Origin of the sequence: Nocardia sp. NPDC005978 (genome assembly GCF_040614455.1) — a bacterium.
Taxonomy (GTDB): Bacteria; Actinomycetota; Actinomycetes; order Mycobacteriales; family Mycobacteriaceae; genus Nocardia.
On record NZ_JBEXUS010000019.1, the window covers coordinates 1 to 106,211 of the forward strand.

94 protein-coding genes and 2 pseudogenes are annotated in these 106,211 nt (G+C 70.0%); 58 read left to right on the top strand and 38 right to left on the bottom strand.

The features are described from left to right. Window positions 1-112: 112 nt before the first annotated feature. The 6 genes from ABZ319_RS11290 to ABZ319_RS11315 form a co-directional block, all read right to left on the bottom strand. Window positions 113-490, bottom strand: coding sequence for a hypothetical protein (locus tag ABZ319_RS11290; RefSeq protein WP_354986245.1), 378 nt, complete (start codon window positions 488-490; stop codon window positions 113-115). A 240-nt stretch (window positions 491-730) separates the two neighbouring features. After that, complete coding sequence (locus tag ABZ319_RS11295; RefSeq protein WP_354986246.1) at window positions 731-1,402, bottom strand: hypothetical protein; 672 nt, start codon at window positions 1,400-1,402, stop codon at window positions 731-733. A 123-nt stretch (window positions 1,403-1,525) separates the two neighbouring features. Beyond that, window positions 1,526-2,662 (bottom strand): cytochrome P450, encoded by a 1,137-nt coding sequence (locus ABZ319_RS11300; protein ID WP_354986247.1) that lies wholly within the window; start codon window positions 2,660-2,662, stop codon window positions 1,526-1,528. A gap of 340 nt (window positions 2,663-3,002) precedes the next feature. Next, window positions 3,003-4,211, bottom strand: coding sequence for a GNAT family N-acetyltransferase (locus ABZ319_RS11305; RefSeq protein WP_354986248.1), 1,209 nt, complete (start codon window positions 4,209-4,211; stop codon window positions 3,003-3,005). Further along, window positions 4,208-5,497, bottom strand: a complete 1,290-nt coding sequence (locus tag ABZ319_RS11310) for a DegT/DnrJ/EryC1/StrS family aminotransferase (RefSeq protein ID WP_354986334.1) — start codon at window positions 5,495-5,497, stop codon at window positions 4,208-4,210. The genes ABZ319_RS11305 and ABZ319_RS11310 overlap by 4 nt, the downstream gene beginning before the upstream one ends. Beyond that, window positions 5,497-6,648: a 2-deoxy-scyllo-inosose synthase gene (locus ABZ319_RS11315; protein ID WP_354986249.1), complete on the bottom strand. Its 1,152-nt coding sequence runs from the start codon at window positions 6,646-6,648 to the stop codon at window positions 5,497-5,499. Before ABZ319_RS11315 ends, ABZ319_RS11310 begins: the two co-directional genes overlap by 1 nt. Before the next feature lie 208 nt (window positions 6,649-6,856). Between ABZ319_RS11315 and ABZ319_RS11320 the strand changes: the two genes are divergently transcribed. Further along, window positions 6,857-7,714 (top strand): helix-turn-helix transcriptional regulator, encoded by an 858-nt coding sequence (locus ABZ319_RS11320; RefSeq protein ID WP_354986250.1) that lies wholly within the window; start codon window positions 6,857-6,859, stop codon window positions 7,712-7,714. Here ABZ319_RS11320 and ABZ319_RS11325 read toward each other — a convergent pair. Continuing rightward, window positions 7,683-8,474, bottom strand: coding sequence for an alpha/beta hydrolase (locus tag ABZ319_RS11325; protein WP_354986251.1), 792 nt, complete (start codon window positions 8,472-8,474; stop codon window positions 7,683-7,685). The two genes, ABZ319_RS11320 and ABZ319_RS11325, sit on opposite strands and share 32 nt — an antisense overlap. A gap of 467 nt (window positions 8,475-8,941) precedes the next feature. Between ABZ319_RS11325 and ABZ319_RS11330 the strand changes: the two genes are divergently transcribed. The 10 genes from ABZ319_RS11330 to ABZ319_RS11375 all read left to right on the top strand — a co-directional run bounded on the left by ABZ319_RS11330 (window position 8,942) and on the right by ABZ319_RS11375 (window position 22,566). After that, window positions 8,942-11,635, top strand: coding sequence for a valine--tRNA ligase (locus ABZ319_RS11330; protein WP_354986252.1), 2,694 nt, complete (start codon window positions 8,942-8,944; stop codon window positions 11,633-11,635). A gap of 101 nt (window positions 11,636-11,736) precedes the next feature. Next, the gene (locus ABZ319_RS11335) at window positions 11,737-13,107 is read left to right on the top strand and encodes a folylpolyglutamate synthase/dihydrofolate synthase family protein (RefSeq protein ID WP_354986335.1); all 1,371 of its coding nucleotides are present in this window, start codon (window positions 11,737-11,739) and stop codon (window positions 13,105-13,107) included. Further along, complete coding sequence (locus tag ABZ319_RS11340) at window positions 13,107-13,514, top strand: DUF4233 domain-containing protein (protein ID WP_354986253.1); 408 nt, start codon at window positions 13,107-13,109, stop codon at window positions 13,512-13,514. The genes ABZ319_RS11335 and ABZ319_RS11340 overlap by 1 nt, the downstream gene beginning before the upstream one ends. 37 nt (window positions 13,515-13,551) lie before the next feature. Beyond that, window positions 13,552-13,968 carry a nucleoside-diphosphate kinase gene (ndk, locus tag ABZ319_RS11345; protein WP_354986254.1) on the top strand — a complete coding sequence of 139 codons (417 nt, stop codon included), beginning with the start codon at window positions 13,552-13,554 and terminating at the stop codon, window positions 13,966-13,968. Between the two features lie 504 nt (window positions 13,969-14,472). After that, window positions 14,473-17,748 (top strand): translation initiation factor IF-2 N-terminal domain-containing protein, encoded by a 3,276-nt coding sequence (locus ABZ319_RS11350; protein ID WP_354986336.1) that lies wholly within the window; start codon window positions 14,473-14,475, stop codon window positions 17,746-17,748. 416 nt (window positions 17,749-18,164) lie between these two features. Then, window positions 18,165-18,476 (top strand): 50S ribosomal protein L21, encoded by a 312-nt coding sequence (gene rplU / locus ABZ319_RS11355; protein ID WP_354986255.1) that lies wholly within the window; start codon window positions 18,165-18,167, stop codon window positions 18,474-18,476. A gap of 51 nt (window positions 18,477-18,527) precedes the next feature. After that, window positions 18,528-18,794, top strand: a complete 267-nt coding sequence (gene rpmA / locus ABZ319_RS11360) for a 50S ribosomal protein L27 (protein ID WP_354986256.1) — start codon at window positions 18,528-18,530, stop codon at window positions 18,792-18,794. A gap of 250 nt (window positions 18,795-19,044) precedes the next feature. After that, window positions 19,045-20,499 carry a GTPase ObgE gene (gene obgE / locus ABZ319_RS11365; RefSeq protein ID WP_354986257.1) on the top strand — a complete coding sequence of 485 codons (1,455 nt, stop codon included), beginning with the start codon at window positions 19,045-19,047 and terminating at the stop codon, window positions 20,497-20,499. A 99-nt stretch (window positions 20,500-20,598) separates the two neighbouring features. Next, window positions 20,599-21,732 (top strand): glutamate 5-kinase, encoded by a 1,134-nt coding sequence (gene proB / locus ABZ319_RS11370; protein ID WP_354986258.1) that lies wholly within the window; start codon window positions 20,599-20,601, stop codon window positions 21,730-21,732. A gap of 324 nt (window positions 21,733-22,056) precedes the next feature. Then, on the top strand, window positions 22,057-22,566 hold the full coding sequence (locus tag ABZ319_RS11375) for a DUF4254 domain-containing protein (protein WP_354986259.1): 510 nt from the start codon (window positions 22,057-22,059) through the stop codon (window positions 22,564-22,566). A 244-nt stretch (window positions 22,567-22,810) separates the two neighbouring features. Here ABZ319_RS11375 and aztA read toward each other — a convergent pair whose 3' ends face one another. After that, window positions 22,811-23,494 carry a zinc ABC transporter ATP-binding protein AztA gene (aztA, locus tag ABZ319_RS11380; protein ID WP_354986260.1) on the bottom strand — a complete coding sequence of 228 codons (684 nt, stop codon included), beginning with the start codon at window positions 23,492-23,494 and terminating at the stop codon, window positions 22,811-22,813. Window positions 23,495-23,545: 51 nt separating this feature from the next. Here aztA and aztB point away from each other — a divergent pair, with 51 nt between their 5' ends. Genes aztB through aztD form a run of 3 tightly spaced genes read left to right on the top strand, consistent with a single transcriptional unit; the run spans window position 23,546 to window position 27,644 of the window. After that, entirely contained in the window at window positions 23,546-25,543 is a 1,998-nt protein-coding gene (gene aztB, locus ABZ319_RS11385) for a zinc ABC transporter permease AztB (RefSeq protein WP_354986261.1), read from the top strand. Further along, a complete protein-coding gene (gene aztC / locus ABZ319_RS11390) occupies window positions 25,540-26,448 on the top strand; it encodes a zinc ABC transporter substrate-binding protein AztC (protein WP_354986262.1) in 909 nt (302 codons plus the stop codon). Before aztB ends, aztC begins: the two co-directional genes overlap by 4 nt. Window positions 26,449-26,489: 41 nt before the next feature. Next, window positions 26,490-27,644 (top strand): zinc metallochaperone AztD, encoded by a 1,155-nt coding sequence (gene aztD / locus ABZ319_RS11395; protein ID WP_354986263.1) that lies wholly within the window; start codon window positions 26,490-26,492, stop codon window positions 27,642-27,644. 46 nt (window positions 27,645-27,690) lie between these two features. Here the strand turns inward: aztD and ABZ319_RS11400 are convergent, their stop codons facing one another. Then, entirely contained in the window at window positions 27,691-28,107 is a 417-nt protein-coding gene (locus tag ABZ319_RS11400) for a hypothetical protein (protein WP_354986264.1), read from the bottom strand. 144 nt (window positions 28,108-28,251) lie between these two features. On the opposite strand from ABZ319_RS11400, the gene ABZ319_RS11405 reads away from it, so the two are divergent. After that, the gene (locus ABZ319_RS11405) at window positions 28,252-28,740 is read left to right on the top strand and encodes a MarR family winged helix-turn-helix transcriptional regulator (RefSeq protein ID WP_354986265.1); all 489 of its coding nucleotides are present in this window, start codon (window positions 28,252-28,254) and stop codon (window positions 28,738-28,740) included. Between the two features lie 166 nt (window positions 28,741-28,906). Here ABZ319_RS11405 and ABZ319_RS11410 read toward each other — a convergent pair whose 3' ends face one another. Both ABZ319_RS11410 and ABZ319_RS11415 read right to left on the bottom strand, forming a co-directional pair. After that, window positions 28,907-31,024, bottom strand: a complete 2,118-nt coding sequence (locus ABZ319_RS11410) for a RecQ family ATP-dependent DNA helicase (RefSeq protein WP_354986266.1) — start codon at window positions 31,022-31,024, stop codon at window positions 28,907-28,909. A 58-nt stretch (window positions 31,025-31,082) separates the two neighbouring features. Then, complete coding sequence (locus tag ABZ319_RS11415; RefSeq protein ID WP_354986267.1) at window positions 31,083-31,685, bottom strand: TetR/AcrR family transcriptional regulator; 603 nt, start codon at window positions 31,683-31,685, stop codon at window positions 31,083-31,085. A gap of 69 nt (window positions 31,686-31,754) precedes the next feature. Here ABZ319_RS11415 and ABZ319_RS11420 point away from each other — a divergent pair, with 69 nt between their 5' ends. After that, entirely contained in the window at window positions 31,755-32,501 is a 747-nt protein-coding gene (locus ABZ319_RS11420; RefSeq protein ID WP_354986268.1) for an MBL fold metallo-hydrolase, read from the top strand. Window positions 32,502-32,829: 328 nt separating this feature from the next. Here the strand turns inward: ABZ319_RS11420 and ABZ319_RS11425 are convergent, their stop codons facing one another. The 3 genes from ABZ319_RS11425 to ABZ319_RS11435 form a co-directional block, all read right to left on the bottom strand. After that, complete coding sequence (locus tag ABZ319_RS11425; RefSeq protein ID WP_354986337.1) at window positions 32,830-34,050, bottom strand: RtcB family protein; 1,221 nt, start codon at window positions 34,048-34,050, stop codon at window positions 32,830-32,832. A gap of 62 nt (window positions 34,051-34,112) precedes the next feature. Continuing rightward, the gene (locus ABZ319_RS11430; RefSeq protein WP_354986269.1) at window positions 34,113-34,901 is read right to left on the bottom strand and encodes an LAGLIDADG family homing endonuclease; all 789 of its coding nucleotides are present in this window, start codon (window positions 34,899-34,901) and stop codon (window positions 34,113-34,115) included. Window positions 34,902-35,018: 117 nt separating this feature from the next. Then, complete coding sequence (locus tag ABZ319_RS11435; RefSeq protein ID WP_354986270.1) at window positions 35,019-36,242, bottom strand: glutamate ABC transporter substrate-binding protein; 1,224 nt, start codon at window positions 36,240-36,242, stop codon at window positions 35,019-35,021. Between the two features lie 334 nt (window positions 36,243-36,576). Between ABZ319_RS11435 and ABZ319_RS11440 the strand changes: the two genes are divergently transcribed. Both ABZ319_RS11440 and ABZ319_RS11445 read left to right on the top strand, forming a co-directional pair. Beyond that, window positions 36,577-37,029, top strand: coding sequence for a MarR family transcriptional regulator (locus ABZ319_RS11440; RefSeq protein ID WP_354986271.1), 453 nt, complete (start codon window positions 36,577-36,579; stop codon window positions 37,027-37,029). Continuing rightward, window positions 37,029-37,403: a DUF5313 family protein gene (locus ABZ319_RS11445; protein WP_354986272.1), complete on the top strand. Its 375-nt coding sequence runs from the start codon at window positions 37,029-37,031 to the stop codon at window positions 37,401-37,403. Before ABZ319_RS11440 ends, ABZ319_RS11445 begins: the two co-directional genes overlap by 1 nt. Here the strand turns inward: ABZ319_RS11445 and ABZ319_RS11450 are convergent. The 4 genes from ABZ319_RS11450 to ABZ319_RS11465 form a co-directional block, all read right to left on the bottom strand. Continuing rightward, the gene (locus tag ABZ319_RS11450) at window positions 37,400-37,819 is read right to left on the bottom strand and encodes a DUF4189 domain-containing protein (RefSeq protein WP_354986273.1); all 420 of its coding nucleotides are present in this window, start codon (window positions 37,817-37,819) and stop codon (window positions 37,400-37,402) included. The genes ABZ319_RS11445 and ABZ319_RS11450 overlap by 4 nt on opposite strands. 160 nt (window positions 37,820-37,979) lie before the next feature. Further along, window positions 37,980-38,939, bottom strand: a complete 960-nt coding sequence (locus ABZ319_RS11455; RefSeq protein ID WP_354986274.1) for an alpha/beta hydrolase — start codon at window positions 38,937-38,939, stop codon at window positions 37,980-37,982. 70 nt (window positions 38,940-39,009) lie between these two features. Next, window positions 39,010-39,768 carry a glucose 1-dehydrogenase gene (locus tag ABZ319_RS11460; RefSeq protein ID WP_354986275.1) on the bottom strand — a complete coding sequence of 253 codons (759 nt, stop codon included), beginning with the start codon at window positions 39,766-39,768 and terminating at the stop codon, window positions 39,010-39,012. Window positions 39,769-39,814: 46 nt separating this feature from the next. Next, window positions 39,815-40,936, bottom strand: coding sequence for an LLM class flavin-dependent oxidoreductase (locus tag ABZ319_RS11465; RefSeq protein WP_354986276.1), 1,122 nt, complete (start codon window positions 40,934-40,936; stop codon window positions 39,815-39,817). 195 nt (window positions 40,937-41,131) lie between these two features. Between ABZ319_RS11465 and ABZ319_RS11470 the strand changes: the two genes are divergently transcribed. From ABZ319_RS11470 to ABZ319_RS11485, 4 genes are read left to right on the top strand one after another with little or no spacing between them, the layout of a single operon-like run. After that, entirely contained in the window at window positions 41,132-41,887 is a 756-nt protein-coding gene (locus ABZ319_RS11470; protein ID WP_354986277.1) for a glucose 1-dehydrogenase, read from the top strand. A gap of 16 nt (window positions 41,888-41,903) precedes the next feature. Then, complete coding sequence (gene kstD / locus ABZ319_RS11475) at window positions 41,904-43,685, top strand: 3-oxosteroid 1-dehydrogenase (protein WP_354986278.1); 1,782 nt, start codon at window positions 41,904-41,906, stop codon at window positions 43,683-43,685. 4 nt (window positions 43,686-43,689) lie between these two features. Beyond that, window positions 43,690-44,421 (top strand): SDR family oxidoreductase, encoded by a 732-nt coding sequence (locus ABZ319_RS11480; RefSeq protein WP_354986279.1) that lies wholly within the window; start codon window positions 43,690-43,692, stop codon window positions 44,419-44,421. Window positions 44,422-44,439: 18 nt separating this feature from the next. After that, entirely contained in the window at window positions 44,440-45,255 is an 816-nt protein-coding gene (locus tag ABZ319_RS11485; protein WP_354986280.1) for an SDR family NAD(P)-dependent oxidoreductase, read from the top strand. 125 nt (window positions 45,256-45,380) lie between these two features. On the opposite strand, the gene ABZ319_RS11490 is transcribed toward ABZ319_RS11485, so the two are convergent. Then, on the bottom strand, window positions 45,381-46,997 hold the full coding sequence (locus tag ABZ319_RS11490) for an AMP-binding protein (protein ID WP_354986281.1): 1,617 nt from the start codon (window positions 46,995-46,997) through the stop codon (window positions 45,381-45,383). Between the two features lie 240 nt (window positions 46,998-47,237). Here ABZ319_RS11490 and ABZ319_RS11495 point away from each other — a divergent pair, with 240 nt between their 5' ends. Both ABZ319_RS11495 and ABZ319_RS11500 read left to right on the top strand, forming a co-directional pair. Next, window positions 47,238-49,427, top strand: a complete 2,190-nt coding sequence (locus ABZ319_RS11495; protein ID WP_354986282.1) for a pyruvate, phosphate dikinase — start codon at window positions 47,238-47,240, stop codon at window positions 49,425-49,427. Then, a complete protein-coding gene (locus ABZ319_RS11500; protein ID WP_354986283.1) occupies window positions 49,417-50,226 on the top strand; it encodes a tyrosine-protein phosphatase in 810 nt (269 codons plus the stop codon). Before ABZ319_RS11495 ends, ABZ319_RS11500 begins: the two co-directional genes overlap by 11 nt. Window positions 50,227-50,403: 177 nt before the next feature. On the opposite strand, the gene ABZ319_RS11505 is transcribed toward ABZ319_RS11500, so the two are convergent. Then, window positions 50,404-51,495: a winged helix DNA-binding domain-containing protein gene (locus tag ABZ319_RS11505; protein ID WP_354986284.1), complete on the bottom strand. Its 1,092-nt coding sequence runs from the start codon at window positions 51,493-51,495 to the stop codon at window positions 50,404-50,406. A 254-nt stretch (window positions 51,496-51,749) separates the two neighbouring features. Here ABZ319_RS11505 and ABZ319_RS11510 point away from each other — a divergent pair, with 254 nt between their 5' ends. Next, on the top strand, window positions 51,750-53,216 hold the full coding sequence (locus ABZ319_RS11510) for an FGGY-family carbohydrate kinase (protein WP_354986285.1): 1,467 nt from the start codon (window positions 51,750-51,752) through the stop codon (window positions 53,214-53,216). Window positions 53,217-53,443: 227 nt separating this feature from the next. Further along, a complete protein-coding gene (locus ABZ319_RS11515; protein ID WP_354986286.1) occupies window positions 53,444-53,614 on the top strand; it encodes a CopG family transcriptional regulator in 171 nt (56 codons plus the stop codon). Between the two features lie 30 nt (window positions 53,615-53,644). Here ABZ319_RS11515 and xylB read toward each other — a convergent pair whose 3' ends face one another. The 4 genes from xylB to ABZ319_RS11535 all read right to left on the bottom strand — a co-directional run bounded on the left by xylB (window position 53,645) and on the right by ABZ319_RS11535 (window position 59,781). Continuing rightward, window positions 53,645-55,033 (bottom strand): xylulokinase, encoded by a 1,389-nt coding sequence (xylB, locus tag ABZ319_RS11520; RefSeq protein WP_354986287.1) that lies wholly within the window; start codon window positions 55,031-55,033, stop codon window positions 53,645-53,647. 16 nt (window positions 55,034-55,049) lie between these two features. Beyond that, entirely contained in the window at window positions 55,050-56,060 is a 1,011-nt protein-coding gene (locus ABZ319_RS11525; RefSeq protein ID WP_354986288.1) for a zinc-dependent alcohol dehydrogenase family protein, read from the bottom strand. A gap of 255 nt (window positions 56,061-56,315) precedes the next feature. Beyond that, complete coding sequence (locus ABZ319_RS11530) at window positions 56,316-57,266, bottom strand: tyrosine-protein phosphatase (protein ID WP_354986289.1); 951 nt, start codon at window positions 57,264-57,266, stop codon at window positions 56,316-56,318. Between the two features lie 121 nt (window positions 57,267-57,387). Then, window positions 57,388-59,781, bottom strand: coding sequence for a PEP-utilizing enzyme (locus tag ABZ319_RS11535; protein ID WP_354986290.1), 2,394 nt, complete (start codon window positions 59,779-59,781; stop codon window positions 57,388-57,390). Between the two features lie 165 nt (window positions 59,782-59,946). Between ABZ319_RS11535 and ABZ319_RS11540 the strand changes: the two genes are divergently transcribed. The 4 genes from ABZ319_RS11540 (at window position 59,947) to ABZ319_RS11555 (ending at window position 65,555) form a co-directional block, all read left to right on the top strand. After that, complete coding sequence (locus tag ABZ319_RS11540; RefSeq protein WP_354986291.1) at window positions 59,947-61,455, top strand: FAD-dependent oxidoreductase; 1,509 nt, start codon at window positions 59,947-59,949, stop codon at window positions 61,453-61,455. A gap of 174 nt (window positions 61,456-61,629) precedes the next feature. Next, complete coding sequence (locus tag ABZ319_RS11545) at window positions 61,630-63,387, top strand: alpha/beta-hydrolase family protein (RefSeq protein WP_354986292.1); 1,758 nt, start codon at window positions 61,630-61,632, stop codon at window positions 63,385-63,387. A 152-nt stretch (window positions 63,388-63,539) separates the two neighbouring features. After that, entirely contained in the window at window positions 63,540-64,700 is a 1,161-nt protein-coding gene (hsaA, locus tag ABZ319_RS11550; RefSeq protein WP_354986293.1) for a 3-hydroxy-9,10-secoandrosta-1,3,5(10)-triene-9,17-dione monooxygenase oxygenase subunit, read from the top strand. Further along, window positions 64,701-65,555 carry an alpha/beta fold hydrolase gene (locus ABZ319_RS11555; protein ID WP_354986294.1) on the top strand — a complete coding sequence of 285 codons (855 nt, stop codon included), beginning with the start codon at window positions 64,701-64,703 and terminating at the stop codon, window positions 65,553-65,555. Between the two features lie 45 nt (window positions 65,556-65,600). On the opposite strand, the gene ABZ319_RS11560 is transcribed toward ABZ319_RS11555, so the two are convergent. After that, the gene (locus tag ABZ319_RS11560) at window positions 65,601-67,919 is read right to left on the bottom strand and encodes a LuxR C-terminal-related transcriptional regulator (protein ID WP_354986295.1); all 2,319 of its coding nucleotides are present in this window, start codon (window positions 67,917-67,919) and stop codon (window positions 65,601-65,603) included. A 249-nt stretch (window positions 67,920-68,168) separates the two neighbouring features. On the opposite strand from ABZ319_RS11560, the gene ABZ319_RS11565 reads away from it, so the two are divergent. Beyond that, on the top strand, window positions 68,169-68,597 hold the full coding sequence (locus ABZ319_RS11565) for an MmcQ/YjbR family DNA-binding protein (RefSeq protein WP_354986296.1): 429 nt from the start codon (window positions 68,169-68,171) through the stop codon (window positions 68,595-68,597). A gap of 34 nt (window positions 68,598-68,631) precedes the next feature. On the opposite strand, the gene ABZ319_RS11570 is transcribed toward ABZ319_RS11565, so the two are convergent. From ABZ319_RS11570 to ABZ319_RS11590, 5 genes are all read right to left on the bottom strand, one after another. Next, complete coding sequence (locus tag ABZ319_RS11570; RefSeq protein ID WP_354986297.1) at window positions 68,632-69,576, bottom strand: alpha/beta hydrolase; 945 nt, start codon at window positions 69,574-69,576, stop codon at window positions 68,632-68,634. 133 nt (window positions 69,577-69,709) lie between these two features. After that, window positions 69,710-70,939, bottom strand: a complete 1,230-nt coding sequence (locus tag ABZ319_RS11575) for a bifunctional 3,4-dihydroxy-2-butanone-4-phosphate synthase/GTP cyclohydrolase II (protein ID WP_354986298.1) — start codon at window positions 70,937-70,939, stop codon at window positions 69,710-69,712. 193 nt (window positions 70,940-71,132) lie between these two features. Further along, complete coding sequence (locus ABZ319_RS11580) at window positions 71,133-72,848, bottom strand: MFS transporter (RefSeq protein WP_354986299.1); 1,716 nt, start codon at window positions 72,846-72,848, stop codon at window positions 71,133-71,135. A gap of 81 nt (window positions 72,849-72,929) precedes the next feature. Next, window positions 72,930-73,601: a PadR family transcriptional regulator gene (locus tag ABZ319_RS11585; RefSeq protein ID WP_354986300.1), complete on the bottom strand. Its 672-nt coding sequence runs from the start codon at window positions 73,599-73,601 to the stop codon at window positions 72,930-72,932. Window positions 73,602-73,668: 67 nt separating this feature from the next. Then, a complete protein-coding gene (locus ABZ319_RS11590) occupies window positions 73,669-74,505 on the bottom strand; it encodes an IclR family transcriptional regulator (RefSeq protein WP_354986301.1) in 837 nt (278 codons plus the stop codon). A 246-nt stretch (window positions 74,506-74,751) separates the two neighbouring features. On the opposite strand from ABZ319_RS11590, the gene ABZ319_RS11595 reads away from it, so the two are divergent. From ABZ319_RS11595 to ABZ319_RS11620, 6 genes are all read left to right on the top strand, one after another. Then, complete coding sequence (locus tag ABZ319_RS11595) at window positions 74,752-75,264, top strand: flavin reductase family protein (protein WP_354986302.1); 513 nt, start codon at window positions 74,752-74,754, stop codon at window positions 75,262-75,264. A gap of 109 nt (window positions 75,265-75,373) precedes the next feature. Beyond that, window positions 75,374-76,534, top strand: a complete 1,161-nt coding sequence (locus ABZ319_RS11600; protein ID WP_354986303.1) for a Rieske 2Fe-2S domain-containing protein — start codon at window positions 75,374-75,376, stop codon at window positions 76,532-76,534. A gap of 11 nt (window positions 76,535-76,545) precedes the next feature. After that, window positions 76,546-76,791, top strand: a complete 246-nt coding sequence (locus ABZ319_RS11605) for a hypothetical protein (protein WP_354986304.1) — start codon at window positions 76,546-76,548, stop codon at window positions 76,789-76,791. A gap of 160 nt (window positions 76,792-76,951) precedes the next feature. Continuing rightward, complete coding sequence (locus ABZ319_RS11610) at window positions 76,952-78,064, top strand: ferredoxin--NADP reductase (RefSeq protein ID WP_354986305.1); 1,113 nt, start codon at window positions 76,952-76,954, stop codon at window positions 78,062-78,064. A gap of 52 nt (window positions 78,065-78,116) precedes the next feature. Then, window positions 78,117-78,995 (top strand): VOC family protein, encoded by an 879-nt coding sequence (locus ABZ319_RS11615; protein ID WP_354986306.1) that lies wholly within the window; start codon window positions 78,117-78,119, stop codon window positions 78,993-78,995. A 207-nt stretch (window positions 78,996-79,202) separates the two neighbouring features. Then, window positions 79,203-80,234 (top strand): zinc-binding dehydrogenase, encoded by a 1,032-nt coding sequence (locus ABZ319_RS11620; protein ID WP_354986307.1) that lies wholly within the window; start codon window positions 79,203-79,205, stop codon window positions 80,232-80,234. Between the two features lie 157 nt (window positions 80,235-80,391). Here the strand turns inward: ABZ319_RS11620 and ABZ319_RS11625 are convergent, their stop codons facing one another. Both ABZ319_RS11625 and ABZ319_RS11630 read right to left on the bottom strand, forming a co-directional pair. Further along, window positions 80,392-80,769 carry a nitroreductase family deazaflavin-dependent oxidoreductase gene (locus ABZ319_RS11625; RefSeq protein ID WP_354986338.1) on the bottom strand — a complete coding sequence of 126 codons (378 nt, stop codon included), beginning with the start codon at window positions 80,767-80,769 and terminating at the stop codon, window positions 80,392-80,394. Between the two features lie 327 nt (window positions 80,770-81,096). Further along, window positions 81,097-82,152 (bottom strand): annotated as a pseudogene (locus tag ABZ319_RS11630) (NADH:flavin oxidoreductase/NADH oxidase family protein); the annotation flags it as partial. Window positions 82,153-82,268: 116 nt separating this feature from the next. Between ABZ319_RS11630 and ABZ319_RS11635 the strand changes: the two are divergent. Then, the gene (locus ABZ319_RS11635; RefSeq protein ID WP_354986308.1) at window positions 82,269-82,847 is read left to right on the top strand and encodes a TetR/AcrR family transcriptional regulator; all 579 of its coding nucleotides are present in this window, start codon (window positions 82,269-82,271) and stop codon (window positions 82,845-82,847) included. 73 nt (window positions 82,848-82,920) lie between these two features. On the opposite strand, the gene ABZ319_RS11640 is transcribed toward ABZ319_RS11635, so the two are convergent. Then, window positions 82,921-83,781: a ribokinase gene (locus tag ABZ319_RS11640; RefSeq protein ID WP_354986309.1), complete on the bottom strand. Its 861-nt coding sequence runs from the start codon at window positions 83,779-83,781 to the stop codon at window positions 82,921-82,923. 488 nt (window positions 83,782-84,269) lie between these two features. Here ABZ319_RS11640 and ABZ319_RS11645 point away from each other — a divergent pair, with 488 nt between their 5' ends. Continuing rightward, window positions 84,270-84,986: a WYL domain-containing protein gene (locus ABZ319_RS11645; RefSeq protein ID WP_354986310.1), complete on the top strand. Its 717-nt coding sequence runs from the start codon at window positions 84,270-84,272 to the stop codon at window positions 84,984-84,986. 53 nt (window positions 84,987-85,039) lie between these two features. Beyond that, window positions 85,040-85,450 carry a hypothetical protein gene (locus ABZ319_RS11650; protein WP_354986311.1) on the top strand — a complete coding sequence of 137 codons (411 nt, stop codon included), beginning with the start codon at window positions 85,040-85,042 and terminating at the stop codon, window positions 85,448-85,450. Window positions 85,451-85,469: 19 nt separating this feature from the next. On the opposite strand, the gene ABZ319_RS11655 is transcribed toward ABZ319_RS11650, so the two are convergent. Together ABZ319_RS11655 and ABZ319_RS11660 are read right to left on the bottom strand one after the other, a co-directional pair. Beyond that, on the bottom strand, window positions 85,470-87,023 hold the full coding sequence (locus ABZ319_RS11655) for an MFS transporter (protein WP_354986312.1): 1,554 nt from the start codon (window positions 87,021-87,023) through the stop codon (window positions 85,470-85,472). A gap of 111 nt (window positions 87,024-87,134) precedes the next feature. Beyond that, window positions 87,135-89,195 carry a CocE/NonD family hydrolase gene (locus tag ABZ319_RS11660; RefSeq protein ID WP_354986313.1) on the bottom strand — a complete coding sequence of 687 codons (2,061 nt, stop codon included), beginning with the start codon at window positions 89,193-89,195 and terminating at the stop codon, window positions 87,135-87,137. Window positions 89,196-89,311: 116 nt separating this feature from the next. Here ABZ319_RS11660 and ABZ319_RS11665 point away from each other — a divergent pair, with 116 nt between their 5' ends. The 5 genes from ABZ319_RS11665 to ABZ319_RS11685 all read left to right on the top strand — a co-directional run bounded on the left by ABZ319_RS11665 (window position 89,312) and on the right by ABZ319_RS11685 (window position 94,113). Further along, window positions 89,312-89,968, top strand: a complete 657-nt coding sequence (locus ABZ319_RS11665; protein ID WP_354986314.1) for a TetR/AcrR family transcriptional regulator — start codon at window positions 89,312-89,314, stop codon at window positions 89,966-89,968. Window positions 89,969-90,077: 109 nt separating this feature from the next. Further along, window positions 90,078-91,346: a glutamate-5-semialdehyde dehydrogenase gene (locus ABZ319_RS11670; protein WP_354986315.1), complete on the top strand. Its 1,269-nt coding sequence runs from the start codon at window positions 90,078-90,080 to the stop codon at window positions 91,344-91,346. 27 nt (window positions 91,347-91,373) lie between these two features. Continuing rightward, the gene (locus ABZ319_RS11675; RefSeq protein WP_354986316.1) at window positions 91,374-92,258 is read left to right on the top strand and encodes a MoxR family ATPase; all 885 of its coding nucleotides are present in this window, start codon (window positions 91,374-91,376) and stop codon (window positions 92,256-92,258) included. Between the two features lie 4 nt (window positions 92,259-92,262). After that, window positions 92,263-93,765 (top strand): VWA domain-containing protein, encoded by a 1,503-nt coding sequence (locus ABZ319_RS11680; protein WP_354986317.1) that lies wholly within the window; start codon window positions 92,263-92,265, stop codon window positions 93,763-93,765. A 15-nt stretch (window positions 93,766-93,780) separates the two neighbouring features. Then, window positions 93,781-94,113 carry an MmcQ/YjbR family DNA-binding protein gene (locus tag ABZ319_RS11685; RefSeq protein ID WP_354986318.1) on the top strand — a complete coding sequence of 111 codons (333 nt, stop codon included), beginning with the start codon at window positions 93,781-93,783 and terminating at the stop codon, window positions 94,111-94,113. Window positions 94,114-94,176: 63 nt separating this feature from the next. Here ABZ319_RS11685 and ABZ319_RS11690 read toward each other — a convergent pair whose 3' ends face one another. Next, the gene (locus ABZ319_RS11690) at window positions 94,177-94,953 is read right to left on the bottom strand and encodes an RNA ligase family protein (protein ID WP_354986319.1); all 777 of its coding nucleotides are present in this window, start codon (window positions 94,951-94,953) and stop codon (window positions 94,177-94,179) included. Window positions 94,954-95,078: 125 nt separating this feature from the next. Between ABZ319_RS11690 and ABZ319_RS11695 the strand changes: the two genes are divergently transcribed. The 4 genes from ABZ319_RS11695 to ABZ319_RS11710 all read left to right on the top strand — a co-directional run bounded on the left by ABZ319_RS11695 (window position 95,079) and on the right by ABZ319_RS11710 (window position 97,305). Next, a complete protein-coding gene (locus tag ABZ319_RS11695; RefSeq protein WP_354986320.1) occupies window positions 95,079-95,765 on the top strand; it encodes a hypothetical protein in 687 nt (228 codons plus the stop codon). A gap of 357 nt (window positions 95,766-96,122) precedes the next feature. Next, window positions 96,123-96,290, top strand: coding sequence for a hypothetical protein (locus tag ABZ319_RS11700; RefSeq protein WP_354986321.1), 168 nt, complete (start codon window positions 96,123-96,125; stop codon window positions 96,288-96,290). A gap of 235 nt (window positions 96,291-96,525) precedes the next feature. Further along, window positions 96,526-96,765 (top strand): hypothetical protein, encoded by a 240-nt coding sequence (locus ABZ319_RS11705; protein ID WP_354986322.1) that lies wholly within the window; start codon window positions 96,526-96,528, stop codon window positions 96,763-96,765. Window positions 96,766-96,792: 27 nt separating this feature from the next. After that, window positions 96,793-97,305: a hypothetical protein gene (locus tag ABZ319_RS11710; RefSeq protein WP_354986323.1), complete on the top strand. Its 513-nt coding sequence runs from the start codon at window positions 96,793-96,795 to the stop codon at window positions 97,303-97,305. Window positions 97,306-97,393: 88 nt separating this feature from the next. Here ABZ319_RS11710 and ABZ319_RS11715 read toward each other — a convergent pair whose 3' ends face one another. Continuing rightward, the gene (locus ABZ319_RS11715; RefSeq protein ID WP_354986324.1) at window positions 97,394-98,029 is read right to left on the bottom strand and encodes a TetR family transcriptional regulator; all 636 of its coding nucleotides are present in this window, start codon (window positions 98,027-98,029) and stop codon (window positions 97,394-97,396) included. Between the two features lie 96 nt (window positions 98,030-98,125). Here ABZ319_RS11715 and ABZ319_RS11720 point away from each other — a divergent pair, with 96 nt between their 5' ends. Next, the gene (locus ABZ319_RS11720; RefSeq protein ID WP_354986325.1) at window positions 98,126-98,908 is read left to right on the top strand and encodes an SDR family oxidoreductase; all 783 of its coding nucleotides are present in this window, start codon (window positions 98,126-98,128) and stop codon (window positions 98,906-98,908) included. 93 nt (window positions 98,909-99,001) lie between these two features. On the opposite strand, the gene ABZ319_RS11725 is transcribed toward ABZ319_RS11720, so the two are convergent. Continuing rightward, entirely contained in the window at window positions 99,002-99,937 is a 936-nt protein-coding gene (locus tag ABZ319_RS11725; protein ID WP_354986326.1) for an NADP-dependent oxidoreductase, read from the bottom strand. Window positions 99,938-100,048: 111 nt separating this feature from the next. Here ABZ319_RS11725 and ABZ319_RS11730 point away from each other — a divergent pair, with 111 nt between their 5' ends. The 8 genes and pseudogenes from ABZ319_RS11730 to ABZ319_RS11765 all read left to right on the top strand — a co-directional run. After that, a complete protein-coding gene (locus ABZ319_RS11730) occupies window positions 100,049-101,002 on the top strand; it encodes an AraC family transcriptional regulator (protein WP_354986327.1) in 954 nt (317 codons plus the stop codon). Between the two features lie 157 nt (window positions 101,003-101,159). Continuing rightward, window positions 101,160-101,858 carry an RsiV family protein gene (locus ABZ319_RS11735; protein ID WP_354986328.1) on the top strand — a complete coding sequence of 233 codons (699 nt, stop codon included), beginning with the start codon at window positions 101,160-101,162 and terminating at the stop codon, window positions 101,856-101,858. A gap of 84 nt (window positions 101,859-101,942) precedes the next feature. Beyond that, window positions 101,943-102,587 (top strand): nicotinate-nucleotide adenylyltransferase, encoded by a 645-nt coding sequence (gene nadD, locus ABZ319_RS11740; protein WP_354986329.1) that lies wholly within the window; start codon window positions 101,943-101,945, stop codon window positions 102,585-102,587. Beyond that, window positions 102,584-102,997: a ribosome silencing factor gene (rsfS, locus tag ABZ319_RS11745; RefSeq protein WP_354986330.1), complete on the top strand. Its 414-nt coding sequence runs from the start codon at window positions 102,584-102,586 to the stop codon at window positions 102,995-102,997. Before nadD ends, rsfS begins: the two co-directional genes overlap by 4 nt. Then, window positions 102,997-103,659, top strand: a complete 663-nt coding sequence (locus ABZ319_RS11750) for a histidine phosphatase family protein (RefSeq protein WP_354986331.1) — start codon at window positions 102,997-102,999, stop codon at window positions 103,657-103,659. The genes rsfS and ABZ319_RS11750 overlap by 1 nt, the downstream gene beginning before the upstream one ends. Next, window positions 103,649-104,512 (top strand): diglucosylglycerate octanoyltransferase, encoded by an 864-nt coding sequence (octT, locus tag ABZ319_RS11755; protein ID WP_354986332.1) that lies wholly within the window; start codon window positions 103,649-103,651, stop codon window positions 104,510-104,512. The genes ABZ319_RS11750 and octT overlap by 11 nt, the downstream gene beginning before the upstream one ends. Before the next feature lie 17 nt (window positions 104,513-104,529). Further along, window positions 104,530-105,372, top strand: a complete 843-nt coding sequence (locus ABZ319_RS11760) for a DegV family protein (protein WP_354986333.1) — start codon at window positions 104,530-104,532, stop codon at window positions 105,370-105,372. Window positions 105,373-105,521: 149 nt separating this feature from the next. After that, window positions 105,522-106,211: pseudogene (locus ABZ319_RS11765) on the top strand (hypothetical protein); the annotation flags it as partial.

The window sequence follows — 106,211 nt, forward strand, 5'->3', positions numbered from 1 at the left end:
GTTCCCTCGCAGACAGTCCCGTTCCCGCCCTCGCCGATCGCTATGTACGGCGCGGGGCACAGTCTTTTCGGAGGGTGCGGTGAAGTCCCGGTCACCCGTGGCCGGTCCGGGCTTACCAGACCTGGAGTACGGCCACGCCCTCCGAATCCACGAGCACATCGACCGACCCACCCGGCCGGGACGCCGCTTCGCGGACGATGTCGTTCAGCCCGGCGAACACCCGGTCCCCGTCCCGGGGGAGTGCGGAGTCGGGCTGGATACCCACGCTCAGCGCACCGCGCGGTACATAGCGATCGGCGAGGGCGGGAACGGGACTGTCTGCGAGGGAACCGGTTTCGGCGGGGCTCAGTTCCAGTCCGACCGCGCCGACGTCCGGGATCATGAACGGTGTCGCGGCGGACGCGGTTGCCGCGCCCGCGAAACCGGTGACGGCCGCGGCGCCGAGTAGCACGGCGATGCCGGTGGTCCGCTTCGAAGCTCTGACTCGCATGGTGACCCGCTTTCCAACGGTGGACACGAAGTCCGGGGAGGGGTTGCCGAGCTGTGCGTGGATCCGAGCTGTGCGTGGATATGGAGTGCCCGGCGTGAAATGCGTGAAGTGGAGTGGAAGCGACTGGCGCCAGCCGTATAGCAAGAACACATCACCGCAGGTGAAGCGGGCAAGTGTTTGCGAGCTGCCTCATAGAATCCGGGTGCGGTGACCCGGGTCACACGACCGTTCGTGCCGCGCTCAGGCCGCGAAAGTGACCTCGTGCAGCGCCGTGACCGCCGCCCGATCCAGGATGACCACGGACTTGGGCGCGGGCCGGGGTTTGACCCCCGCGCCCGCCAGGCCGATCAGGCGCTGCCAGCGCAGGCAGTGCCAGCGGAAGCTCATCCGGCCCACCTCCCGCCCGCGCGAGATCTGCCCGGCCATGGCCAATTCCGCCGTAGCGTCGATCATGATCAGGTGCACGGTCCGGCCCGCCGCCCGCGCCCACACCGCCACCAGCCAGCGCACCCAGTCCCGGGTGCCGCAGTCGTGAATGATGACCGGCCCGGCCGCGCGGAACAGCGCCATCCGGATGCGCAGGTAGTGGGTGACGTGCACGATCGGCAGCCACAGCGGGTACGGCACCGCCTCCAGTCGCGGCTGCCACCAGTTGCGCGAGTGCTGGGAATCGAGCAGCAGCGCCCCGTCCGGGCTCAGCGCCGGCTGCACCGCGTCGGAGGTGCTGCCGAACAATTTGCGCAGGGCGGTGCTCTTGCCGGCCCCCGGCACCCCGGCGACGATGACCGCGGCCGTTGCGGGATAACGCAATTCGTGGATCGCGACGCCGCGCAGATCATGCACCTGATGCGGTGTCACCACGCGGGGTGCGGAAGACAACGGGGTGGAGCCGGGGTCAAGCGGGGGGTTCACATCTCCAGGATCGGCAGCGAAAAGGGTTCCTGCAACCGGGATATCCCTGAAATCGCCCCCGAACCGCCGCCGGGCCCCGGCTGCCTGCGCGGGAACACCCGTTGTGAACCTCCCGGCCGGGTGTCACCACGTGACCGGGAGCGCGGTCAGGCCCCGGGTGAAGACCTCCTCCCGCTGGGTCGGGCCCGCCGGGCCGGCATCCAGCGCCATGGTGGGGAAGCGCGCGGTCAATTGCCCGATCGCCGCCTGCATTTCGATGCGGGCCAGCGGCGCGCCGATGCAGTAGTGACTGCCGAAACCGAAGGTGACATGCTGCCCCTGCGCACGGGCGAAATCGACGCGGGCGGGATCGGGGAACACCGTCGCATCGTGATTGGCCGAGGTCAGCCCGAGCAGCACGAGATCGCCCGCGGCCACCTGTTCCCCGCGCACCGCCAGATCGACGCGGGCGTACCGCGGCAGGTTGGTCGGCTCGCAGGCGCGCAGCAGTTCGTCGACGGCGGCGGGCACCAGCTCCGGGCGTTCGTGCAGGGTCCGCCACAGCTCCGGCTGCTCCAGCAGCATCAGCGCGGCCACCCCGATCTGCACCACCGAGGTCTCGTGGCCGGCGAACAGCAGCACCATGGCGAACATGGCGACGTCGTCGTCGGTCAGCTCCGGATCAGCGCACAGCCGCGAGGTCACGTCGTCGCCGGGGTGGGCGCGCTTGTGCTCCACCGATTTCCGGCAGTAGCCGAAGATGTCGGCCGCGCCCTGTTCGGCTTTCCCGCGATCGGCCACGTCACCCGCGGCGGCCGTCCACTCCCGGAAGCTGTCCCGATCCTCGAACGGCACCCCGAGCAGCTCGCAGATGATCTGCAACGGCAAGGGGACCGCCAGCTCCGCGTGCAGGTCCGCGGGCCCGCCGCGGGCCGCCAGGACATCGAGCAACTCGGCGGTGACAGCGTCGACCCGCGGCCGGAACGCGCGCATGCGACCCGGCGAGAAATGCGGTTGCAGAATGGATTTCATGCGCGCGTGGTCGGCGAGCTCGGTGTCGAAATTGCCTATCGGGCCGCCGAAGAAGGCGGACTCGCCGATCCGCGCGGCGGTCTCGGGCGTGCGATGCGAGCGTCCCAGCCGGGCGTCGGCGAACAGTTCGCGCACCAGGTGATAGCCGGTCGCCAGCCAGGCGGAATCGCCGGTGGGCGTGCGTATCCGGGTCAGGCCCGCACCGCCGGTCACGGGGCAGGCGCCGGGAACGCTCTCCGCGCGCGTCATGCCGCCACCTCGCCGCACGCCGGTACGCGGGCGCGCACCGCCTCGATGATCCACAGCCGATACGTCACGGTGATTCCACCTTTCTGGGTTGTGCGGGTCGGTCGGCTCGCCGCGCGAGTCGAGGTCGCGTCGAACGAAAGCAGGGCAGCTGTACGGGCCGGATTCGCTTCGGGGACACAGGAGCCCGGTCCGGCGGCGAGGCAGAACGGCCATCACCGGATCGTGCGAGGGCTTGGAAACCACCTCGGCGGCCAATGCGCTCTGCCGCTTCGGAGGTCCGTGTCGGTGGTGCAGTGCTCGGCCCGGCGAATTCGGGCTGCCTTCGTGCGGATCAGCGTGGTCAGAAGGCCGTGTTGTTGAAGGGTCGTCTCGTGACCGCCAGCGCCCGGTCCAAAGCCGCGACCGTGCCCGGGACGAACTCCTCGACGCGACCGGCGCGGTGGAGTTCGGTGACGGTGTGGGCGCCGAAGTAGACGCTCGTCAGCTCCAGCGGGCCGATGCGCAGATCCGGGACGGCAGTGGGACCGGCGTCGGTCCAGGCGCCCGCGCCGTCGCGGACTGCGAGAACGCTGGTGCCCGTGCTCATTCCCCACGGGTCGGCCAATTCGATCACGCCGTGGAAGTCGGCGGCGAAGGCGCGCGCGGTGATCGCGGCGGGCAGGTCCAGGATCCACATCCACAGACTCGCGCCGACACCGGCCACCGATGCCGTGCGCAGGTCCTCGAGCAGCAGCGGGGTGGGATCGTCCACGGCCGTGGTCATCTCGACCGTCTCGTACTCGCCGTGACCGAGCAGACAGCGCAGCAGCTCGCGATGGGCGGCGGTGGTGACCGCGCAGAAATCGCGGACCGACACCGTCGTGCCGATCAGGTCGTAGATCACGTATCCGTCCGGGTGGGTGATCACGCAGGAGTCGTCGGCGAAGGTGCTCGGCCACCAGAACTCGTTGCGGCTCAACGCCCCCGGCGTCACGGGTTGCCAGCGGTCGTAGATCTCGCGCAGCAGCGGGATCGACTCGGAATACCGGCGCTCGCGAGCCGGTCCCGAATCACCGGGCGCGGAACGTAGTTTCGCGCGCCTGCGATCCACTCGCAGCCGGCGGGCGTACGCGCCGACGCCGACGTAGCCGTAGTTGCCGCCCGGTCCGGGCATGGCGGCCAGCACCTGCGAGCCGCCGGACAGGGCGATGGCGGCCAGCTCGCTCTGAATCTTGGCGTAGATACCGCGTTTCTGATGCGTGGTGGCGACCATGCCCTGCGCGCACGCCGCCACGCTCAGCTGCCCGCCGCCGGGCACCGTCACCCGCATGCGGATCACCGAGGCGGTGCCGACGATGAACGGTGCGGACGGATCGGAGACGTCCTCGGCCACCGCCACGTCCGCGAGGCGGAACTGCCGCTTCCAGAGGTCGAAGTCGCGGGTGTGCACGCCGCCGAAGGCGCGGAAGTAGCAGTCCCGCAGCGCGTCCCAATCGGCCTCGGTGGCGCGGCGCACCGCGATGTCGTCCAGTACCCGGCTGTCCCAGTCCGAGAGCAACTCCGAAGTCATACCGCCACTTCCTGTTCCGGGGCCGCGCCGCGCGGGCGGTACGCCGCGCGCACCTTGTCCAGCGCCGCCAGCAGATCGTCGATATCGCCGCGTTCGCCCAGCAGCACGCTGTGATGCAGCAGCAGGGTGTGTTCGCGGTAGTGGTCCGCCCCGGCGAAGGTGCGCCCGGAGGTGTCCGCGCCGTCCCAGATCCGGGCGAAGCGCGCCTTGGTCCGCGGGCGCAACAGGGCGCTGCGATGCAGGGGCGGACGCGGCGGGTACACCTTCGTGCCGAGTTCGGCGGTGAGCGCGGCCGCGACCCGCTCGACCGGGGCCGCACCGAAGACGCCGGGCTCGAAGCGGATGCCGTACTCGTAGACGGCCCGCCGATCCACCTGTGCCGGAACGGGAATAGCGCTCAGTCCGGGCCGGGCCGCCAGGCCTGCCTCCAGCTCGCCGGCGCGCACCGCCCGGTGGGCGTGCTGGGCGTCCAGCCGGGGGAGCTGATCGAGCAGCACGCCCGCGGTCAGCTCGGACATGCAGTAGTTGCCGCCCATGATCTCGCAGTCCTCGACGAGTTCGTATTCGCCCGGGCGCGGCGCGTCCGCGAGGTAGCCGCGCGAATCCGCGCGCAGCATGAGCATGCGGCGATAGAGGGCCGGATCGTCGGTGACGGCGGCCCCGGCCTCCCCGGCCGCCAGGGTCTTGGCCGCGCCGAGGCTGAAGACGCCGATGTCGCCGAAAGTGCCCAGGGCCCGGCCGTTCCACCGCGTTCCGTGCGCCTGCGAGCAGTCCTCGATCAGCGCGACGCCCGTCTCGCCCGCCAGCGCCGCGAGTTCGTCGACCCGCGCCGCGGTGCACGCCAGGTGCACGGCGATGACCGCGCGGGTGCGCTCGGAGAGCGCGCCGCGCACGTGATCCGCTGTCAGGCAACCGGTCCCGCGATCCACGTCCACCAGCACCGGCAGCGCGCCCACCCGCAGCACGGCGGTCGCGGGGGCCACCCAGGTCAGCGCGGGCACGATGACTTCGTCACCGGGCCCGACGCCCAGTGCCTCGAGGGCGATCACCAGGGCGCTGGAGCCGTGATCGACGCTGACCCCGTACGCCGCCCCGGTGTAGCGCGCGAACTCCGCGGCGAAACGCCGCTCCCGCGATTTGCCGCCCGCCGGGGCGTACCAGCTCACCGACCAGCGCGACGAGCGCAGCGCGGCGAGCAATTCGCGTTCGGTGCCCGCGTCGTACTGCGGCCACACCGGCCAGGCCCGCCCGGCGCGAATCGGCGCGCCGCCCTCGACGGCCAGCATCACACGCCCACGGCGCGGACGGCGGGCAGCGCGAGCGCCTCGAGCGCCGCCCGTATCTCGTCCATCGACACGTGCACCAGCGGCAGCGCACCGGTCCGGGCCGGCGTGCCCAGACCGTCGAGCAGGACGAAAGGCACCGCGTCCGAACGGGCTTCGAGATAGCCCTTCTTGTTGTCGTCGCCGATCACCGACAGCACATCGGCGATGCGCACCGCGGCGGGCAGCCGCGGTTCCACCCCGAGCCCGGTCACGATCTCGTAGTGCACGCGCAGCTCCCGCTCGGTGAGCCGGCCCCGCGCGTGCGAGATGTGCGCCGCCACCAGCATTCCCACCGCGACCGCCGCGCCGTGCGACAGCCCCGCCGCGCCCCGGGCCCGGTGATCACAGATCTCGATGGCGTGCCCGGCGGTGTGCCCGTACTCCAGCACCAGCCCCGACCCCCGTTCGAAGGTATCGGCCCGGGTGACCGCCGATTTGGCCGCGATGCTGGCGTCCAGGAGCCAGCGCAGCGCGGCGGGCGTGGCCGGCGCGCCGGAATCGATGACGGCGCGCAGCTGTTCGAGGGCCGCCGGATGAATGGCCAGGCAGTTCTTGGCCATCTCGCACAACCCCGAGCGCAGCTCCCGCGCGGTGAGGGTTTCGAACAGGCGCACGTCGGTGTAGACGGCCGCCGGCGCGTAGTAGGTGCCGATGTGGTTCTTGCCGACCGGGCTGTTGATGGCCTGCTTGAGGGAGAGCACCGAGTCCATGGCGGCGATCGTGGTGGTCGGGATGTGTACCAGCCGCACCCCGCGGAACAGCAGATTCGCCATGAGCCCGGCCAGATTTCCGGGCACGCCGCCGCCGAACGCCACCACGACCGAACGCCGGGTCACCCCGGCGCGCAGCGCGGTTTCGAGGTGCGCGGTAAGACAGGCCAGGGTCTTCATGGACTCGCCCGCGCGATGGCTCAGCGTGATCGCGGGAGTCGTGCCCGCCAGCCGGGACAGCGCCCGGCCGTGCAACTCCAGCACGTGATCGTCGGTCACGAAGACCAGGGTGTCCGCGGCCAAACCGGCGATCTCCGCGGCGATCTCGTCGAGGCAGTCCTCACCGAAGGAATACGGAAAGGACTGATCGCCGATCCGAATGGTGCGTGAAGTCATTGCCATGCGGGAAATTTCAAGTGACACAACAGCGTTTGGCAAACGGTGAGCTGCCCCAGTCAGAGCCTGCCCCGCGCGCCGGTACCACTGCCCGGACCGGCGCCCGGGCGGGGTACCACCGGCAGGGGTAGCGCCCGCCGCGACTTCGCCGCGAGGGCCGGTTCCACGCGCGGTACTGTGCAATTCGGGCAGGTCACGAAGGCTGCCCGGGCGAATGGGAGAACTCTTGCCGGACAATGACATCGGGCTGCCGGGCAGCCGCGGCGCCGGCGCCTCCGCACTGCGCGCGCCCTCGCTGGCCGAGTTCGTCCGCGAGCGCCGTTCGCGGGGCACCGCCCGGCATCCGGCCGGACTGACCCGCAAACAACTGGCGGAGGCCACCCACGCCAGCCTCGGCTATATCGCCAAGATCGAACAGGGCGACGCGCTCAACCCCGGCCCCGCCATCCTCGACTCCCTCGCTACCGTGCTGGGCCTGGACGCCGCCGAACGCGTGCACCTCTATCACCTGGCTCAGCAGCAGCCCGCCCGGCGCAATCCCCGGCAGCTGCGCCGCGACGACCCCGTCGTCGACACCGTGCGCCGCACGCTGGACGCCCTGCTGCCGCACCTGGGCGCGGCCCTGGACGACGGCTGGCGAGTGGTCGCCTGCAACAGCGCCTTCGACGCGGCCTTCCCCGGTCTGCTGCGCGGCGGGCACGTGGTGCGCTGGCTGTTCACCGATCCGCGCGCTCGCATCGTCATCGAGGAGTGGGAGCACGAGGCCCGCCTCATGGTCGGTCGCTTCCGCGCCTACGCCGCGCAGGCGCACGGGCGCGCGGAGATAGACGAACTGCTGGCGGAACTGGGCGAGCACGCGGACTTCCGCAGGCTGTGGGCGGACGCGCACGTGCGCATCGGCCGCCCGGACTCCACCTTCAAGCTGCGGAATCCCAAGACGGCCACCATCTTCGACGTAGTGGTGCAGCGCTATCGCAGCACGGCGCCGGACACCTCGCACCAGCTGTTCATCGGGCTGGTCGGTGCGGAGCCCGCCGCGGCTACCCGGGAAGTCCCGCCAGAAAGTCCCTGAAGATCTCGTTGACCGCGTCGGGATGGGTGAGGTTCGGGACCATGGACGCGCCCGCGATGGTGTGCAGCGCGGCCGGGCCGCCGAAGGCCGCGGTGATCTCGAGCGCGTCCCGCGGGCTCGAGGCCTGATCGCTGGATCCGCGCAACACCAGTGCGGGACAGTCGATGTCGCCCAGCAGCTCGAACACCGAATCCCGGTTGATCAGGCATTCGGTGGTGAGCCGGACCCGGCTGCGATCACCGGCCATCCACTTGTCCCACCACGGCAGCTTGTCCTCGAGGGTGCCGCCGATGGTCAGCGCCGACACCATCTTGATCGTGGGGGTCAGCGGGCCGTCGCCGGCCCAGTAGTCCAGGACCTCGCGGTAACCCACCCGCCGATCCGGCGGCATGGCGCGGGCGGTGCACCCGATCACGATGACCCCGCGCACCCGCGGCGGCGCGAGCAACGCCATGCGCAGCGCGGTGGACGCGCCGTCCTCGACACCGCCCACCACGACCCGGTCGATGCCCAGGTGATCTACCACGGCCCAGGCGTCGCGCGCCAGATCCCAATAGCTGAACGGCGTTCCGTCGTCCGAGCTGGGACCGTGACCCCGGGAGTCGATGGCGACGATCCGGTACTCCCGCCCCAAGGCGGATCGCTGCGGTTCGAACATCTCGTTGTCCATGAGCATCGAGTGCCCCAGAACTATGGCCGGACCTGCACCTCCCGTATCGGTGTAATGAATCTTCGTTCCCCCACGAGCGACGAACGGCATATTTCGGACTCTACGACAGCCTTTCGCCGCGGGAGCCGGATCCCGGCCGGTGCCCCCGGCCGCGCGCGGCGGTGCGCCCGACGCAACGTGAATGCAACGAATAGCGGTCTACCCTGGGCGATTTGGCCGAATCCTGAGAATTGCTTATGGATTCGGGAATCCGGCTCGAACCCCCGGTAGTCTTGCTTACGAGGGCGGGGCTTCCGGTGTCCCTCATCCGCCGGGAGTCCCGCCTGTATTCTCTGCCTCCGCTTCGCTCCGGCGGGTTCGCGGCCCTGTTGGCCCGGTTCTTCCCTCCCTCCGCTCCTCCGCTTCGCTCCCCCGCTCCACTCGGTCCAGAACCGGGCGGGCCGAGAACTGCGAGCCGGAGTTGTCGCGAGCCGGAGTTGCCGACAGCGTTCAGCGGCGAGGCTGCAAAGCTCGGCGGCGCTGTCAAGCCCTGCGCGGGCCTCAATTAGAATCGCCAGGTGACCAGCACAGCCTCTGAGAACCCACGTAATCGTGCCGATGCCCTCCCCAAGAGCTGGAACCCCAGCGACGTAGAGAGCGACCTGTACGAGGGCTGGGTACGCGCTGGTTACTTCACCGCCGACGCGAGCAGCGACAAGCCCGCCTACTCGATCGTGCTGCCGCCGCCGAACGTCACCGGCAGCCTGCACATGGGCCACGCCCTGGACCACACCCTCATGGACCTGCTCACCCGCCGCAAGCGCATGCAGGGCTTCGAGGTGCTGTGGCTGCCCGGCATGGACCACGCCGGCATCGCCACCCAGAACGTGGTGGAGAAGCAGCTCGCCGTCGACGGCAAGACCAAGGAAGACTTCGGCCGCGAGCTGTTCATCGACAAGGTCTGGGACTGGAAGCGCGAGTCCGGCGGCGCGATTCAGGGCCAGATGCGCCGCCTCGGCGACGGCGTCGACTGGAGCCGCGACCGCTTCACCATGGACGACGGCCTCTCCCGCGCGGTGCAGACCATCTTCAAGCGCCTGTACGAGGCGGGCCTGATCTACCGGGCCGAGCGCCTGGTCAACTGGTCGCCGGTGCTGCAGACCGGCATCTCCGACCTCGAGGTCGACCACAAGGAGGTCGACGGCGAGCTCGTGTCCATGCGCTTCGGGTCTCTGAACGACGACGAACCGCATGTGATCGTCGCCACCACCCGCGTGGAGACGATGCTCGGCGACACCGCCGTCGCGGTGCACCCGGAGGACCAGCGGTACAAAGCGCTCATCGGCACCACCGTCTACCACCCCATCACCGGCCGCCAGATCCCGATCGTCGCCGACGACTACGTCGACCCCGAATTCGGCTCCGGCGCAGTGAAGATCACCCCCGCGCACGACCCCAACGACTTCGAGCTCGGCCTGCGCCACAACCTGCCCATGCCCACGATCATGGACAAGACCGGCAAGATCGCCGACAGCGGAACCGAATTCGACGGCATGGACCGCTTCGAAGCCCGCGTGAAGATCCGCGAACGGCTCGAGGCCGAAGGCCGCATCGTCGGGCGCGTGTACCCGTACAAGCATCAGGTCGGGCACTCCGAGCGCTCGGGCGAACCCATCGAACCGCGCCTGTCCATGCAGTGGTGGGTCAAGGTCGAGGGCATCGCCAAGGCCGCCGGCGACGCCGTGCGCAACGGCGAGGTGAAGATCCACCCCGCCAGCCAGGAACCGCGCTGGTTCGACTGGGTCGACAACATGCACGACTGGAACATCTCCCGCCAGCTGTGGTGGGGCCACCGCATCCCGATCTGGTACGGCCCCGCGGGCGAGATCGTCTGCGTCGGACCGGACGAGCAGGCCCCCGAGGGCTACGTGCAGGACCCCGACGTCCTGGACACGTGGTTCTCCTCCGGCCTGTGGCCCTTCTCCACCATGGGCTGGCCCGAGACCACCGCCGAGCTCGAGAAGTTCTATCCCACCAGCGTTCTGGTCACCGGGTACGACATCCTGTTCTTCTGGGTCGCCCGCATGATGATGTTCGGCATGTTCGTCTCCGACGATCCGGTCATCACCGCGGGTAAGAAGGCCGAGGCCAAGCAGGTGCCGTTCCAGGATGTGTTCCTGCACGGCCTGATTCGCGACGAGCACGGCAAGAAGATGTCCAAGTCGCGCGGCAACGGCATCGACCCGCTGGACTGGATCAACGAATACGGCGCGGACGCAACCCGATTCACCCTCGCGCGGGGAGCCCAGCCCGGCAGCGACCTGTCCATCGGCACCTCACACGTCACCGCCTCGCGCAGCTTCATCACCAAACTGTTCAACGCCACCAAGTTCGCGCTCATGAACGGCGCGCAGCCCGGCGAGCTTCCGGCCCGCGAGACCCTCACCGACTCCGATCGCTGGATCCTGGACCGCCTGGACCAGGTGCGCGCCGAGGTGGACGCCAACTTCGACCGCTACGACTTCGGCAAGGCCTGCGAGCAGCTCTACCACTTCGCGTGGGACGAATTCTGTTCCTGGTACCTGGAATTGGCCAAGGTGCAGTTCGCGGAGTCGCAGGAGCGCGCCGCCGGCACCCGCATCGTGCTCGGCAACGTGCTCGACGCGGTGCTGCGCCTGCTGCATCCGGCCATCCCGTTCGTCACCGAGGAACTCTGGCGCGCGCTCACCGGCGGGGAATCGGTGGTCATCGCGGCCTGGCCGCAGGCCAGCGGCGTTGCCGCCGACGAGGTTTCGGCCCGCCGCATCGCCGACACCCAGCGACTCATCACCGAGATCCGCCGCTTCCGCAGCGATCAGGGCCTGGCCGACAGCCAGAAGGTCGCCGCCAAGCTCATCGGACTGGACGCCGCCGACGTGCTCGCCCAGCAGACCGAGATCGCCAACCAGGGCCGGCTCACCGCCCCCGGTGACGACTTCGCCGCCACCGCCTCGCTCGAGGTGCGCTTGAGCAACGCCACCGTCACCGTCGAGATCGACACCTCCGGCACCGTCGACCTCGTCGCCGAGGCGCGCCGTCTCGAGAAGGACCTGGCCGCGGCGCAGAAGGAATTGGCCGGCACCACGGGCAAACTCGGCAACGAGGGCTTCCTGGCCAAGGCCCCCGACGACGTCGTCGCCAAGATCCGGGGCCGGCAGGAGATCGCCGCCTCCGAGGTCGAGCGCATCGGCGCCCGGCTGGCCGAGATCGCGAAACTGGCGGACCGCAAATGAGCGACGACCACGATCACGACATCGACGAGCAGCCGGACGAGCAGCGGCCCCGGTACGCGGAGGGGCCGCTGGCCGGCACCTCCCCGGTGGATCTGGCCGAAATGGCGCTGGTCGAGGCCGAACTCGACAAGCGCTGGCCGGAAACCAAGATCGAGCCGTCGCTGACCCGCATCGCGACCCTGATGGACCTGCTCGGCTCGCCCCAGCACGGCTATCCGGCCATCCACATCGCGGGCACCAACGGCAAGACCTCGGTCACCCGCATGATCGACGCGCTGCTCACCGCACTGCATCGGCGCACGGGCCGCATCACCAGCCCGCACCTGCAGCTGGCCACCGAGCGCATCGCCATCGACAACGCGCCCATCACACCCGGACGCTACGTCGAGCTCTACCGGGAACTGCTGCCCTTCCTGGAGATGATCGACAAGCAGTCCGACGCCGCGGGCGGTCCGGCCATGAGCAAGTTCGAGGTGCTCACCGGCATGGCCTACGCGGCCTTCGCCGAAGCGCCGGTGGACGTCGCGGTCGTGGAGACCGGGATGGGCGGGCGCTGGGACGCCACCAACGTGATCGACGCGCAGGTCGCGGTCATCACCCCGATCGGCCTGGACCACACCGAATACCTCGGCCCGGACCTGGAATCCATCGCGGGGGAGAAGGCCGGGATCATCAAGAAGGCCCCCGACGACGGCCTGGTCCCGCGCGACACGGTCACCGTCATCGCGCAGCAGGAGCCCGAGGTCATGGAGGTGCTGCTGCGCCGAGCCGTGGAGATGGACGCCGCCGTGGCGCGCGAGGGCTCGGAGTTCCGGGTGCTCACCCGCGCGGTCGCCGTCGGCGGCCAGGTGCTCTCGCTGCAGGGCCTGGGCGGGGTCTACGACGACATCTTCCTGCCGCTGCACGGCGAGCACCAGGCCCGCAACGCGGTGCTCGCGCTCGCGGCGGTCGAGGCGTTCTTCGGCGCGGGCGCGTCCCGCCAGCTCGACATCGACGCCGTGCGCGCCGGATTCGCGACCGCGGTGAGCCCCGGCCGGATGGAACGCATGCGCAGCGCGCCGACGATCTTCCTGGACGCCGCGCACAATCCGCAGGGCGCCCAGGCCCTGGCGGCCACGCTCACCGGCGAATTCGACTTCCGCAAACTCATCGCCGTGGTGGCCGTGCTCGGCGACAAGGACGCCGGCGGCATCCTGGACGCCCTCGAACCCATCGTCGACGCGGTCGTGGTCACCGAGAACGGCTCGCCGCGCGCGCTGCCCGTCGACGACCTGGCCAACCTGGCCGTACAGCGGTTCGGCGATGAGCGCGTCGCGGTCGCCAACGACCTCACCGACGCCATCGAAACCGCCATCGCCCTGGCCGAAGAGGGCGAACATGGCGAAATGGTCTCCGGTGCGGGCATTGTGGTGACCGGATCGGTCGCCACCGCCGGGGCGGCCCGCTCGCTGTTCGGAAAGGATCCCGCGTGATGGCGGAGCAGACCTCGATTCCCGAACCCGCCACCGACCCCTGGAAGGGCTTCCGCGGGGTGATGGCCGGGACGCTCATCCTCGAAGCCATTACCGTGCTGCTCGCGCTGCCGGTGGTCTCGGCCGTGGGTGGTGGCCTGGAATGGTGGTCCATCACCTTCCTGGTCGGCCTGGCCGTGGCGATGTTCCTGGGCGCGGGCGTGCAGGGCAAGCCCTGGGCCATGACCTACAACCTGGTCCTGCAGGCGCTGCTCATCATCGGCGGCGCCTTCATGCAGCTCTCGATCCTGGTCATCGGCGTGGTCTTCGCCATCGTCTGGGCGTTCATCCTGTTCCTGCGCGCCGACGTCCGCAAGCGCATCGCGGCGGGCCTCCTGCCCAGCCAGCGGATGTCCGGGACTTCCTGAGTTTCTGGCCTGGCAACACGCCCGTTAGGCTTGGCGCGTGACTGAGCAGACGTTGGTACTCATCAAGCCGGACGGCGTGGCCCGGGGCCTGGTCGGGGAGATCATCACCCGCATCGAGCGCAAGGGTCTGAAGATCGCGGCGCTGAAGCTGGTGAACGTTTCCGAAGAGATCGCGGTCGAGCACTACGCCGAGCACCGGGAGCGGCCGTTCTTCGGTTCGCTGATCGAATTCATCACCTCGGGTCCGGTCGTGGCGGCCGTGCTCGAAGGTAACCGCGCCATCCCCGCCTTCCGCCAGATCGCGGGCGGCACCGACCCGGTCGAGAAGGCCGCCACCGGCAGCATTCGCGGCGACTACGCCCTCGAGACCCAGTTCAACCTGGTGCACGGCTCCGACTCGCCCGAGTCCGCCAAGCGCGAAATCGCCCTCTGGTTCCCCGAATTCACCCTCTGATCCGCTCCCGGGCTCCGCATCGTGTGGGCCGATTACCGGCCGCACCGGGTGCGCTCGCCCGAACCTCCGGCACCACCGGCGACGGGGTGTCGGGGGTTCGTGGGCGCGACGCCCCGAGGTGGTGTGGGATACTGGCATCGGAAGTGACCGCTGCCCGCCATTAGCGGCAGGTGAGGGCCACCTCCGACTGACTACACGGCACGACGGACGATCATCGCTGCCGCCGACGGCTACCGAGACTCGGCTGTCGGGCGGCCCGCTGGATGAACGCTCGTGTCGTGGGGTCGAGCCAAACAGCCAGGCGCCACGTGACCACATTCGCCCGAACGACGACAACATAGGTGATAGCGGGCACGCGGCGCGCAGACCATACGCTCTCGCGCCCGATGGGGTGTGGGACGAGACAGCGCCCCCGCGTCGGCCGCGTCACTCACATCTGAGGGACGCGCCCGGGGGTCCCGAGGAGATTTCGTGGCCGATCAAGAGCCGCAGGACGCATCGCAGGTGAACGCCGGAGAACAGGGAGCGGCGGCCGACCCGGTCGCCGAACAGCTTCCCGAACGCATCCGGGTACACGCCCTGGCGAAGCTGCTGGGAGTGACCAGCAAACGAATCCTGGCCCACCTGACCGAAATGGGCGCGCAGGCGCGCAGCCCGCAATCCAGCCTGGACCGCACCGTCGCGGAATCCGTGCGCGACGCCTTCGGCCCGCAGGCCGTCGAGACCGCGGCCCCCGCCACGGTGGACGAGGCCATTCTCGCCGGTGACGTGCTCGCCGCCGACGAATTCGCCGCCGAAGAGGTCGAGGCCGCCGAGGCCGTCGTCGTCGCCGAGCCCGAGGCCCGCCCCGCGCGCAAGCGCGCCCCCAAACTTTTCGCCAGCCCGTTCCAGCAGCCGGAGCTGCCGATCGGCGAGCCCATCGTCTACCAGCCCTCCGCGCCGGTCGCCGCGCCGCTGTTCCTGTCCCCGGACATGGCCGCGGTCGAGGAGACCCGCCGTAAGCAGCGTGCCGAGCGCAAGCCCAAGGCCGAGTCCGTCAAACCCGAGGCCGTCAAGCCCGAGACCGCCAAGAACGAGCCGGCCGAGAACTCGGACCGGTCCGGCGCCGACACCCGCGGCGAAGCCCGGTCCCGCACCGAGAACAAGGCCAAGGTCGAGGTCGAGGCGGCCGAGGACAAGGCCGTCGAGGACAGTGCCGACGATGCCGAGGACGACCAGGATTGGGACGGCGACGACTCGCGTTCCGAGCGTGGTGACGGCGCGTCGCGCCGGCGTCGCCGCGGCCGTCGCGGCCGGGGCCGGGGCCGGGGCGAGCAGTCCGCCGACGGTGACGAGTCGGGCGAGATCGATCCCGAGATCGAGGATCAGCTCCGAGCCGACGCCGAGGAAGAGGCCGACGCCGAGGACGACGCCGACGACGAGATCGTGCCCGAGGGCTCGAGCAGCCGGCGCCGCCGTCGCCGTCGCCGCCGCAAGGGCGGCGAGGACAACGAGCCCGAGAACACCGAAGACGATCCGCCGAACACCGTCGTGCACGAGCGCGAGCCGCGCAGCAAGCGCCGCGCCGCCGCGGCCGCCGCGGCCAAGGACGTCGACGAGGTGCAGGGCATCAGCGGTTCCACCCGCCTCGAGGCCAAGCGCCAGCGTCGCCGGGACGGCCGCGAGGCCGGTCGCCGCCGCCCGCCGATCCTGACCGAATCCGAATTCCTGGCCCGCCGCGAGTCGGTGGACCGCGTAATGGTGGTGCGCGACAAGCACTTCCCCGATCACCCGAGTTCCACCACGCAGGTGGCGGTGCTCGAGGACAACATCCTGGTCGAGCACTTCGTGACCAGCACCGGGTCCGCGTCCATGGTGGGCAACGTCTACCTGGGCAAGGTCCAGAACGTGCTGCCGTCCATGGAGGCCGCGTTCGTCGACATCGGCCGCGGCCGCAACGGCGTGCTGTACGCGGGCGAGGTGAACTGGGAGGCCGCCGGTCTCGGCGGCCGCGAGCGCAAGATCGAGCAGGCGCTCCGGCCCGGTGACACCGTGCTGGTGCAGGTCTCCAAGGACCCGGTCGGCCACAAGGGCGCGCGCCTGACCACGCAGATCAGCCTGGCCGGTCGCTTCCTGGTGTACGTGCCCGGCGGCACCTCCACGGGTATCAGCCGCAAGCTGCCCGACACCGAGCGCAAGCGCCTCAAGGAGATCCTGCGCGACATCGTGCCGCAGGACGCCGGGGTCATCATCCGCACCGCGTCCGAGGGCGTGGAGGAGTCGGAGCTGGCTCGCGACGTCGAGCGGCTGCAGCAGACCTGGCGGTCGATCGAGGATCAGTCCAAGAACGGCTCGAACGCGCCCAAGACCCTCTACGAAGAGCCCGACCTGCTGGTCAAGGTCGTTCGCGACCTGTTCAACGAGGACTTCTCCAAGCTCGTCATCGAGGGCGAGCGCGCCTGGAGCACGGTCGAGAACTACGTGCGCACCGTGGCCCCGGATCTGCTTGTCCGCGTGGAGAAGTACGAGGCCAACGGCAGTGTCGACGTCTTCGGCAGCCTGCGGATCGACGAGCAGCTGGCCAAGGCACTCGATCGCAAGGTGTGGCTGCCCTCGGGCGGCACCCTGGTGATCGACCGCACCGAGGCCATGACGGTCGTCGACGTCAACACCGGCAAGTTCACCGGTGCGGGCGGCTCGAACCTGGAAGAGACCGTCACCCGCAACAACCTCGAGGCGGCCGAGGAGATCGTGCGCCAGATGCGGCTGCGCGACATCGGCGGCATGATCGTGGTCGACTTCATCGACATGGTCCTCGAGTCGAACCGGGATCTGGTGCTGCGCAGACTGACCGAGGCCCTGGGCCGCGATCGCACGCGTCATCAGGTGTCCGAGGTGACCTCGCTGGGCCTGGTCCAGATGACCCGCAAGAAGCTGGGAACCGGTCTGGTCGAGGCGTTCTCGACCACCTGCGACACCTGCCACGGCCGCGGTCTCATCGTGCACAACTACCCGGTGGAGTCCGCTCCGGCCGGGGACGAGGGCGTGGGCCGTCGTGAGGGCTCGCGTCGCCGTCGCAAGGATCGCGGCAATGCCGCGGCCGAGCAGGCCCCGCTCACCGGCGTGGTCGAGGCCGCGGCCGCCCCGGCTGCCGAGGAAGAGGTCAAGGAGACCAAGGAGAAGGCCGCCGCCCGGCGTGCGCATCCGGTCGCCCTGGCGATGGCCGCGCACCACGACGACGACATCGACGTGGCCGACGAGGTGGCTTTCGCCACCGAGGCGGTCGCAGCGGCCGAGGCCGCCGGCGCCGAAGCGGTGTCCGAGGCCGCGATCCGGGATCCCGAGCCCGCCGCGCACGCCTCGACCAACGGCACCGGGCGGCACACGCCCGCGGCCGAATCCGCCGCCGACGCGGTGGTGGCGGAGGACGCCGTAGTCGCCGCCGCCGAAGCCGCGGTCTCGGTGGCGGACGCGCAGGACGCGACCGCGGTGCAGACCGCGCCCGCGGAGCCGAAGACCGTCGAGCCGAAGGCCGCGGAGCCGAAGCTCGCTGTCGCCGCGCCGGAGGTCACCGAACCGGTGAGCTCCGAACCGGGTCGCCGTCGCCGCCGCGTGGCGCGCTCGGTCTCCACGCCGGCCTCGACCAGCGAGGGCGCGGTGTTCGTGCTGTCGAGCACGGATCAGCCCGCCGCACCGGCCCTGTCCCTGCAGGACCTGGCACCGGCCGAGGTGCCCCCGCGCACCCGTGCGCGGCGCCGGGCCGCCGGTCGTCCCGCCGGGGCGCCGGAGGGCGGGAACTAGCCCCGCCGAAGCTGTTTCGCGGTCCGGCCCCGGCGTCATCACGCCGGGGCCGGACCGTTTCGGCGGGCGCGAGAGCGTGCGACGTGACGCACGCGACAGCCCCGCGGGCAGCCTCGGCCGGCCCGCTGAGCTGTGCCTTCGGCTCCGATTCGGGTGGCGCGACCCCGGTTTGGCCGGGTCTCCCCGGTCCTGTACTCTTGGACAGTCGCTGCCCCCGGCGACAGCACTCTGCTGTGCTGCTTGATTCGAGCAGATGCTGTGAGAACGAGGGCCAGGTTCCCAAGAGGACCGACCGGCCCCAGGCGGCGTGCAATACCAGACCAGTCGTACGGCGGTTTCCGGTGTGAACCGGAGGATCAGTCGTGTGAGCAAAGTGTTGACACCAGCACTAGTACAGGAAGAAGGGCAGCCGACCGATGGCAACGTACGCAATCGTCAAGACCGGCGGAAAGCAGTACAAGGTCGCGGTTGGTGACCTGGTGAAGGTCGAGAAGATCGAGGGTCTGCCGGGCACTGCCGTGTCCCTGGCGCCGGTGCTGGTCGTTGACGGCGCCGAGCTGACCACCGATGCTGACAAGCTGGCGAAGGTTTCCGTGTCCGCCGAGGTCGTCGAACAGACCAAGGGCCCGAAGATCCGCATCCACAAGTTCAAGAACAAGACCGGCTACCACAAGCGTCAGGGCCACCGTCAGAAGCTGACGGTCCTGAAGGTCACCGGCATCAACTAAGTTTCCGACCAGGGGATCGCTGGTTCGATCCCCGGCACGAGGAGTTCTGAAATGGCACATAAGAAGGGTGCATCCAGCTCGCGCAATGGTCGCGATTCGAATGCCCAGCGGCTCGGCGTGAAGCGCTTCGGCGGTCAGGTCGTCAAGTCCGGCGAGATCCTGGTTCGCCAGCGTGGCACGCACTTCCACCCCGGCGTCAACGTCGGCCGTGGCGGCGACGACACGCTGTTCGCCCTCGCGGCGGGTTCGGTCGAGTTCGGCACCAAGCGTGGCCGCAAGACCGTCAACATCGTGGTTGCGGAGCCGGCGAACGCCTGACCGGCGAGCCGGAGCTGAGCTCCACAATCTCTCCCGAAGCGGGTCAGGGTGCGATGCCCTGGCCCGCTTCTGCTTTGCTCGGCCTTCGTACCCCCGCACTCTCAGTTCGCGGCCGTCTCGTTCTGGACCGAGTGGAGCGGAGGAGCGAAGCGGAGGAGCGGAGGGAGGGAAGAACGAGACATAGGGGCCGCGAACTCGCCCGGAGCGAAGCGGAGGGCAAATAGGGCACAGCAGGAGGATGATCACCGATATGTCCAAATTCATCGACCGTGTCGTATTGCACGTGCGTGCGGGCAAGGGTGGGCACGGGTGTTCGTCGGTGCGGCGGGAGAAGTTCATGCCGCTCGGCGGCCCGGACGGCGGTAACGGCGGCAACGGCGGGGACGTGATCCTCGAGGTCGACGCCAATGTGCACACGCTGCTCGACTTCCATTTCCACCCGCACGCCAAGGGCGGCAACGGCAAGCCCGGCGAGGGCAGCAACCGCAACGGCAAGCAGGGCGACGGCCTGCTGCTGAAGGTGCCGTCCGGCACGGTGGTGATGAGCCCCGAGGGGGATGTGCTGGCCGATCTGGTCGGCGCGGGCACCCGGTACGTGGCCGCGCTCGGCGGACGCGGCGGCCTGGGCAACGCGGCGCTGGTGTCCAAGGCGCGCAAGGCCCCCGGTTTCGCGCTGCTCGGTGAGGACGGCCAGGAGCGCGAGCTGGTGCTCGAGCTCAAGTCGGTCGCGGACGTCGGCCTGGTGGGTTTCCCGTCGGCCGGCAAGTCCTCGCTGGTCTCGGTGCTCTCGGCGGCCAAGCCGAAGATCGCCGACTACCCGTTCACCACGCTGGTGCCCAACCTCGGTGTGGTGCAGTCGGGGGAGACGACGTTCACCGTGGCCGATGTGCCCGGTCTGATTCCGGGCGCGAGCGAGGGTCGCGGTCTGGGCCTGGACTTCCTGCGCCATCTCGAGCGCTGCGCGGTGCTGGCCCACGTGGTCGACTGCGCCACCCTGGACCCGGGCCGGGATCCGGTGTCGGACGTGGACGCGCTCGAAGCCGAACTGGCCGCGTACCAGCCCGCGCTCAAGGGCGATGCGGGGCTGGGTGATCTGGCCGATCGCCCGCGGGTGGTCATTCTCAACAAGGCCGATGTGCCCGACGCCGCCGAGCTGGCCGAGATGGTCACCCCGGAGTTCACCAAGCGCGGCTGGCCCGTGTTCACCATCTCCGCGGTGAGCCGGGAAGGCCTGCGGCCCTTGACCTTCGCGCTGGCGAATCTGGTCAAGGAGTACCGCGAGTCGCGGCCCGAGGTCGAGGTCAAGCGCCCGGTCATCCGCCCGGTCGTCAAGGGCGACAGCGGATTCCGCATCGTCAAGGATCCGGACGAGCCGGGTGGCTTCGTGGTCATCGGTGAGCGCCCCGAGCGCTGGGTCGCGCAGACCCCGTTCGACAACCCCGAGGCCGTCGGTTACCTGGCCGATCGCCTGGCTCGCCTCGGCGTCGAGGAAGAGCTGGTCAAGCTGGGCGCCGAGCCGGGGTGCTCGGTGACCATCGGCGATTACTGCTTCGACTGGGAGCCGCAGATCTCCGCCGGTGTGGAGACCCTGCTCACCCGTCGTGGCGTGGACCCGCGACTGGACCAGACCGACCGCATCGGTGCGGCCGAGCGCAAGCACGCCTCGCGTGCGCGCCGCGGTCTGGTCGGCGACGAGGACCAGTAGGCAACGCCCGCAACCGATTCCACCGTGGTGGAATCGGTGGCGGTGCGAGTTCGAAGCGGCGATACCGCGGTATCGTGGACGAATTGAGGTGTGGTGCGGGTGAGTTCGAGTATCGCAGGGGCGGAATCGGAGTCGAGCGCGGCGCGGCACGCCGTCGCCACCGCGCGCAGCGTGGTCGTCAAGATCGGTTCGTCGGCGCTGACCAGCCTCGAGGGCGGTCTCGAGACCGAGCGGCTGGATCGGCTGGCCGACGCGGTCGAGGCGCGGATGCGCGCGGGCTCGGATGTGATCGTGGTGTCCTCGGGCGCCATCGGCGCGGGCATCGCGCCGCTCGGCTTGTCCAAGCGGCCCACGGACCTGGCGACCAAGCAGGCCGCGGCCAGCGTGGGGCAGCTGGCGCTGGCGCACGCGTGGGGCACCTCGTTCGCCCGGTACGACCGGGTGGTCGGGCAGGTGCTGTTGAGCGCGGGGGATTTCGGCCGCCGCGAGCATCACCGCAATGCCCAGCGCACCCTGGACCGGCTGCGTTCGCTGCATGCCATCGCGGTGGTCAACGAGAACGACACCGTGGCCACCGAGGAGATCCGCTTCGGCGACAACGATCGGCTGGCGGCGCTGGTGGCGCATCTGGTCGGGGCCGACGCGCTGGTGCTGCTGTCCGATGTGGACGGGCTGTACGACGGTGACCCGCGCAAGGGCGCCGCGAATTTCATTCCCGAGGTGCGCAGCAGCGCCGATCTGGACGGTGTGATCGCCGGCAGCGGTGGTGCCCTGGGCACCGGGGGAATGGCCTCGAAGCTGTCGGCGGCCCGGCTGGCCGCCGACGCCGGGGTGCCGGTGCTGCTGGCCGCGGCCTCGGACGCGGCGGCGGCCCTGGACGGCGCGAGCGTGGGCACCGCCTTCGCTGCGCGGCCGGTGCGGCTCTCGGCGCGCAAGTTCTGGGTGCGGCACGCCGCGGACAGCCGGGGCGCGGTGCATATCGACGCCGGCGCGGTGGCGGCGGTGGCCGAACGCCGCAGGTCATTGCTGGCGGCCGGAATCACCAAGGTGGACGGGCGTTTCTACGGCGGCGATGTCATCGATCTGATCTCCCCGGAGGGGCTGGTCGTGGCACGCGGGGTGGTGGCCTACGACAGTGATGAGCTCGAGGCCATGAAGGGCCGCTCCTCCAGCGAACTCGCGGAAAGCAATCAGCGGTCCGTGGTGCACGCCGACGATCTGGTGACGATCTAGCTTCTTCGAAGCCGATCGGTCGGTACGTGAGATATCGCGAACCGGTCGGTCGTGCAGACCGAAACATTAACGCGTGTAACTCTTCTCGGCGCCGTGATTTTCCCGCGCGATCCGCGCCAAGGGCATCGGAAGGCCAGAGGAAGGGCAGTGGGCGGACGCCGCCGACGGGGCATTCTGTAAGTGCACTCGGCGCCGCATCGTGAGATGTGCCCTTCGCCGATAGCGGTTGCCAGGATCCGGCGCGGTCCGCCCTTGCCGCGCCGGGCTCGCGGTCCGGTGACCGCCCGCGGCGTCGGGTGCACCCCCATCGCCGTGGAGGCAGCCATGTACATACGGCAACCGGACAGCACACACCCGTGGCCGACCAGTTTCCGGCACAACGACTTCGAGATGCACGCGCACCTGCCGGATTGGCACGAACTGCTGGCCGCCTTCTGCGGGCACATCGGGGACCGCTCGCAGGACCACCCGGTCACCAAGCTGGCCCGGGCACTGGCCGAATTGCACCTGGAGCGTTTGGAACTGCGGCTCGAGCATCGGGTGGAGCCCGGGGAGACCGGCCGCATCGACGAGTTGCGCGCCGGGATCGTCGTTCGCATCGACGAGTGGGTGGCGAACCGCGCGCGCCGGAGGGGAGCGCGCGCCGAATCCCTCGGCGCGGTCGTGGACGCGATGGCCGCGGCGCACGTGCACGCGGTACATCTGCTCAAGACCGCCGAACGGGTCTCGGACGAGGAGGTACACGCGGCTTGGTACCTCCTCGCCCAGATGGCCGACGGCTGGACCGATCGCGCGGCCGGGGTCACCGGCCCGCGAATTCGGCGGTCCGCATAGGGAATTCCGGTCGCGACGGTCCGATCCACCGTTGTCGCCGGAAGGAGGCGCTTCCGCCCGGAGCGCCTCGAGCGGGGCGCTCCGGGGTTGGAGCGCGCCGGTTCGGGCGCTCGAGGTTGGAGCGTTCCGACAGGGGTGCTGGGGTGCCGGGGTAGGGAGCCCGGGCTCGGCGGCGCGAGATTCGCCGGCGGGCCCGGGCGTTGCCCGGTGCCCCGGCGCGTGGTGATCGGTGCACGGGGGCCGATCACCGCACGGGGGTTCCCAGAACCTCGCGCGGGGTTCCGGCGCCGGCCACCTCGCCCGCGCGCAACAGCAGGCAGTGCTCGGCGGCGGCGGCCTCGGCGCGATCGTGGGTCGCCAGCACGACGGTGGTCCCGGCCGCGACGATCTCGGCCAAGGTGCGCGAGATCTCCTGCTGCGCTTCGATATCGAGACCGGTGGTGGGTTCGTCCAGCAGGAGCAGATCCGATTCCTGGGCCAGGGCGCGGGCCAGCAGGGCGCGCTGGCGCTGGCCGCCGGACAGATCGCTCAGGCGGCGATCGGCGAGATCGGTGATGCCGAGGCGCTCGAGACAGGCGCGCACCACCGCGTGATCGGCCCGGGTGAGCCTGCGCCACGGTCCCCGGTGCGCCCACCGTCCCATGGCCACGGTCTCGCCGACGGTGAGGGGCAGGGTCGCGGGAACCGCGCTCTGCTGCACCACGAATGCGGGCCGCCGCTGCGCCGAGCGCTCCACGCTGCCGGCCGTGGGGGTGATCACACCCGCGATCACCGCGAGCAGGGTCGATTTGCCGGAACCGTTGTGCCCCACGATCGCCGTCATCGCACCGGCGGGGATATCGGCCGTGACCTGCCGAAGTACGGCCCCCGCCCGATATCCGGCGGTGAGTGCGCCGAGTCGTACCGCGGGTGTGCGCTGTCTGTTCACCGAGCCACCTAGATTGTATTGATAATCATTTTCATATTATAGTCCGCTGTCATGGAATGGCTGATCGCCCCGTTCGAGGTGACATTCGTGCAGCGGGCACTGTGGGGCGGGCTGCTCGTCTCGGGCATCTGCGCGCTGGCCGGGACCTGGGTCGTGGTGCGCGGCATGGCATTTCTGGGCGAGGCGATGGCGCACGGCCTGCTGCCCGGGGTGGCCGCGGCCGCGCTGTTCGGGGTGAGCCCGGTACTGGGCGCGGCGGTGAGCGCCACCGCGATGGCGGCCGGTGTCACGGTGCTGGGCCGCAGCCCCCGCTTCGCCGCCGATACCGCGATCGGCCTGCTCTTCGCGGGCATGCTCGCGCTCGGGGTGATCATCGTGTCGCGCTCGCAGTCCTTCGCGGTCGATGTCACGGGCCTGCTCTTCGGCGACATTCTCGCCATCCGTCCCCGCGACGTGGCGTATCTAGCCGTGGCGCTGGGGATCTCGCTGATCGTCGCCGTGCTCGGGCATCGCGCGTTCGTGGCCCTGGCCCTGGATCCGCGCACCGCGCACACCCTCGGGCTGCGGCCGCGCTGGGCGCAGGGCGCCCTGCTCGCGCTGCTGACCCTGGCGATCATCGCTTCCTTTCACATCGTGGGCACCCTGCTCGTGTTCGGGCTGCTCATCGCGCCCCCGGCCGCCGCGACCTACTTCTCGCACCGGATTCCGGTGATCATGGCGCTGGCCGCCGCATTCGGTGGATTCGCTACCGTCGCAGGGCTGTTGGTGTCATGGCACACCGGGACGGCGGCGGGCGCGACCATCGCGCTGATCGCGGTCGCGCTGTTCTTCGTCGCGGCCGTCGCCGCGCGGCTGCGCGCACTCCGGCCCGGCGCCGGGACGCAGGTGCTGGTGACGGTGCTCGCGCTCGGCACGGTGCTGCCGCTGGCCGGGTGCGCCACACCCGAGCCGGAGACTCCGGCGCAGGAACGCCCGCACGGGTACGTCGAAGGCGCGGAGGAGGCCGACGGTCCCCAATCTCGTTTGGTGGCAGTCGATTCCGATGGCTCGGTGCGCGTGGTCGATCTCGTCACCGGGGAGATCGCCGACGGCGGCCGCGCTCCGCGCACGCAGGGCATCGCGGGCGACGGGCGCTTCGCCTACCCGGGCGCGCCGACCGCGACGCGGATCGTCGACGGCGGATCGTGGACCGTCGACCACGGCGACCACATGCACTACTACCGAGCCGCCGTGCGCGACATAGGCGATGTGCCAACGGGACCGGTGACCGGTGCGTACTCCGACACCGTGCTCACCGGCCTGATCACCGAGACCCCCGCACCCCGGACCGTCCTGCTGGATCGGGCCGCGCTGGAAGCCGGGACCGTGACCGAACGCGGCGTGGTGGACGGGCTCGCGGTGCCGTACGCCGAGCACGTGGTGGTCGTCACCGGCTCCGGCGGCGTCCAGGTCCGCGATCGGGCGGGCGCGGTGGTGCACCCGCTCTCCGAACCGTGCCCCGCACCGCGCGGCACCGCCCTCACCCGGCGCGGCGTCGTCTTCGGCTGCGCCGATGGCGCGGTGGTGGTTTCGGTCGAGGCCGGGGAGTTCACCGCGGCGAAGATCGCGTACCCGCACCCGGTGCCCGAGGGCGAGCGCGCGCTGGAGTTCGCCCATCGCGCGGGGAGCACCGTACTGGTCGCGCGCGCCGGCGAGCGCGGGATCTGGGTGCTCGACAGCCGGGCGGGCGGTTGGCGCCTGGTCGAGACCGGTCCGGTACTGGCGGCCACCACCGCCGGGGAGGGCAGCGCGCTGCTGACCCTCACCCGCGACGGCGTTCTGCATGCCCTCGATCCGGGCACGGGCGCGGAAAGTGCCAGGGCACAAGTGCTTTCGGAACCCTACGCCGACGGCCCACCGCCGGTACTGGAGATCGACGCCAACCGCGCCTACGTCAACGACGCCCGGGGACGGGCGATCCACGAGATCGACTACCGCGACAACCTGCGCCGCGCGCGCACGTTCGAGCTCGACATCGCACCCGCGTACCTGGTGGAGACAGGCAGATGAACCCGACGCTCCGCACGGCGCTGGCCGTGCTGTTTCCGCTGCTCCTGCTGCTACCCGGATGCTCCGGCGCGCAGTCCGATCGCATCGAGATCGTGGTGACCACCAACATTCTCGGCGACATGACCCGTGTCCTGGCCGGTGACGCCGCGAACGTCACGGTGCTGATGCCACCGGGGGCCGATCCGCACCAGTTCGCGATCTCCGCGCAGCAGGCCGCGCGCATCGATCGCGCCGGACTGCTCGTCCACAACGGCCTCGGGCTCGAGGAGGGCGTGCAGCGGCACGTCACGGCGGCCGAAGACGCGGGTGTCCCAGCGCTTTCCGTCGGCGAGTTGGTCGGCCCGCTGCCGTACCGCGACAGCGATCGGCCCGACCCGCACTTCTGGACCGACCCCGCCCGTGCGCGGCGTGCCGCCGAATCGATCGGCGCCCGCCTGCTCGAACTGCCGGGGATCGACACCGCCGTCGTGCGCGCCAATACCGAGCGCTACCTCGCCGAACTCGGCGCCCTCGACGCCTGGATGACGGAACGGTTCACCGCCCTGGCCCCCGAACGGCGGCGATTGGTCACCAACCACCACGTATTCGGCTATCTGGCACAGCGTTTCGGCTTCGAGGTGATCGGCGCGATCGTGCCCGGCGGCGCGGCGCTGGCCTCGCCGAGCGCTTCGGACCTCGCGGAGCTGGCCGGCGCCGTGCGCGCGGCGGGGGTCCCCGCGATCTTCGTCGACTCGTCGCAGCCCGATCGGCTGGCGCGGGTGCTCGCCGAACAGGCCGGCGTGAACGTGAAAGTCATTGCCCTGCATACCGAATCGCTCACCGCGCCCGGCGGGGGAGCGGCCACCTACCTGGAGATGATGCGCGCCAACACCGAGTCGATCGTGACCGGTCTCGGCTCGCGCTGAATCGCGCCGCACGACGTAACACCGAGATGAGGAGCACTACCATGGCAATTCGCACCCGAGCGCGGTCACGCGCGGCGCTGACCGGCCTGGCCGCCGTGCTCGCCCTGAGCGCCTGTGGCGCGCAGGACGAGCCCGCCGCGACCGAGATCGCCGATCCGCTCGCGGTCAGCTACGACGGCGGCATCTACCTGCTCGACGGGCAGAATCTCACCGTCGCGAAGAAACTCGAGCTCGCGGGCTTCAATCGCCTCAACCCGGCCGGGGACGACCACCATCTGATGGTGTCCACCAAGGAGGGGTTCCAGGTCCTGGACGCGGTGCACGGTGAGTTCACCGACATCACCTTCCCCGGGGCCAAGCCGGGCCACGTGGTCCGCCACGCCGATCGCACCGTGCTGTTCACCGACGGCACCGGCGAGGTGCGGATCTTCGATCCGCACGAGCTCGAGCACGGCGCGCCGAAGACCGTGAACTACAAGGCCGCCGCGCCCCACCACGGCGTCGCGGTCGAGCTGACCAACGGGCAGCTGGTGGTCACGCTGGGGACCGAGGAGAAGCGCACCGGCATCGTGGTTCTGGACAAGGACCGTAGGGAGATCGCGCGCAACGAGGACTGCCCCGGCGTGCACGGCGAATCCACCGTGGCCGGCGAGGCGGTGGTCATCGGCTGCCAGACCGGCGCGCTGGTCTACCGCGACGGCGTCATCACCAAGGTCACCAGTCCGACGCCGTACGGGCGCATCGGCAATCAGGCGGGCAGTGACGCCTCCCCGATCGCGTTGGGCGACTACAAGCAGGACAAGAACGCCGAACTGGAACGGCCCCAGCAGGTTTCGCTCATCGACACCCGGAACAACTCGCTGCGCCTGGTTCCCCTGGGCACCAGCTACACCTTCCGCTCGCTGGCTCGCACCGCGCAGGGCGACGGGCTGGTGCTGGGCACCGACGGCCGCATCCACGTCATCGATCCGGTGGCCGGCAAGGTGACCCGCAGCTTCCCGGTCATCGGCGCGTGGGAGGAGCCGCTCGAGTGGCAGCAGCCGCGACCGGCGATCTTCGTGCGCGGCGGCGAGGTGTTCGTCAGTGATCCGGCCACGAAGCAGATCCACCGCGTGGATCTGGCCGGCGGCAAGGTCGCGCAGTCGGTGACCCTGGAGTCCACCCCGAACGAGATCAGCGGCGTCCTCGCGCACTGAGTCCGAGCTCACCCCCTGGCCCCGGCAGCCGTGCCGGGGCCAGGTCTCATTCGTTGCCGCCCACCAGGGGCTCCAGATTGAGTGTCATCCGTTCGAGGACGGTGACGGCGGTGCGGTATTCGTCCGGGGTGATACCGGTCATCGAGTCCGCGCGGAAGCCTGCGACGGCCGCGGTGACCTCGTCGTGCCGGTCGCGCCCGAACGCGGTGAGGGAGAGTCCGGCGCCGGTGCGCTCGGCCCAGCCGGTGGTGAGGATGAGATCCAGGGCGGCCAGCCGGGTTTCGCGGTCGGCGTTCGCTTCCAGTTCGGCGTGGATCCGGGTTTCGGTGGCCTCGGGTTCGGCGCGGATGACATTGAGGGCCTGCCAGGCCAGGCGGGTGAGTCCGAACGCGGCCAGGCGCCGGTCGAAGTAGGCGGTGATGGCGCGGTCTGCGCGATTGAGCCAGAAGCCGATGGGTTTCACGGGTGTTCTCCTGCGGCGGTAGTGGGTCCGCGCGGGGTTGCCGCACCGCGTTCGGATCCATGCTGTTGTACATATACATGCTGTCAGTCATGTAATTGGCAGTCAACACATATATTAGTCAGGTCACGGATATACGATGTGCGCATGACAGCGAAGGACACGCGGACCGCCGACGAACTGCTCGACGCGGTCGGACCGGCCTTCGCCAAGCTGCGCCGCACCAGTGTGCTGCAGGTCGAGAACCCGCTCTCGGCCAAGGACTTCAGCCGCACGCTGGTGCTCAACCAGGTTCACGAACACAGCCGCGAGCCCGGCGCGGAAATCACCGTCGGCCGGGTCGCCGAACTGCTCGGCGCCGATCCCTCGGTGGCGAGCCGGATGGTCAGCGACAACATCAAGGCGGGTTACCTGGTCCGCGTCGCCTCGCAACAGGACGGCCGCCGGACCGTCCTGCGCCTGACCGCCGCGGGCGAGAAGCTCATGGCACGGTTCCGCGCACACCAGCGCGAGGCTTTCACGCAGGTGACCGCCGACTGGCCCGAGTCCGATCGCCTGACCTTCGCCCGCCTCATGCTCCGCTACGTCGACTCCCTCGAAGCGCTTCAGGACCGCCGATCCGCCGAGGACGTCTAGATCTGCCGACGGCCTCGGCTGGTTCAGGGTCGCGATGCCGCGAATCGACCCGAATCACTATGACCGGCACGAGTTTTCCCGTCGCCCCCATCCGCCCGGCGTGGCGGGGGATCTCGTACGGGCGGATACGTGGTCCAGGTGAACCAGGCGGCTTCGGGTGTAGATGTCAGGACGGGGTGGCCAGGGCGAACGGCAGGACCGCATCGGCGCCGGCGGCCCGGAGCGCGCGGGTCGCCATCGTGAAGGTCCAGCCCGAATCGGTCAGGGTGTCGACCAGCAGGATCGGGCCGTCCAGCTCGCTGAGATCCGGTGTGTCCCAGGCATTGTCGAGGGCGGAAACGCGGTGCGCGGAGTTGGCGGCCGAGACCGGGGGCAGATCGGGGCGCAGGTGCAGGGTGCCGAGATCGCGCAGGCGGCCCACCTCGGCCAGGCGGGCGGCCAGCGAGGTGGTGAGCAGGCGGTGGCGCGGTGTGTCCATGGCAAGCACGGCGGTGGGGCGTTCGGTCCAATTCCATTCGCGCAGCACGACCGTGCAGGCCTTGAACACGTCGTCGGGGACGGGGGCATCGGGTGCGTCCAGCAGCGCGCGCAGGCGCTGACCCCAGCCGAGATCGCTGAGCCTGCCCAGCACGCGGCCGGTCTCCGCGCCCTGGGAGATCTTGCCGGACAGGGAGACTCCGAGCTTGGCCATGCCCGTGGGCCACTGTTTGCGCGGCGCCAGGTCGATGCCGGGGCGATCGAGGCGGGCGCGAATGGCGGCCATGTCGCCGGCGTCCACCGCGATGTCCTGGCGGGTGCCGGTGCAGTTGTCGCAGCGCCCGCAGCCGGGGGAATCGGGCAGCAGACCCGGATCGTCGAGCTGGCCGCGCAGGAAATTCATGCGGCAGGCGTCGGTGGCCTGGTAGTCGATCATGGCCTGCTGTTCGGCCTCGCGCGCGATGTTCAGGCGCTCGTAGCGTTCGGTGTCGTACACCCAGGGCTGTCCGGTGCCGATCCAGCCGCCGCGCACCCGCTGCACCGCGCCGTCCACATCCAGGACCTTGAGCACCATCTCGAGCCGGGAGCGGTTCAACTCGACCAGGGGTTCCAGCGCGGCGGTGGACATGGCCCGATCGCTGTCGAGCGCGGCCAGCACCGAGCGCACGATGTGCTCGCGCGGGAACGCCACCGAGGCGAAGTAGCTCCAGATCGCGCGGTCCTCCGGCCCGGGCAGCAGCACGACCTCGGCGCTCTCGGTGCCACGACCGGCACGGCCGACCTGCTGGTAGTACGAGATCGGCGAGGACGGCGCGCCCACGTGCACCACGAAACCCAGATCGGGCTTGTCGAAACCCATGCCCAGTGCCGAGGTGGCGATGAGCGCCTTCACCTCGTTGTTCAGCAGCGCGGCTTCCAATGCCTCGCGCTCGGCCGGATCTGTCTGCCCGGTATAGGCGGCGACGTGATGCCCGTGTGAATTGAGCACATCGGCCAGATCCTGGGCCGCGGCCACGGTGAGCGCGTAGACGATGCCCGAGCCGGGCAACTCGTGCAGGCGTTTGCTGAGCCAGGCGGTGCGGGCCACCGGGTCCGGAATGCGCACGACCGACAGGTGCAGCGACTCGCGATCCAGGCCGCCGCGCAACACCAGTGTGTCCGTGCCGATCTGGGTCGCCACATCGGTGACCACGCGGTCGTTGGCGGTGGCGGTGGTCGCCAGCACCGGGACCTCCGAGCCCAGATCGGCGATGAGCGTGCGGATCCGGCGATAGTCCGGCCGGAAGTCGTGGCCCCAGTCCGAGACGCAGTGCGCTTCGTCGATCACCACCAGGCCCGCGTCGGCGGCGAGCTTGGGCAGCACCGCGTCGCGGAAATCGGGATTGTTCAGCCGTTCCGGGCTGACCAGCAGGACGTCGACCACGCCCTCGGCGACCCGGGCGTGAATCTCGTCCCACTCGGTGACGTTGCCCGAATTGATGGTGGAGGCGACGACGCCGGCGCGTTCGGCCGCGGCCACCTGGTTGCGCATCAGGGCCAGCAGCGGCGAGACGATCACCGTCGGCCCGCGGCCGGCCGCGCGCAGCAGCTTGGCGGAAATGAAGTACACGGCCGATTTACCCCAGCCCGTACGCTGCACCACCAGGGCCCGGCGCTTGTGCACGACCAGCGCCTCGATGGCGACCCACTGATCTTCCCGCAGCCGGGCCGACGGCCCGGCCAGCTCCCGCAACAGCCGTTCGGCATCCTCCCGCAGTGCGCCGGAGTTCTGGGTCTGGGTCGCGTCGGTCGAGGTCACGCGGTCCATGGTGCCTCACCGCACCGACACCGCGCCGACCGGCGGCAACCTCGCACCCCCCGAATTTTCAGCCCGCCGCGGCCAGGTGGGCCTCGACCAGGGTGCGGACCAGGGCGTCCAGTGGCGGCCACGGGAAACTCGGCCGATCCTGGCGCAGGGTGATCAGCCCGTGCATGGCCGCCCACAGGCAGGCGGCGGTGCTCCGCGGATCGGCGCAGGCGCAGGCGGCGGCCGCGTCGATGAGCATCCCGAAGGTGGGCAGCCCGGGCAGCTGGGCCGCCGTCGGCTCCCAGCCCGGCTCGCCCGCGGTGCCGAACAGGACCCGGTAGTGGCCCGGATGTGCGATCCCGTAGTTCACGTAGGCGTGGCAGATCGCGGAAAGTCGTTCGGCGGGAAGGGTTTCCGCGATCTCGTCTCGCGCGTCGACCAGTACCCGCTGCAACTCGGCGAAGCGCACCGCGTAGACGGCCGTGAGCAGCTCGCGGCGGTCGGCGAAGTGCAGGTACACGCTCTGCGGTGCGATGCCGGCGGCTCGGGCCACCGCGCGCAGCGACAGCGCCTCCTGGCCGTCGAGGTCTTCGAGCAGGGCGGAGGCGGCGGTGATGAGTTCGGTGCGCAGCAGCGCGCCTTCGCCGCGGCGATTCCGGCTTCGAGCAGGTTTGTCCGACACCTTGACACCATACCAAGACGGCCGTCTACTTACATCCGTAAGCAGACGGCTGTCTTGTTAAGGAATCCCATGCTCACCGTGACCCGCGTAGTCCACGCCAGCGTCCTGCTCGATTTCGGCGGCGCCCGCATCCTCACCGATCCCTGGCTGTCCGAACGCCGCTTCTACCGCCCGGGCGAACCGCGCAGCGTCGCCACCGCCGCCGACCTGCCACCGCTCGCTGGGATCGTCATCAGCCACGACCACTACGACCACTGCGACCTCGACGCCCTCGTCGACTACCCGGACCGGACCGTGCCCTTCGCCGTGGCGCCGGGGCTCGCCGCGAAGGTGCGCGCGGCCGGCTTCGTCAACGTCGTCGAACTCGCGCCGTGGCAGCACACCCGGCTGGGGCCGGTCGAGGTCACCGCGGCCCCGGCCGGGCACAGCGTTCCCGAGGTCACCTTCGTGCTGCGCGCGGACGGGCACACCGTCTACTTCGGGGCGGACACCCTGCGCATCCCCGAACTCGACGAGATCGCGCACCGGTTCCCGGATCTCGATCTGGCGCTGCTGCCGATCAACGGGCTGCGCATCCGGCCGGCGCTGAACCGGCAGGTCGTCATGGACGCCGCCGAGGCCGCCGAACTGACCCGGGTGTTGCGCGCCCGCGTGGCCGTTCCCATCCACTACGCGTTCTCCAGCGGGCCGATCGGTGACCGTGTCATGACCAAGGCCGAGCGCAACCGGCCGGATCTGTACCGCGACGCCGTGGCGGACCTGGCCGCCGACACGACCGTGCACATCCTGGATCCCGGCCGGCCGCTTCGGGTGTAGGGCACGGGTGCGGGGGCGCGGAAACGGCGGGCCGGGCGGACAATGAGATCCCGGGGACCGCGCGGTCGCCGGGGAGCAGGGGAGGCGCTCATGCCCGAGAAGTTCCCGTCGCCGGCGGGCTGGACGCCGCCCGGTGCGCAGTTCCGCAGCAGCGGAACGGTTTCGCGGACGCTGATCGGGGTGGCGGCCACGCTCGGGCGGCGCTGACGCGTGGCGAATGTGATTCGTGGCCCCGGGCTTTCGGCCCGGACCGGGCGTGTTCGGCTCCGCCCGTGGAAAAACCGAGGCGCCGTACCCCCAACAGGTACGGCGCCTCGGCCACGGCGGGTCACCCCTTGACGCAGAGGACCTGCCGTAGGGTCGCAACAATATCCACCAGGTCTCGCTGCGCCGCGATCACCTGGTCGATATCCTTGTACGCGGCCGGGATCTCGTCCACGACCCCGGCGTCCTTACGGGACTCGACGCCTTCGGTCTGCGCGATCAGATCCTTGACCGTGAACTGCCGCTTGGCCGCGTTCCGGCTCATCCGCCGCCCCGCCCCGTGCGACGCGGACTGGAACGAGGCCGGATTTCCCCGGCCCCGCACCACATACGAGCGCGTGCCCATGGATCCCGGAATGAGCGCGAGCTCCCCGGCCCCCGCTCGCACCGCGCCCTTGCGCGTGACGAGCATCGGCATTCCGTCGATGGTCTCCTCGGACACGTAATTGTGGTGGCAGGAAATGGTGTCGTCGAAAACGACCTCTTTCCCAGCGAACTCGTCCCGCACGGCCTTGCACACGAGCGCCAACATAACGGCCCGGTTCCGCGCCGCGTATTCCTGCGCCCAGCTCAAATCCCGCCGGTAAGCGTCCATCTCGGCCGTCCCCGCCAGGAACACCGCCAAATCCCGGTCCGGCAGTCCCTGGTTATGCGTCAGCTTGCGCGCGACGGCCATATGCCGCTCGGCGAGTTCCTTGCCGATGTTCCGGCTCCCGGAATGCAACAGAATCCACACGCGCCCTTCCAAATCCAGACAAACCTCGCAGAAGTGGTTGCCGCTGCCTAATGTTCCGATCTGCTTGTGGGCCTTCGACTCGAGCGATTGCACGCCCGAATCCAGTGATCCGAACGCCTTCCAGAACTTTTCCCAGCCCGATCGCAGCACAACGCCCGCACGGTGTCCGGACACCTCGTTGTTCAGTCGGTTCACATTCACCGGATCGCTGTGCGCCGCAAAGCCGACCGGCACCGCGGCTTCGATCCGGGCCCGCAATCCACGCAAATCGTCGGGCAGATGCGATGCGGTGAGCGAGGTCCGCACGGCCTCCATCCCGCACCCGATATCGACACCGACCGCGGCCGGCGCGACGGCGTCCTTCATGGCGATGACGGAGCCCACGGTGGCCCCCTTACCCAGGTGCACGTCCGGCATGACCCGAACCCCGTGCACCCATTCCAGTTCCGCGATATTGCGCAACTGTTGCAGCGCGGCCGGCTCGACCTCGTGCTCGTGGGCCCACATGAGCGTCTGCGCTCGGGTGCCGCGCAGCTCTACGGGAAACATCCGATGTCCTTCCTCTGGATTGCGCACCACGGTAGGCGCCGAACCCGTGCTCGCGCATCGGATTATTCGGGCGGCGCCGTGCGGCCTCTCAGCCTCCAGCGGCGAAGATTCACGCTTTGCTCGGTCCTTCCCAGCAGCGCCGCCGCTTCTTTGATGGAGTGTCGGCTGATGATTTCGTCCTCGTCCGGGGTCCAGCGCTTCATTGTGTGGCCAAATCGTTGATGCGGTGCCTGCCATTCGGCGACCGCGCGTGCTGCCGCGTACTTCCGTGAGATGGACAGGGCGCCGATCGGATAGCACCAGCAGGCCAGGCGTGCCGCCGCGAGATTGGCTACCATGACATTGGGAACGCTGTCCCGCCGATTCGGTCTCGCCGAGCGACGGACTCCGCATACCTCCGCGATCTCTTCGCAGAAGTGCTTCGCCAGCGCAGGACTCGCTGTCACGAGACTGATGAAGGGAAAACCTTTGGCGGTGAAGCCGATTGATCCGTCGCCGTCGAGAACCCCCCGAAGATAGTCGGGCCTACTGAACGTCTCGGCCGGTGGTCCGACGATTTTCGATTTCTTACCCGTCGGGACTCCGAATCGCTCGAACTCCTTGCGGACGTCCTGGGAGCAGAACTCCAACACCTTGCTGACGTATCCCTGCTTGAAGTTCGTGTCTCTGATTCTGGTCGAAATCAGCGAATGGCAGGGGAGTAGGCGCTGTAGCTCCAGAAGGATGTCTGCGTCGCGTTCGGACAGTTCGATCGAGATCTTGCCCTTGCCTGCGGTACTGCCGGAGTGCGAGCCGTCGGTTTGCAACAGGCCAACCAGGTAGGACAGCTCAGGAGAACTGAGATCCATCATGCCGAAAGGCTACGCGCATTCGAACATGGGTTCGATACATCGCGAAAACCTGTCTGATTCAGGGCAATTCGTGGAGAAACCCTGGCGCGCCGACGCTCGACGCGCCAGGGCCCGCCCTTACGGTTCCACGAAATCCGCGTTCAACGTGCAGAGCTTCCAGGAGCCCTCGCGGCGGATCAGGGTGCCGGTGTAGTTGATGTCCTTGAAGTAGTTGCGGTATTTGTCGGGGACGTCGGTGAACTTCTCGTTCAGGACGAACGTCGCGGTGTCGGGGTCGGGCTGGGTCACCGCGGTCACCGTGTGGGTGAAGCCGGCGGTGGTCAGCTCGGGGCCGAGGTGGGTGTCGTAGCGGGGGGTGTAGTGGGTGACTATCTCGTCTATGTCGTTGGCGGTTTCGGGGCAGACCAGGGTGCGGAAGCCTTCCCAGTCGTGTGCGTTCGAGGTGGCGGCCACCGCGTTGGTGACCCGGACCAGGTCGGGGTCCAGGGTGGCGGGGTCGGCGGGGGGCACGGGGCGGTCGGGGGCGTTGAAGACGACGGGCGCGGCCTGCGGGCGGAAACCGTTGGCGGTCAAGTGGGTTTCCATGGCGCGGCGCCAGGATCCGTCGTCGATCATGGTGCGGATGGCGTCGGTGATGCGGGCCTGCAGGGCGATATCGCCCTTGCGGACGCCGATTCCGTAGCGCTCGCGGGTGAACTGGTGCCCGACCACGCGCAGGGTGCCGTCGTATTTCTTGGCGAAGCCGGCCAGGATGACGTCATCGGCGGTCACGGCGTCCACGACGCCGGAGATGAGGTCGGCCGCGCATTCGGAGTAGGTATCGCGGGTGGTGAGTTCGACCGTGCGGGCGAAGCTGCGCCGGATGTGGTCCGCGGCGGTGGATCCCGCGGTGGTGCAGATCGCGCGGTCGTGCAGGTCCTCGGGGCGGTCGATATGCCGTTCGTTGTGGCGGACCAGCAGGTCCTGTCCGGCGATCAGGTAGGGCCCGGCGAAGGAGACCTGTTGCTGGCGTGCGGCGGTGATCGAGTACGAGGCGGCGATGAAGTCGACGCTGCCGTTGTTCAGAAGCGCTTCGCGCTGTTCGGGTCTCGCTTCGCGCCAGGTGATGTGCTCGGGGTCCACCCCGAGTCGCCCGGCGATGTAGACGGCGGTGTCCACGTCGAAGCCCCGGGGTCTTCCGTCCGGACCTCGGGTCGACAGTCCGGGTTGGTCTTCGGCGATCCCGATGGTGAGGGTGCGCGCGGGCGGCTGGGGTGCTTCCGGCTTCGGAGCGGCTTGCAATGCGCATGCGGTGAGGACCAGAACGGTCGCGATCGAACCGGTGTAGAACACGCGCTTCATCGGTGACTTATCTCCTTTTTCGCAGGCTAGCAACCATTCAGCTTATCGAGCATCCAAGCATTGGTGTGACCAAAAGTCGCGGATATCCATCGTCTGAAATTGCGATTCGCCGGATTATTCGGCGGGGAATAATCGCGATCATTTCCGGAGTACCCGGAAAACGCCGAGAATGGCAAATTGTTAGCAAATAGAATTCTCGGACCGGTTGGTCAACCCGGATCGCGAGTCGGCGTTCGGCGGGGTGTGACCTGAAATACTCCCGAATCGCGTGCCAATAGTTAGTGCGTTAACTATTCTGGCACTAACGATGGGACGACCGAGGAGGACGGATCCGATGGAGGCGGAGGACCCGCTGCGGCTGGACCGGCAGGTGTGTTTCGCGCTGGCGGTGGCCAACCGCGCGGTACTGGCGGTCTACCGCCCGCTGCTGGAACCCATGGGCCTGACCCACCCGCAATACCTGGTGATGCTCGCGCTCTGGGGTGAGGCCCCGATGTCGGTCAAGGACATCGGCGAGGCCATCCAGCTCGATTCGCCCACCCTGTCCCCGCTGCTCAAACGCCTCGAGGCCGCGGGCCTGATCACCCGCCGCCGCGACGATCGCGACGAGCGCAACCTGGTGATCGACCTGACCGAGTCCGGCCGGGCGCTGCGCGCGGAGGCCGAGCGGATTCCGCCCGCGGTGGTGGAGCGCCTCGGGGTGGGCCTGACCGATCTGGAGCACCTGCGCGATGCGCTCAACCGTGTCAACGCGGCCGCGCGCGCGGCCGGCAAGGGAGTTCGATGATGAAGCGCCCCAACCCGATACAGTGGCTCGGCTACGCCTGCGGCCGCCGCCTGCCGGACACCATGCTGGACTGGGTCCGCAACGACCTGACCGGAAAGTGGGCGGGCCCGCGGCATCTGGTGCGCGGTCTGGTGCCGATGCTGCCGATCTTCGCGCTGTTCCTGCTGTTCCCGGGTGAGCTGTGGTTGCGCGCGGCGATGATTCTGCTGGCCCTGCTGCTGGCCATGTTCTACATCGTGGCCTATATGCCGATGAACCGCGCGCATCGCCTGCGCAAGCACGGCCTGCCGGAGGATCTGGAGAATCCCGCCCGCCGTGATCGCCGCGCCGCCGAGCGCGCCGCGTACGAGGCGCGCTACGGCGGTCTGCGCTAGCCGGCGTTCTTGGTGCAGGCCGAGGTGATCACCTGGGCCGGCCGCGGGGAGGCGCTGCCGAGGTCCGGAAACGGCGGGTTGCTCTCCCCGAGCGAGGCGACCGCGGCGCCCTCGGCCTCGGCGCGGCTGCCCGCCGCGGCCCAGCCCCACGTCCCGTCCGCCCCGCGGGCGACGGCGGCGCAGCCGTCGCTGAAGCGCAGCACGATTTCGCAGTCGTAGTTCGCGCAGTCGCGAATGGCGGCCGCGTCCGCGGAGACCTTGCCCGGCATGTCGGTCGAGACCACCGCGGCGTTCTTCAGCCGGGACAGCGCGACGGTGCCGTAGTACTGCGCTGCGGCGGAAGCGTTTCCGGCCGCGGCCAGCGCGCAGGAGACCGTCATGGCCGCGGTGACCGCGGTAAGGCGTGCAACCGACAAGGCAAACCCCGATATTTCAGAAGTGGGCGAACGAGGCCGATGGTAGACGATCGCCCCTCCGTGCGAGGCACGTTCGGATTACCGGTTCTTTACTCGCGGGTGAAGCCCTCGCAACGCCCGCGCGCGTCAATCCGGGTGCGGCAGGGCGATTTCCGGCGAGCTAGCGCGACGCCTGCAGCGGCCGGGTCAGCGCGGTGCGCAGCGCCTCGAACGCCGCGGCGTTGGCCCGCTGGGTCTCGGGCAGGTGGAAGGCCATGGACATGAAGCCGTGCACGGTGCCGTCCCACCGCTGCACCTGCACGCGCACGCCCGCTTCGTGCAGCAGCCGGCCGTAGGTTTCGCCCTCGTCGCGCAGCGGGTCGAATTCCGCGGTGGCGATGTAGGCGGGCGGCAGTCCGGTGAGGTCGGCGCGCACCGGCGCGGCGTACGGGTGGTCGGCGTCGGCGTCGGCGCGCAGGTATTGCCGCCAGTACCACCGCAGGTGGGCGGCGGTGGTGAAGTAGCCGGTGGCGTTGTCGGTGTAGGACTCGCTGTCGGTGGCCGGGTCGAGCATGGGGTACAGCAGCAGCTGGAAGGCGATGTCGGGTCCGCCGTTGTCCCGGGCCCGCAGCGCCGCGACGGTGGCGAGGTTGCCGCCCGCGCTGTCCCCGGCGACCGCGACCCGCGCCGGATCTCCGCCCAGGGATTCGGCGTTGTCCGCGACCCAGCGCAACACCGCGTACGCGTCCTCGGCCGCGGCGGGGAACCGGTCGTCCGGTGCGCGGCGATAGTCGACCGAGATCACGATGACCCCGGACTCGTTGGCCATCATCCGGCAGAAGCGGTCGTGACTGTCCAGGCTGCACAGCACGAACCCGCCGCCGTGATAGAACACCACGACGCCGGGGACGGTCTCGGCGTCCAGCGGCCGGTACAGCCGCACCGGCACCTCGGGTGCGCCGTCCGGTCCCGGCACGAGCCATTCCTCCACCGCCGCAACCGGAATCGGCTCCACCGGCGGCACGGCCCGGGCGGCGAGGAAGGCGCGCGCCGCGGTGGCGTCGTGCACCTCGGTGCCCAGGGCCGGGAAGGCGGCGGTGGCCGCGTCGACGAAGATTTGCCATTCGGGCGACAGGGACATCGCTGACTCCTCCGGGAGACGGTGTGGTTGGTCGAAGTGGGGGTGCCGGAACCGATTCGCGCGCAGCGGGTTACAGCTCCATGCCGCGCGGAATGAACTTGCCCGCCGCGAGCCCGCCGTCGACGGTGATCTCCGCGCCGGTGATGTAGGCCGAGGCGTCCGAGGCCAGGAAGGCGACGAGTTCGGCGACTTCCTCGGGCAGGCCGGTGCGCTCGAGCGGCAGGGTGGGGAAGCTGCCGGGCCCGGTGGTCAGGTACGGAACCATCGGGGTGGCAATGGGTCCGGGGTGCACGGAGTTGACGCGAATCTGCTGGGGACCGAGTTCCAGGGCGGAGATCTTGGACAACCCGCGCAGGCCCCACTTGGACGACCCGTAGGCGGAGTGGTTCATCAGGCCCTCGAGCCCGGCCTGCGAGGAGATGTTCACGATGGAGCCGCCGCCCGCCGCGGTCATGGCGGGGATGACGGCCTTGATGCCGTTGAACGAACCGATCAGGTTGACCTTCAGAATGCGTTCCAGCTCTTGCGAACCGGTCTCGACGAGCGGCTTCATGAGGTAGATCGCGGCGTTGTTGACCAGTACGTCGAGCTTGCCGAAGGTGGAGACGGCGACCTCGACCGCGGCGGCCCAGCTGTCCTCGTCGGTCACATCGTGGCGCACGAATCGGGCCGCGTCACCGAGGGATTCGGCGAGTTCCTTGCCTTCGGTCTCGAGCACGTCGGTGATGACGACCTTCGCACCGCGCTCGGCGAACAGTCGCGCCTCGGCCGCGCCCTGGCCGCGGGCGGCTCCGGTGATGAGGGCGACTTTGCCGTTCAGGTCGGTCATTGCTGTGTCCTAACTGGTTGTGACGGTGTGGATGTGGAGCGGTGATTCAGCGGAAGCGGGGGATGACGTGCTCGCCCCACTGCCGGATGGTCTCCAGGCACGCCTCCTGCGGGACGGTGCCCATCTGGATCAGGCACAGGATCTCGTCGGCGCCGGCCGCGGCGAGGCGTTCCACGTAGGCGATGGCGTCCGCGGCGGTGCCGTAGGCGTGTTCGGCGTTGAAGATGGCGGCCGACCCGGATTTCACCGGGATCTTGGCTTCGTGCAGGTAGGCGATGTGCTCCGCGCCGACCTCCCGGATCCTGGCCATTTCGTCCGCGCCGGGGTCCACGGCCTCGTCGGGTGCGGGTCCCATGCCGTAGTAGTGCTTGACGGCCTGGGCGAAGAAGCGCTGCCCGCGCGCGCCGATCTGCCGGGCGCGCTCGCGATCGTCCAGGACGATGGTCGGGCACAGCGCCGCGAAATGGTCGTTGACCACGGTGGAGACGAGCCGGTCACCGCTGCGCTCGGCGATGGCCCGGTCGTAGATGCCGCGCAGTTCGGCGATCTCCTCGATGCCCGCGAACCCCAGCACCAGCGCGCCGACGCCGTACTCGGCGGCCAGTCTCAGGGTGTCCTTGCGGGTGCAGGCCATGAACAGCGGCGGATGCGGGCGCTGCACCGGCCGCGGCAGCAGGTGATGCGGCTCGACGGTCAAAAGCTCACCGCGGTAGGAGAATTCGGCTTCGGGGTCCTGCCAGGCGGCCGCGATCATGCGCAGCGATTCCTCGACCTCGGCGGCGGTGCGCCCGGGGTCGACCCCGCACATGGAGGTTTCCACCGCGGTCGCCCCGCGGCCCGCGCCCAGGTTCAGCCGCCCGTTCGAGAGCACGTCGAGCATGCCCGCGCGTTCGGCCACGCGGACCGGATGGTTGAAGTTGAACGGCATGCACACCACGCCGTGCCCGATGCGAATCCGCTCGGTCCGGGCCGCGACCCAGGTCAGGAAGATCTCCGGTGCGCTCATGTGCGCGTACCACTTGAGTCCGTGGTGCTCGACGGCCCACACGGTGTCGAAGCCGACTCGATCGGCCAGCACGGCCTGTTCGACGCAGTCGCGCAGCACCTGGGCCTCGTGCGCGGCGGTGGGGTCCGCCATCTGCGCTTCGAAGATCATCGAGAACTTCATCCGGGTGTGCTCCTCAGCTCGCCGGCTTACCCGGGGACCGCCTGTTCGGCAAGGTCCGGTCGCTATGCCTAACCGGAATAGTTCAGTACCCAAACCTTCAGGTCATTCGGTTGTCTCAGTGGCCGGGACCACACCTGCCCGCCCCCGGGGCATCGCCTTAGCGTCGATTCGAAACGTGAGGAAGGACGGGAACCTGTGGGACAGTTGGACGGGAAAGTCGCGCTGATCACCGGCGGTGCGCGCGGCATGGGAGCCGAGCACGTGCGCCGCTTCGCCGCCGAGGGCGCGCGGGTGGTGTTCGGCGATGTGCTCGACGAGGAAGGTAAGGCCCTCGCGGCCGAGCTGGGTGCGGACGTCCACTACGTGCACCACGATGTCACCAGTGAAAGTGACTGGCAGGCAGCGGTTTCCGAGACCGTCGAGCGTTTCGGCCGGCTCACCACGCTGGTCAACAATGCGGGCATTCTGCGCTTCAAGCGTCTGCTCGACATGAGCCTGGACGAGTGGAACACCATGCAGGCGATCAATGTGACGGGCAGCTTCCTGGGCATCAGGTCCGCGGCTCCGGCGCTGATCGACGCCGGTGGCGGTTCCATCGTCAACGTGTCCTCGGTGGAGGGTTTCGTCGGCGCTGCCGGGTTGTCCGCCTACAGCGCGAGCAAATTCGCGCTGCGCGGGCTCACCAAGTCCGCCGCCCGGGAGCTGGGTCATTCGGGTATCCGGGTGAACTCGATCCATCCCGGCGGCATCGCCACCCCGATGACCGCGTCCGTGGCGGGCGCGAGCGGGGTGGACGGCAACAGTTTCTTCTCCGAACTGCCCATCCCGCGCTGGGGTCAGCCGGTCGAGGTCTCCGAGGTGGCGCTGTTCCTGGCGTCCGAGGCCTCGAGCTACTGCACCGGCGGCGAATTCGTCGTCGACGGCGGCATGCTCACCAGTTGCGGCTACTAGAGGACAGACACCACCCATGGAATTCGAATTCGACGTCGTCGTCGTCGGCTCGGGCGCGGCCGGTATGACCGCCGCGCTGACCGCGGCCTATCGCGGCCTGTCGGTCACCCTGATCGAGAAGTCCCGCCTGTTCGGCGGCTCCACCGCGCGCTCGGGCGGCGGCATCTGGGTGCCGAACAACCCGGTGCTGAAGGCCGCGGGCGTGCCGGACAGCCCGACCATGGCCAAGACCTACCTGAAAGCCGTTGTCGGCGATCGTGTTCCCGATGCCAAGCAGCAGGCGTTCCTGGACAACGGCCCGGAGATGTTCGAGTACATCGGCACTCGCTCGCAGTACTGGGAATTCGATTACGACCGCGGCTATTCCGACTACCACCCCGAGTTCCCGGGTGGTCTGGCGCAGGGCCGGTCCATCGAGCCCAAGGTGATCGACGGCCGGCTGCTCGGCGGTGATCTGCACAAGATCAACCAGCCGACCATGTCCGCGCCCGGCGGGCTCGCGATCACGGTCAGCGATTTCCACGACCTGAACATGATCGCGCGCACCTGGACCGCGAAGAAGACCGCGGTCAAGGTCGGCGCGCGCACCGCCCTGGCCCTGGTCAAGGGCGCGAAGCCGCTGAGCCTGGGCAAGGCCCTGGCCGCGCGGCTGTGGCTGTCGCTGCGCGACGCCGGGGTGCCGGTGTGGCTGAACACCCCGCTCACCGAGCTGATCGTCGAGGACGGCGTCGTGGTCGGCGTGCGTGCCGAGCACGAGGGCAAGCCCGTCGTCATCAAGGCCACGCGCGGCGTGGTGCTGGCGGCAGGCGGCTTCGAGCACAACCTGGAGATGCGCAAGAAGTACATCTCCGGCCCGCAGTCCACCGAATGGACCGTGGGCGCGGTCGAGAACGTCGGCGAGGGCATCGTCGCGGGCCAGAACGCCGGTGCGGCCGTCGATCTCATGGACGACGCCTGGTGGGGTCCGTCGGTGCGCAGCGCCACCGATCGCCCGCCGTTCTTCTGCCTGGCCGAGCGCGCCCAGCCCGGCGCGATCATGGTCAACGACGAGGGCGAGCGTTTCGTGAACGAGTCCGCGCCGTACGTCAACGTGGTGCACACGATGTACGAGGAGGCCGCGGCCGGGCGCAGCACCGGTCCCGCGCACTTCATCTTCGATCAGGACTTCCGCGACCACTACCTGTTCCTGGGAAATTTCCCCAAACGCCCGCTGCCCCAGGGCTATTTCGACAAGGGCATCATCAAGCAGGCCGACACCCTCGAAGAGCTGGCCGCGCAGCTGAACATCCCGGCGGGCAAGCTCACCGCCACCGTGGAGCGTTTCAACGGCTTCGCGAAGGCCGGTCGCGACGAGGACTTCCAGCGCGGCGATTCGGCCTACGACCGCTACTACGGCGATCCCACGGTCAAGCCCAACCCGAACCTGGCCCCGCTGGCGCGCGGCCCGTTCTACGCGGTGGAAATGGTTCCCGGCGACCTGGGCACCAAGGGCGGCCTCGTCACCGACGAGCACTCGCGGGTGCTCGACGAGCAGGGCGGCGTCATCGCCGGTCTGTACGCGGCGGGCAACAACTCGGCCGCGGTGATGGGCAACGACTACGCCGGCGCGGGCGCGACCATCGGACCCGCGATGGTGTTCGGTTACATCGCCGCCAATCACATGGCGGATCGGGAAGACGCCGCGGCCCAGGCTGTTCCGGGCGTCGCGAAGGCCGCCGAACCCAAGCGCGCCGCCAAGCGCGGCGGAGCGGTCAACGGCGCGGCGGCGACCGCCGGCGCGGGACGGAATCAGGGGTAACGCCATGGGACGGGTCAGCACCAAGAACGTCATCGTCACCGGCGGCGCGCGCGGCATGGGCGCGGCCTTCGCGCGCAAGCTCGCCGTCGAGGGCGCCGCGGTCGTCATCACCGACGTCCTGGTCGCCGAGGGCGCGGCCCTGGCCGCCGAACTCGGCGACCGGGCGCTGTTCCTGCCGCTGGACGTCACCGACGAGGCCGCCTGGAACGATGTCGTCGCGCAGGCCGAGTCGGCCTTCGGACCGGTCTCGGGCCTGGTCAACAACGCCGGCATCGTGCACGTGGACCCCATCGACAAGCTGGCCGAGGCGGACTACCGCCGGGTCATCGACGTCAATCAGGTCGGGGTCTTCCTGGGCATGAAGGCCGTGATCGGCTCCATGCGCGCGGGCGGGGTCGGTTCGATCGTGAACATCTCCTCGACCGGCGGGCTCATCGGCTACTCGAACATCCTCGGGTACGTCGCCTCCAAGTGGGCGGTGCGCGGCATGTCCAAGACCGCCGCCCAGGAGTTCGCCGCCGACAACGTCCGGGTCAACTCGGTGCATCCCGGGATCGTCGCGACCGAGATGGTCGCGGCCTCGGAGCGCTCGAAATCCATTGCGGCCAACCAGCCCATCGCCCGGCCGGGCACGCCCGAGGAACTCGCCAACCTGGTGCTGTTCCTCATCTCCGACGAATCCTCCTACAGCACCGGGGCGGAATTCATCGCCGACGGCGGCTTCACCACGCAGTAGCGCGAGACAGGAAAGATCATGAAGGACTTCCACGGCAAGGTCGCCGTCATCACCGGTGCGGGCGCGGGCATCGGGCGCGCGCTGGCGGTCGAGCTGGCCAAGAACGGTGCGCAGCTGGCGCTGTCGGGCCGCAATCTCGACAGTGTCGCCGAGACGGCGGCGCTGTGCGAGAAGGAGGGCGTCAAGGCCCGCGCGTACAAGCTCGACGTCACCGACCGCGCGGCGGTGTACGAGCACGCGGACGAGGTGGTGTCGGACTTCGGCAAGGTCAACATCGTCATCAACAACGCCGGTGTCTCGCTGACCGCCAATATCGAAGACGTCACCTGGGAAGATTTCGAATGGATCTTCAACATCAACTTCTGGGGTGCGGCGTACGGCACCAAGGCGTTCCTGCCGCACGTGATCGCCTCCGGTGACGGTCACATCGCCAATGTCTCGAGCATGTTCGGACTGGTGGCCTGCCCGAGCCAGAGCGGTTACAGCTCCTCGAAGTTCGCGATGCGCGCCTTCACCGACGCCCTGCGCCAGGAGATGATCATCGCGGGCAACAACGTCGGCGTCTCCAGCGTGCACCCGGGCATGATCAAGACCGAGATCGCCTGGAAGGCGCGGGCTTCGGCCAATCGCGACCGCGACGCCCTGGCCAAGAACTTCGACGGCCTGGCCAAGACCACGCCCGAGCAGTGCGCCCGGACCATCCTCAAGGGCATCGGGAAGAACGACCCGCTCATCCTCATCGGCACCGACGCCAAGGCGATGAACTGGATGCAGCGCCTGCTCGGCTCGGGCTACATGAAGCCCCTCACCGCGCAGATGCGCAAGGAGATCTGACTCCGGCCCCGACCGCGCTCGGCGACCGGATGACCGTGGCCGCACACCTGCTCGGGTGTGCGGCCATCGGTCGTCTCGCCGGTTCCGGCCATGTTCCGCCGATGGCGGACGGTCGATCTCGACGCTCAGGCGGGGTCGCGCAGCCGATCCTTGAGGACCTTGCCGCCGGTGTTGCGGGGCAGGGCGGGGGTGAACACCACCTCGCGCGGGACCTTGTAGCCGGCCAGGCGTTGCCGGGACCACTCGATGATCGCGGCTGCGTCGGCGGCCGCGGGATCGGCCGGGACCACCACGGCGCGGCCGACCTCGCCCAGGCGCGCGTCGGGAACGCCCACGACGGCCACATCGCGAATCTGCGGGTGCCCCAGCAGAACCCGTTCGATCTCGGCCGGGTAGGCGTTGAAGCCGCCGACGATGAACATGTCCTTGAGGCGATCGGTGATGCGCAGGTAGCCGTCGTCGCCGAGCAGCCCGACGTCGCCGGTGTGCAGGTAGCCGTTCGCGTCGACGACCGCCGCGGTGGCCGCGGGATCGTCGAGGTAGCCGAGCATCACGTTGGGCCCCTTGACCAGGATCTCACCGGGCTCGCCCGGCGGCATGTTGCTCCCGTCCCGGTCGACGATGCGAATGTGGCTGCCGGACAACGGTTTCCCCACCGTCTCGGCGAGCAGTTCGGTGGGCGCGCCGGGCGGGCAGACCGAGACCACGCCCACCGATTCGGTGAGGCCGTAGGCGGTGAACACCGACGGCACCCCGAGCTCGGTGCGCACCCGCTCCACCAGCTCGGCGGGTATGGTCGCCCCGCCGGTACCGGCCAGGCGCACCGAGCCGAGCAGGTGGCCCGCGTGCTCGCTGTTCAGCAGATCGGTGAAAAGCGTTGGCGGACCGGCCAGCACACTGATGCGCTCGCTCTCGATCAGCCGCAGCGCGGCGTCCGGCTCGAACCGGGCCAGCGGCACCATCGTGGCGGTGCACAGCACGCAGGCGATGATGCCGGCCTTGTACCCGAAGGTGTGCGAGAACGGATTCACCAGCAGGTACCGGTCGCGCGGGCGCAGCGCCACCGCCTCGGCCCACGCGGTGAAGACCTCCAGGGTCTGCCGATGGGTGGCGAGCACGCCCTTCGGGGCGCCGGTGGTGCCGGAGGTGAACAGGATGTCCGAGATCGAATCCGGCAGTACTTCCGCCGCACGGTCTTTCGCGGCCGATGCCGGGATCACCTGGCCCGGGGCCAGGAATCCGGCCCACGAACTGGTGTCCCAGCCCGCGGCGGCGGCGCCGGGCGCGTCGTCGAGCAGGATCAGGTGTTCGAGATCGGGCAGCGGACCGGCCGCGGCGAGCATGCCGGGATAGTCGTTGCCCAGGAACTCCTGCACCGTGCAGACGGCTTTGGCGTGCGCGCGGGCCAGGATGTCGGCGGCCTCGGATCCCTTCAGCCGGGTGCTGATCGGCACCAGCGTGACCCCGGCCCCGAGCATCCCGAGCGCGGTGACGATCCAGCGGTCGCTGTTGGGCGCCCACAGCCCTACTCGGTCGCCGGTCTCGAGCCCCGAGGCGATGGCGGCCCGGCTCACCTCCGCCGCCTGTTCGGCCAACTCCGCGTACGTCACTCGCCCCGTGGGCCCGGCGATCGCGACGGCGTCCGGATACCGCCGGGCGCGGTCGGCCACGAGGGCCGGAATGGTGCTGACCGGGCCGGACGCCGAAGTTCCGCCGATGGATGCCGCATGCCGCCGATCCATTCGCCCATCCTGCCCCACCACCCCCACCTGATTGCCCGTTTTTCCCGTGCCATCCCGGTGACCGGGCGTGCCTTCGGGCGGCGGTGCGCGATTCCGCTGATCGGGATGCGGGTTGGGCGTGAGGGCCGTCACCCGGCACGCTCGGTGACAGGGATATTTCTGGGCGGCATATGCCCGGTAGGCCGCAGTCGAGCGGCGAGCGCTGGAGTGCTGATGAATTCCGAACCTCGAAGGAGTGACATGACCGCGGGAGCCGAGCTGGAGCAGCGACCCGATGTGGCCGAGCTGATCGCCGGCCCGGCCGGTGCCGCCGTGACCGTCGCCGAACTCGACGGCGCCTGCGGGCTGTCGCGGGAGCGCATCGGCGGCAAGGCGTGGAGCATCGACCATATGCGGGCGCTGGGCCTGCCGGTCCCGCCCGCCTTCGTCATCACCACCGACGCGTGGGCCGATTACACCCGGCGCGGCGCGATCGCGGACGAGATCTGGGAGCGGGTGCGCGCCGGCATCGCCATGATCGAGCGCGGGACCGGGCGGTCCTTCGGCGCGGCGCAGCGGCCGCTGCTGGTGTCGGTGCGTTCGGGTTCGGCGGTGTCCATGCCCGGCATGATGGACACCGTGCTCAACCTGGGCATGACCGACCAGGTGCAGGCCGCGCTCGCCGCGGAGACTTCGAACCCGGTGTACGCCAACGACACTCGTGAGCGTTTCGTGCACCAGTACCGCGAGACCGTGCTCGGCGCGGCCGACGGCGTGGTGCCCGCCGATCCGTGGCAGCAGCTGCGCGGCGCGATCGAGGCGGTGTTCCGGTCGTGGGATTCCGCGCGCGCCAAGACCTATCGCCGCAATCGCGGGGTGCCCGACTCGCTGGGGACCGCGGTCACGGTGCAGGCCATGGTGTTCGGCAACCTCGACGAGCTCTCGGGCACCGGGGTGCTGTTCAGCCGCAACCCCAACACCGGCGACGGCCCGGTCTACGGCGAATGGCTGGTGGGCGGCCAGGGCGAGGACGTGGTCTCGGGCCGCCTCACCCCGCGTCCGCTCGCCGACCTGGCCGCGACCCAGCCCGAGGTGCACGCCCGCCTGATCGCCGCCACCGAACTGCTCGAACGCGACGGCCGCGATATGCAGGACATCGAGTTCACCGTCGAATCGGGTGCGCTGTGGATGCTGCAGTCGCGTCCGGCCAAGCGCACCGCGCGGGCCGCCGCGCGCACGGCCGTGGCCATGGTCGCCGAGGGCCTGATCGACGCCCGGCAGGCCCTGGACCGGGTCACCGCCGACCAGGTGCGCGAGGTGCTGCGCCCGGCTTCGGGCGACACGACCGGGCACGAGCCGCTGGCGCGCGGTGAATCCGCCTGTCCCGGACTGGCTTCGGGTGTGGTCGTAACCGATCCCGACGAAGCCGAGGCCCGCGCCGAGGCGGGCGAGGACGTCATCCTGGTGCGCCCCACCACCAGTCCGGACGATCTGCACGGCATGATCGCCGCGCGCGCCATCGTCACCGAACTGGGCGGCACGACCTCCCATGCCGCGCTGGTGAGCCGGGAACTGGGCCGGCCGTGCGTGGTCGGCTGCGGGCCGGGCGTGGTGGACGCGCTCATCGGCCGGACCGTCACCGTCGACGGCGGTGCGGGACTGGTGCTCTCGGGTGAGATCACCGCCAAACCGGTCGAGCAGAGCGTGCTCGACGACGTGGCGCAGCTGGCGGCCTGGGCGGGCGTCGCGCCCGCGGATCTTGCCGACCGGCTCGAACAGCGCTCCGCCGCAACCGAGTCCGGCACCGACGTCCCGGAGCCCGGGCGCGCCGACGCGCCCGTCACCGAGCTGTCACTGCTGCGGCTCGTCGGCATCAAGGGCCGGGTGAACGCGGACAACCTGGCCGCGAGCCTGGGCGTGGACGCCGGCGAGATCGCCGCGCACTGTGCGGACCTGGTCGCGGCCGGCCTGTGCGCGAGCACCCCCGCCGGCTTCCGGCTCACCCCCGAAGGCCGCCCCCGGCTGGCGGAACTGCTCGAGGCCGAGCGGGCGAGCGCGGACCACGCCGCCCTGACGGCCGCCTACGACGAATTCTGTGTCTACAACGCCGATCTCAAGGTGATCATCACCGACTGGCAGATGAAGGATCCGGCGACGGTCAACGACCACGCGGACGCCGACTACGACGCCGCCGTGCTGGCCCGTCTCGCCGCCACCCACCGGGCGTTGCGCCCGCTGGTGCACCGGCTCGGCGGCCTGGCCCCGCGCCTGATCCGCTACACCGACCGCCTGGACCGGGCCGTCGAGCGCATCGCCGAAGGAGACCTGACCTACGTGGCCCGTCCCATCATGGACAGCTATCACACCGTGTGGTTCGAACTGCACGAGGATCTGATCGGCCTGTGCGGTCTGACCCGCGCCGAGGAAGCGGCGGCCGGCCGTGCCCACTGATCCCGCGCTCACCGACACCGCTCCCCGTGCTTCCCAAGAGTCCCAGGGGCAGCGGTGGGTCGAGTTCGCCCAGATCGACAACGTCCGCGATCTGGGCGGGCTCCCCGTAATCACCGGCGGCGTAACCCGTTTCGGCATGGTGCTGCGTTCGAGCACGCTGCAGCAGGCCACCGCCGCGGACCTGAGGAAACTGCTGGAACCGCTGGGCCTGCGCACGGTCATCGACCTGCGCCTGCCCGACGAGGTCGAGCGCGAGGGCTACGGCCCGGTCGCGGGCAGCGGCGTGCGCATCGCGAACCTGCCGATTCGCAAGTCGCCCCAATCCTCGCTGGCCGCACGGGATCTGGTCCCGGACAAGACCCGCGTGGACCTGACCGACCTCTACGGCCAGTTGCTGGCGGGCAGCGGCGAGCACATCGTCGAGGCGGTGCGCCTGATCATCGACCCCGAGCGCCGCTCGGTGCTGTTCCACTGCGCCGCGGGCAAGGACCGCACCGGCGTGCTGGCCGCGGTCCTGCTGGACGCGGTCGGTGTGGAACACGAGGCCATCGCGCACGACTACGTGCTCACCAACGAGCGCATGCAGCGCGTTCGCGACCGCCTCGACGCGCTGCCCTCCTACGCGGGCCTGCCCCCGGCGAACACCGGCATCCTGGCGATCACCGCCGACGTGATGCTGCGCTTCCTGGCGAACCTGCACGCGGACCACGGCGGTGCGGCCGCCTGGTTGCGGGCCAACGGGCTGACCGCCGCCGAACTCGACCGGCTCCGCGACACCCTGGTGCAGCCTGTCGAGTAGGCGCTGCCGGGCCGGTGGCGCGGGTATCGATCCCCCTCGCGCCTCGGCTGTTCCGACTGCGGCGCGGATCGGCCGCTATCGACGGTCGCCGCACGGGCGCGCCCCGGGGCGGGGCTCGGACAGCGACGTGGTCGCCGCACGAGCATGCCTCGGACCGATCTCGAACAGTCCTCCGGCTCAGACCGATTCGACGATGACCTTGCCGTCCTCGCCCGGTGCGATGAACGGCAGCAGTGCCTCGGCCTCGGCCCGGACCTCGGCCCGCGCCGTGCCGGTGAACGGGTGCCACGGCGTGACGCGAATCGTGGCGTCCTCGACCGCCCAGGTCCCGTGCACGAACCCGTCGACCAGGTACATCGGCACGCCCGCCGAGGCGATCCGGTTGATTCGCGCGCGGTCGGCGTCACTGATGATCCGGCGGCGATCGCGGTGGCCGAGCGTCGCGTTGTCGAACGCGGGCAGAAAGCGCACGGGCACCGGCAGATCGGGGTCGGCGAGCGGCGCCTCCGGCAGATCGAACAGTTCGCGGCCGGTGTCGTCGTGGTGGACCCGCAGGTTCGGGCGCAGCCGCGCGACCACCGCCGCCAGTCGCGTCACCCCGGACCACGCCTGCATATCGGCCACGCTCGCCGGTCCGAAAGCCGCCAGGTAGCGCAGGATCAGGGTCTCCGGATCCGGCGTCTCGTGCACCGATTCGCCGATCCAGTCCGGGGCGAGCGAGACCGAGACGCGCCGGTTGCGCCACGCGCCCCACACCCCGGCGGCGTCGTCGTGGATCAGCGGCAGCACGACGCCCAGCGCCTGGGCGAGCCGCCCCGGATGCGGGCTGGGGAACCGCTCGGCCAGCGCCAGGCCCAGCTCGCGCCGGGACAGGGTGCGCCCGGCGAGCAGTTCCGCACCGGCGGAGCGGAATTCGTCACGGTCGGCCGTTCCGAGCGCCTCCTGGAAGTAGGCCGCCGAATACAGCTGCTCGACGGCGGCGCGCACGGTCGGGTACAGCCAGCGGTAGTCGTCCGCGGCCGCCAGATGCACCGTGCGCCGAATCATGGTGGAGCGCACCACGGTCCGATCCCGCAGCAGGGCCGCCAGCTCGTCGTGACCGAAGCCGGCGAGCCGGGTCCACAGCCCCACGTACGGCCAGTTCGGCTCCTGCCCCTGCACCGCGACGAGCCGGCGGACGAGATCGGCGGCGGGCAGCTCGGCCCGCTCGACGAGCAGCTGCCGCGTGAGCAGGGTCCGGTTCAGCGTGCGCAGCGAGATTTCCGTCATGAGATCAGTCTGGCGGGGGATTAGGTCAGCTCCTGTCCTATCTCGGCGGAGCAGACCGATCTTCCGGATTCGGGCATGCGCCGCAGGCGGAGCTGGGATTCTGGGGGAGAGTCGAGAGTCCACCCACCGCGGGGAGGCAAGGCATTGGCCCGGATCGGCACCACCCTCGTTCCCGACAGTCCCCGCCTACCGGTTCGCAGCCCTTCCGGCGCGCTCCTCGGCAGCGCGCACCGACCGGCCCCGCGGCGGCGATCATGCTGCTCGGCATAGACATCGGCACCTCGGCGTCCAAGGGGGTGCTCGCCGATCATCGCGGCCGGGTGCTGCGCCGGGCCGAGCGCGCCCACCGGGTGTCCATGCCCAGGCCCGGCTGGTTCGAGCACGACGCCGAGACCGTGTGGTGGGCGGATTTCCGGGCGATCGCGCGCGAACTGGGCGCGGCCGGTCAGCCCATCGAGGCCCTGGCGGTGAGCGGCATCGGCCCCTGCCTGTTGCCGGCCGACGACGGCGGGCAGCCGCTGCGCCCGGCCATCCTGTACGGCGTGGACACCCGCGCCGGCCTCGAAATAGCCGAGCTGACCGACGAATTGGGCGCGGACACCGTCCTCGAGCGCTCGGGCTCACCCCTGACCAGTCAGGCCGTCGGCCCCAAACTGCGCTGGCTGGCCCGGCACGAACCGCAGGTCTGGAAAGACACGCGCATGCTGCTGATGGCGAGCTCCTTTCTGGTGCACCGGCTCACCGGCCGCTACGTCCTGGACCACCAGTCGGCCAGCCAATGCGTGCCGATGTACGACCTCGTGGCCTGTGACTGGGCGCGGGACTGGGCGGATTCGGTCGCACCCGGCCTGCCCCTGCCCGAATTGGCCTGGCCCGCCGAGATAGTCGGGCACCTGACCGCGCGGGCCGCCGCCGAGACCGGACTGCCCGCCGGGCTGCCGGTCACCACCGGCACCATCGACGCCTGGGCCGAGGCGGCCGGGATCGGCGCGCGCGAGCCCGGCGACACCATGATCATGTACGGCACCACGCTGTTCCTGACCCAGGTGCTCACCGCGCCCCGGCCGCACCCCGGCCTGTGGACCACCCGCGGAACCCGGCCCGGCACATTCACGTCCGCCGCGGGCATGGCCACCTCCGGCGCGGTGACCGAATGGCTGCGCACCCTGGTCGGCGGTGAGTTCGGCGACCTCGGCGACGCCGCCTCCGCGGTGCCGCCCGGCAGCCGCGGGCTGCTGGTGCTGCCCTATTTCGCGGGGGAGCGCACCCCGCTGTTCGATCCGAACGCCCGCGGGGTGATCGCGGGGCTCACCCTGACCCACGCGCGCGCCGAGCTCTATCGCGCGGTGCTCGAGGGTATCGGCTACGGCGTGCGGCACAACCTCGAGGCCATGGCGGACGCGGGCGGGGCGGCGGCGCGCTTGATCGCGGTGGGCGGCGGCACCCGGGGCGGGCTGTGGACCCGCATCGTCTCCGACATCACCGGCCTGCCGCAGCAATTGCCCGCCGAGACCATCGGCGCCGCGCTCGGCGACGCCCGGCTCGCCGCCGAGGCCCTGGGGCTGCCCACCGCCGACTGGAATCCGATCGTCGAGACGGTGGAGCCGGACCCGGCCCACACCGCACAGTACGACCGCTACTACCGGCACTACCGCACGCTCTACGAATCCACCCGGGCGACGGCTCATTTCCTGGCCGCCGAACAGCACCGCACATCGTAGGTACCCGGCGCGCGAGCCGAGCTGTCGTCGGCGTCGGACCGGTCCGGTCTGCGAACAGCCTTCGCGGGCAGCGGAACCGGTCGCGAGGCCGGGCACGCGTATCGCCGGCCGGGCCGCAGCGTCGGCCCGCATGTCCGATTTATTCCTTTTCTGTATGGTGCACCGCGGGTAGCTCCGCGATCGCGGAACGCAGGACAGCGCGACGCGGAGGTGATACAACTTGCGCCGTGGCATGGACGTTGCGGCTCAACGCTGATCAAGAAGCTGCGCTGAGCGCGCAGGCGGTGGTGGAGGGACGGTCGAAACAGGAGATCGCCCGGGATGCCGTGCGCACCTATCTGGAACGCCACGGCACCTGGGACGAATTCCTGTCCGACCACCCGGTCGTCTTCGGCTGAGCACGGCTCCCACCGGCTGAGCCGACCGCCTCACGGGTAGTACCGGCCCCGTATCTCGGCATAGCGTTCGCGCACCGCCGCCCCCTGTCCCGCTGCGGGCGCATGGAATTCGGTGGCCTGCGGCGTCGGCCAGCGCGGCGGCCGCGGCCCGCCGCGCAGCGCCCAGGCGGCCTGCCGGGCGGCACCCAGGGCCACGTACTCGTTGGCGTGCGGCACGGTCACGGTGCGCCCGAAGATCGTCGCGGCCGCGTGCGCGATCAGTCGCGAACGCGCGGCCCCGCCGATCAGCAGAATGCGCCGCGGCGTGGTGGGCAGTCGATCGAAGGCCTCGGCGATGTTGCACAGCATGCCCTCGATGGCCGCGCGCGCCAGATGGTGCGGGCGCATGGTGGCCGGGCGCAGCCCGTGCAGGCTCGCGGTGGCGTGCGGCAGATTCGGCGTGCGTTCCCCGGTCAGATACGGCAGCAGCGTGAGACCGTCCGCGCCCGCGGGTGACTGCGCCGCCAGCACCTCCAGTCCGGAGATGTCGGTGCCGAGCAGCGTCGCGGTGGCGTCCAGCACGCGGGCGGCATTGAGCGTGCACACCAGCGGCAGGAACGCGCCGGTGGCGTCGGCGAAGCCGTTGACCGCGCCCGAGGCGTCGGTGCTGGGCGCCGCGGACCGCGTGAACACCGTGCCGCTGGTGCCGAGTGAGACCACGACATCCCCGTCCACGATGCCCAGACCCAGTGCGGCGGCGGCATTGTCACCGGTGCCCGCGGCGACCACCCGCCCGCCCGGGGTGTGCCCGGCCACCCCGGCGGGCTCGAGCACCCGCGGCACCTCGGGGGTGCGGCCGCGGAACGCCAGCGCCAGCAGATCGGGCCGGTAGCTCCCGGCGCCGGGGGACCAGTAGCCGGTCCCGGAGGCGTCGCCGCGATCGGTGGTCGGCGCGTGTGCGGGATCGCCGCCGCGCAGGCGCCAGGTCAGGTAGTCGTGCGGCAGCAGCACGCGCTCGGTCCGGTCCGCGAGGCCGGGCTCGTGGTCGGCGAACCAGCGCAGTTTGGCGATGGTGTGCGCCGCCAGCGGCACGCTGCCCACCGCGTCCGCCCACGCCTGCGGCCCGCCCAGCTCGGCCACCAGCTGGCCCGCGGCCTCGGCCGAGCGAGTGTCGTTCCACAGCAGTGCGTCTCGCACCGGGTCGCCCGCCGCGTCCAGCACGACCAGCCCGTGCTGCTGGCCGGCGACGGCGATCGCCTCCACATCGCGCATCATGCGATCGCAGGCGGCCTTGAGGGCCTCCCACCACAGCGCGGGTGCGACCTCGGTGCCTTCGGGATGCGCGATCTGCCGTTGCCGCAATACCGTTCCGGTATCGGCGTCGCACACCACGATTGTGCAGGATTGAGTCGAAGAGTCCACTCCGGCAACGACCGTCATTGGTCCCAGCCCGTCTCTATCGCGCCGGGCCCCGTCCGGGACGCAGCTGGATCTTGCGGCCCGCGCCCGCACGGAAAGTGCGCAGCGCGTCACCGAATTCGTCGAGCGCGAAATCGTGGGTGATCATGGTGTCCGCGTCGATGACGCCTTCGCCCAGAAGATCCACGGCCCGCCCGAAACTGTGCAGGACCGCCATCGAACCGACGATGGTGATCTCGTCGTTGTAGATGCGAAAGGGCGAGACACTCGCTCGCGCGTCCGCAGGTGCAACCCCGAATTGCTGATAGGTGCCGCCACGCCGCACCCGGGACAATCCATCCTCCATGGCGGAAACCGTTCCGCTGCACTCGATGACGACTTCCCAGCCCTCGGGCCGGTCCATATCGCCGGCGTCGGTGGTCGCCGCGTCCGCCCCGAGGGTGCGGGCCACGGCGAGCCGGTCGACGTTGGTGTCGACCATCGACACCGACGCCGCGCCCGCCGCACTCGCCAGTTGCAGCATGAGCAGGCCCATGGTGCCCGCCCCGTAGATCAGATAGTGCGCGCCGAGTCGCCTTGGCAGCACATCGAATCCGTGCACCGCGCACGAGAGGGGTTCCACCAGAGCACCGTGCACGGCGGTGAGATGCCCGGGTAGTCGATAACAGTTGGCGGCGGGCACTTTCACGTACTCGGCCATGGCGCCGTCGACGGTGTCGCCGATCGCGCCCCAGTTCGCGCAGAGATTTCCGCGACCGATCGCACAGTAATGGCAGCGCCCGCAGAACAGTGAGGGGTCGACCGCGACCCGATCACCGATCCGGACCCCATCGGTATCGGCACCGAGTGCCACTACCTCCCCGGCGAATTCGTGCCCGGGGATGATGGGATAGGGCGTCGGCGGGAATTCACCCGCCACGATATGGATATCGGTACCGCATATCCCGACCGCGTCCACCCGCACGACCGCTTCCCCCGCACCGGGCGTGGGATCCGGCACCGTTTCGACCGAGAACTGTCCAGGCTTCTCGACCAGTAACGCGCGCATAGCAATACCATGCACCCGATCACCGCGAGTTCGGCGCGTTTTACGCAATAGCAATCGTATTCGTGACTGGGTTTCGCCCCGATTACGAACTCGCCCGGGCGAATGCGCGAGCCGAAATTCCCAGCGCCGCCGCAAAAGTGCCCCGGGTACGCGAATGCCGGCGCCGTCCCACACGACGACGCCGGCATTCGGCGGTACTACCCGCGCTGTGCGGCCGGACCCGGCGTCCGGTTACAGCGCACGATCAGCGAACGCTCAGAACGAGCCCGTGCCGAACGAACCGGTGTTGCCGCCCTTGTCGATCAGGCGACCGGTGATCTTCTTGAAGGTGGCGTCGTCGATGCCCAGCCCATTGCTGACGAAGACCGGGAACGAACCGTAGGAGGCGACGGCCTGGTTCATGAACGCGTCCAGGAACTCCTTCTGCACACCGAGCAGCGGCTCGAACAGGGTCCGGTCGGTCACCCGGCCCGAAGACACGAGGTAGTCCAGGGTGGCCTTGTTCGTCGCCGCGAGCCGGTCGTTGGACTCGAGGAAGTTTCCGTAGATCTGGTTCTGCGGAGTGCCCAGAATGCTCAGCAGGGTCGCGGTCATGACACCGGTGCGGTCCTTGCCGGCGGTGCAGTGGTACAGCACCGCGCCGTCGGCGTTCGCGATGTCCTTCAGTGCCGCCGACAGCTGGGCGCGCGCGGTGGCATCGGTGACCATCCACCGGTAGTAGTCGGCCATGTACTGCACGTTCTTGCCGTTGCCGAGCTTGTCCGCCTGCACGTCGGGGCCGCCGGCGATGATGGTGGCGAAGAACGTGTAGAAGTCGTTGTTCGGATCCCAGATCGGGTACGCCACACCCGGAATGGAGGCCGGCAGTTTGTCGGGAGCCGAACTGCTCTCGCTCGGGGCACGGAAGTCGATGACCTTGGTGACGCCCGCGGAGATCAGCGTCTGCTGATCGGCCTCGGTCAGCTTGTTCAGTGCGTCGGTGCGGTACACGAGGCCGGACTTGACCTTGCCGCCGGTCGCGACCAGGCCGCCGATGTCCCGGGCGTTCGGCGCGGTCTGCAGGCTGAAGGCCGCGCTGACCGGAGCCTGCTGCAGGATAGAGACATTCGGGGCCGAGAGCGCCGGGGTGGCCGTGGCCGGGAGGACGGCGATCAGCGCCGCGGCAACACCGGTGAGGGTGCCGCGTACTGCGCGCGAAATCGTCACTATGGGGATTTCCTTTCCATCACGGGCCGAACTGTGGGTATCCGGCCCGGGTTCCGACGGCGCGACCGTGAGATCGTCACGGCCGCACCGAAGTCGGGGCCGCCCGCGGCGGCAGCGGGCGCTACTCGGCGTCGGCGAGCAGGGTGATGGTGCCGGCCGCGCCGTCCACCCGGACGCGCTGGCCGTCCCGCAGCGCGGTGCTGGCGGTCTTGGTATCCACCACGCAGGGCACGCCGAACTCGCGCGCGACGATCGCGGCATGCGAAGCGGCGCCGCCGATGTCGGTCACGACCGCGCCCGCGTAGCCGAACATGGCGGTGTGGCCGGTGTCGGTGACCGAGGCGACCAGGATGTCACCGGGCTCGATGTCGTCGTCGATGGAGAGCACGAGCTTGACGGTGCCCTCGACGACGCCGGGGCTCACGCCGAGCCCGGACAGGCTCTCCCCGACCGGGAGCGCGCCGGAGATCTCCTCCGGCTCCCAGTCGCCGTTGATCACATCGGGCATGCGGATTCCCTGGTAGCGCGTGCGCTCGGCGCGGCGCCGGGCCACCCGCTCGGCCATATCGGCCGGGGCCCAAAGGATTTCGTCCAGCGTCAGGAACGCCGAATCCTCGATCTCGGTCAGCTTGCCCGCCTTGATCAGGCGCGCCGCGCGCTCCTGGGTCACCAGGCGCAGGCAGTTGGTCACCCGGACCACCGCGTCGCGGGCGCGCTCGCGGTAGATCGTGGCCCCGACCGCCATCTTGGCCGTGCGCCCGGTCGGCTCCGCGACCGGTTCCCGCTGCGGTGCGGGCATTTCCGCGGCCCGGCCGGCGGCCGTCACCAGCAGTTCGGGCCGATCGCCGAAGGTGGCGTTGATGAGTTCGCACTCGCCGGGGCCGCGATGGCCGATGCGGGCGAGCTCTTCGTCCAGGGCGCGCGCGAACTCCGGGGACTTCTCCCGCGCGGCGGCCACGTCGCCGCTCTTGGCGACGCCCTGCAGGCCGGAATCCTTGCGGCACAGCGCCGCCAGGCGTTCGACGGCCAGCATGGTCCTGGCCGACTCCAGGCGTTCGAGGTTGATCTTCACCTCGCCCTTGTGCGCGGCGGTGGCCGCACCGGTCATCATGACGCCGATCGAGGCGGCCATCCAGCCCTGGTTCAGGCGGTCCCGCCACAGCAGCGCGCGGGCGTGCAGTTGCTCGTCGGTCAGCTCGGCGATGCGATCGCGGTCCAGGGCTTCGGTGTGCGCGGCGGCGTTGATGAGCTCGGCGGACTTGCTGTAGCTCAGCGCGGTCGAGGCGACGCGGCCCAGCGCCTTGAAAGTGCCGAGCCTGGCGCCGATTCCGGTGGCCATGGCCGGGCGGCCCTTGGGGTGCAACTCCACGTCGCCGATCGCGCCGTAGACGTCGCGGCGCACGCTCTCCTCGTCCCAGCCGGGCATGTTCTCCGCGGAGAACACCCCGATCGACGCGTTGATGTACATGTGGTGCCCCATGACGCCGGTGACGCGGGAGACCCAGTGCTCCAGCGCGACTCCCTCGATGGCGATCATGTGGCCCATGGCCTCGTTGCCGAGCCGGATCGCGCCGGCCTGCAGATCGATGGTGAGCGGGGTCAGCGGCCCGGGCAGCGCCTCGGAGGTGTTGGTGGCGGTGAACACCGGGATGCGATCGTCGAGCAGGTCGTCGAACTCACCCTGCAGGCCCTGCGGCGCAGAGGCTTTGAGCTGGTAGCCGTCCGAGGTGGGGGCGTTCTGCGGCACCACGTGCGAGGGCAGCGGGATCGCGCCGCGCTTGTTCTTCATCCCCGAACCGCTCGACACCCGCCCGTGCAGGCCGCGCGCGACATCCTCGACGGTCTCGCGGGCGGTCCAGCCGTAGCGGAAGCCCCAGGCGTCTCGGGCGGCGGCGGTGTCCACGACGGCGCGGCCGGCGGCCGAACGGCCCAGCCACGCCGTGTATTTGACGCCCGCGTCCCGCAGGGTGCGGCGCACGTCGTCGCCGGACACCTCGCCGGGCGCGGCCAAACCGACCGTGCCGCCGCGCTGGGACAGCGCGGCCAGCACCAGGAAACGTTCGAAGTCGTCGTAGTGCAGGACCTGCATGGCCCCGGCGCCGCGCGCGCCGGCCAGATTCTCCAGGACACGCCAGGTGCCGCCGTCGACGCGGCGGCCGGCGATCAGCGCGGTGCGCACGATCAGCGCGTCCGCGCCACTGGCGGCCACGGCGCGCTCGACGCTCGAATCCGATTCCGCCACAACCGGAACCACGAGCCGGACGCCGGCCTCGCGGGCCGCGGTGGCGATCGCGCCGACCGGGCCCTGCGCCAGGTGAACCACCGCGTCCGCGCCGGTGAGGGCGCGCGCGGCGAGCCCCGCGTCGGCCGGATCCCCGGCGATCGTCTCCACGCGCGGGTCCACGTAGCGATTGCGCTGCCGGTCCAGGCCGATGACCTCGTGCCCGGCCGCCAGCAGCATGCGCGCTACGGAACGACCGCTCGGCTCGGTGACTCCGGTGACCAGAATCCGCATTGACTCTCCTCCTCGTGAGGCGTCCCCAACCAACGTGACGCCGTTCACACACCGTCCCTGCCGGCCGGCCCCGGACAGGGTCGCAGTCCCGGTCAACGGGATATCGGATTCGCTCACCAAGATGCCGCGCTATGTCCGGAGGGTGCGGGCGGGCACCGTCGAGACATGACAGTGCGTGAATCGGTGCGGCCGCTGGCCGCGAGCGAGGTGGGCGACTACGACATCGAGACCGAGGTGCTGGTCGTCGGCTACGGCGCGGCGGGCGCGTCGGCGGCGTTCGAGGCCGCCCGGGCCGCGGCGCGGGTGCTGGTGCTGGACCGCTCCGGCGGTCCCGGCGGCGCGTCGGCCATGTCCGGCGGTGAGATCTACCTCGGCGGTGGCACGCCGATCCAGCGGGCGTGCGGGTTCGAGGACACCCCCGAGGCGATGGCGGCCTTCCTGACCGCGGCCCTGGGCGCGGGGGCGGACGCGGCCAAGATCGAGGCGTACTGCGCGGGCAGCGTCGAGCACTTCGGCTGGCTCGTCGATCGCGGCGTGCCGTTCAAGCCGACGCTCTGGGACTCCCCGACCTGGGTGCCGCCCACCGACGACGGGCTGATGTGGCTCGGCGAGAACAGCTGGCCCTTCACCGAACTCGCCACCCCGGCGCCGCGCGGGCACCGGCCCACCGCCAACGACTTCGGCGGCAAGCTGCTCATGGAGTGCCTGACCGAGGCGGCCGAAACCGCCGGTGCGACAGCGCTGTTCGACATCCACGCCGACGCGCTCATCGTCGACGACTCCGGCGTCGTGGTGGGCGTGACCGCCCGCCGCTACGGCCGGGAGGTGCGCATCCGCGCGCACCGCGGTGTCGTGCTCACCACCGGCGGCTTCGTCGACAACGACCGGATGCTGGCCGCGCACGCACCGGAACTGCTCGGGCACACCAAGGTCAGCGCGGGCACCGACGACGGCAGCGGCATCCGCATGGCGCAGGCCCTGGGCGCGGCGGTGCGGCACATGTCGGCGGGCCAGGTCGGCATGTCGCTGATTCCGGGACTGGCCGCGCGCGGCATGGTCGTGAACGCGCGCGGGCAGCGGTTCATGAACGAGGACACCTATCCCGGCCGCATCGGCCAGGCCGCGCTGTACCGCCAGAACATGGGCGGCAGCTGGGCGGGCGGTGACACCGCGGTGTGGGTCATCGTCGACGAGGAGGGGTTCGAGGCCGTCCCCGAATCCCAGCGCTGGGGCGTGCGCCCGCACCAGGTCGCCGAGACCCCCGCCGAGCTCGAGGAGCTCACCGGCCTGCCCGCGGGCTCGCTCACCGACGCGATCCGCCGCTACAACGAATTCGCCGAGCGCGGCGCCGATCTCGACCACCACAAGGCCGTGCGCTGGCTCCGCCCGCTCACCGCGCCCTTCGCCGCCATCGACGTCAAGGCGGGCGTGCGTCCGCCGGCCGAGTCCGGAAACCGCAAGGGCACAGGCGCTTCGGTCTTCACCCTCGGCGGCCTGCACACCGACCTCGACGGCCACGTCCTGGATCTCGACGGCGCGCCCATCCCCGGCCTCTACGCCGCGGGCCGCGCGGCCAACGGCCTGCACGGCTTCGGCTACATCTCGGGCACCTCCCTCGGCGACGGCACGTTCTTCGGCCGCCGCGCGGGAGTTTCCGCTGCCGCCCGGGCTTGAACCCGGGCGGCGGGAGCGGCGTCTCGGTCGATCCGGTGTAGCGCCCGCTGCGGTGAACGCGGTCGGTGGTGTGCGGCCGCGCCGGAGAAGCGGAGTCGGACGGACGTCCGGCAGTAGCTGATCGGTTGCGTGTCGTGGTCCGGAATCGGCGCAGTGGGCGGGAAGACTCGGGTCATGACGACCGCGCCACAGTCGAGTCCGTCGCTGCCGCAACGCGTGCTGGGCGTGCTCAGCGCCGCCGAGCACGCGATCAAGCCGAACTACACCGGGGTGGTGATCGGCGCGATCTTCTTCGCCTGGTCCGTCTCGCCCTCGCTGCTGCCGCGCACCTGGATCTTCCAGGGCCTGGTCAGCGGCATCAGCGCGGTGATCGGTTACGGGGTCGGCTGCGTGCTGGAGTGGGCGTTCCGCAAATGGGCCTGGCCGCGCATCCCGGCCCGCACCCGCGCCCGGGTGCGACTGGCCCAGCCCGGGGACCGGATCCGCCAGATCGTGAAGCTGGTGATCGTGCTCGGGGCGGCGCTGGGCGCGGCGGCCATCCTCGCGCGCTCGGCCCGATGGCAGCGGGATCTGCAGGTGCTCATGGGGATGGAACCCACCGAGACCTCCAGCTATCTGCGCGCCGAACTGCTCGCCGCCGCCACCGTGGCCCTGGTCATCGGTCTCTTCCGGCTCGTGCGGTGGCTGATCCGGACCATCGTGCGGGTGCTGAACATCAACTGGCACATTCCGCGCGCGATCGCACTGCCCGCCGGGTTCGTGGTCGTGGTCGTGCTCAGCGTCATGCTGTTCCAGGGCGTACTGGCCAAAGCGTTCTTCTCCGTGGCCAATTCGGCGTTCAGCGTCCGCAACAGCAATACCTCCCCGGCCGCGGTGCAGCCGGTCCAGCCCGAGCGCTCGGGCAGCCCGGGATCGCTCGCGCCCTGGGACACGCTGGGCTCGGAGGGCCGCTGGTTCGTCTCCTTCGTGCCCACCGCCGAGCGCATCGCGCAGGTCACCGGCGCCCCGGCCCGCGATCCGATTCGCGTCTACGCCGGGCTCGAATCGGCCGAGAATCCCGAAGCCATCGCCGAACTCGTGGTCAAGGAACTGGACCGCACCCGGGCGTGGGACCGCAAGGTGCTGGTCATGGTGACCACCACCGGCACCGGCTGGGTGGACTCCACCACCGCCGAATCCATCGAGTACATGTACGGCGGCGACTCCGCCATCGCCGCCACCCAGTACTCGTACCTGCCCAGCGTGCTGTCGTTCCTGTCGGACAAGTCCAAGGCCGCCGAGGCCGGCCGCCTGCTGGTGCACGCGGTCCACGAACGCTGGGCACAGCTGCCGCCGGACGCCCGTCCCAAACTGCTGGTCTACGGCGAGAGTCTGGGTTCACAGGGCTCCGAGGCCGCCTTCACCGGACTCGACGACATCCGCACGCTGGTCGACGGTGTGCTGTGGGTGGGCCCGCCGAACTCCAACCGCCTCTGGAACCAGTTCACCACCCGCCGCGATCCGGGCACCCCGGAGATTCTGCCCATCTACGCCGACGGGCTCATCGTCCGATTCGCCGCCGACGCCCCCGACCTGAACCGGCCGCCCACCGCGTGGATCGACCCCCGCATCGCGTACCTGCAGCACGCGTCGGACCCCATCGTCTGGTGGTCCTCGGATCTGCTGTTCGAGCAACCGGATTGGCTGCGGGAACCGCGCGGCTCGGACGTCTCCAAATCCATTCGCTGGTGGCCGGTGGTGACGTTCTGGCAGGTCAGCGCGGACCTGGCGCACGCGCAGAAGGTGCCCTCGGGGCACGGTCACCGCTACGGCACGCTGGTTCTCGACGGCTGGGTCTCGGTCGTGCAGCCCGAGAACTGGAATCCCGACCTCGAGGCCCGCGTCCGCCAGGCCCTGAACGAGGACTCCGACTGGGAGATCGAGCACAAATAGCCGGGAGATCGCTGATCGCCCGGTCCTGCGCGCCGATGGACCCGTCACGAGACGCCGCGTCCGATTCCGCCCACCGGGACTTTTCCGGTCGGCGGGGTCCGGACGCCATAGCGTCGAGTGCAGGAACCACCGCACGAGGAGGAAACACCCGCATGACCAACAAGGTGCTCGATCAGGTTCGGGATCTGCTGCCCTCGATCCGCGAACGGGCGGTGGAAACCGAAGAGCAGCGGCGGGTGCCCGACGCCAGCATCGCGGAGCTGACCGAGGCCGGTGCGTTCCGGATGTTGCAGCCCAAGCGATTCGGCGGCGCGGAGGACTCTCCGGTCGACTTCTACCGGGTGGTGCGCGCGGTCGCGAGCGCGTGCCCGTCCACCGCGTGGGTCACCTCGGTGCTCGGCGCGCACCCGTGGCAGCTGGCGCTGTTCGACGACCGGGCGCAGCAGGACGTGTGGTCCGAGAACCCCGACACCCTGGTGTCCTCCTCCTACGCGCCGACCGGCAAGCTCAGCGCGGTCGAGGGTGGCTTCGAGATGTCCGGCCGCTGGAGCTTCTCCTCCGGCTGCGATCACGCGCAGTGGGTGTTCCTGGGCGCGCTGCTGCCCTCGGAGAACGGCATGGACTACTACACGGTCCTGGTGCCGCGTACCGACTACCGCATCGACGATGTGTGGCACGTGTCGGGCCTGTCCGGCACCGGCTCCAACGACATCGTCATCGACAAGGCGTTCGTGCCCGCGTACCGCCTGTACTCGGCCACCGATCAGGCCAACCTCATCGGCCCCGGCCAGGAGGTGAACACCGCTCCGCTGTACAAGATTTCGTTCGGCAGCGTCTTCTCCAACACCATCACCGCCCCGATCATCGGCGCGGCCGAGGGCGCGTACGAGGCGCACATCGCGCGCCAGCAGGAGCGCGTGCGGCTGTCCTACGGCGGCCAGAAGGTCTCCGACGATCCGTTCGCCCAGGTGCGCATCGCCCGCGCCGCCAGTGAGATCGACGCCGCCATCCTGCAGATGGAGCGCAACACCTCCGAGCAGCTGCGCTATGCCGAAGCGGGCGAGGACATCCCGTTCGAGCTGCGCCTGCGCGCCCGCCGCGACCAGGTGCGCGGCACCGAACGCGCGCTCGAGGCCATCGATCTGCTGTTCAAGAACTCCGGCGGGCATTCCATCCGCCGCCCCAACCCGATCGAGCGGCACTGGCGCGACGCGCACGCGGGCAGCGTGCACGCGATCAACGACGTCGAGCGCGCGCTGGCCATGTTCGGTAGGGGCGCGATGGGCCTCGAGGTCACGGATCGGATGCTGTAGATGACTCTCACGGTGGAGAACACCGAGCGCTGGGTCACCGTCGACGGCAGCAAGCTGCGGTACCACGAGGCGGGCTCCGGCGCGCCCCTGGTGCTGCTGCACGGCTCCGGCGCGGGCGTCTCGGGCTGGGCCAACTTCGGCGGCAACCTGCCGGTGCTGGCCGAGCGGTTCCGGTGCCTGGTGCTGGATCAGCCGGGCTTCGGCGCGAGCGGCCGCCCGGAAGTGTACGAACGCAACTACCTTCGGATCGCCTCGGACGCGGTGATCGGGCTGCTGGACGAGCTCGGCATCGAGAAGGCGCATCTGCTGGGCAATTCCATGGGCGGCGGGGTGGCGGCGCTGACCGCGCTCGAGCACCCGGACCGGGTGGACCGCGTAGTGCTCATGGCGCCCGGCGGCGTCGGGGTGAATGTGCTGGGACCCGAACCGTCCGAAGGCATTCGGCGACTGATGGAGTTCAACGCGAACCCCACCGACGACACCGCCATGGGGTTCCTGCGCGCCATGGTCAGCAACGAGGCCACGCTCACCGAGGAACTCGTCGCCACGCGCCTGAAGGCCGCCGCCGATCCCCGGGGACAGGCCGCGCTGCGCGATGCCTACGCGACCTTCTACAACCCGAAGATGGCCGAGGCACTACCGCTCTGGGCGCGGCTGAAGAACCTGCGCCACGAAGTCCTCATGCTCTGGGGCCGCGACGATCGCGTCACCCCGGTGGAGGGCGCGCTGTTCCCCTCCAGGCAGCTGCCCAACGCCGATCTGCGCACCTTCGCCCGCTGCGGGCACTGGGTCCAGATCGAGCGCAAGGACGCCTTCGAGCGTTCGGTGCTCGACTTCCTCACGAACGGATTGTGATTCGGGCGCGTCCGATCGGGGACGCGCCGCGGCCGGCGCACGGACTCAGAGCTGATGTTCGTGCGCCCAGGCCGCGACCTGGGTGCGTGAGGTGAAGCCCAGTTTGGTCAGGATGTGCTCGACGTGGGTTTCGGCCGTGCGAATGGAGATGACCAGATCCGCGGCGATGCGCTTGTTGCTGTGCCCGGCCGCCACCAGCCGCGCCACGTCCTTCTCACGGCGGGTCAGCACATTTGTTTCCGACACCGCGACCGCCGACTTCCGGGGCGCGCGCGTGACCACCGGTTCGAGCGCGGGGGCGGCGGGGGCCGGGGCACGGCCCATCGCGTAGTCGATGGCCTCCTCCAGCGGCATGTTCGCGCCCGCGCCGAAGGCGGCACGGAACGCGTCCTCGCCCAGGGCCGCGCGCATCTTGCAGCGCTCCTTGTCCCCGACCGCGACGGTGATGGTGTGCGCCAGTCGAATCGTGCTGCGCTGCAGCGATTCCGCGGCGCCCAGCAGCCGGGCCGCGCGCTCGGGGTCGCCCGCCGCGGACACGGTCCAGGCCAGGCCCTCGAAGGCGGAGGACAGCCAGATGCAGCGGTCGAAGAGCGCGAGCTGTTCGATGGCGCGCCGGTGATACTGCGCCGACGCCTCCAGATCGCCTAGCCGCCAATGGTTTATGCCGACCGTCCACAGCGCCAGTCCGCCCAGCAGATGGGATCCGCTGGCGGTCGTCAGCTTCAAGAAGCCCTCGGCCAGCTCGGTGCGGCCCGGCGCGTCCAGCACCATCGCGCACATGAAAGAGAAGGCGTGGCTGTCCATCTCGATGGCGTCCTGCCCGTGTGCGGCCGCCAGATCGATGGCCTCGTGGCCCAGTTCCAGGGCGTAGGCCTGATCGCCCTCGGCGAAGGCGAGCAGTGAGCGATCCAGGGACGCTTCGGCCATGATGTCCGAATCATCGAGGCTGGCGGCCAGTTCCAGGCAGTCCGCGACCAGCTTGGCCGCGGAGTGCTGATCCCCGAGCAGCGCGGCCAGCGAGGCGGCCGAGGACAATGCCTTGGCGCGTTCGGCCGTCGGCTCCGGATTGCGCGACAGCGCGTCCACCAGCCAGCGGTACCCCTCGGACAGGAAACGATTGTGCTCCCAGAACGGGCGCAGCACCGTGACCGTCGCCATGGTATCCAGCGGTTCGTCCTCGAGCCCGGTGCGCAGCGCCGCACGCAGATTCGCGTGTTCGCGGCTCAGTTCGCGGAACCAGGCCACGTCCTCGCCGGTCCAGTACGCGGTCTGCCCGCGCATGGCCAGCTGCCGGAAGTGCGCGCGATGGCGGGCGCGCACAGCGGCCGATTCGCCGCGTTCGGCGAGCCGGTCCACCGCGAACTGGCGAATGGGCTCGAGCATGGAGTAGCGCGCGGTATCGCCGTCCAGGCGCAGCAGCACCACCGATTTGTCGACCAGCCCGGTGAGCGCGTCCAGCAGCGCCCCTTTGGCCTTGCGCGGCACGCCGAGTTCGCACACCGCCTCGGCGGCCTCCAGGTCGAAACCGCCGGCGAAGACCGAAAGCTGTTCCCACAGCAGCTGTTCGGCGGGGGTGCAGAGGTCGTAACTCCAGCGGATCGCGCCCTCGATGGTCTGCTGGCGTTCGGGCGCGGTGCGCGGTCCGGCGCTGAGCAGTTCCATGGTGTCGTCGAGGCGGTCGAGAATCTGTTCCGGGGTGAACATGCGCAGCCGCAGCGCCGCCAATTCCAGGGCCAGCGGCATGCCTTCGAGCCTGCGGCAGATCTCGGCCAGCACCGGCCGGTTGGCGGCGGTGACCACGAACGCCGGATTGGCGGCGCTGGCCCGTTCGGTGAACAGCGTCAGCGCGTCGCCGTCGAGCCCGGAGTCGTTGTCCGGCACCGTCAGTGGCGGTACCGGCATGACCTGCTCGCCGGGGATGCCGAGCACCTCGCGGCTGGTCGCCAGCACCCGCACGTCCGGGGTGGTGGCGATGATGCGCCCGACCAGTCGCGCGCATTCGTCGATGAGGTGTTCGCAGTTGTCCAGGATGAGCAGCAGGCGCTTGTTCGCCAGGAACTCGGTCAGCCGGGGCAGCGGCGCGGTCGACTCGTCGCGCAGATCCAGGGCCTCGGCCACGGTGAGGGTGACCAGCTCGGGGTCCTGGACATCGGCCAGTTCGACCATCCAGACGCCGTCGGGGAACGCCCGCGCCACCAGTTGCCCGATCTGCCGGGACAGCCGGGTCTTGCCCATGCCGCCCGGACCCAGCAGGGTCAGTACCCGGGTGGTGGGCAGCAGCCGCTTCGCGGTAGCCAGTTCGTCGCGGCGCCCGACGAAACTGGTGACCTCGGCGGTCAGATTTCCATTGCCACGCCGTGCCATGCGCACCAACCTATGCGATTTGTCGGGTTCCCTGCCAGCGACGCCCCATAAGCCCTGCTCGTCGCCGATCGCCAGGCGTGCTCGCGGGCACTGTGCCCCGGCTTACACCCCATGACGCTCCGAACAGGCATCCTTCCGGCTCATCGCCCGATTTGTCGGGTTTTGCGATGTGAAGACGGCATGATTTCCGACCTGCCCCATATGCCGCCTTTGCCGTCTGTGCCGGAGCCCGGCGGCTACCCTCGAAGGGTGCCGACCAAGCCGCGCTGCGCCCGTCTGGCGGATGTGCACGACCTCGCCCTGGCGATGCCCCACGTGACCGTCGAATACGGCCCCGCCGAGAATCCCGTCTACCAGGTGGGCGCGAAGTCCTTCATCTTCTTCCGGACGCCCCGGCCGGACGCGGTCGATCCCGAGACCGGGGACCGCTATCCGGACGTCATCGTCTTCTGGGTGCCGTCCGAATCCGACAAGCAGGCCCTGGTGCAGGACCCGGACTCGCCCTTCTTCACCACACCGCATTTCAAGGGCCATTCCTCGGTGCTGTTGCGCTCGGCGCGCCTGCCCGAACTGACGCTGCAGGAGCTGACCGAGATCATCCAGGACGCGTGGCTCAGCCGTGCCTCCGCGACGCGCGCCCGCGCCTGGCTGGCCGAGCATCCGCGTCCGGGCGACTGATCGCGGCCGTTCCGATCGCCGCGGGGTGTCCCGCCTAGGTTCCGGGTTCACTTGGCGCACGGGGCTTTTCCTCGGTTCCGGCCAGTGCCCGGGCGAGAGTGTCGAGCAGCACCGCCCGCGCGGCGCGGCCCTCGCGCACCGGGATCAGCGGATGGACGTGCACCAGCCCGGGCGCTTCGTGGTAGTCGATCTCCACGCCCGCCGCCCGGGCCTTGGCGACCAGCAGTTTCACATCCGGCCAGACGATGTCGCGGGTGCCGCTGAAGACCGTCAGCGGTCCCAGCCCGTCCATGTCGGCCATGAGCGGGCTGACCCGCGGATCCGACAGCGGCAGCACCCCGCGCCAGAGCTCGATGAAGACGCGGGTGCCCTCCTTGCCCAGCCAGGGGTCGGTCGGCAAGACGACGTCGATCTCGGGGTTGGCCAGCGACAGATCCAGCGCGGGGGAGACGAGCACCGTGCGCGGCAGGCGAATGCCGTGCTCGTCGCGCAGCACCGCGGCGGTGGACAGCGCGATCTGCCCGCCCGCCGAATCGCCGGCCAGGCAGACTTCGCCGTAGCGGGAACGGTTGGCCAGCACCAGCTCGCACACGCCGGCGACCACCTCCTCGGCGGTCCCGAAGGGCACGAGCGGATAGATGGGGACGGTGACCGTCGCACCGGCCGCGACGGCGATGTCCGCGGCCAGCGCCCAGTGCTGCGGGGAGATCTCGTTGACCCAGGCTCCGCCGTGCAGGTACACCACGTTGCCGCGCACCCGGCCGGTGCGCGGCGTGATCGTGTACACCGGCCAGCCGCCCACGTGATCCGCGCTGACCGCGACGCCGGTGCGCAAACGCCGGGGCGGTCCGTAGCTCTTGGGTCGAATGGTGCGTTCGCGCAGATGTTTTCGTGCGCCGTCGGGACCCAGGTACGGCCGATTCGCGCGAATGAGCCGAAAATAGTTCGGCAGCACCACGCGGCTGAGAAAACTCGGCACCTTGACCTCCTGCGACTGCCCGCGTCACGTTGCGCGACCCGACCCTACCGAATGCGCGTCCGAACGGCCGGAAGTCCGCCAACAGCGGCGGGATGGACTTTCCGCCCGGTGCGTTGCCGCCGTCCGGACACGATCAGTGAAAGCCGACCGCGGCGTCGATATCGGGCAGCTGATGCCGCATGCGATCCCTTTTGGTGCGCAGGTAATGCACATTGTGTTCGGTGGGCGCGGTGTGCAGTGGAACCCGCGCGGTCACCGAAATGCCGTGCGCCTCCAGCCCGAATTGTTTGGCCGGGTTGTTGCTCAGCAGCCGGACCGAACGCACGTCGAGATCGGCGAGGATGCGGGCGGCGGCGCCGTAGTCCCGGGCGTCGATGGGCAGCCCGAGCCGGACATTGGCGTCCACGGTGTCCGCGCCCTGATCCTGAAGTTCGTAGGCGCGCAGTTTGTTCAGCAGGCCGATGCCCCGGCCCTCCTGCCCGCGCAGGTACACCACGACCCCGCGCCCGTGCTCGGCCACCGCGGCCAGCGCCGCGTCGAGCTGTTCGCCGCAGTCGCAGCGCCGGGACCCGAAGGCGTCCCCGGTCAGGCATTCCGAGTGCACGCGGGTCAGGGTGTCCGCGCCGGCCGGATCGCCGTACACCAGCGCCAGATGTTCGGTGCCCGAGTGCTCGTCGGCGTAGCCGACCACCCGGAAGTCGCCGAAGCGGGTGGGCAGGCGGGTCTGCACCACCCGCGCGATCCCGTTCTCCAGCCGCCGGCGGTACTCGATGAGATCGGCGATCGAGACGATCGGAATGCGGTGCGCGCGAGCGAAGATCAGCAGCTCGGGCAGGCGCGCCATGGAGCCGTCGTCGTTGACGACCTCGGCGATCACCCCGGCCGGGCGCAGTCCGGCCAGCCGGGCGAGGTCGACCGCGGCCTCGGTGTGGCCCGGGCGGCCGAGCACGCCACGGGGATTCGCGCGCAGCGGGAAGACGTGCCCGGGCCGGGACAGCTCACCGGCGCGGGTGCGCGGATCGGCCAGCAGACGCATGGTGTGCGCCCGGTCGGCGGCCGAGATGCCGGTGCTCACACCGGAGATCGCGTCCACCGAGACCGTGTACGCGGTGCCCTTGGGATCCTGATTGATCGCGGTCATCGGCGGCAGCTGCAACCGGTCCAGATCCTCGCCCGCCATGGGAACGCAGACCACGCCGCTGGTGTGGCGCACCAGGAAACCGATGTTCTCCGGGGTCGCCTTCTCGGCCGCGAGCACGAGGTCGCCCTCGTTCTCCCGATCCTCGTCGTCCACCACGAGCACCATGCCGCCTGCCGCCATCGCCGCTACCGCGGTTGCGATGCTGTCGAGCTCACCGGTCATCGTCGACCACCTCCTTCGGGTATTTCTAATAGAAATATGCCCGGCGCGGAACAACGAGGCAGGATCCCGCTCAGTGGTCGCGGATGTGCGCGCCGAATCCGGATCGGGCCATCATGGGCGCGGAGTTGTTTCCAGTACGCCCCAACGGCCCGAAGGCGATATGCCTTCGGGCCGTTGGGGTATCGGAGATGGATCAGTGCGCCGTGCCGCCGGTGGCGGGGGTGCGGCCGTGCTTCATCAGGATCGCGCCGATCAGGGCGATGACCGCCGCGCCCGCGATGAAGTAGAAGCTGATCTCGTAGCCGGAATCGGCGTACAGCAGCGGAATGTCCTGGGTGACGGGTTCGGCGCCCATCACCGTCACCACGGCCTGCACCGGATTGGCGTTGAGGAACGCGGTGGCCACCGCGAGCCCGATCGCCACGCCCATGGCCTGCATGACCCCGAGCATGCCCGCGCTGATGCCCTGTTGTTCGGCGGGCACGCCCTCGACTATGAGGTTCGGCATGGCCGCGTAGTACAGGCCGAACGCGATGCCGAACACCGCGCTGACCAGGGCCAGCGTGCCCCAGGTATGGGACATCAGGGCGTAGGCGATGGAGGAGCCGATGAAGATCGTCAGGGCCACGATGAGCGGGGCCCGGGCTCCGGAGCGGCGGATCCAGAGACCGCCGACGAATCCGAGGATCATCGAGATCACCGCCTGCGCCAGCGCGATATGGGTCGCGAAGCCGAGCAGACTGAGTCCGTCACCGTAGGTGTAGCCGGGATCCAGTTCGACCTGGACCATGTCCGGGGGCAGCTGGGAGTACACGGCCTCGGGCGGCACCACGACCGCGCCCGGCGGCAGCTCCACACCCGGCGGCAGCGCGGCCTTGGCCTGGGCCTCGGCGCCCTTCTGCGCCTGTTCCAGCGCCCCGGCCTTGACCTGGTCCCAGGTGGCGGCCTTGACCTGTTCCACGACCTCCGCCGCGGGCGGCGACTGGGTCATGTAACCCACCGCGTAGGACTGGTAGCCGATGGTGAACGACGCCAGCAGCGCGACGAACAGCACCACGCTCACGCGCGGGTTCATCAGCAGCTTCATGTCCATGATGGGCTGCTTGACCTTGGTCTCCACGATCGGGAACAGCGCCAGCAGCACCAGGCCGCCGATGAGCCACGCCAGCGAGGAGGGCTTGGACCAGCCCCAGTGCTGGCCGTTGTCCAGGTAGATCAGGGTCAGCACCAGACCCGCGCCGAGCAGGGACGCGCCGAGCAGATCGAGCTTCTGCGGGGTCCGCAGCTTGGACTCCGGCACGATCACCCAGACCAGCGGAATCATCACGACGGTGAAGGCGAACAGGAACCAGAAGATCGCGCGCCAGCTGTAGTTGTCGACGATGAAGCCGCCCAGCAGCGGGCCCGCCAGGGCCGCGACGCCCAGACCGGTGGAGGCGATGCCCAGGCCGACCGGAACCAGCTTGCGCGGCATCAGATCTCGAATGAGACCGTACGAAATGACCGCGGTGGCAATGGCGGTGGCCTGCAGGCCGCGCCCGACGAGGAACAGCATCCAGTTGCTGGTGATCGCGCAGATGACGCAGCCGATCATGAACAGGATGCCGCAGGTGAGGAACATCTTCTTCTTGCCGATGATGTCGCTCAGTTTGCCGATCAGCGGCGAGGTGGCCGCGCCGACCACGCCGAAGACGATGATGGCCCAGTTGATGTTCGCGCCCTGGCTGGGGAAGGTCGGCGCGATCTGCCGCAGCGCGGCCGAGACCATCACGTACTGCATCGGGGCGACCTCGGTGAACAGCACGATCACCGCTAGGACGGAGAAGATCCGGAGCTTCGATGCACCATCGAGGCGGCCGGTGTCGTCGACGACGCCGTCGGGCGTCGTGGTTTCGACAGTGGTGGACATTGGCGCACTCCAGGTGAGTAGGTAACACGTTTGATGTGAACCGTGTCACGCTGCGTGCGCGCCGACTATGAAGAAGTCCGTTCAGTGGGAATCAGTCGTTTCCCGGTCCGTTGAACGGGAATCTTCAGGATTCGGCTTCGCCGCGGACCTGCGGCGACTACGCTTTCGCGCCAATTTATCCAGATCGGCCAGGAGATCCTCGGCGAATTCCTTTTCGGCCTCGTAATGCTTGACGCACCAGCGCAATACGGCGCTGGGATAGGCCCATTCCGGATTGGCGTCCGCGCCGTCCGCGTCGGCCTGCGCGCGCCGGCGCTGGGTCTCCGCGTAATCGATGTGCTGGCCCAGGATTTCGCGCATGCGATCGGGCTCGGCCAGATGGCCGAGCCAGGCACGCAGCATCACACTGTGTTTGAGCACAGGCGCCTCGACGGGGGAGTGATTCACCCAGTGCGAAGCCGCTTCCCGGCCGCTGTCGGTGATGGCGTACATGCGCTTGCCGCGCATGCCGTCCTCGGAGACGACGGTTCGCGAGATGGCGAATCCGTGTTTCTCCAGCCGTTTGAGTTCGGCGTAGATCTGACTGAACGACGGGCTCCAATAGAAGAACTGCAGACTCCAGTCCGCCCATTTCTTCAGGTCGTACCCCGAGAGTTCCTCTGCGTGCGAGAGCATTCCGAGCACGGCCCACGCCGTGGTCGGCAACTCCGGGATCGCCTGCTGTTCCTCGGGGCGCGCGGCGCCATCGGTCATCATGGAACTGTATCGCCCCCGCATGTGCCTGCCTTCTGAAGTTCCGGGCAACCTGGATCGGCCGCGTTCAGCGCCAGTGCGCGCGACGCGGGAACAGCGCCCGGCCGGCCTCGTGTGCGACCTCGAGCACGACGCGGGCCAGCCGGTCGTAGCTCATGCCGTCGGCGCGGCCAGAGAGCGAGAGGGCGGCGGGCGCGGTGCCCCGCCCGCGCAGCGGCGCTGCGACACAGGCGATTCCGACCACGGCCTCTTCCCGGTCGATGGCGATGCCCTGGCGCAGGCGGATCTGGGCGAGTTCGCGGGCGAGCGCCTCGGGCTCGCAGATGGTGCGCGGGGTCAGGCGCGGCAGCCGGGTGCGCAGCGCGGCCTCGGCGATGTTCGGCTCGAGACAGGCGAGCATGGCCTTGCCGACGCCGGTGGCGTGCGCGGGCATCCGGCCGCCCAGGCGGGTGGGCAGGCTCGCGGCGAAGCGGCCGCCGGCCTTGTCCAGGTAGACGACGTCGCGCCCGTCCAGCACCGCCAGGTGTCCGACCATGCCGGTGCGCTGGCTCAACTCGTGCAGCAGCGGGCTGACCGCGTCGCGAATCTCGTTGTGGTCGGCGGTGAGTCCGCCGAGCTCGAGCGCGCGCATGCCCAGGCGGTAGCCGCCCGAGGTGTGCGCCAGCCAGCGCAGCTTGATCATCTGGTCGAGAATCCGGTGCACGGTGGAACGCGGCAGCCCGGTGCGCTCGACGAGGCCGAGCAGGGTGAGGGTGGGGGTGGAGGCGTCGAACGCGTCCAGGATCAGCGTCATCCGTTCGATCATCGAGACCGGCACTTCGGCGCTGGTGTTACGAGATTCCTTGGAACGCATGGGGTTGTGAGCGATTCGAGCTTCCGCCGAGGCGAGCGTGGCGACGGACATATGAGCCTCCGTTGGATCCGACATCCAGTCTAGGGATATTCCGAATAGGCATGTGCCGGTTTCGGACCTTGTGCTACCCATCACAGTGCCCTGGACCACACCCGGAGGAATCGGGAGAACTACGTAGGTTTCGTCCCGATCTACGGATTCATGTCTCGGTGACCGAACCCGGATATTGACGCCTCCCCGGCCCGACCTGCTGTCATGACTGCCAGCTATATGTCGAATCGAAATAGAGGAGTCACCGTGGAACCGGTGCTGGAGGTAGATCTCGTGGCCGCACGGATCGATCCCGCCGCCTTCAAGGCAGTGCTCGGGCGCTTCGCCTCGGGGGTCACCGTGATCACCGCCGTGGACGCCGGCGAACCCGTCGGGTTCGCCTGCCAGTCCTTCGCCTCGCTGTCCATCGACCCGCCGCTGGTGAGTTTCTTCCCGGCGCGCACCTCAAGCACCTGGCCGCGCATTCGCCGGGCCGGGACGTTCTGCGTCAACATCCTGGCCGAGGACCAGACCGAGATCTGCCGGCAGCTCGGGCGGCCCGGCGCGGACAAGTTCGCCGGCATCGACTGGATTCCCTCGGGCAACGGGTCGCCGCTGCTCACCGGCGCGCTGGCGACCATCGACTGCACGCTGCGCGAGGAGGTCGACGGCGGCGACCACACGGTGGTCATCGCCGACGTCACCGGTCTGAACGAACACTCCGACGCGACGCCGCTGCTGTTCTACCGCGCGGGCTTCGGCCGGTTCGACGCGCACTAGCCGCGGCGTCTCGCACACCAGTAGCAACCTCCCGCCCAGTGAGACATCCGTTGTCATCGGCGTCACATCGGCGGGAACCATCGAAGTAAGGCAAGGGAGAGGAATTCACATGAGCACCGATGGTGTGGCATCGGCCGAAGTGCGGGTCATCGACGCGGGCGCACCGCCCGCCCGGTTCGCGCGCGGCTGGCACTGCCTGGGTCTGGCCGACTCCTTCCGGGACGGAAAGCCGCACACCGTCAAGGCTTTCGGCACCGAGATCGTGGTCTTCGCGGCGGAGGACGGCGCCCTGAACGTGCTCAACGCGTACTGCCCCCACATGGGCGGCAATCTCGCCGACGGCACCGTCAAGGGCGATTCACTGGCCTGCCCGTTCCACGACTGGCGCTGGAACGGCAAGGGCAAGTGCACCGGCATTCCGTACGCCCGCCGGGTGCCCCCGCTGGCGCGCACCAAGGCGTGGCCGACCATGGTCGAGAACCATCAGCTGTTCGTCTGGCACGACCCGGAGAACAAGCAGCCGCCCGCCGAGGTCGCGATCCCGCGCATCGACGCCGCGTTCAGCGACGAGTGGACCGACTGGACCTGGAACACCATGATCGTGGACGCAAACTGCCGCGAGGTCGTGGACAACGTCGTGGACATGGCGCACTTCTTCTACGTGCACTACGGCTTCCCGACCTTCTTCAAGAACGTCTTCGAGGGCCACACCGCCAGCCAGTACATGACCTCGGTCTCGCGCGAGGACATGATGGGCGAGACGGCGAAAGCGCTGGGCGGCAAGAACGTCCTGCAGTCCGAGGCTTCGTACTACGGGCCGTCCTACATGATCGACTACCTGAAGTCCGAGAGCGCGAACGGCCTGGTCGTCGAGGGCTACCTCATCAATTGCCATTACCCGATCAACGAGAACCAGTTCATGCTCATGTACGGGGCCATCGCGCGTAAGCCCGACGGCGTCCCGGCCGAGCAGGCGGCGGAGATCGCGCAGAAGTTCGTGGGCGGGCTCGGCAAGGGCTTCGAACAGGACGCCAACATCTGGAAGCGCAAGTCGCGCATCAACAATCCGCTGCTGTGCGAGGAGGACGGGCCGGTCTACCAGCTGCGCCGCTGGTACGAGCAGTTCTACACCGACGCCGCCGCGGTCACCGAGGAGATGACCACCCGCTTCGAGTTCGAGGTGGACACCACCCGCGCGGTCACCGCGTGGGAGGCCGAGGTGGCCGACAACCTGGCCAAGCGCGCCGAAGCCGCCGCGGCGCAGGGCTGAGAGGCGCCGCCATGGATCAGGTGTCGTGCGGGTCCTGCGGGACCTGCGTGCTGGTGGAGAAGTTCAGCCCGCAGCACACCAGCGTGCAGTGGAACCGGGTCGCCGAGGCCGCCTGCACCGAACTCGCGGGCGCGGGCCTGAAATCGCACACCTGCCACGCGCTGCGGGACAGCATCGAGGCGGCGGTGGCGGCCGGTGCCCTGGGCGCGAGCACCCGCGACGCGGACGTGCGCACCCGCGGCCGGACCCTGGCCTAGGGCGGGGCGGTTGGCGACGGGCCGCCGCCGAGCGTCAGCGACGGTCCGCCGCCAAGCCTGAGAAACAGGCCGCCCGGCAGCGTCGGCGGTCGACCCTCGAATGGGCTACCCGGTAGGCCCGGAAACGAAACAAAAGCAGACGAATGGAACTGGTAAAGCGATGACGGTGGTAGACCTCGAACCGGATACGGCACAGTCCGACGCCGACGACGCGGTGCGGACCGCGCGGCAGGCGGGCGGCGCGGCCACGGTGCGGGTCGTGCGCGTGGTGCGCGAGACCGCGGACTCGGTCTCGCTCGAACTCGCCCCGGATCCGGCGCACGCCGATCGCTTCGGCTACCGGCCCGGGCAATTCCTGACCCTGCGCATTCCGAGTGAGCGCACCGGCTCGGTGAGCCGCTGCTACTCGCTGTCCAGCGCACCGCACGAGGACGGTCCGCTCAAGGTCACCGTCAAGCGCACCGCCGACGGCTACGGCTCGAACTGGCTGTGCGACAACGCCGCCGAGGGCATGAGCCTGGACGTGCTGCCGCCCGCGGGCCTGTTCACCCCGGCGTCGCTGGACACCGATCTGCTGCTGTTCGGCGGCGGCAGCGGGATCACCCCGGTGCTGTCGATCCTCAAGGCCGCCCTGGCTCAGGGCTCGGGTCACATCACCCTGGTCTACGCGAATCAGCACGAGAACGCGGTGATCTTCGCGGCCGAACTGGCGGAACTGGCCGCCGCGCACCCGGATCGGCTGCTGGTGCTGCACTGGCTGCAATCGGTGCAGGGCCTGCCCAGCGTCGCGCAGCTCACCGCGCTGGCCGCGCCCTGGGCAGCGCGCGAGGTCTTCGTCTGCGGCCCCGGCCCGTTCATGGACGCGGTCGCGGCCGCCATGACCGCGCTGGGCGCCGATCGCGGCCGCGTGCACGCGGAGAAGTTCGTCTCCCTCGCGGGCAACCCGTTCGAGATCGACACCGCCCCGGTCGATATGGACGCCGCGGCCGCCGCCGGCGACAACGCCGTCGCCCGGGTGGAACTCGACGGCGAAAACCACGAGGTCACCTGGCCCCGGCAGCAGACCCTGCTCGACGTGCTGCTGGCCAAGGGCCTGGAAGCCCCCTACTCGTGCCGCGAGGGCGCGTGCAGCGCGTGCGTGTGCCGCGTGGTGTCGGGCGAAGTATCCATGCGTCGCAACGAGGTACTCGAGGACGCCGACCTGGAAGAGGGTTATGTGCTGGCCTGCCAGGCGGTTCCGGTCACCGACGACGTCTCGATCACCTATTCCTGACCGCTGTTCCCGAAATCGCTACCGCTGTTCCCGAAATCGCTAGGAGTACAACATGGCAGCCTTCAGCTCCCTCGGCTACGTACGGGTGCGCATCGCCGATGTCGCGGCCTGGCGTGAATTCGCCTTCGACACCATCGGTTTCGCCGAGGGCTCGGGACCGAATCCGGAATCGGTGTACCTGCGCACCGACGAGCACACCTACCGGCTGGAACTGGTGCCGGGTGAGCGCGACGAAGTCATCGCCGTCGGCTGGCAGGTCGCCGACCGCCGTTCGCTGCAGTTGGTGCGCGAGACCCTGGACAAGGCCGGGGTCGCGGTCACCGCGCTGAGCGCCGAGGAAGCGGCGAACCGCCACGTCGAGGAGGCCGTCAGCTTCGTCGATCCGGCCGGGTTCACCGTCGAGGTCTTCCACGGCCCGCTGCTCGACCACAGCCCGGTGCTCACCCGTCACGGCGCGCGTTTCGTCAACGGCGATCTGGGCCTGGGGCACGTGGTGCTGCCGGTGCCCGACATCGAGGCCGCGCGCCAGTTCTACACCGAGGTACTGGATTTCAGCTCGCGCGGCTCGTTCCGCGTCGGCCCGCCCGCACATCCCATCTGGATTCGCTTCATGGGCGTCAACCCGCGTCACCACAGCCTCGCGCTCATTCCGGGCAGCCGCCCGGACGGGCCCGGCATCGTGCACATCATGGTCGAGGTGGATTCGCTCGACGACGTGGGCCGGGCGCTGGACCGGGTCACCAAGGCGGGTTACCACCTGTCCTCGACGCTGGGCAGGCACACCAACGACAAGATGATCTCCTTCTACGTCCGGACGCCCGGCAACTGGGACATCGAATTCGGTTGCGAGGGCATGCTGGTCGGCGACGACTACGTCGCCGAGGAGATGACCGCGGACAGCTACTGGGGTCACGAATGGGCCCGCGGCTGAACCTGTGACCCGGTCCGCCGTTCCGTGACGGCGGGCCCCGAGCGCGCCGCGGTCAGAGCCCCGGCCCGTGCGCGCCCGCCTCGGAGCACCCCTGCCCACCTGCCGAGGAGCGTCGAAAGTTGTTCCAGTCCATATCATCCGGACCATCGCGTCGCGGTCTTCGCCCCGCGTCCGCGCGCCCGCCGACCGCCGTGGGAGGTGCGTGAGATGCGCGCGGTGGTCATGCGCGATCGCAAGCTCGTCGTCGACGAGGTCCCCGAACCGGTGCCGGGTCCCGGCCAGGTGCTGGTCGAGACCATCGCCTGCGGGATCTGCGGTTCGGACAAACAGGCCCTGGACTACACCGACGAATTCCTGCAGGCCTCGCGCGACAGCGGGGTGCCCACCTTCCTGTTCGACCCGCACCGGGATCTGGTCATGGGCCACGAACTCGCCGCCCGGGTCATCGGGGCGGGCCCGGACACCCCGTTCGTCGAGGGCCAGAACGTGGTCGCACTGCCGTGGGCGCTGGACTCCGCCGGCGGTATCCACGGCGTCGGCTACTCCAACGACTTCCCGGGCGGGTACGGCGAGCGCATGGTGCTGCAGGCGATGGCGCTGGAACCGATTCCCGCCCATGTGCCGCCGCACGTCGCCGCACTGACCGAGCCGCTCGCGGTCGGGTTCGGCAACGTGGCGCGCACCGGCATCGGGCCGGACGGCAGCGGCATCGTGATCGGTTGCGGCCCGGTCGGATTGGGTGCGGTGGCGGCGCTGTCCGAACGGCGCGTCGCGCCCATCGTGGCCTCGGATCCATCGAAACTGCGCCGCGAGGCCGCCCTGCGGCTGGGCGCGCACCGGGTCGTCGATCCGGCCGTGGAGGATCCGGTGGAGGTGTGGCGGGACCAGGCCGCGCCCGGGCAGCAGCTGCACGTCTGGGTCTGCGCCGCCGTTCCGGGCCTGCTCAACGACCTCATGTACCGGGCGCCCCGTGAGACCCGGATCCTGCAGATCGGCGCGGTCATGACCGACGACGTCATCCGCCCGATCGTCGGCATCTACAAGGACATCTCGCTCGAGATGTGCATGGTCTACCCGCACGAGGAATACGCGCGGACCCTGCACCGCATCGCCGAGGGCACCGTCGACGCGGCCTCGCTCATCACCGGCGAGGTGGGCCTGGACGGGGTGGCGGGCGCGATCGAGGCGCTGCGCAACCCCGACGATCACATCCAGATTCTGGTGCGCCCCGGCCGCTGAGGGCGCGCGCCGCGCGATGCCGCTGTCGGCCCGCGGTATGGCACCGCCCGCACCGCTGTATCGCGGTGCGGGCGATGATGATTCGCGAGACGGGCACGGCCGGTTGGCGCGGCGGGACCGGCCGATTCGCCGGGCGGGTCGAGTTCGCCGGGCCGGATCAGTCGGTGAAGGTGATGCGTACCGTCACCGGGTTGGTCTCCAGGGCGGCGAAGACGCTGCGCGCTGCCGGGGCCAGCAGCGGATGCGGGGCGAAGGTGTGCGAGCGGGCCACCACGTCGTCGTCCGGGAGCAGGACGGCGGTGCCGGTGCGCCAGCGATCGCCCTGGCGGACGCGGACTTCGGGGTTCGCGGAGATGTTGAGCCCCCAGCCCGAGCGCAGCCCGTGCTGGCAGATGGCCCACGCGCCCTCGGCGTCGAAGAGCATGGAGATCGGAACCCGGCGCGGCTCACCGGATTTACGGCCGATGGTCTCGATCTCCGAGGCCAGCGCGGTGCGCACGCCGATCCTGTCCAGGGCGCGCACGGCCGGATTCATGATGTACCGGCCCAGGGTGCGCTCGCGCCGGAACTTGCGGGCCGCGGGATCGGCGGCGGGCCGCGGCGCCGCCGACCGCTTGCTGCGGAAGGCGTCGAAACCGTTGCGCCGCACGATGAGAACGGCCGTCTTCCACGGCGAGCGCTCGGGATCGGGGTCGCTGCCCGCGCCGAGCAGATGCAATTGGTCGGTGTGCCACTGCAGATCGAGGGCGCCGTCGAAGGACTTCAGGGTGGGATTGGCCGCGAGCCGGGCGGGCAGGCCCAGCGAAATCGCCGGTGGCCGCAGCACTTCGGTGCCGTTGGTGAGCAGCTGTGCGGCGGCGTCCGGGAAGAGGATGGCGGGCCGGCCCAGGCCGATGAGGTCGCACCTACCCTCGGCCAGCGCCGCGGACATGGCCGTGCGGGAACGGAATCCGCCGGTCACGGCGATCGGGACCGTGCCCGCTGCCTGCCGCACGGATTCGGCGTACTCCAGGAAGTACGCCTCGCGGGCCCGGGTGCTGGCGGCCTTGGTCTGCGGGCGGTTCAGCATGGCCGGGGAATCGTAGGTGCCGCCGCTGATCTCGATGAGATCCAGGCCCTCGGTGGAGAGCGCCTCGACGACCGCGCGCGATTCCTCCTCGGTGAAGCCGCCGCGCTGGAAGTCCGCGGAGTTGAGTTTGATGCCGAGCCCGAAGCCCGGGCCGACCGCCGCGCGGATGCTGCGCGCCACCTCGATCACGAATCGCCTGCGCCGCTCGGGGTCTCCGCCCCAGGCGTCGGTGCGCTGGTTCGACAGCGGGGACAGGAACTGCGACACCAGGTAGCCGTGTGCGCCGTGAATCTGCACGCCGTCGAAGCCCGCGGCCTCGGCTACGCTCGCGGCGACGCCGAAACGCTCGATGATGTCCAGGATCTCGGCCTCGGTCAGCGCCCGCGGCGTGGGCGCGCCGGGAATGGCCATGGCGACGGCGGACGGTGCGACCGAGCGGTTCCGGGTCACCAGCGGATTGGCCTGGCGGCCGGGGTGATTGATCTGCACCCAGACCTTGCTGCCGCCGGCCTTGGCGATCTCGGCCCAGCGGGTCAGCGCCGCGAGATGCTGCTTGTTCTCGACCGCGACGTTGCCCGGCTCGCCCTGGTGGCGGCTGTCGACCATGACGTTGCCGGTGACGATGAGGCCGTAGCCGCCGGTGCTCCAGCGGGCGTACAGGCGCTCGAGCCGCTCGTCGGGCGCGAAGTCGGTATTGCCGAGGCCCTCGCTCAGCGCCGACTTCATCATGCGATTCGGCAGCACCTGCCCGCTGGCCAGCGGCAGCGGATCGGACAGGCCGGGGACCTCGGGGGCGGGGGCCGGCACGGTCCGCTCCGGCTTCGCTCTGCCGCGGGATGATGTCGCCATGACGGGTGCTCCGATTCATCGTCGAAGGGGATTGCGCCGGTCTACACTCGAGTAGACCAATCGGTATATCGAACGGTAGTACACCGATCGGTATACAGCAAGGAAGGGAATCGACCATGGGAGCGCGCGACCGCCTCATCGACAGCGCCATCGCACTCATGCGCTGCAAGGGCATCGCCGGAACCGGAATCGCCCAGCTCCTCGAGCACAGCGGCATCTCGCGCCGCTCGGTCTACCTGAACTTCCCCGGCGGGAAGTCCGAACTGGTCGCCGAGGCGACCCGGACCGCCGGCCAGGCGTCGAGCGCGCTGATGCGGACCGTCACCGCGGGCGCCGACCTGGCGACCGTCATCGCGGCGTTCCCGGCGATGTGGCGGGAGGCGCTGGTCTCGAGCGATTTCACCGCGGGCTGCCCGATCGTCGCCGCGGCGCTGGGCCGCGCCGAATCGCCCGAGGCGGCCGATGTCGCGGGGGAGACCTTCACCGAGTGGGAGGGCATCCTCGCCGATCGGCTGGAAGCCGAGCAGGTGGCGCCGGAGACCGCGCGCACCCTGGCCACCACGATCGTCGCCGCGATCGAGGGCGCGGTGATCGTCTCCCTGGCCACGCGCACCACCGCGCCGCTCGAGCGGGTGGGCAAGCAACTGGCGGAACTGGTCGCGCTGCATACGGGAAAGGCTCCGGCGGCGGCGTGAGATATCCGGCCCGTGCGCGCACGGACACCCCGACGGCGGCGGATTCCGCCGAATAGAGGGGATTGTTGCACGATCAGGCCGGGCTCAGCACCCGTTCGATCTCGGCCAACTCCGGAATGGCCACGCTCGCCCCCAGTTTCGTGGTCGCGAGCGCTCCCGCCGCGCACGCCCACCGCATGGCGGCCTCGGGTCCCTCGTGCCAGTGCGCCGCGAGCACACCGGCGAAGGTGTCCCCGGCCCCGGTCGTGTCGATCACCTCCACCTCGATTCCCGCCTGCGGGATCTTGCGGCCGTCGAGCCCGCGATACACCGCGCCCGCCGCCCCCAGCGTGGTGATCACGTGCGGCACCACGTCCAGCGCCGCACCGAATTCGGCGGCCTCGCCCTCGTTGACCACCGCGATGTCGACCGCCGCCCACAGTCGCTCGGAAAGCTCTTGCACCGGTGAGGGATTCAGCACGACCGTCACCCCGTTGGCCCGCGCGTGCTCCGCGGCCGCGAGCACCGTCGGCACCGGAATCTCCAACTGGCACAGCAGCACGTCGGCCCCAGCGATGACTTCGAGGTCCGCCGAGCTCAACTCGGTCATGCGCGAATTCGCCCCGCCCACAACGATGATGCTGTTCTCGCCACCCCCGTCGACCACGATCGCCGCGACCCCGCTGGCCCCCTCGACCCGCCGCAGTCGCGAAACACCCACGCCCGCGGCGCCGAGCACCCCCGCCAGCTCACCCGCGAACACGTCGTCCCCCACGGCCCCCACGAATTCCACCTCGCCGCCGCCCCGCCGGGCGGCGATCGCCTGGTTGGATCCCTTCCCGCCCGGCACCAGCGCGAACGATTCCCCGCTGATGGTCTCCCCGGGCTCGGGCCGCCGCCCCACGGTGGTAACCAGATCCATATTGATGCTGCCCACCACCACGATTCGCGCCATCCCCGCACCCTAGACGAGCCCCCGCCGCCCCCGCTCACGCCGCGCGCTCCCGCCCGAATATCGCCGGGTTCCCGGGCCCGCGGCACCTCCCGCGCCCGCCCGCAATGCTTCTGGCCGCCGCAGTCCGAGGGTTTGTGACGACCGCGTCTTTGTGTCGCCGATGGATTCGTGCGGCGACTCCTCGTGCCCGGCCCGGCGAGCCCGCCTGGCTCGCGGCCGCCGCTGTCCCGCGGCCGTGCCGTCCGCATCGTCGCGTCGCCGATTGCTCTCGCGCCGCAGGGATCAGCACGCGTCGGCTGAGCTTCCGGCCGTTCGGGTCGCAGGCTGCGGGCGAGTCATGAGACCGGCGTCCGTGGCGGTTCTTCCCATGTTCGAGTGAGGGGGGATGGCGACTATCGCCGTGCGAATGGGATGACCCGACCGGTCTTTCGGCCGGTCGAGTCCGGTTTGCCCGGAGTTGTGTCGTACCCCCGCGTGAGAATGCGGGGGTGACCAAGACCGAGCGGCTCTACGCGCTGGCCGAGGAACTGCGGGCGTACAGCCCGCGGCCGCGGAGCGCGCGGCAGTTGGCGGGGCGGCTGGAGGTGACGCCGCGGACCATCGTGCGCGATATCGCGGCGTTGCAGCAGTCCGGGGTTCCGGTGCGGACGGTGCCGGGGCGCAACGGGGGCTACGCGCTGGACCGGGGGCGCACGCTCGCGCCGGTGTCGCTGACAGCGACCGAGGCGACCGCGCTGCTGGTGGCGCTGCCGACACTGGCCGGCACGCCGTTCGCGCCCGCCGCGCGGTCGGCCGTGCACAAGGTGCTGGGCGTGCTGACCGAGGGCGATCGGTCGGCCGCGGCCGAGCTCAGCGCTCGAATCCGCCTGTTGCCCGGGGAATCCGCCACCGCGCCGCCGCAGGTGCTGGAGGCGCTGATCGGCCGCCGGGTGCTGCGGCTGGCGTACACCGACCGTGACGGCGTCACCAGCGCGCGGCTGGTGGAACCGCTCGGACTGATCGTGGGCGCGCACTGGTATCTGTCGGCGTGGTGCCTGCTGCGCGGGGCCATTCGCGGCTTCCGGCTCGATCGCGTGGTGTCCGCCGAAGTGCTGCCGGATCGCGTGCCGGACAGGGGAATCGACCTGTCGCTCATCTCGACCGGCGACGGCAGGCTCATCGATGTGGCGGCGATCACGGACATACCGTTGTCGCGCAAGGACTGAATGCTCGGTGGTGAGCCCGCGGACGCGAGTTCCACGACCACATGGGAGCAGTCATGACCGCAGTATCGACCGAGATCACCACCGCCGACGCCTTCGCCGCCGCCTGGACCGAGATGTGGAACGGCGCACCGGAACTGGTGAACACCCTGTGCGGCGGCGACTTCCGCATCGCCTTCGGCAAGGACGCGGGCGACGGCACGCATCCCGCCGACGAACTGCGCGGTCCGGCGGAGTTCGCGGAGTTCCTGCGCGAGTACCAGGGTTCGCGCGCGGGGATCCGATTCGGGATCGAGGGCCCGGCGGTGGGAACGTTCTCCGCCGCCGGCCCGAGCGCCTTCGCCTGCCGCTGGTTCGCCGAGCTCCCGGACGGCAACGCCCGCAGCGGAATCGACTTCTTCGAAACCCGCGACGGCAAACTCACCCGGGTCTGGTCCGTGACCGGCGAACGCCGCTTCCCGTTCTGATCCGGCGCACGCCCGGGCGCTAACTCGGCCCGTCGCCCGGACCGCGCGCGGCCACCCGCCGGTCCGGCTCGAGCGGCGGGGCCGCGACCGTCGAGAAGGTCCGGCACTCCGGCGCGGCGGAGGCGGGGGCGGCGCGCAGGGCATCGTCGTCGACGGTCAGCACGGTGAGCACGGCCGCGACAACCATGAGTGCGACACAGGTCAGGATGGCGATCCGGAAGCCGTGCTCGAACTTGCCCGGATTGGTGTAGGCGTCGCCGGTGAGCCCGGCCAGCGGCGGAATAGCCGCCACCGCAAGCAATCCGGCGGCCCGGGCCACGGCGTTGTTGACCCCGCTGGCCACGCCCGCGTGCCGCTCGTCGGCGCTGGCCAGCACGGTCGCGGTCAGCGGCGCGACGGCCAGGGTCAGACCGGCGCCGAACACGGTGGCCGCGGGCAGCACCACCCCGATGTAGGAGGTGTGCTCGCTGACCCGGGTCATCATGAGCATGCCCGCGGCCGCGAGCAGCACGCCGCCCGCGATCGGCCACCGCGGCCCGACCCGCTGCGCGAGCGCGCCCGACCGCGCCGAGAACAGCAGCATGAGCACGGTGCTGGGCAGCAGGGCGGTGCCGGCCGCGATCGGGCTGAAGCCCGCCACCACCTGCAGGGTCAGCACCAGCAGGAAGAACACCACGCCCATCGCGCCGTACATGACGAAGGTGACGGCGTTGATGGCCGTGAACTGCCGCGAGGCGAAGACGTCGGTGGGCACCATGGGCGCGGGGGTGTGCGGCACGGCATCGCCGGCCTCGGCGAGCGCGCGCGCCGAGCGCCGCCGCTCCACGATCACGAACGCGACGCCGGCGAGCACGCCGGCCACCGCGCACCCGGCCACGATCGCCCGGTTCGCGCCCGCCTCGGCGACCGTGGTCAAGGCGTAGGTGATGCCCGCCAGACTCAGCGCGGCCAGCGTCGCGCCCAGGATGTCGAACTTGCCGCGCGCCTGCGCGTCATGGGTTTCGGGCACGTGCCGCGCCGCGACTGCGATGACCACCAGCGCCAGCGGCACGTTCAGCAGGAACACCCAGCGCCAGCCCGCGTACTCCACCAGCCACCCGCCCACGAACGGCCCGATCGCCCCGGCCACCCCGCCGAGTCCGGACCAGGCTCCCACCGCGCGCGCTCGATCCTGCGGCACGAACGACGCCTGAATGATGGCCAGCGAACCCGGCGTCAGCAGTGCCCCGCCCACCCCCTGCAGGGCGCGCGCGGCGATGAGCATCGAAATATCCTGCGCCGCACCGCACAGCGCCGAGGCCAGCGCGAACCACACCACCCCGATGATGAACACGCGCCGCCGCCCGTACCGATCCCCGAGCGCCCCGCCCAGCAGAATCAGCCCGGCCAGGGTCAGCGCGTAGGCGTTGACGGTCCACTGGAGTCCGGCCATGGACGCCCCGAACTCGTCGGCGATCCGCGGCAGCGCCACGTTCACCACGGTCGCGTCCAACATCGCCATCCCCGACCCCAGGACGGTGGACAGCAGCACCCAACGCCCGGCGGCCGAGGACAGCCGAATGCTCGCGGTCATGCGCCCACGGTAGCCCGCACGGCTCGGACTCCCGGCCCGATTCGCACCCGGGCGCGTTGTCTGGGATGCCGGGATCGCCGGCCCGGGCCGGGGCGGCGTCTGCCGGTGGCCCTACAGCGGCCGGTCGGTGGGGATGTTGATCCAGCTCGGGGACTCGGGGTCCAGCACCAGATGCTGTGGGCGCAGCTGGGATTCGATCAGCAGCGCGGGAATCAGCATGCCCTTGGGGAAGTTCGAGGCGAAGACGTCCACGCGCAGGCGGTGGCCGGGCTGGAGCACGGCGTCGGTCGCGGCCAGGGCGATGTCCAGGGTGGTGGGCTCACCGGGAACGATCGGCTGCCGAGTTTCCAATGTCAGATGGTGGTAGGGGTCGGTGTAGTCGCCGTTCGCGGAGCGCTCGCTCCTGTCCTCGTCGATCGCCCGCAGCGAGGACACCAGCTGACCCGAGGTCAGCACGGTGGACTGCCCGTCGGGCGCGACGTCGTTGACGGTGACGGTCCAGTAGCCGTCGGTGGCGTCCAGCACCGTGTTCAGGTGCACCGCAACGGGTCCGGATACCCGGGTGGGTTCGGCCACGGGAGTTCCGGTGAAGGTGAGCGCGGCGGTCTCGGCGATCCGGGAATCCTTGGCGCAGGCGTCGATGAGCGAGAGCACGCCCGCGGTGATCTGGGCGGCGTCCCGTGAGCACAGGGTGGACAGTCCCGGCGCGACGGTGAGAGTCGCCGGACCGGGTACGTCCGCGCTCAGCGAACCGTCGTGCACGACCGGTCCCGTTGTGCCGCTGGGATTCGCGGACAGATACACGCGCCGGTGCTCGGCCGCGGCGGCCGGGTATTCGCCGCCGCTGACCCAGCCCGCGCCCTGCTGGTACACGGTCGTCGGGCCGAACCGATCGATCCCGTTGTCGATGCCCTTGAGCCACCTGTCGAACCATGCGCGCTGCAGCACGTCCAGCCGCGGCGGCGCACCGGGCGTGCCCAGTCCGGACCCGGCGGTGACGTGGTACCAGTCACCCATGAGCAGCTGCTTCTGCCCGGGCGGCAACGGGATGTCGCGGTAGATCTGCGGCTCGCTGTAGGCGAAGATGTCGTGCCAGCCGCCGACCACGAACGTGGGAACGCGAATGTTCTCCGGTCGGGCGAACAGCCCGCTGCGGAAAGCGCCGTCGGGGTTCAGGAACTCGCGCAGGTGCGGCGGAATCGCATCCACGCTCGGTACGAACAGCGCCTGAATCATCAAGTCCAGGTAGGTGACCGGACTGGCGACCCGGTCCGCGAGCCACTTCCAGTCGAAGCGGCCCTGCACCACCGAGGCGAGATCGGGCAGCAGTTTCGACGCGTCGATCGCGCCGACCCAGAACGGCAGGAATCCCACCCCCACACCGCCGCCGGGCGCCGCGGTATCGCGTACCAGATCCGAACCCGGCACCACCGGGAAGATCGCTTTCAGAGCCGCGGGCTGCTTGCCCGCGGCCTGCACCTGATTGATGGCGGAGTAGGACACCCCGGTCATTCCGATCGAGCCGTTCGACCACGGCTGGTTCGCCGCCCAATCGATGACCTCGAGGGTGTCCTGCTGCTCGCGCGCTCCGAATGCCTCCCAGATGCCCTGGGAGAAGCCGGTTCCGCGCACATCGACCACGACCTGCGTGTAGCCGCTCTGCAGCATTTTGCGATCCACCGCGAAGTTGCGCAGCAGCCCGCCGGACAGCGTCCGCACCAGATCGCCCGCGCCCGACACCGGCGTGCCGTTCAGATCGAACAGATCGAATCGGTTCATCAGGGTGACGAGAGAGTCGTAGAGCACCGGCACCGACATGGCCGAATCCCCGAGCATCGACGCGAGTTTCGTATAGGGGGTGAGGTTCACGAGGGTCGGCGTCGGCGTCTCGACGATGCGCCCGCCGGCGTCCATGGGGCGATAGACGTTGGCCTTCAACACCGTTCCGTCGCTCATGGTCACCGGCACGTCCCAGTCGATGTGCACGCCGGGGAAGAGCGGCGCCTGCTCGTGGGTCGCGTTCCATTCGGGCGCCCCCGCGACCGGATCGACCCCCTCCGCCGTCGACACGGGCGTCGCGAGCGCGCCCGCCACCATCGCGGCCACCGTCGCCACGGCCAGCCGCAGCGCGGCGCCGCTGAATCTCCTCATGACGTTGATCTGCCCCTTCATCACTGTTCCCCGGCCGCCGTGCCCCTGCCGACCGGATAGAAACTGTTGCGTACCCAACTGTCGGGGCTCACTGTAACCCGCGTCACTCGCCCGGACAAGGCCGATAGGCTGCACGCATGGCAATCGCATCGCAGGTGTCGCGGGAGCGGCTGCGGCCCGGGCCGAGTGCGCTCACCCGCGAGGAAGTACTGGCTTCCCAGCAGGGCCGTCTCGGTATGGCGGTCCTGCACGCGGTCGCCGAATCGGGCTATCTCGCCACCACGGTCGCCGATATCACCAAGCGCGCGCAGGTCTCACGGCGCACCTTCTACGAGCTGTTCACCGGCAAAGAGGAGTGCTTCGCCTACGCCTTCGACACCGCGATGGACATCCTGCACCAGCAGCTGGGCGCGGTCCTCGAGCCGCACGCGCAGGCGGATTGGCAACTGCTGGTGCGTCGTTCGCTCGAGTCCTACCTGGCGATCCTCGCCGCCGAACCGGCCGCCGCGCGGGCCCTGCACGTCGAGGCCCTGGCCGCCGGGCCCGCCTTCGCCCAGCGCCGAGCGCGCATGAAGAAGATCTTCGCCGACCGCATGATTCGAGCCCACGCGCTGGGCGTGGACCGCGGCGAACTCACCGGCGCGCCCTCGCCCGGCGTGGTGGACCTGCTCATCGGCGGCATCGAGGACCGCATTCGCGATTGCCTGGAGACCGACGGTCCCGAGCGGCTGCCGGACCTGGCGGTGGATCTCAGCATCGCGGCCGTCGCGCTGTTGCGGGCTCCGGCCCGGTAGGCGGCCGCCGGCCCGGTGCCCGGTCGTCCGGCGCGACGGCTACGCCGACCGCGGCGGTCCGGCCCAACTCGGCGAAAGCGCCGGACGAGCCGGTCGTTAGGCTGTACCCATGACAGCTTCGACCGCCACCGAACTGGACAACGTCCGCGAGGCGGTGCACGCCGCGGCGCGCCGGGCTCGGGTGGCCTCGCGCACGCTCGCCCAGCTCACCACCGCGCAGAAGGACACCGCGCTGCACGCCGCGGCCGATGCGCTGCTCGCGGCCAAGGATCGCCTGCTCATCGCCAACGGTGAGGACATCGAGATCGCCGCGGCCGGGGGCACCCCGGAGGCGCAGCTCGATCGCCTGCGGCTGACCGCCCCGCGCATCGACGGCATCGCCTCGGGCCTGCGGCAGGTGGCCGGGCTGCCCGATCCGGTCGGCGACGTGGTGCGCGGTTCGACGCTGCCGAACGGCCTCGAGATCCGTCAGGTCCGCGTCCCGCTGGGCGTGGTCGGCATGGTCTACGAGGCGCGGCCGAACGTGACCGTCGACGCCTTCGGGCTCACCCTCAAATCCGGCAACGCGGCGCTGCTGCGCGGTTCGTCCTCGGCGGTGCGCTCGAATGCCGCACTGGTCGAGGTATTGCGCGAAGCGCTCGGCGCGCAAGGGCTCCCGGCCGACGCGGTGCAGCTGCTGCCCGCCGACGACCGGTCCAGCGTCACCCATCTGATCCAGGCCCGCGGGCTCGTGGACGTGGTCATTCCGCGCGGCGGCGCCGGGCTCATCAACGCCGTCGTGCGCGACGCGCTGGTGCCGACCATCGAGACCGGCACCGGCAACTGCCATGTCTTCGTGCATCGCGACGCCGACCTGGACATGGCCGAGAGCATCCTGCTCAACGCCAAGACCCGCCGCCCGAGCGTGTGCAACACCGCCGAGACCGTGCTGATCGACGCCGCCATCGCCGACACCGCGGTACCCCGGCTGCGCGCGGCGCTCGAGGGCGCGGGCGTCACCATCCACGGGGATCTGCCGGGGCTGGTACCGGCCACCGACACCGACTGGGCCGACGAATACCTCTCGCTGGACATCGCGCTGAAGGTCGTCGACGACCTGGACGCGGCCGTCGAGCACATCAACCACTGGGGCACCGGCCACACCGAGGCCATCGTCACCGCGGACCTCCGGGCCGCCCGCGCGTTCACCACGCGGGTGGACGCCGCCGCGGTCATGGTCAACGCCTCCACCGCCTTCACCGACGGCGAGCAGTTCGGCTTCGGCGCGGAGATCGGCATCTCCACCCAGAAGCTGCACGCCCGCGGCCCCATGGGCCTGCCGGAACTGACCTCCACCAAGTGGATCGTGTGGGGCGACGGCCAGATCCGGCCCGTCTAAACGCTTTTCGAAGAAAGGGCAGCACCCGTGGCTCCTTCAGCAGCACCGATTCAGGAGCCGATCTTCTCGTCGGTCGACGATGTGATCGAGCGCCTGGCCGGCACCGGCTATCTCGCCGACAAGGCCACCGCCACGTCGGTCTTCCTGGCCGACCGGCTCGGCAAGCCCCTGCTCATCGAGGGTCCGGCCGGCGTCGGCAAGACCGAGCTGTCCAAGGCCGTCGCCCAGGTCGCGGGCGCGGAACTGGTGCGCCTGCAGTGCTACGAGGGGGTGGACGAGGCCCGCGCGCTGTACGAGTGGAACCACGCCAAGCAGATCCTGCGCATTCAGGCGTCTTCGGAGAATGATTGGGCGGAAACGAAATCCGACGTCTTCACCGAGGAGTTCCTGCTCTCGCGCCCGCTGCTGACCGCCATCCGGCGCAGCGATCCGACCGTGCTGCTCATCGACGAGACCGATAAGGCCGACGTCGAGATCGAAGGCCTGCTGCTCGAGATCCTGAGCGACTTCTCGGTCACCGTGCCGGAATTGGGCACGATCACCGCGACCCGCAAGCCGTTCGTGGTGCTCACCTCCAACGCCACCCGCGAGCTGTCCGAAGCGCTCAAGCGCCGCTGCCTGTACCTGCACATCGACTTCCCGGACGAGGATCTCGAGCGCCGGATCCTGGCCAGCCGGGTGCCCGAGCTGAAGCCCGCGGTGGCGGCCCAGCTGGTGCGCGTGGTGCACGTGCTGCGCGGCATGCAACTCAAGAAGCTGCCGTCGGTGGCCGAGACCATCGACTGGGCGCGCACGCTGATCGCGCTGGGCGCAAAGGATCTCGACGACAAGACCGTGCGCGCCACGCTCGGCGTGGTGCTCAAGCATCAGGCCGATCACCTGCGCGCGCAGTCCGAGCTGAAGCTGGCCTGAGGCCATGAGCGGCGGTTCCACCTCGCCCCGGGGCTTCGTCTCCGCGGCCGTGCGCGCGGTCACCGGCGGTGGCGCGCCCGCGCCGCGACCGGTCGCCGCGGTGCCCGGCCCCACGGCCGAGCACGGGTTCTCCGGGCACCTGGTGGGTTTCGTGGAAGCCTTGCGCGCCAGGGGAATCCCGGTCGGGCCGTCCGAAACGGTGGACGCCGCACAGGTGATCACCGTGCTGGACCTGATGGATCGGGAGGTGCTGCGCGAGGGCCTGGCCTGCGCGCTGTTGCGCCGGACCACCCAGCGCGCCACCTACGACGGACTCTTCGACCTGTGGTTCCCGGCCGCGCTGGGAGAGCGCATCGGGGCCGCCGAGGTCGAAATCCCCTACAAGCCCGACGGTTCGGTGAACATCATCGAGCTGCGGCAGATGCTGGCCGAGCTGCTCCTGCAGGAGCCCTCGCCCGAACAGGAGCAGCAGCTCCAGGCGCTGGCCGCGCAGATGGTCGAGCAGATGGGGCAGTATCAGGCCGCGGGCGGGCCGTCCTTCTCCAGTTACCAGACGCTCAAGGATCTGCAGCCCGAACTGCTGGTCGCCAAGCTGCTGGCCGGGCTCGCGGCCGGAATGGACAACTCCGACTTCGACACCGAGGTCGCCCGCCGCACCGCGCGTCAGCGCATCAAGTCGTTCCGGGGCACCGTGGAGGCCGAGACCCGTCGCCGGGTCGCCGAGCGCATCGGCCGGGAACGGGTCGCGAACTACGGCGTGGCCCGCCAGGCCGAGGACGCGGACTTCCTGCGCATCTCCCAGAACGAGCTCGACGATCTGCGCCGCAGCAGTCAGCGGCTGGCGCGAATCCTGGCCTCCCGCTTGGCTTCCCGGCGGCGCAAGGCGCGGCGCGGGGAGATCGATCTGCGCAAGACGCTGCGCAAGTCCATGTCCACCGGCGGTGTGCCGGTCAACCTGGTGACGCGCAAGCCGCGGCCGGGCCGGCCTGATCTCATTCTGATCTGCGACATCTCGGGTTCGGTCGCGGGGTTCTCCAGCTTCACCATGGTGCTTGTCAACGCATTGCGCGAACAGTTCTCGCGGGTGAGGATTTTCGCCTTCGTGGATCGGGTCGACGAGGTGACCCAGCTGTTCGACGCCACCACCCCGCTGGACCAGATCACCCGCCGCATCTTCACCGAGGCGAAGGTCGTCGGCATCGAGGGGCACTCCGACTACGGTTCCGCCCTGGAGGGTTTCGCCGAGCAGTTCCCCGACGCGGTCACCAGCCGCACCTCGCTGCTGATCCTGGGCGACGCCCGCACCAACTACCGTGATCCGGCCCTGGACACCCTGCGTCAGCTGGTCGGCGTCGCCAAGCACGCGTACTGGCTCAACCCCGAGGCCGAGAAGATGTGGGGCACCGGGGATTCGGCGGCCAAGAAGTACGCCGAGATCATCGAGATGCACGAATGCCGTTCGGCTCGGCAGCTGACCGCGGTTGTCGGGCGGTTGCTGCCCATCTGATTCGAGGAGCGCGCCATGGATGTACTCGCCTACTGCCTGGCCAAACCCGGTGCGTGGCAGGACGAACCGTGGGAGGGCGATATCGTCGCGAAGGTCGGCGACAAGATCTTCGCCTTCCTAGGCAACGGTGACGCGATCGGTCTGCAGTGCGGGACGCGGGCCGAGGCGGACGAGCTGATCGCGGTGTACCCCGAGGACGTGTCGGTGTCGGCCTACATCGGGCGGTACGGCTGGAACAGCATCAAACTCGGCGGGAAGATTCCCGAGGACGAGCTGCGGGAACTGATCGATGGATCGTACGAGACCATCGTCGCCAAGCTGCCGAAAGCCAAGCGGCCCCGGGTGTGAGACGGGCCCGCGCCGCGCGGAACGCTCCGTACGGCACGGGCCGCTCGCGGTCGTGTCGGGGAGCTACCGGGCCGAGCGCTGTCGGCGCAGGGTGCGCTCGTAGTCCTCGAAGCGGGCCTTGGCGATCACGGACCGGTCGGGGGTGCGCAGCACGATCCCTTCGGGCCGACCGCCCGCTTTCTCGTCCAGGCCGCACCGGGTTTCGGGCAGGTGCTCGGTGAGGAAGTCGCGGGTCGCGCCGAGCTCCCTGGGCAGGTCCGCACCGTCGAGGGTGAACAGGCGCGGGGTCGGCTCGACCCCGGCTCGCGTCGCGGCCGCGCGCAATTCGGCCTCGCCGACGAACGACTGGCCACCGGCCTCGCGCCAGGCCGAGATCTCCTTGACCGGGCGCGCGAACAGCTCGGCGTGACCCGGCAGCACGGCCACGTCGAACAGCCGGTAGCCGACCGTCAGATTTCCCGTGTACTGCTTGCTCGCCGCGGTCACCTTGCCGCCGTAGGTTTCCAGGAAGTACACGCGCACGGTGTCGTCCGGGGCCGCCAGCGCGTCGGCCACCCCGCGCAGGGCAGCCACGATGCCCTGCGCGGGGTTGCCGATCAGATCACCCTTGGCGCACAGCAGTTCCTCCCGGCTGCCGAGCAGCCAGGCGCCGTCGGGCAGGCAGATGATCCGCGAGTTGCTGCCGTCGACCTTCTCCGTTCCGATGACGGGCCCGGAGAACTCGGTGACGGCGTCGGTCAGGGCCCCGCGCTCCCCGAGCCGGTGATAGGTCGGGATCGACGGGTACTTGGTCGCGCTGTTGATCACCTCTAGGTCTGCCGTGCGCAGATCGAACGTCATCGCCGTATCGTGCGGGCCGCCCGGACCGGCTGTCCACTCATTTCGGGCACGCCGAATCGGGCCATCACGGCATTTGTCATGAGAGTGTTGACCCCGTTGACTTTTCGACGGAAAGATCCCACCGCATGAGCCCCTACCCGTCCCCGCCCGCTCCGCCGAGCCCGAGCAGTCCGCTGCTGCCGCCCGGCCTGGGTTCCGGACAGCCGACGCCCCCCTCGTCGACGACCAAGCTGCGCACGGCGCTCGCCGCGGCGGTCCTGGCGTTCGTGAGCCTGCTCGGCATTCTGCTCGGCATCGTCGCGATCGAGTCCAATGACGATGCCGCGGTCGCGGCCCCCACGTCCACCACGACGGTGGCGAGCCTGCCGCTGCCGGTGGTCGTCCCCGTGCCCACCACCGAGGCGCCCGCCGGCTTCCCCGGCTGGAACGAGGTCTACGCCGACCGGGCGCTCAGCATTCCCGCCGCGACGACCGCCTGCGCCCAGTCCGGCGTCGACTTCGACCTGCCCGCCGGGCAGCCTACGACCACCCGCGACACCGATCTGACCGTAAAGATCGGCTGCGGCGGCGCCCTGACGACCGGCGCGGGCCAGGCCCTCGGTCTGTCGGTGTCCGGCGCGACCCCCGAAGGCTGCCGCACCGACGCCTTGGAACAGCCGATGCCGAAGTCGACTGCCCTCCTCCCCGTCGGAGCCGAGTACTGCGCGATCACGAGCAAGAACGCCGTGGTCTATTTCCGAGTGACCGCCGATGTCCCCGACGACACCCAACTCCGGGAGCTCACCGCCACCCTCTGGACCCGCGAGCCCTGAGACCGCACCACGTCGTGGATCATCACCCGGAGCGGTCGGACCTCGAAAGTAGGCTGTAGGCAGAGAGTCTCGAGTTCGACCACCGAGCCGGTCAGTTTCATACTCCGTCGCGGGGGGTGGAGGAAGACCGTGATGAATGGATGTATCCGACTCGCCGCCTTGCCCTTCGGCTCAGCGGTCTCCGCCATTGTTCCGGTGCCGGACACCGGCGGAGTCCGCTGATGGACCCGATTCCGGAGGATGACGTTTGTCGGACCCCGAAAGTACGATGTAGGAAGCAGATTCGAGCTGGAACACCGCTCCGGTGCGGGTGCCTCCGCATCGCCTCGGTGTGCCGCCCCGGCGAAGGAGTCCACGATGACAGGCTGGTTCCGGCCCGCAGCCCTCTCACTCGGCCTGGCGGTCTTCGCCGGTGCTCTGCTGCTGGACAATTGGGCTCCCGCGCGGGCGGCCTGGTACGTCGCGGGCTGGCTGGTGGTGACGGTGGCTATCTTCTTCGGGGAGTATCGGCGTCAGAAGGTCTGAGCCTGTGGCGCGTGCGTGCGGCTCGCGACCGAGGTGCGCGAATCCGCTGACGGGCTTGGGTATCGGGCCGTTGTGCCGCGTCGAAAATGGTTCGACGCACCGGCTCCCGCGTTCGTACCCTGCGGCCGTGTGCATTTATCCGAACACCTCCCACCGGGTGTGCCTGGACTGTCGGGTGTCGGTCAAGCTGCCCGCATCCCGGTCGTCGGCGCGGTGCCCGCGGTGTCGTCGCGGGATGATCGACGCCGGTTCGCATCTCGCGGTGCCGCGTAAGCTCAACGGGGCCGGGTGGCGGGTGCTCACGACGGTGCTCGGCTCCGGGCTGACCTTTCACGGCGGATGCTGTGGTCAGGGTCCCGGGTATCGCCCGCGGACCCTGTTCGAGGTCCGGGAGCGGCTGAATCTGGCCGAGCGGCGGGGGATTCCGGTCGCCGTGGCGTTGGCGATGGAGGACACAGCCGTCGCCGGCTCGTAACCGAGACTTTCCAAGGGGGCGGAAGTTGTGGCAGCAGAACTCGATTCGGAGAAGCGACGCGTATTCACTCGACCGGACGGCGTCCCGCGCGACCCGCTCGCGCTACTGGTCGTACACCCCGCGATCGCCCCGCCGGAGTACGCGACCCGGCTACGCCACTTGATCTCGGCGGCCCTGACGGTCACGGACTCCACCGACGATCCCCCCGGCCTGGACCCACTACCCCCGTGGTTCACACGCTTCGACGAGGTCGCCTACGCGGCCAACCGCCGCTACTCCGAGGCTCGGGCCGAGGAACCCTGGACGATCCGGGAGTGGGTCGGCTGCTTCGCCCCGACCCGCCGCCAATGGTCGTGGTGGGATCTGACGCTCCGCACGGACGGAACCGTCGCGGTCTGGGCGGACACCCTCGGCGAGCCCCACCCGGCCTGCGAGGAACTGTGGTGGGCGCTCTACGTCTCCGGGGCACGGGCGGTCGACCCACTGACCCTCACGAAGGTCTCCGCATGGCAGGCCGAGGCTCGCGGCCCGAATCCGTAGGGGCGCTTGCGGTCAGACACCTCCGGAGCGGAAAGTCCGCGCCGTCGGCCGCGTCACGACAGGGCGGAGAGTGAGATCCGGGCCTGGTCTAGAGCAGTGTTCCCTCGGCTAGGTGGGTCAGGTAGGTGTCGACCACGTCGGCGGGGGAGGTCTCGCCGGTGGTGGCGGCCCAGTGCTCGGTGGCGAGGCGGACCGCGGTGTTGGCCATCGCGGCGGTCAGGGCCACGGAGATGTCGGTGGGGGAGCGGTTCGTGCGGGTCGCGATGATCGGGATCAGGCGGGTTTCGGCGTCCTGTTGGACGCGGAGCCAGGTGGAGCGGAGGGCGGGGAGTTCGGTCACCGCGCGTAGGACGGGGTGCAGGAGGGTGTCGGGGATGCCGGCCTCGGTGAGGGCGTAGGCGGTGGCGGAGCGGTAGGAGCGGGCCAGGGCCTCGCGGAGGGGGAGATCGGGGGGACAGGCGGCCAATTCGTCGGCCCAGGCGGTGGTTCCGGCGGCCAGGAGCGGGGCGACCACGTCCTCCTTGGCGGGGAAGTAGCGGTAGAAGGTGCGCAGGCCCATGCCCGCGGCGGCGGCGATTTCCTCGACGGTGGTTGCGGCGTAGCCGTTTTCGGCGAAGAGTCGGGCGGCGACCAGGGCCACCTGGCGGCGGGTGGCCGCGCGGCGGGTTTCGCTGAGGGCGGGACGTCCGGGGCCGGGCGTGGCCGTGGTTCGGTCGCTGGTCACAGCCGCACTCTACAGAGCAGCAAAGATTTTGTGGCGCGGTGTGCCATTTATGGCATATTGTGTCACTAAAGCACTCAACGTCGAGGAAGAGATCTCATGAACCGTCTCGAACAGCGCCGCATCCTGGTCACCGGCGCGGGCTCCGGCATCGGCCAGGCCACCGTCCTTCGTCTGCTGTCCGAGGGCGCGATCGTCGTCGGCGCGGATGTCAACGTCGAGGGCCTCGCCCTGACCGGCAAGAACGCCGCCGAGGCGGGCACCGATGCCCGCTTCACCGCCCTGGAGATGAACATCGGCGACGAAGCCGGCGTCATCGCGGGCGTCAAGAGCGCCATCGACACCCTCGGCGGCCTCGACGCGCTGGTCAACGCCGCCGGCATCCTGCGCGCCGCGCACACCCACGAGACCTCCCTGGACCTGTGGAACCAGATCATCAACGTCAACCTCACCGGCACCTTCCTGGTGATCCGCGAAGCCCTGCCCGCCCTGCTGGCCAACTCCAGCAGCACGATCGTGAACTTCAGCTCCACCTCCGCGAACTTCGCCCACCCCTACATGGCCGCCTACTCCGCCAGCAAGGGCGGCATCCAAACCCTCACCCACGTCCTGGCTCTGGAGTACGGCAAGCAGGGCCTGCGCGCCGTCAGCGTGGCCCCCGGCGGCATCAAGTCCGGCATCACCGACGCGACTCCCGGCTACCTGCCCCAGGATTCGGACTGGTCCCTGTTCCAGCGCCTCATCGCCGTTGTCCCGCAGGACAATCCGGCCGAGATGGCGGGCCCGGAGAATGTCGCCGGCGTGATCGCGATGCTGGTCTCGGATGACGGCCGCTTCATCAGCGGCACGGAGATCCGCATCGACGGCGCCGCGCACACGTAATCCACCGGGACGCTCGGGGCGGGTCTCGAACTCGCCCCGAATGTTTCGGCCTACCGGTGGCGCTGGTGGCCGGGTATCACGCGCGGGCCGGGGTCAGGGGTGGAGGATGATTTTGCCGCGGGTCAGGCCGGCCTCGCTGCGGCGGTGAATCTCGGGCAGGTCGCGCAGGGGGCGGGACTCGGCGATGTCGACCCGGAGGTGTTTCGACCCGACCAGCGCGCTGATCCGCGCCAATTGGGCTGCGTCGTTTCGGGTTACGAAGTGGACGGCGGCGGGGGCGGGGATCGGGGTCGCGATGGATACCAGGCGACCGCCGGGGCGGATCAGGGGTGTCAGGGCGGACGCCGCGCCGGGCGTGAGGGCGGCCAGGTTGATGACCGCGTCCAAGTCGGCGGGTAGCGGCTGCGCCGTGTAGTCGATGATTCGATCGGCCCCGAGCTCGCGGATCGCGGCGGCGCTGCGTGCGCTCGCGGTGGCGAGGACCCGCGCGCCGGCGCGCTTGGCCAGCTGGACCGCGAAGCCGCCGACGCCGCCGCCCGCGCCGTTGATCAGGACACGTTGTCCGGGTGACACTTCCGCGTGTTCGTGGACCGCTTGCCAGGCGGTCAGCGCGGCCACCGGAATCGCGGCCGCGTCGGTCAGCGGCAGGCCCGCGGGAGCCGGAGCCAGGAGATCGGCGGCGGCCGCGACGTACTCGGCCGCCGCGCCGCCGGTATCCAACCGGGCGATCACCCGGTCGCCCGGGCCGAACGTCGTGACGCCCGGGCCGACTTCCGTGACGATTCCGGCCACATCCCAGCCGAGCGTGTAGGGCAGCGGCAGCGGCAGGACATGTCGTAGCGCGCCGGAGCGCAGCGCCGCCTCGGAAGGGTTGAAAGAGGTTGCGGCGACGCGGATCAGCACCTCTCCGGGGCCGGGGTGCGGCACCGGAACCACGTCGTCCGCGATGACGTCGGGCGCGCCGTAATCGTGGATGCGGGCCGCTCGCATGGTGACGACCGGGGTGGCGGGCGCGGGCTGTGTAGACATTCGGGTGTGTCCTCTCGTTCGGCTGATACCGACGGTATTTGCCGCTTTCGAGACGAACAATGCGTTGATATCTTTGTTTTATACGTCAAAGTCTCCACGTATCCTGATCGAGTGGATGTTCTCAGTGATGTGGTCGCGAGTATGCGCACCGGGCGCGCCAGCTCGGCGCGCATCGAATGGCGTGCCCCCTGGGGCCAGCGGTTTCCCGGTCGTGCGGGCGCGGCCGGATTCCAGGTCGTCCTGCGCGGCTCGTGCAAACTCTTTCCGCCGCAGGGGGATCCGATCACCCTGAACGTCGGCGACGTGGCGTTCTTCCCACACGGTGACAGCTACGGACTGGCCGACGAGCTCACCACCCCGCTCGCCGAACCCCGATGCGATCCCGTCGAAGACACCGACCTGTTCGTCTCGGACTTCGTCGGCCGCGACGGCCAGGCGACGGTAACCCTCTGCGGCGGTTACGAACTCGACCCCGAGCGAGTGCATCCGCTGCTGCGTGATCTGCCCGAGGTGATCCACCTCCCCGCCGAGCTGGGCAGGCACCCCGAACTGCGTTCCGCGATAGAACTGCTGGGCGCCGAGGTGGCCAACCCCCGGCTGGGAGCGGACATCATCGTCCGAGCCCTGCTGGACATGCTGCTGCTGTACCTGCTGCGCGCCTGGTTCGAGGACCGCCCCGCCGGCGCGGAAGTCACCGGATGGGCTGCGGCACTGAATGATCCGGACATCAGCGCCGCCCTGCGCGCCATCCATCGCGCCCCCGGCGAGCCGTGGACGGTGCAGACCCTCGCCGACGAGGCCGGACTGTCCCGGGCCGCCTTCGCCCGCCGCTTCCAATCCCTGGTCGGCCAGCCGCCCCTGACCTATCTGACCTGGTGGCGCCTGGCCACCGCCGGCCGCCTGCTGCACGGCTCCGACGCCCCGCTCCACGAGATCGCCCGCCGGGTCGGCTACACCTCGGAGTTCGCCTTCGCGGCCGCCTTCAAACGCGAGTACGGGATCGCCCCCGGCCGCTACCGCCGCACGCCCCCGGTGGCCAGGACCAACCCCCCGATCCCCGGCTGACGAGCCGGCGGCCACGGCGTCGCGGGCTTTGCCGGCCTCGGCGTCACGATCGGTGACCCGCGCCCGTTGGTCGGTCGTTAGGGAACCGTTGGCGGGTGTCGCGACAGTGGTGGCAACGCCGGGAACAGCCCGGCAGCTTGCGATTTCGGAGAGCGACATGGGGCAGCAGCGTAAGACCGTTCATCTTCTACTCGCCATGGTGCTGGCGGCGCTCACCTTGGGCGCGGTCAGCGTGGTGGCCAAGGGCGACATCATCGTCGGATTCCGGTCGAGCACGTACACGCTCGAGGGATACAACTACAAGGTCGACGTACCGCGATTCGACATCGACGGGGTCGACGGGGCCTACCTTCAGGCCCGGGACGTCTTCAACCGCTCGGTCCGCCGCGCGGCCGACATCTACATCGCCCGGGCGGGCGACCACGTGGACGTCAAGACCGGGACGAACTACGTCTACACCAACCAGCAGGTGCTCAGCACCAAGTTCTCGGTGAGCATCTACAACGAGGGCGCGGCGCACCCGTACGAGGACTTCATCACCCACAACACCCGCACCGAGACCGGCAAGGCCCTCGTGCTCCGCGACCTGTTCACCAATGTCGACAGCGGACTCTCGGTCCTGCAGCAGCAGGCCGCGATCCTGGTGCCCAAGGCCACCGACGGCGAGCCCTACTACAAGGACGCCCTGCTCCCCAAGGAAGACAACTACCGCCACTGGGCGGTGGCGAAGGACGGCCTGCGCGTCTACTTCGGCGAGATCGCCTCGCACGCCGCCGGGAACATCATGATCACCGTCCCGTGGCAGGCCCTGGACAAGGTCCTGAAGCCCGACATGAAGGCCGCGCTCACCGCCTGACCCACCCACAACCGAACCCACAACCGAAAAATGACAACCGCCGGGACGACGTTCCGGCGGTTGCCCCCGGTAAGCTCGCTATTCGTGCATACGACAGGGCGCCGCAAGCTAGGGGTGATGGGCGGCACCTTCGACCCCATCCATCACGGGCACTTGGTTGCCGCCAGCGAGGTCGCGAACACCCTCGAACTCGACGAGGTCATCTTCGTCCCGACCGGGCAGCCCTGGCAGAAGGCCGACCGGCTCGTCAGCCCGGCCGAAGACCGCTATCTGATGACCGTCATCGCCACCGCGTCGAACCCGAGCTTCTCCGTCAGCCGGACCGACATCGAGCGCGGCAAGAAGACCTACACCATCGACACCCTGCGTGAGCTGCGCGAACAGTATCCCGACGCGGATCTGTACTTCATCACCGGAGCCGACGCGCTGGCCAGCATCCTCACCTGGCAGGATTGGTCCGAACTGTTCGAACTGGCGAAATTCGTCGGGGTCAGCCGTCCGGGGTACGAATTGAACATCGACCACCTGGCCGACTATCTCCGTGATCACCCCGCCGACGCCGTCACCATGATCGAAATCCCCGCCCTGGCCATCTCTTCGAGCGAATGCCGGAAGCGGGCGAGCGAGGGCCGGCCGGTGTGGTATCTCGTCCCGGATGGCGTCGTGCAGTACATATCGAAGCGGCACCTCTACGTGTCGCACAGCAATGGGAAGGTGGCGGCAGGGTGAGCGCATCAGTCGAAGCGGTCAAGATGGCGACGGTGGCGGCCTTGGCGGCCGACGAGAAGCTGGCCGCGGAAGTCGTCGTCCTCGACGTCTCCGAACAGCTTGTGATCACGGACTGCTTCGTGATCGCGTCCGCGCCGAACGAGCGCCAGGTCAACGCCATCGTCGACAACGTCGAGGACAAGCTGCGCGACGCCGGATACAAGCCGGTGCGTCGCGAGGGCACCCGCGAAGGCCGTTGGGCGCTGCTGGATTACGTCGACATCGTGATCCACATCCAGCACAACGACGAACGCGACTTCTACGGCCTCGAGCGCCTGTGGAAGGACTGCCCGCAGATTCCGATCGAGGGCATCGAAGAACAGCGCGCCAAGGTCGAGGCCGAAGCGAACGACGAGGCCGGAGACGAGTAGTGGCCAGTAAGCTCGCCGGCGTCCGCCGGCTGATTCTGTTGCGCCACGGGCAGACCGAATGGAATGCCGGCGACCGCATGCAGGGTCAGATCGATACCGAACTCAGTGAACTGGGCCGCCGTCAAGCCAAGGACTGCGCCCCCGACATGGCCACCAGCGATGTCATCCACATCGTCTCCTCGGATCTGCGGCGCGCGCACGACACCGCGCTCGCCGTCGCCGACCACGCCGGACTGCCGGTGGTGACCGACACCCGGCTGCGTGAAACCGATCTCGGGCAGTGGGAGGGCATGACCCACCACGAGGTGGACTCGTTGTATCCCGGTGCGCGCAAGGAATGGCGCATGGATCCGACCTTCACCCCGCCCGGCGGCGAATCCAAGCTGGAGGTCGGCGCCCGCGCGCTGCCCGTGGTGCACGAGTTCTTCACCGAGCGCCACGACTGGCCCGGTAATACCATCGTGCTCGTCGCGCACGGCGGCCTGATCGCGGCACTGACCGCGGCGATCCTGGACCTCCCGCCCGTGAACTGGCCCGCCCTGGGCGGGCTGGCCAATACCAGCTGGGTGCAGTTGACCAGCCACGGTCCGAGCATGGACCGGCCCGGCTGGCGGCTCGATGTGTGGAACGCGGTCGCGAAGGTAGCCCCCGATGTCCAGTGATACCGCCGGTGAACGGCAAGTCTCCGACGAACTGCTGCGGCAGGCGTCGGAGGTGACAAACGTCCGGCACGCGCCGGACGCGTTGTTCGGCGGCGCGCCCGAGCCCGAGAGCGCGGCCGAACCCGGTCCGCGCCCGGTGCTGCTGGTGATCGGTGACTCGCTGTCCTACTTCGGGCCCAAGGGCGGGCTGTCCGCGGATCACCCGCGAATCTGGCCCAATCTCGTTGCCGCCGAACTCGGCTGGGATGTCGAGCTGGTCGCGCGGATCGGCTGGACCTGCCGGGACGCGTACTGGGCGCTGATCGGCGACCCGCGCGTGTGGGCGAGCGTGCCGCGCGCCGGTGCGGTGGTCTTCGCGACCGCCGGAATGGATTCCCTGCCTTCGCCTTTGCCGACCGCGCTGCGCGAACTCATCCGCTACGTGCGGCCGGCCGGCGCTCGCCGCCGGGTCCGCGAGGCCTATAACTGGCTGCAGCCCAAGCTTTCTCCGCTCGGGTGGCCGGTGGCGCTGCCGCCCGCGGTGAGCGTGGACTACCTCGAACAGTCACGCAACGCGCTGGCCGGGTTGCGGCCGGAGCTGCCGATGGTGGCGGTGCTGCCGTCGGTGCATCGGTGCGACGCGTACGCGCGCGTGCACACCGGGCGCGAGCCCATGGTGCGGGCCGTGAGCGACTGGGCGCGGGACAAATCGGTTCCGCTGGTCGACCTGGGTGAAGCCGTGCGGGACAACGTCTTTCACGGTGAGGCGAATCCCGACGGGATTCACTGGGGCTGGGAGGGGCACAGCGCCGTCGCCCGCGCCATGGTGAAGGTGCTGTCCGAGGTCGCGGTGCGCGAGGGCAAGACTGCATGAGAGAGGTTCGCTAGCGGATGGCCGTCGTGGTTGTCACGGACTCGTCGGCCAGCCTGCCCGCCGACCTCGCCGCCGACCTGGGCGTGCTCACGGTGCCGCTGCACGTGCTGGTCGACGATCGTGAGATCCGCGAGGGCGTGGACGATTGCGAGATCGACTACAGCTCTTCCGCGGTGACCACCTCCGGGGCCTCGCCCGGTGATCTGCGTTCGGCGTACGAACGCGCGCTGGACATGAGCGGCGGCGACGGCGTTGTCGCCGTGCATATTTCGCGGCAGCTGTCCGGGACCTGGGAAGCCGGGCGCACGGCGGTGCGGGACATGGACGCCGCCGACCGGGTGCGGCTGGTGGATTCGCTCAGCGCCGGGCTCGGGACCGGGTTCCCGGTACTGGCGGCGGCGCGGCGCGCACGGACCGGGGCGCCCCTGGACGTGGTGTACGACTCCGCGGTGTCCGCGGCCAGTCGCGGGCGCACGTTCATCGTGGTGAACCGGACCGAGCAACTGCGCCGGGGCGGGCGATTGAGCAGTGCCGCGGCGTTTTTCGGCACCGAGCTGGTGACCAAGCCGATCCTGCAGATCGTCGACGGGCGCATCGAGCTGCGGGAGAAGGCGCGGACACGGTCCAAGGCGTTCGCGAAACTGGTCGCGGCGGCGGTGGACGCGGCGGGCGAGGACGGAGCCGCGGTCGCGGTGCAGCACCTCGGGGCGGAAGAGGCGGCGAACACCATCGCGGGGCAGCTGCGGGATCTGGTTCCGGGGATTCGCGAGCTGATCGTGAGCGAGTTCGGGCCCGCGCTGGGCGTGCATCTGGGAATGGGCGCGGTGGGGGCGCTGGTCGTGCCCGGTGGCTGTGGGTGATCGGCGAAACCGCTGATCACAGCGGTTGGAGGCGGGCGTGACCCGCGTCAAAATCTGGCTTTCCACAACGGGATTCGCTATCCACAGGCGCGCTGAAACCCCAGGTCGGCGCACCGGTGGGTTCGGGCTCGAGGCATACCGTCGCCCGCATGACACGCATCGACGAACACTCTCCCGCGGGCCGCAGGCTCGACGCTCTCTCGGACCCCGAATCCGACGCCCCGCCTGATCCGCGGGCGCGCAGCGGGTCTCGCTGGGACGAGGATTCGGCCGAGACGTCCGGCCGTGAATCCGGAGACCGCGCGGCGGACGGATTCGCCCCGGGGCGGTCGCACCGCACGCCCGCGGGTGCGCGGCGGCCGGCGCGTGACCCGCGGCCGCCGGGCGGGGCCTACGAGACGTCCGATGAACGTGAGCTGTCCGGGCACACGGCGCGGCTCGATCATCGAGCGCCCCGGGCCAGCGGGGCGCGGGAGGCACGGGATCCGGGTGGATTGTGCTCTCCCGCCTGGTTGTCCGGGGTCGGCGGGGGCGCCGTGCCCTGGTACGAGCGCGTGGTACCGGAGCGCTTCCGGGGGACGCGGTGGGATCCGGGGCCGCGCGGGGTCGTGGTGCTGGCGGTGGTGGCCGCGCTCGCCGTGCTGCTCGCGGGATTCGCCGCCCTGCGCGAGGAGCCGGAGGTGTACGCGGTGCCGCCCATCAGCCCGCCGGCGAGCGCCGGGCCGGTATCCGCCGCGGCCCAGGACGGTTCTTTCAGCGCCTACTCGTGTTCAGCACGGGGGTGCGGGATGGTCGGGGATTCGTTGTTGCCCGAGCGCGGTGTTCCGAACGCAGACGAG

What these genes read in the sequence shown, in the direction of transcription:
- ABZ319_RS11600 (WP_354986303.1), top strand. Translation starts at nt 75,374, where the DNA reads ATGAGCACCGATGGTGTGGCATCGGCCGAAGTGCGGGTCATCGACGCG.
- ABZ319_RS11605 (WP_354986304.1), top strand. Translation starts at nt 76,546, where the DNA reads ATGGATCAGGTGTCGTGCGGGTCCTGCGGGACCTGCGTGCTGGTGGAG.
- obgE (WP_354986257.1), top strand. Translation starts at nt 19,045, where the DNA reads ATGTCCAAATTCATCGACCGTGTCGTATTGCACGTGCGTGCGGGCAAG.
- ABZ319_RS11315 (WP_354986249.1), bottom strand. Translation starts at nt 6,648, where the DNA reads ATGGCAATGACTTCACGCACCATTCGGATCGGCGATCAGTCCTTTCCG.
- ABZ319_RS11440 (WP_354986271.1), top strand. Translation starts at nt 36,577, where the DNA reads ATGGAGGCGGAGGACCCGCTGCGGCTGGACCGGCAGGTGTGTTTCGCG.
- ABZ319_RS11510 (WP_354986285.1), top strand. Translation starts at nt 51,750, where the DNA reads ATGCTGCTCGGCATAGACATCGGCACCTCGGCGTCCAAGGGGGTGCTC.
- rplU (WP_354986255.1), top strand. Translation starts at nt 18,165, where the DNA reads ATGGCAACGTACGCAATCGTCAAGACCGGCGGAAAGCAGTACAAGGTC.
- ABZ319_RS11300 (WP_354986247.1), bottom strand. Translation starts at nt 2,662, where the DNA reads ATGACGCGCGCGGAGAGCGTTCCCGGCGCCTGCCCCGTGACCGGCGGT.
- ABZ319_RS11495 (WP_354986282.1), top strand. Translation starts at nt 47,238, where the DNA reads ATGACCGCGGGAGCCGAGCTGGAGCAGCGACCCGATGTGGCCGAGCTG.
- ABZ319_RS11735 (WP_354986328.1), top strand. Translation starts at nt 101,160, where the DNA reads ATGGGGCAGCAGCGTAAGACCGTTCATCTTCTACTCGCCATGGTGCTG.
- ABZ319_RS11430 (WP_354986269.1), bottom strand. Translation starts at nt 34,901, where the DNA reads ATGATGGATCTCAGTTCTCCTGAGCTGTCCTACCTGGTTGGCCTGTTG.
- ABZ319_RS11325 (WP_354986251.1), bottom strand. Translation starts at nt 8,474, where the DNA reads ATGCCGTTCGTCGCTCGTGGGGGAACGAAGATTCATTACACCGATACG.
- ABZ319_RS11585 (WP_354986300.1), bottom strand. Translation starts at nt 73,601, where the DNA reads ATGACCGATGGCGCCGCGCGCCCCGAGGAACAGCAGGCGATCCCGGAG.
- ABZ319_RS11445 (WP_354986272.1), top strand. Translation starts at nt 37,029, where the DNA reads ATGAAGCGCCCCAACCCGATACAGTGGCTCGGCTACGCCTGCGGCCGC.
- xylB (WP_354986287.1), bottom strand. Translation starts at nt 55,033, where the DNA reads ATGACGGTCGTTGCCGGAGTGGACTCTTCGACTCAATCCTGCACAATC.
- ABZ319_RS11455 (WP_354986274.1), bottom strand. Translation starts at nt 38,939, where the DNA reads ATGTCCCTGTCGCCCGAATGGCAAATCTTCGTCGACGCGGCCACCGCC.
- octT (WP_354986332.1), top strand. Translation starts at nt 103,649, where the DNA reads ATGTCCAGTGATACCGCCGGTGAACGGCAAGTCTCCGACGAACTGCTG.
- ABZ319_RS11425 (WP_354986337.1), bottom strand. Translation starts at nt 34,050, where the DNA reads ATGTTTCCCGTAGAGCTGCGCGGCACCCGAGCGCAGACGCTCATGTGG.
- ABZ319_RS11420 (WP_354986268.1), top strand. Translation starts at nt 31,755, where the DNA reads ATGCTCACCGTGACCCGCGTAGTCCACGCCAGCGTCCTGCTCGATTTC.
- ABZ319_RS11620 (WP_354986307.1), top strand. Translation starts at nt 79,203, where the DNA reads ATGCGCGCGGTGGTCATGCGCGATCGCAAGCTCGTCGTCGACGAGGTC.
- ABZ319_RS11405 (WP_354986265.1), top strand. Translation starts at nt 28,252, where the DNA reads ATGACAGCGAAGGACACGCGGACCGCCGACGAACTGCTCGACGCGGTC.
- ABZ319_RS11320 (WP_354986250.1), top strand. Translation starts at nt 6,857, where the DNA reads ATGGGAGAACTCTTGCCGGACAATGACATCGGGCTGCCGGGCAGCCGC.
- ABZ319_RS11560 (WP_354986295.1), bottom strand. Translation starts at nt 67,919, where the DNA reads ATGGCACGGCGTGGCAATGGAAATCTGACCGCCGAGGTCACCAGTTTC.
- ABZ319_RS11580 (WP_354986299.1), bottom strand. Translation starts at nt 72,848, where the DNA reads ATGTCCACCACTGTCGAAACCACGACGCCCGACGGCGTCGTCGACGAC.
- ABZ319_RS11615 (WP_354986306.1), top strand. Translation starts at nt 78,117, where the DNA reads ATGGCAGCCTTCAGCTCCCTCGGCTACGTACGGGTGCGCATCGCCGAT.
- ABZ319_RS11655 (WP_354986312.1), bottom strand. Translation starts at nt 87,023, where the DNA reads ATGACCGCGAGCATTCGGCTGTCCTCGGCCGCCGGGCGTTGGGTGCTG.
- ABZ319_RS11335 (WP_354986335.1), top strand. Translation starts at nt 11,737, where the DNA reads ATGGCGCTGGTCGAGGCCGAACTCGACAAGCGCTGGCCGGAAACCAAG.
- ABZ319_RS11290 (WP_354986245.1), bottom strand. Translation starts at nt 490, where the DNA reads ATGCGAGTCAGAGCTTCGAAGCGGACCACCGGCATCGCCGTGCTACTC.
- hsaA (WP_354986293.1), top strand. Translation starts at nt 63,540, where the DNA reads ATGACCAACAAGGTGCTCGATCAGGTTCGGGATCTGCTGCCCTCGATC.
- ABZ319_RS11465 (WP_354986276.1), bottom strand. Translation starts at nt 40,936, where the DNA reads ATGAAGTTCTCGATGATCTTCGAAGCGCAGATGGCGGACCCCACCGCC.
- ABZ319_RS11685 (WP_354986318.1), top strand. Translation starts at nt 93,781, where the DNA reads ATGGATGTACTCGCCTACTGCCTGGCCAAACCCGGTGCGTGGCAGGAC.
- kstD (WP_354986278.1), top strand. Translation starts at nt 41,904, where the DNA reads ATGGAATTCGAATTCGACGTCGTCGTCGTCGGCTCGGGCGCGGCCGGT.
- ABZ319_RS11480 (WP_354986279.1), top strand. Translation starts at nt 43,690, where the DNA reads ATGGGACGGGTCAGCACCAAGAACGTCATCGTCACCGGCGGCGCGCGC.
- ABZ319_RS11540 (WP_354986291.1), top strand. Translation starts at nt 59,947, where the DNA reads ATGACAGTGCGTGAATCGGTGCGGCCGCTGGCCGCGAGCGAGGTGGGC.
- ABZ319_RS11625 (WP_354986338.1), bottom strand. Translation starts at nt 80,769, where the DNA reads ATGAATCCGGCCGTGCGCGCCCTGGACAGGATCGGCGTGCGCACCGCG.
- ABZ319_RS11375 (WP_354986259.1), top strand. Translation starts at nt 22,057, where the DNA reads ATGTACATACGGCAACCGGACAGCACACACCCGTGGCCGACCAGTTTC.
- ABZ319_RS11680 (WP_354986317.1), top strand. Translation starts at nt 92,263, where the DNA reads ATGAGCGGCGGTTCCACCTCGCCCCGGGGCTTCGTCTCCGCGGCCGTG.
- ABZ319_RS11650 (WP_354986311.1), top strand. Translation starts at nt 85,040, where the DNA reads ATGACCGCAGTATCGACCGAGATCACCACCGCCGACGCCTTCGCCGCC.
- ABZ319_RS11505 (WP_354986284.1), bottom strand. Translation starts at nt 51,495, where the DNA reads ATGACGGAAATCTCGCTGCGCACGCTGAACCGGACCCTGCTCACGCGG.
- ABZ319_RS11410 (WP_354986266.1), bottom strand. Translation starts at nt 31,024, where the DNA reads ATGGACCGCGTGACCTCGACCGACGCGACCCAGACCCAGAACTCCGGC.
- ABZ319_RS11640 (WP_354986309.1), bottom strand. Translation starts at nt 83,781, where the DNA reads ATGGCGCGAATCGTGGTGGTGGGCAGCATCAATATGGATCTGGTTACC.
- ABZ319_RS11665 (WP_354986314.1), top strand. Translation starts at nt 89,312, where the DNA reads ATGGCAATCGCATCGCAGGTGTCGCGGGAGCGGCTGCGGCCCGGGCCG.
- ABZ319_RS11720 (WP_354986325.1), top strand. Translation starts at nt 98,126, where the DNA reads ATGAACCGTCTCGAACAGCGCCGCATCCTGGTCACCGGCGCGGGCTCC.
- ABZ319_RS11635 (WP_354986308.1), top strand. Translation starts at nt 82,269, where the DNA reads ATGGGAGCGCGCGACCGCCTCATCGACAGCGCCATCGCACTCATGCGC.
- ABZ319_RS11485 (WP_354986280.1), top strand. Translation starts at nt 44,440, where the DNA reads ATGAAGGACTTCCACGGCAAGGTCGCCGTCATCACCGGTGCGGGCGCG.
- ABZ319_RS11305 (WP_354986248.1), bottom strand. Translation starts at nt 4,211, where the DNA reads ATGACTTCGGAGTTGCTCTCGGACTGGGACAGCCGGGTACTGGACGAC.
- ABZ319_RS11760 (WP_354986333.1), top strand. Translation starts at nt 104,530, where the DNA reads ATGGCCGTCGTGGTTGTCACGGACTCGTCGGCCAGCCTGCCCGCCGAC.
- rpmA (WP_354986256.1), top strand. Translation starts at nt 18,528, where the DNA reads ATGGCACATAAGAAGGGTGCATCCAGCTCGCGCAATGGTCGCGATTCG.
- ABZ319_RS11725 (WP_354986326.1), bottom strand. Translation starts at nt 99,937, where the DNA reads ATGTCTACACAGCCCGCGCCCGCCACCCCGGTCGTCACCATGCGAGCG.
- ABZ319_RS11340 (WP_354986253.1), top strand. Translation starts at nt 13,107, where the DNA reads ATGGCGGAGCAGACCTCGATTCCCGAACCCGCCACCGACCCCTGGAAG.
- ABZ319_RS11695 (WP_354986320.1), top strand. Translation starts at nt 95,079, where the DNA reads ATGAGCCCCTACCCGTCCCCGCCCGCTCCGCCGAGCCCGAGCAGTCCG.
- ABZ319_RS11575 (WP_354986298.1), bottom strand. Translation starts at nt 70,939, where the DNA reads ATGACCGGTGAGCTCGACAGCATCGCAACCGCGGTAGCGGCGATGGCG.
- ABZ319_RS11460 (WP_354986275.1), bottom strand. Translation starts at nt 39,768, where the DNA reads ATGACCGACCTGAACGGCAAAGTCGCCCTCATCACCGGAGCCGCCCGC.
- ABZ319_RS11660 (WP_354986313.1), bottom strand. Translation starts at nt 89,195, where the DNA reads ATGAAGGGGCAGATCAACGTCATGAGGAGATTCAGCGGCGCCGCGCTG.
- ABZ319_RS11490 (WP_354986281.1), bottom strand. Translation starts at nt 46,997, where the DNA reads ATGGATCGGCGGCATGCGGCATCCATCGGCGGAACTTCGGCGTCCGGC.
- ABZ319_RS11610 (WP_354986305.1), top strand. Translation starts at nt 76,952, where the DNA reads ATGACGGTGGTAGACCTCGAACCGGATACGGCACAGTCCGACGCCGAC.
- ABZ319_RS11590 (WP_354986301.1), bottom strand. Translation starts at nt 74,505, where the DNA reads ATGTCCGTCGCCACGCTCGCCTCGGCGGAAGCTCGAATCGCTCACAAC.
- aztD (WP_354986263.1), top strand. Translation starts at nt 26,490, where the DNA reads ATGGCAATTCGCACCCGAGCGCGGTCACGCGCGGCGCTGACCGGCCTG.
- aztB (WP_354986261.1), top strand. Translation starts at nt 23,546, where the DNA reads ATGGAATGGCTGATCGCCCCGTTCGAGGTGACATTCGTGCAGCGGGCA.
- ABZ319_RS11535 (WP_354986290.1), bottom strand. Translation starts at nt 59,781, where the DNA reads ATGCGGATTCTGGTCACCGGAGTCACCGAGCCGAGCGGTCGTTCCGTA.
- ABZ319_RS11555 (WP_354986294.1), top strand. Translation starts at nt 64,701, where the DNA reads ATGACTCTCACGGTGGAGAACACCGAGCGCTGGGTCACCGTCGACGGC.
- ABZ319_RS11670 (WP_354986315.1), top strand. Translation starts at nt 90,078, where the DNA reads ATGACAGCTTCGACCGCCACCGAACTGGACAACGTCCGCGAGGCGGTG.
- aztC (WP_354986262.1), top strand. Translation starts at nt 25,540, where the DNA reads ATGAACCCGACGCTCCGCACGGCGCTGGCCGTGCTGTTTCCGCTGCTC.
- ABZ319_RS11545 (WP_354986292.1), top strand. Translation starts at nt 61,630, where the DNA reads ATGACGACCGCGCCACAGTCGAGTCCGTCGCTGCCGCAACGCGTGCTG.
- ABZ319_RS11690 (WP_354986319.1), bottom strand. Translation starts at nt 94,953, where the DNA reads ATGACGTTCGATCTGCGCACGGCAGACCTAGAGGTGATCAACAGCGCG.
- ABZ319_RS11435 (WP_354986270.1), bottom strand. Translation starts at nt 36,242, where the DNA reads ATGAAGCGCGTGTTCTACACCGGTTCGATCGCGACCGTTCTGGTCCTC.
- ABZ319_RS11525 (WP_354986288.1), bottom strand. Translation starts at nt 56,060, where the DNA reads ATGCGCGCGTTACTGGTCGAGAAGCCTGGACAGTTCTCGGTCGAAACG.
- ABZ319_RS11705 (WP_354986322.1), top strand. Translation starts at nt 96,526, where the DNA reads ATGATCGACGCCGGTTCGCATCTCGCGGTGCCGCGTAAGCTCAACGGG.
- ABZ319_RS11310 (WP_354986334.1), bottom strand. Translation starts at nt 5,497, where the DNA reads ATGCTGGCCGTCGAGGGCGGCGCGCCGATTCGCGCCGGGCGGGCCTGG.
- ABZ319_RS11700 (WP_354986321.1), top strand. Translation starts at nt 96,123, where the DNA reads ATGACAGGCTGGTTCCGGCCCGCAGCCCTCTCACTCGGCCTGGCGGTC.